Source organism: Arthrobacter sp. IK3, from assembly GCF_051337705.1.
Taxonomy (GTDB): domain Bacteria; phylum Actinomycetota; class Actinomycetes; order Actinomycetales; family Micrococcaceae; genus Arthrobacter_B; species Arthrobacter_B koreensis.
Genome location: NZ_JBPPSW010000005.1, coordinates 171,661 through 271,020 on the forward strand (window position 1 = coordinate 171,661; position 99,360 = coordinate 271,020).

Annotated in this window: 93 protein-coding genes, 8 tRNA genes, 1 pseudogene and 3 riboswitches (1 of these 105 only partly in view); of the genes and pseudogenes, 36 read left to right on the forward strand and 66 right to left on the reverse strand. The window is 66.4% G+C overall.

Features of this window, described 5'->3' with window-relative positions:
- Window positions 1–614, reverse strand: the 5' portion of a protein-coding gene (abc-f, locus tag ACSLGO_RS08620) for a ribosomal protection-like ABC-F family protein (RefSeq protein WP_436400923.1). The gene continues 1,024 nt to the left of window position 1, outside the view; the window shows 614 of its 1,638 coding nt (coding positions 1–614); the start codon lies at window positions 612–614; its stop codon lies off the left edge, out of view.
- A 46-nt stretch (window positions 615–660) separates the two neighbouring features.
- Window positions 661–2,184, reverse strand: a complete 1,524-nt coding sequence (locus tag ACSLGO_RS08625) for a carboxylesterase/lipase family protein (protein ID WP_436400924.1) — start codon at window positions 2,182–2,184, stop codon at window positions 661–663.
- Window positions 2,185–2,414: 230 nt separating this feature from the next.
- Here ACSLGO_RS08625 and ACSLGO_RS08630 point away from each other — a divergent pair, with 230 nt between their 5' ends.
- Complete coding sequence (locus ACSLGO_RS08630) at window positions 2,415–3,071, forward strand: SDR family oxidoreductase (RefSeq protein WP_436400925.1); 657 nt, start codon at window positions 2,415–2,417, stop codon at window positions 3,069–3,071.
- A 64-nt stretch (window positions 3,072–3,135) separates the two neighbouring features.
- Here ACSLGO_RS08630 and galK read toward each other — a convergent pair whose 3' ends face one another.
- The 4 genes from galK to ACSLGO_RS08650 form a co-directional block, all read right to left on the reverse strand.
- Complete coding sequence (gene galK / locus ACSLGO_RS08635; protein WP_436400926.1) at window positions 3,136–4,278, reverse strand: galactokinase; 1,143 nt, start codon at window positions 4,276–4,278, stop codon at window positions 3,136–3,138.
- Complete coding sequence (galT, locus tag ACSLGO_RS08640) at window positions 4,275–5,423, reverse strand: galactose-1-phosphate uridylyltransferase (protein ID WP_263128917.1); 1,149 nt, start codon at window positions 5,421–5,423, stop codon at window positions 4,275–4,277. The genes galK and galT overlap by 4 nt, the downstream gene beginning before the upstream one ends.
- Window positions 5,420–5,587 (reverse strand): hypothetical protein, encoded by a 168-nt coding sequence (locus tag ACSLGO_RS08645; protein WP_377955545.1) that lies wholly within the window; start codon window positions 5,585–5,587, stop codon window positions 5,420–5,422. The genes galT and ACSLGO_RS08645 overlap by 4 nt, the downstream gene beginning before the upstream one ends.
- 90 nt (window positions 5,588–5,677) lie before the next feature.
- Complete coding sequence (locus ACSLGO_RS08650) at window positions 5,678–6,490, reverse strand: lysophospholipid acyltransferase family protein (RefSeq protein ID WP_436400927.1); 813 nt, start codon at window positions 6,488–6,490, stop codon at window positions 5,678–5,680.
- Window positions 6,491–6,657: 167 nt separating this feature from the next.
- Between ACSLGO_RS08650 and ACSLGO_RS08655 the strand changes: the two genes are divergently transcribed.
- The gene (locus ACSLGO_RS08655; RefSeq protein WP_263128914.1) at window positions 6,658–7,611 is read left to right on the forward strand and encodes an alpha/beta fold hydrolase; all 954 of its coding nucleotides are present in this window, start codon (window positions 6,658–6,660) and stop codon (window positions 7,609–7,611) included.
- Here ACSLGO_RS08655 and ACSLGO_RS08660 read toward each other — a convergent pair.
- From ACSLGO_RS08660 to ACSLGO_RS08675, 4 genes are all read right to left on the reverse strand, one after another.
- Window positions 7,578–8,360 (reverse strand): glycosyltransferase family 2 protein, encoded by a 783-nt coding sequence (locus ACSLGO_RS08660; RefSeq protein ID WP_263128913.1) that lies wholly within the window; start codon window positions 8,358–8,360, stop codon window positions 7,578–7,580. The two genes, ACSLGO_RS08655 and ACSLGO_RS08660, sit on opposite strands and share 34 nt — an antisense overlap.
- A gap of 139 nt (window positions 8,361–8,499) precedes the next feature.
- Window positions 8,500–9,123, reverse strand: coding sequence for a malonic semialdehyde reductase (locus ACSLGO_RS08665; RefSeq protein WP_091605160.1), 624 nt, complete (start codon window positions 9,121–9,123; stop codon window positions 8,500–8,502).
- A 93-nt stretch (window positions 9,124–9,216) separates the two neighbouring features.
- Window positions 9,217–10,248 (reverse strand): non-homologous end-joining DNA ligase, encoded by a 1,032-nt coding sequence (ligD, locus tag ACSLGO_RS08670; RefSeq protein ID WP_436400928.1) that lies wholly within the window; start codon window positions 10,246–10,248, stop codon window positions 9,217–9,219.
- A 57-nt stretch (window positions 10,249–10,305) separates the two neighbouring features.
- On the reverse strand, window positions 10,306–11,556 hold the full coding sequence (locus ACSLGO_RS08675; RefSeq protein ID WP_325786762.1) for an MFS transporter: 1,251 nt from the start codon (window positions 11,554–11,556) through the stop codon (window positions 10,306–10,308).
- Between the two features lie 154 nt (window positions 11,557–11,710).
- Here ACSLGO_RS08675 and ACSLGO_RS08680 point away from each other — a divergent pair, with 154 nt between their 5' ends.
- A complete protein-coding gene (locus ACSLGO_RS08680) occupies window positions 11,711–12,127 on the forward strand; it encodes a VOC family protein (RefSeq protein ID WP_263128910.1) in 417 nt (138 codons plus the stop codon).
- Here ACSLGO_RS08680 and ACSLGO_RS08685 read toward each other — a convergent pair.
- Window positions 12,124–12,567: a hypothetical protein gene (locus tag ACSLGO_RS08685; RefSeq protein WP_433123574.1), complete on the reverse strand. Its 444-nt coding sequence runs from the start codon at window positions 12,565–12,567 to the stop codon at window positions 12,124–12,126. The two genes, ACSLGO_RS08680 and ACSLGO_RS08685, sit on opposite strands and share 4 nt — an antisense overlap.
- A gap of 175 nt (window positions 12,568–12,742) precedes the next feature.
- Between ACSLGO_RS08685 and ACSLGO_RS08690 the strand changes: the two genes are divergently transcribed.
- From ACSLGO_RS08690 to ACSLGO_RS08705, 4 genes are all read left to right on the forward strand, one after another.
- A complete protein-coding gene (locus tag ACSLGO_RS08690; RefSeq protein WP_091605172.1) occupies window positions 12,743–13,363 on the forward strand; it encodes an L-threonylcarbamoyladenylate synthase in 621 nt (206 codons plus the stop codon).
- A 136-nt stretch (window positions 13,364–13,499) separates the two neighbouring features.
- A complete protein-coding gene (locus ACSLGO_RS08695; protein WP_436400929.1) occupies window positions 13,500–15,794 on the forward strand; it encodes an alkaline phosphatase in 2,295 nt (764 codons plus the stop codon).
- A 120-nt stretch (window positions 15,795–15,914) separates the two neighbouring features.
- Complete coding sequence (locus tag ACSLGO_RS08700) at window positions 15,915–16,568, forward strand: hypothetical protein (protein ID WP_091605175.1); 654 nt, start codon at window positions 15,915–15,917, stop codon at window positions 16,566–16,568.
- A 406-nt stretch (window positions 16,569–16,974) separates the two neighbouring features.
- On the forward strand, window positions 16,975–17,232 hold the full coding sequence (locus tag ACSLGO_RS08705; protein ID WP_091605178.1) for a metal-sensitive transcriptional regulator: 258 nt from the start codon (window positions 16,975–16,977) through the stop codon (window positions 17,230–17,232).
- A gap of 12 nt (window positions 17,233–17,244) precedes the next feature.
- Here the strand turns inward: ACSLGO_RS08705 and ACSLGO_RS08710 are convergent, their stop codons facing one another.
- The 5 genes from ACSLGO_RS08710 to ACSLGO_RS08730 form a co-directional block, all read right to left on the reverse strand.
- The gene (locus tag ACSLGO_RS08710; protein WP_386916511.1) at window positions 17,245–19,125 is read right to left on the reverse strand and encodes a glycerophosphodiester phosphodiesterase family protein; all 1,881 of its coding nucleotides are present in this window, start codon (window positions 19,123–19,125) and stop codon (window positions 17,245–17,247) included.
- A gap of 164 nt (window positions 19,126–19,289) precedes the next feature.
- The gene (locus ACSLGO_RS08715; RefSeq protein WP_386916508.1) at window positions 19,290–19,985 is read right to left on the reverse strand and encodes a potassium channel family protein; all 696 of its coding nucleotides are present in this window, start codon (window positions 19,983–19,985) and stop codon (window positions 19,290–19,292) included.
- Window positions 19,978–21,279, reverse strand: coding sequence for a TrkH family potassium uptake protein (locus ACSLGO_RS08720; RefSeq protein ID WP_436400930.1), 1,302 nt, complete (start codon window positions 21,277–21,279; stop codon window positions 19,978–19,980). The genes ACSLGO_RS08715 and ACSLGO_RS08720 overlap by 8 nt, the downstream gene beginning before the upstream one ends.
- 172 nt (window positions 21,280–21,451) lie before the next feature.
- Window positions 21,452–22,549, reverse strand: a complete 1,098-nt coding sequence (locus ACSLGO_RS08725; protein WP_436400931.1) for a DNA alkylation repair protein — start codon at window positions 22,547–22,549, stop codon at window positions 21,452–21,454.
- Window positions 22,550–22,688: 139 nt separating this feature from the next.
- Entirely contained in the window at window positions 22,689–23,036 is a 348-nt protein-coding gene (locus ACSLGO_RS08730; protein ID WP_436400932.1) for a hypothetical protein, read from the reverse strand.
- A 274-nt stretch (window positions 23,037–23,310) separates the two neighbouring features.
- Here ACSLGO_RS08730 and ACSLGO_RS08735 point away from each other — a divergent pair, with 274 nt between their 5' ends.
- From ACSLGO_RS08735 to ACSLGO_RS08745, 3 genes are all read left to right on the forward strand, one after another.
- Window positions 23,311–23,730, forward strand: coding sequence for a hypothetical protein (locus tag ACSLGO_RS08735; RefSeq protein ID WP_436400933.1), 420 nt, complete (start codon window positions 23,311–23,313; stop codon window positions 23,728–23,730).
- Window positions 23,731–24,237: 507 nt separating this feature from the next.
- Window positions 24,238–24,403: riboswitch (cyclic di-AMP (ydaO/yuaA leader) on the forward strand.
- Window positions 24,404–24,406: 3 nt separating this feature from the next.
- Window positions 24,407–25,333 (forward strand): C40 family peptidase, encoded by a 927-nt coding sequence (locus ACSLGO_RS08740; RefSeq protein WP_263128901.1) that lies wholly within the window; start codon window positions 24,407–24,409, stop codon window positions 25,331–25,333.
- Between the two features lie 342 nt (window positions 25,334–25,675).
- Window positions 25,676–26,188, forward strand: coding sequence for a CarD family transcriptional regulator (locus tag ACSLGO_RS08745; protein WP_176697587.1), 513 nt, complete (start codon window positions 25,676–25,678; stop codon window positions 26,186–26,188).
- A gap of 115 nt (window positions 26,189–26,303) precedes the next feature.
- Here ACSLGO_RS08745 and hrpB read toward each other — a convergent pair whose 3' ends face one another.
- From hrpB to ACSLGO_RS08765, 4 genes are all read right to left on the reverse strand, one after another.
- Window positions 26,304–28,982, reverse strand: coding sequence for an ATP-dependent helicase HrpB (gene hrpB / locus ACSLGO_RS08750; protein ID WP_436400934.1), 2,679 nt, complete (start codon window positions 28,980–28,982; stop codon window positions 26,304–26,306).
- Between the two features lie 75 nt (window positions 28,983–29,057).
- Complete coding sequence (locus tag ACSLGO_RS08755; protein ID WP_091605201.1) at window positions 29,058–29,717, reverse strand: methionine ABC transporter permease; 660 nt, start codon at window positions 29,715–29,717, stop codon at window positions 29,058–29,060.
- Window position 29,718: 1 nt separating this feature from the next.
- Entirely contained in the window at window positions 29,719–30,747 is a 1,029-nt protein-coding gene (locus ACSLGO_RS08760; RefSeq protein WP_436400935.1) for a methionine ABC transporter ATP-binding protein, read from the reverse strand.
- Window positions 30,748–30,757: 10 nt separating this feature from the next.
- Window positions 30,758–31,639 (reverse strand): MetQ/NlpA family ABC transporter substrate-binding protein, encoded by an 882-nt coding sequence (locus ACSLGO_RS08765; protein WP_091605206.1) that lies wholly within the window; start codon window positions 31,637–31,639, stop codon window positions 30,758–30,760.
- Window positions 31,640–31,716: 77 nt separating this feature from the next.
- A riboswitch (SAM riboswitch) is annotated at window positions 31,717–31,836 on the reverse strand.
- A 234-nt stretch (window positions 31,837–32,070) separates the two neighbouring features.
- Between ACSLGO_RS08765 and ACSLGO_RS08770 the strand changes: the two genes are divergently transcribed.
- Both ACSLGO_RS08770 and ACSLGO_RS08775 read left to right on the forward strand, forming a co-directional pair.
- Window positions 32,071–32,985, forward strand: a complete 915-nt coding sequence (locus ACSLGO_RS08770; RefSeq protein ID WP_436400936.1) for a macrolide 2'-phosphotransferase — start codon at window positions 32,071–32,073, stop codon at window positions 32,983–32,985.
- A gap of 121 nt (window positions 32,986–33,106) precedes the next feature.
- A complete protein-coding gene (locus tag ACSLGO_RS08775) occupies window positions 33,107–33,790 on the forward strand; it encodes a TetR/AcrR family transcriptional regulator (RefSeq protein WP_152274391.1) in 684 nt (227 codons plus the stop codon).
- Between the two features lie 88 nt (window positions 33,791–33,878).
- Here ACSLGO_RS08775 and ACSLGO_RS08780 read toward each other — a convergent pair whose 3' ends face one another.
- From ACSLGO_RS08780 to ACSLGO_RS08795, 4 genes are read right to left on the reverse strand one after another with little or no spacing between them, the layout of a single operon-like run.
- A complete protein-coding gene (locus ACSLGO_RS08780) occupies window positions 33,879–34,964 on the reverse strand; it encodes a sulfate/molybdate ABC transporter ATP-binding protein (protein ID WP_436400937.1) in 1,086 nt (361 codons plus the stop codon).
- Window positions 34,964–35,809, reverse strand: coding sequence for an ABC transporter permease (locus tag ACSLGO_RS08785; protein ID WP_386916494.1), 846 nt, complete (start codon window positions 35,807–35,809; stop codon window positions 34,964–34,966). Before ACSLGO_RS08785 ends, ACSLGO_RS08780 begins: the two co-directional genes overlap by 1 nt.
- Window positions 35,796–36,572 carry a molybdate ABC transporter substrate-binding protein gene (modA, locus tag ACSLGO_RS08790; protein WP_436400938.1) on the reverse strand — a complete coding sequence of 259 codons (777 nt, stop codon included), beginning with the start codon at window positions 36,570–36,572 and terminating at the stop codon, window positions 35,796–35,798. Before modA ends, ACSLGO_RS08785 begins: the two co-directional genes overlap by 14 nt.
- Window positions 36,569–36,979 (reverse strand): TOBE domain-containing protein, encoded by a 411-nt coding sequence (locus tag ACSLGO_RS08795; protein WP_436400939.1) that lies wholly within the window; start codon window positions 36,977–36,979, stop codon window positions 36,569–36,571. Before ACSLGO_RS08795 ends, modA begins: the two co-directional genes overlap by 4 nt.
- A 20-nt stretch (window positions 36,980–36,999) precedes the next feature.
- On the opposite strand from ACSLGO_RS08795, the gene ACSLGO_RS08800 reads away from it, so the two are divergent.
- Window positions 37,000–37,890 carry a putative protein N(5)-glutamine methyltransferase gene (locus ACSLGO_RS08800; protein ID WP_436400940.1) on the forward strand — a complete coding sequence of 297 codons (891 nt, stop codon included), beginning with the start codon at window positions 37,000–37,002 and terminating at the stop codon, window positions 37,888–37,890.
- Here ACSLGO_RS08800 and ACSLGO_RS08805 read toward each other — a convergent pair.
- The 3 genes from ACSLGO_RS08805 to ACSLGO_RS08815 all read right to left on the reverse strand — a co-directional run bounded on the left by ACSLGO_RS08805 (window position 37,887) and on the right by ACSLGO_RS08815 (window position 41,352).
- Entirely contained in the window at window positions 37,887–39,215 is a 1,329-nt protein-coding gene (locus ACSLGO_RS08805) for a pyridoxal phosphate-dependent aminotransferase (RefSeq protein WP_091605218.1), read from the reverse strand. The genes ACSLGO_RS08800 and ACSLGO_RS08805 overlap by 4 nt on opposite strands.
- 80 nt (window positions 39,216–39,295) lie before the next feature.
- On the reverse strand, window positions 39,296–40,723 hold the full coding sequence (locus ACSLGO_RS08810; RefSeq protein WP_263128892.1) for a YhgE/Pip domain-containing protein: 1,428 nt from the start codon (window positions 40,721–40,723) through the stop codon (window positions 39,296–39,298).
- Window positions 40,724–40,884: 161 nt separating this feature from the next.
- The gene (locus tag ACSLGO_RS08815) at window positions 40,885–41,352 is read right to left on the reverse strand and encodes a MarR family winged helix-turn-helix transcriptional regulator (RefSeq protein WP_436400941.1); all 468 of its coding nucleotides are present in this window, start codon (window positions 41,350–41,352) and stop codon (window positions 40,885–40,887) included.
- Window positions 41,353–41,676: 324 nt separating this feature from the next.
- Here ACSLGO_RS08815 and ACSLGO_RS08820 point away from each other — a divergent pair, with 324 nt between their 5' ends.
- Entirely contained in the window at window positions 41,677–43,533 is a 1,857-nt protein-coding gene (locus tag ACSLGO_RS08820; RefSeq protein WP_436400957.1) for an ABC transporter ATP-binding protein, read from the forward strand.
- On the opposite strand, the gene ACSLGO_RS08825 is transcribed toward ACSLGO_RS08820, so the two are convergent.
- Window positions 43,526–44,047 (reverse strand): MarR family winged helix-turn-helix transcriptional regulator, encoded by a 522-nt coding sequence (locus ACSLGO_RS08825; RefSeq protein ID WP_152274385.1) that lies wholly within the window; start codon window positions 44,045–44,047, stop codon window positions 43,526–43,528. The two genes, ACSLGO_RS08820 and ACSLGO_RS08825, sit on opposite strands and share 8 nt — an antisense overlap.
- Window positions 44,044–45,690: an MDR family MFS transporter gene (locus ACSLGO_RS08830; protein ID WP_091605950.1), complete on the reverse strand. Its 1,647-nt coding sequence runs from the start codon at window positions 45,688–45,690 to the stop codon at window positions 44,044–44,046. The genes ACSLGO_RS08825 and ACSLGO_RS08830 overlap by 4 nt, the downstream gene beginning before the upstream one ends.
- 271 nt (window positions 45,691–45,961) lie before the next feature.
- Between ACSLGO_RS08830 and ACSLGO_RS08835 the strand changes: the two genes are divergently transcribed.
- Together ACSLGO_RS08835 and ACSLGO_RS08840 are read left to right on the forward strand one after the other, a co-directional pair.
- Window positions 45,962–47,371: a cryptochrome/photolyase family protein gene (locus tag ACSLGO_RS08835; RefSeq protein WP_436400942.1), complete on the forward strand. Its 1,410-nt coding sequence runs from the start codon at window positions 45,962–45,964 to the stop codon at window positions 47,369–47,371.
- A 113-nt stretch (window positions 47,372–47,484) separates the two neighbouring features.
- Window positions 47,485–48,849, forward strand: a complete 1,365-nt coding sequence (locus tag ACSLGO_RS08840; RefSeq protein WP_436400943.1) for an LssY C-terminal domain-containing protein — start codon at window positions 47,485–47,487, stop codon at window positions 48,847–48,849.
- Window positions 48,850–48,863: 14 nt separating this feature from the next.
- Here the strand turns inward: ACSLGO_RS08840 and gap are convergent, their stop codons facing one another.
- A complete protein-coding gene (gene gap, locus ACSLGO_RS08845) occupies window positions 48,864–49,874 on the reverse strand; it encodes a type I glyceraldehyde-3-phosphate dehydrogenase (RefSeq protein ID WP_277664668.1) in 1,011 nt (336 codons plus the stop codon).
- A 100-nt stretch (window positions 49,875–49,974) separates the two neighbouring features.
- On the opposite strand from gap, the gene ACSLGO_RS08850 reads away from it, so the two are divergent.
- Together ACSLGO_RS08850 and ACSLGO_RS08855 are read left to right on the forward strand one after the other, a co-directional pair.
- Window positions 49,975–51,207, forward strand: a complete 1,233-nt coding sequence (locus tag ACSLGO_RS08850) for an ROK family protein (RefSeq protein ID WP_255300524.1) — start codon at window positions 49,975–49,977, stop codon at window positions 51,205–51,207.
- A 37-nt stretch (window positions 51,208–51,244) separates the two neighbouring features.
- A complete protein-coding gene (locus ACSLGO_RS08855; protein ID WP_436400944.1) occupies window positions 51,245–52,336 on the forward strand; it encodes a winged helix DNA-binding domain-containing protein in 1,092 nt (363 codons plus the stop codon).
- Window positions 52,337–52,385: 49 nt separating this feature from the next.
- Here the strand turns inward: ACSLGO_RS08855 and ACSLGO_RS08860 are convergent, their stop codons facing one another.
- Complete coding sequence (locus tag ACSLGO_RS08860; RefSeq protein WP_386887486.1) at window positions 52,386–52,865, reverse strand: NUDIX domain-containing protein; 480 nt, start codon at window positions 52,863–52,865, stop codon at window positions 52,386–52,388.
- A 136-nt stretch (window positions 52,866–53,001) separates the two neighbouring features.
- On the opposite strand from ACSLGO_RS08860, the gene ACSLGO_RS08865 reads away from it, so the two are divergent.
- Window positions 53,002–53,832: a polysaccharide deacetylase family protein gene (locus tag ACSLGO_RS08865; protein ID WP_433123548.1), complete on the forward strand. Its 831-nt coding sequence runs from the start codon at window positions 53,002–53,004 to the stop codon at window positions 53,830–53,832.
- A 9-nt stretch (window positions 53,833–53,841) separates the two neighbouring features.
- Here the strand turns inward: ACSLGO_RS08865 and ACSLGO_RS08870 are convergent, their stop codons facing one another.
- Both ACSLGO_RS08870 and ACSLGO_RS08875 read right to left on the reverse strand, forming a co-directional pair.
- Window positions 53,842–54,666 carry an SDR family NAD(P)-dependent oxidoreductase gene (locus tag ACSLGO_RS08870; protein WP_386887490.1) on the reverse strand — a complete coding sequence of 275 codons (825 nt, stop codon included), beginning with the start codon at window positions 54,664–54,666 and terminating at the stop codon, window positions 53,842–53,844.
- A 94-nt stretch (window positions 54,667–54,760) separates the two neighbouring features.
- Complete coding sequence (locus tag ACSLGO_RS08875; RefSeq protein WP_436400945.1) at window positions 54,761–55,729, reverse strand: bile acid:sodium symporter family protein; 969 nt, start codon at window positions 55,727–55,729, stop codon at window positions 54,761–54,763.
- 87 nt (window positions 55,730–55,816) lie between these two features.
- On the opposite strand from ACSLGO_RS08875, the gene ACSLGO_RS08880 reads away from it, so the two are divergent.
- Window positions 55,817–56,755, forward strand: coding sequence for a 5'-3' exonuclease (locus tag ACSLGO_RS08880; RefSeq protein ID WP_419242775.1), 939 nt, complete (start codon window positions 55,817–55,819; stop codon window positions 56,753–56,755).
- 11 nt (window positions 56,756–56,766) lie between these two features.
- On the opposite strand, the gene ACSLGO_RS08885 is transcribed toward ACSLGO_RS08880, so the two are convergent.
- Window positions 56,767–57,717, reverse strand: a complete 951-nt coding sequence (locus ACSLGO_RS08885; protein WP_091605254.1) for a zinc-binding dehydrogenase — start codon at window positions 57,715–57,717, stop codon at window positions 56,767–56,769.
- Window positions 57,718–58,014: 297 nt separating this feature from the next.
- On the opposite strand from ACSLGO_RS08885, the pseudogene ACSLGO_RS08890 reads away from it, so the two are divergent.
- Window positions 58,015–59,094 (forward strand): annotated as a pseudogene (locus tag ACSLGO_RS08890) (MFS transporter); the annotation flags it as partial.
- A gap of 56 nt (window positions 59,095–59,150) precedes the next feature.
- On the opposite strand, the gene ACSLGO_RS08895 reads toward ACSLGO_RS08890, so the two are convergent.
- A tRNA-Leu gene (locus ACSLGO_RS08895) sits at window positions 59,151–59,235 on the reverse strand.
- Between the two features lie 130 nt (window positions 59,236–59,365).
- Here ACSLGO_RS08895 and ACSLGO_RS08900 point away from each other — a divergent pair.
- The gene (locus tag ACSLGO_RS08900; protein ID WP_091605257.1) at window positions 59,366–59,971 is read left to right on the forward strand and encodes an ANTAR domain-containing response regulator; all 606 of its coding nucleotides are present in this window, start codon (window positions 59,366–59,368) and stop codon (window positions 59,969–59,971) included.
- An 85-nt stretch (window positions 59,972–60,056) separates the two neighbouring features.
- On the opposite strand, the gene pyk is transcribed toward ACSLGO_RS08900, so the two are convergent.
- The 11 genes from pyk to hisI form a co-directional block, all read right to left on the reverse strand.
- On the reverse strand, window positions 60,057–61,568 hold the full coding sequence (gene pyk / locus ACSLGO_RS08905) for a pyruvate kinase (protein WP_091605259.1): 1,512 nt from the start codon (window positions 61,566–61,568) through the stop codon (window positions 60,057–60,059).
- Window positions 61,569–61,676: 108 nt separating this feature from the next.
- On the reverse strand, window positions 61,677–63,134 hold the full coding sequence (locus tag ACSLGO_RS08910; RefSeq protein WP_277664815.1) for a glutamate synthase subunit beta: 1,458 nt from the start codon (window positions 63,132–63,134) through the stop codon (window positions 61,677–61,679).
- A complete protein-coding gene (gltB, locus tag ACSLGO_RS08915) occupies window positions 63,127–67,713 on the reverse strand; it encodes a glutamate synthase large subunit (protein WP_325786372.1) in 4,587 nt (1,528 codons plus the stop codon). Before gltB ends, ACSLGO_RS08910 begins: the two co-directional genes overlap by 8 nt.
- Window positions 67,714–67,970: 257 nt before the next feature.
- Window positions 67,971–69,023 (reverse strand): prolipoprotein diacylglyceryl transferase, encoded by a 1,053-nt coding sequence (gene lgt, locus ACSLGO_RS08920; protein WP_436400946.1) that lies wholly within the window; start codon window positions 69,021–69,023, stop codon window positions 67,971–67,973.
- Window positions 69,024–69,025: 2 nt separating this feature from the next.
- Window positions 69,026–69,826, reverse strand: a complete 801-nt coding sequence (gene trpA / locus ACSLGO_RS08925; protein ID WP_325786374.1) for a tryptophan synthase subunit alpha — start codon at window positions 69,824–69,826, stop codon at window positions 69,026–69,028.
- On the reverse strand, window positions 69,823–71,178 hold the full coding sequence (trpB, locus tag ACSLGO_RS08930; protein WP_263128877.1) for a tryptophan synthase subunit beta: 1,356 nt from the start codon (window positions 71,176–71,178) through the stop codon (window positions 69,823–69,825). The genes trpA and trpB overlap by 4 nt, the downstream gene beginning before the upstream one ends.
- A 73-nt stretch (window positions 71,179–71,251) precedes the next feature.
- A complete protein-coding gene (gene trpC, locus ACSLGO_RS08935) occupies window positions 71,252–72,085 on the reverse strand; it encodes an indole-3-glycerol phosphate synthase TrpC (protein ID WP_325786375.1) in 834 nt (277 codons plus the stop codon).
- Window positions 72,086–72,376 carry an HGxxPAAW family protein gene (locus tag ACSLGO_RS08940; protein WP_255300527.1) on the reverse strand — a complete coding sequence of 97 codons (291 nt, stop codon included), beginning with the start codon at window positions 72,374–72,376 and terminating at the stop codon, window positions 72,086–72,088.
- 99 nt (window positions 72,377–72,475) lie between these two features.
- Window positions 72,476–73,093, reverse strand: coding sequence for a Trp biosynthesis-associated membrane protein (locus tag ACSLGO_RS08945; RefSeq protein WP_436400947.1), 618 nt, complete (start codon window positions 73,091–73,093; stop codon window positions 72,476–72,478).
- Window position 73,094: 1 nt separating this feature from the next.
- Window positions 73,095–74,675 (reverse strand): anthranilate synthase component I, encoded by a 1,581-nt coding sequence (locus ACSLGO_RS08950; protein WP_436400948.1) that lies wholly within the window; start codon window positions 74,673–74,675, stop codon window positions 73,095–73,097.
- A gap of 30 nt (window positions 74,676–74,705) precedes the next feature.
- A complete protein-coding gene (gene hisI, locus ACSLGO_RS08955; protein ID WP_325786378.1) occupies window positions 74,706–75,089 on the reverse strand; it encodes a phosphoribosyl-AMP cyclohydrolase in 384 nt (127 codons plus the stop codon).
- 90 nt (window positions 75,090–75,179) lie between these two features.
- On the opposite strand from hisI, the gene ACSLGO_RS08960 reads away from it, so the two are divergent.
- Complete coding sequence (locus tag ACSLGO_RS08960) at window positions 75,180–75,824, forward strand: TIGR03085 family metal-binding protein (protein ID WP_091605284.1); 645 nt, start codon at window positions 75,180–75,182, stop codon at window positions 75,822–75,824.
- Between the two features lie 75 nt (window positions 75,825–75,899).
- Here ACSLGO_RS08960 and hisF read toward each other — a convergent pair whose 3' ends face one another.
- The 4 genes from hisF to ACSLGO_RS08980 form a co-directional block, all read right to left on the reverse strand.
- Window positions 75,900–76,670, reverse strand: coding sequence for an imidazole glycerol phosphate synthase subunit HisF (gene hisF / locus ACSLGO_RS08965; RefSeq protein ID WP_325786380.1), 771 nt, complete (start codon window positions 76,668–76,670; stop codon window positions 75,900–75,902).
- Between the two features lie 12 nt (window positions 76,671–76,682).
- A complete protein-coding gene (gene hisG / locus ACSLGO_RS08970) occupies window positions 76,683–77,525 on the reverse strand; it encodes an ATP phosphoribosyltransferase (RefSeq protein ID WP_263128871.1) in 843 nt (280 codons plus the stop codon).
- A gap of 92 nt (window positions 77,526–77,617) precedes the next feature.
- On the reverse strand, window positions 77,618–77,881 hold the full coding sequence (locus ACSLGO_RS08975) for a phosphoribosyl-ATP diphosphatase (protein ID WP_091605292.1): 264 nt from the start codon (window positions 77,879–77,881) through the stop codon (window positions 77,618–77,620).
- Window positions 77,882–77,970: 89 nt separating this feature from the next.
- Window positions 77,971–78,474 carry a hypothetical protein gene (locus tag ACSLGO_RS08980; RefSeq protein ID WP_263128870.1) on the reverse strand — a complete coding sequence of 168 codons (504 nt, stop codon included), beginning with the start codon at window positions 78,472–78,474 and terminating at the stop codon, window positions 77,971–77,973.
- A gap of 103 nt (window positions 78,475–78,577) precedes the next feature.
- Here ACSLGO_RS08980 and ACSLGO_RS08985 point away from each other — a divergent pair, with 103 nt between their 5' ends.
- Window positions 78,578–79,954, forward strand: coding sequence for an MFS transporter (locus ACSLGO_RS08985; protein ID WP_325786384.1), 1,377 nt, complete (start codon window positions 78,578–78,580; stop codon window positions 79,952–79,954).
- Window positions 79,955–80,078: 124 nt separating this feature from the next.
- Complete coding sequence (locus tag ACSLGO_RS08990; protein ID WP_325786385.1) at window positions 80,079–81,305, forward strand: amidohydrolase family protein; 1,227 nt, start codon at window positions 80,079–80,081, stop codon at window positions 81,303–81,305.
- A gap of 25 nt (window positions 81,306–81,330) precedes the next feature.
- Here the strand turns inward: ACSLGO_RS08990 and ribH are convergent, their stop codons facing one another.
- The 7 genes from ribH to ACSLGO_RS09025 form a co-directional block, all read right to left on the reverse strand.
- The gene (ribH, locus tag ACSLGO_RS08995) at window positions 81,331–81,813 is read right to left on the reverse strand and encodes a 6,7-dimethyl-8-ribityllumazine synthase (RefSeq protein ID WP_436400949.1); all 483 of its coding nucleotides are present in this window, start codon (window positions 81,811–81,813) and stop codon (window positions 81,331–81,333) included.
- Between the two features lie 25 nt (window positions 81,814–81,838).
- Window positions 81,839–82,471: a GTP cyclohydrolase II gene (ribA, locus tag ACSLGO_RS09000; RefSeq protein ID WP_377955583.1), complete on the reverse strand. Its 633-nt coding sequence runs from the start codon at window positions 82,469–82,471 to the stop codon at window positions 81,839–81,841.
- On the reverse strand, window positions 82,468–83,106 hold the full coding sequence (gene ribB / locus ACSLGO_RS09005) for a 3,4-dihydroxy-2-butanone-4-phosphate synthase (protein WP_436400950.1): 639 nt from the start codon (window positions 83,104–83,106) through the stop codon (window positions 82,468–82,470). Before ribB ends, ribA begins: the two co-directional genes overlap by 4 nt.
- Window positions 83,103–83,759, reverse strand: coding sequence for a riboflavin synthase (locus ACSLGO_RS09010; protein WP_436400951.1), 657 nt, complete (start codon window positions 83,757–83,759; stop codon window positions 83,103–83,105). The genes ribB and ACSLGO_RS09010 overlap by 4 nt, the downstream gene beginning before the upstream one ends.
- A gap of 3 nt (window positions 83,760–83,762) precedes the next feature.
- Window positions 83,763–84,824 carry a bifunctional diaminohydroxyphosphoribosylaminopyrimidine deaminase/5-amino-6-(5-phosphoribosylamino)uracil reductase RibD gene (gene ribD / locus ACSLGO_RS09015; protein WP_377955586.1) on the reverse strand — a complete coding sequence of 354 codons (1,062 nt, stop codon included), beginning with the start codon at window positions 84,822–84,824 and terminating at the stop codon, window positions 83,763–83,765.
- Between the two features lie 2 nt (window positions 84,825–84,826).
- Entirely contained in the window at window positions 84,827–85,510 is a 684-nt protein-coding gene (gene pnuC, locus ACSLGO_RS09020; protein ID WP_091605316.1) for a nicotinamide riboside transporter PnuC, read from the reverse strand.
- A gap of 105 nt (window positions 85,511–85,615) precedes the next feature.
- A riboswitch (FMN riboswitch) is annotated at window positions 85,616–85,762 on the reverse strand.
- A gap of 91 nt (window positions 85,763–85,853) precedes the next feature.
- The gene (locus ACSLGO_RS09025) at window positions 85,854–87,446 is read right to left on the reverse strand and encodes an ABC-F family ATP-binding cassette domain-containing protein (protein ID WP_436400952.1); all 1,593 of its coding nucleotides are present in this window, start codon (window positions 87,444–87,446) and stop codon (window positions 85,854–85,856) included.
- A gap of 134 nt (window positions 87,447–87,580) precedes the next feature.
- Between ACSLGO_RS09025 and ACSLGO_RS09030 the strand changes: the two genes are divergently transcribed.
- Entirely contained in the window at window positions 87,581–88,417 is an 837-nt protein-coding gene (locus ACSLGO_RS09030; protein ID WP_325786390.1) for an SMP-30/gluconolactonase/LRE family protein, read from the forward strand.
- Here the strand turns inward: ACSLGO_RS09030 and rpe are convergent.
- The 6 genes from rpe to ACSLGO_RS09060 all read right to left on the reverse strand — a co-directional run bounded on the left by rpe (window position 88,414) and on the right by ACSLGO_RS09060 (window position 93,202).
- Window positions 88,414–89,085, reverse strand: coding sequence for a ribulose-phosphate 3-epimerase (gene rpe / locus ACSLGO_RS09035; protein WP_436400953.1), 672 nt, complete (start codon window positions 89,083–89,085; stop codon window positions 88,414–88,416). The two genes, ACSLGO_RS09030 and rpe, sit on opposite strands and share 4 nt — an antisense overlap.
- Window positions 89,086–89,099: 14 nt before the next feature.
- On the reverse strand, window positions 89,100–90,584 hold the full coding sequence (locus ACSLGO_RS09040; RefSeq protein WP_152274363.1) for an RsmB/NOP family class I SAM-dependent RNA methyltransferase: 1,485 nt from the start codon (window positions 90,582–90,584) through the stop codon (window positions 89,100–89,102).
- Window positions 90,581–91,510, reverse strand: coding sequence for a methionyl-tRNA formyltransferase (gene fmt / locus ACSLGO_RS09045; protein WP_263128859.1), 930 nt, complete (start codon window positions 91,508–91,510; stop codon window positions 90,581–90,583). Before fmt ends, ACSLGO_RS09040 begins: the two co-directional genes overlap by 4 nt.
- Window positions 91,511–91,518: 8 nt before the next feature.
- Complete coding sequence (gene def, locus ACSLGO_RS09050) at window positions 91,519–92,091, reverse strand: peptide deformylase (RefSeq protein ID WP_263128858.1); 573 nt, start codon at window positions 92,089–92,091, stop codon at window positions 91,519–91,521.
- Between the two features lie 69 nt (window positions 92,092–92,160).
- Window positions 92,161–93,051, reverse strand: a complete 891-nt coding sequence (locus ACSLGO_RS09055) for a cytochrome (protein WP_386916471.1) — start codon at window positions 93,049–93,051, stop codon at window positions 92,161–92,163.
- Between the two features lie 76 nt (window positions 93,052–93,127).
- A tRNA-Val gene (locus tag ACSLGO_RS09060) sits at window positions 93,128–93,202 on the reverse strand.
- Window positions 93,203–93,379: 177 nt separating this feature from the next.
- On the opposite strand from ACSLGO_RS09060, the gene ACSLGO_RS09065 reads away from it, so the two are divergent.
- The 7 genes from ACSLGO_RS09065 (at window position 93,380) to ACSLGO_RS09095 (ending at window position 94,525) form a co-directional block, all read left to right on the forward strand.
- A tRNA-Gly gene (locus tag ACSLGO_RS09065) sits at window positions 93,380–93,453 on the forward strand.
- Window positions 93,454–93,492: 39 nt separating this feature from the next.
- Window positions 93,493–93,566, forward strand: a tRNA-Cys gene (locus ACSLGO_RS09070).
- Window positions 93,567–93,592: 26 nt separating this feature from the next.
- Window positions 93,593–93,664: transfer RNA gene (locus ACSLGO_RS09075), tRNA-Val, on the forward strand.
- A 46-nt stretch (window positions 93,665–93,710) separates the two neighbouring features.
- Window positions 93,711–93,784 (forward strand) — tRNA-Gly (locus ACSLGO_RS09080).
- A 46-nt stretch (window positions 93,785–93,830) separates the two neighbouring features.
- Window positions 93,831–93,902 (forward strand) — tRNA-Val (locus ACSLGO_RS09085).
- Window positions 93,903–93,945: 43 nt separating this feature from the next.
- Window positions 93,946–94,019 (forward strand) — tRNA-Gly (locus tag ACSLGO_RS09090).
- A gap of 248 nt (window positions 94,020–94,267) precedes the next feature.
- Window positions 94,268–94,525, forward strand: coding sequence for an antitoxin (locus ACSLGO_RS09095; RefSeq protein ID WP_091605334.1), 258 nt, complete (start codon window positions 94,268–94,270; stop codon window positions 94,523–94,525).
- A 102-nt stretch (window positions 94,526–94,627) separates the two neighbouring features.
- Here the strand turns inward: ACSLGO_RS09095 and zapE are convergent, their stop codons facing one another.
- On the reverse strand, window positions 94,628–95,683 hold the full coding sequence (gene zapE, locus ACSLGO_RS09100) for a cell division protein ZapE (RefSeq protein WP_263128856.1): 1,056 nt from the start codon (window positions 95,681–95,683) through the stop codon (window positions 94,628–94,630).
- A 144-nt stretch (window positions 95,684–95,827) separates the two neighbouring features.
- Between zapE and ACSLGO_RS09105 the strand changes: the two genes are divergently transcribed.
- Genes ACSLGO_RS09105 through ybaK form a run of 3 tightly spaced genes read left to right on the forward strand, consistent with a single transcriptional unit; the run spans window position 95,828 to window position 97,824 of the window.
- Window positions 95,828–96,733: a sulfurtransferase gene (locus ACSLGO_RS09105; protein ID WP_091605338.1), complete on the forward strand. Its 906-nt coding sequence runs from the start codon at window positions 95,828–95,830 to the stop codon at window positions 96,731–96,733.
- Window positions 96,734–96,772: 39 nt separating this feature from the next.
- Window positions 96,773–97,300: a SufE family protein gene (locus ACSLGO_RS09110; protein ID WP_386916470.1), complete on the forward strand. Its 528-nt coding sequence runs from the start codon at window positions 96,773–96,775 to the stop codon at window positions 97,298–97,300.
- 5 nt (window positions 97,301–97,305) lie between these two features.
- Window positions 97,306–97,824, forward strand: a complete 519-nt coding sequence (gene ybaK, locus ACSLGO_RS09115) for a Cys-tRNA(Pro) deacylase (RefSeq protein ID WP_325786395.1) — start codon at window positions 97,306–97,308, stop codon at window positions 97,822–97,824.
- A 1-nt stretch (window position 97,825) separates the two neighbouring features.
- Here the strand turns inward: ybaK and ACSLGO_RS09120 are convergent, their stop codons facing one another.
- Window positions 97,826–98,314 carry an FBP domain-containing protein gene (locus ACSLGO_RS09120; protein ID WP_436400954.1) on the reverse strand — a complete coding sequence of 163 codons (489 nt, stop codon included), beginning with the start codon at window positions 98,312–98,314 and terminating at the stop codon, window positions 97,826–97,828.
- A 313-nt stretch (window positions 98,315–98,627) separates the two neighbouring features.
- A partial coding sequence (locus ACSLGO_RS09125) for an HNH endonuclease (protein ID WP_436400955.1) occupies window positions 98,628–99,360 on the reverse strand: 733 nt, incomplete at its 5' end.

The window sequence follows — 99,360 nt, forward strand, 5'->3', positions numbered from 1 at the left end:
CGGAGCCCGCGGACGAACTCCTCCAGTTTCGCCAGCCCGTCCAGGTCCAGGTCATTGGTCGGCTCGTCAAGCAGCACAATGTCGAAACGGCTCAGGAGCAGGGCAGCAAGCGCCACCCTCGCTGCCTGGCCGCCGGAGAGACCGGTCATGAGGGCTTCCGGACCCAGGTCCAGCCCCAGTGCCGCCAGGACCGCGGGGATACGCTCGTCGAGGTCCGCGGCTCCGGAAGCAAGCCAGGTATCCAGTGCGGCGGCGTAGTCCTCCTGTGCCTGCGTTGATTCAGTTCCGAGGGCCTCAGCTGCGGCTTCCATCGCCACCGTTGCGCCGGCCGCACCGGTGCGCCGTGCAATGTACTCCGCCACGCTCTCCCCCGGGATCCGCTCATGTTCCTGCGGCATCCAGCCAACGAAAGCGTCGCCCGGGTGGCGTTCAACGGTCCCTTCAAAGGGCGGAACCGCACCGGCAAGCAGGGCAAGCAGGGTGGACTTGCCGGCACCGTTCGCGCCGACGACGCCAATGACGTCTCCCGGGGCGACAGTGAGCGACAGTCCCGAAAACAGGACGCGGTGGGCGTAACCGCCGGAGAGGCTGCGGGCAACAAGGGTGGCGGTCATGCCTCCAATCCTATGCCGGACCGGCGGGCTTCCCGGCCCCGGCCAGCTAGCGGTACCCCCGGTATCCGTCCCACGCCTGGCGGCGGACTGTCCGCGGATCCAGTTCAATCCGGTCGTACCGGTCAAAGATCTTCGTCCGCCGTGATGTCCGGTCATAGCGCGGCCACATGGGGCCCGGGGCCCCGGTCCGGGCGAACCGCAGCAGTGCGGACTGGAACCGGTGGCCCACGTTCCTGGCCGTGCGGCGGTTTCCCATGCTCAGCAGCATCCGGCCGGTCCCGGCGTCGTAATTACCGAAAACGGCGGCGAGATCGAGGCCATGAGTTGCGCCCAGTCCTACCGCCCTTGCTGCCCGCGGTGCGTAATCGAACCGGTAGGACCAGGTGGGTGCGTGGGCAGCATGTGCCTGGGCCGCCTGGACGCTCGGATACCAGAACACTGCGTCACCGCCGAGTTCCACGGCCTGTTTTTTGTGCGGGTAGCCGCGGTAGGCAGCGATGACCCGGTCCCGTCTCTCCGGTTCGGTCAGGTCGAACATCCGCTCGATCCGGTCCCGTGAGGTGGGGAGGATGTTGTGCAGCCGGTCAAACAGCACGCCCTCGTTGTCCATTGTCCCGATCACCATCGGCACGCTGGAGGCACGTCCGTCACCGAATGCCTGCAGCGGGTGAAGGGGCAGGAAGGAGCCGTCCACGACCGGCGCGAGGCTCAGTGCACCCGGCCTGGACTCCGGTGCGATCCTGCTGCTTAGCTCTTCTGCTGCCCTGGTGAGCGTTGCGGCATCCAGTCCGGCCAGCGCTTTCGCGCCGCCGTCCTGCCCGGCGCCCAGTAGGCCGAGGTATTCATTCGCCCATTGGGATGCGAGGTCCGGCCCGTAGGCTGCGGCGGCCGCAGGGCTCTGAAGGAACGTCCGGTGGAACAGGCCGTCTGCTGCCGGCACACACATCAGTGTCAGGGCAGCCGTGGCGCCGGCCGATTCACCGAAGAGGGTTACGTTCCCGGGATCTCCCCCGAAGGCTGCGATATTCCGCTGCACCCATTCCAGCGCTGCCACCTGGTCCGCGAGGCCCACGTTGACGTCAAACGTGCGCCCGGGCGTTGAACAGGCCCGAAAATCCAGGAACCCCAGGGCACCGAGCCGGTAGTTCATTGAAACGAACAGGACGTTCCCGGCCGCGGCCAGCCGCGCTCCGTCCACGAGCTCCATCGCCGCCGAGCCGGTGCTGAAGCCGCCGCCGTGGATAAACACCAGGACCGGAAGCGGCGCCTCTCCGGCTTCCGGAGGAGCCGTCACATTGATGGTCAGGCAGTCTTCGCTCATGGGGGTCTTCCCGTCTGCGCCGGGCAGCACCCTGCGCAGGGGCTGCGGAGCCCACGGCCCGTACCGGCCGGCGTCGAGCACCTCCTGCCAGGGGTCCGGCCGCTGCGGCAGCCGCAGCCTCAGGTCCCCCACCGGCGGCTGCGCGTACGGTATACTGCGCCAAACCCTGGCCGTTCCGGTGTTTCGGCCACGAACGGGCCCCTCGGCAGTGTGGACGGTCAGATCAGCTTCCGCGGTGGCAGTAGACATTGAGGTCCTTTCACCTGTGGGTACCCTCCTGGCGCGGGGGCACCGGGCACTTTCGGATACTAGTTCCCGCCCCCTGATCCAGACCATCCCCTTCAGCCGATCCCGGGCGGCAATCCGCCGCATCGGTTCGTGGTGACCCACAGGCCCGTTCAGCCAGCGGCAGAACAGCCGCGCACGTGAACCATCAGTATGCTTATGCTTGCTCCACCGAACCCGACGAGAGGAGCAACATGTCACGCGTGGCAATTATTGGCGGACACGGCAAGGTGGCACTGCAGCTGGCGAAGGACCTCGCAGCCAACGGACACCAGGTGTCCTCACTGTTCCGGAACCCGGACCATGTGTCCGAGGTGGCGGCAACGGGGGCTGAACCGGTAGTGGCCGACGTCGAAAAGCTGGACACTCCCCAGCTCGCTGACCTGCTCGGCGGGCACGACGCCGTCGTGTGGTCTGCCGGAGCAGGCGGCGGTTCCCCCGAACGCACCTACGCGGTGGACCGCGACGCCGCCATCCGCTCCATGGAGGCGTCCGAACAGGCAGGCGTCCGGCGGTACGTCATGGTCTCCTACATGGGTGCCGGACCGGACCACGGTGTTGATCCGGACAACAGCTTCTATGCCTATGCGGAGGCGAAGGCAGCGGCAGACGAGCACCTGCGGCGCAGCGGACTGGACTGGACCATCCTCGGACCCAGCGCTTTGACGAATGAGCCGGGAACCGGACGCATCAGCATCGGCCCCGCCCAGGACGGAAGCGTAGCCCGCTCTGACGTGGCCGCAGTGGCTGCCGAAGTGCTGGAGCAGCCCGGAACCGTAGGCAAGTTCATTGAGTTCATCAACGGAGAGACGCCGATCCGCGAGGCAGTGGCATCGCAGGCTTCCGCCTAGCCGCAGTACACCGGGCGGGGGCGGTTGTCCGGCAACCGCCCCCGCGTGTCCGGGCCCGGCCCCGCTAGGACTCCCTGCGCGCTCCGGCTCCGGGCTCGACGGCGAATATGTCCGGTTCCAGGCAGCCGGCCCGGCCGAAGGCCCGCACTATCGCAGCACCCACCTGTCCGGCCTCCCGGGCATCCACCAGCGCGATCGCTGATCCGCCGAATCCGCCGCCGGTCATCCGTGCACCCGGGGCACCGGCGGCCATTGCTGTCTCCACGGCCAGGTCCAGTTCCGGAGAAGAGACCTCGAAATCGTCCCGGAGCGACTCATGGCTTGAGGCCAGCACCTGGCCGATGTCACGGATGGGGCGTCCGGACTCGAGATGCGCGACGGCGGTCAGCACCCGCTCGTTCTCGCTCACCACGTGCCGGGCCCTCCGGTAGGCCGTCCGGTCAAGCTGCGGCGCCGCCAGGACCAGGTCCGGCAGCGCCACTTCCCGCAGCGACTGCACTCCCAGCGCCGCGGCGGCCCGCTCGCAGTCATCCCGGCGCTCGGCATAGCCGCCCGAATCATGGGCGTGGCTGACTTTCGTATCGATGACGAGCAGCGTCATGCCTTCCCCGGAGAGGTCCAGCGGGACCAGCCGGCTTTCGCGCGACCGGCAGTCAAGGAACAGTCCGTGCCCGGCTTCGGAGAGCAGCGACGCCGACTGGTCCAGGATTCCCGTGGGAGCGCCGGCGAACTCGTTTTCCGCCTGCTGGCACAGGAGCACCAGGTCCCCGGGCGGTAGGTCCGCTCCGGAGAGCTCCCTCACGGCAAGGGCTGCTGCGCACTCCACGGCCGCGGAGGAGGACAGGCCGGCTCCTACCGGGACGTCGGAGTCCAGGAGCATGTCCATTCCGGGGACGGTGGCACCGCGGAGTCCGAAGGCCCAGTGCACTCCGGCGAGGCAGCGGCTCCAGCCGGTGAGGCGCCCGGGCGCCAGCTCGCTGACCTTGATTTCCGCTGCTTCGCTGCCCGGCGCTGTAGTGGCCAGGCGGAGCACTCCGTCGGTCCGCGGCGACGCAGCAATCCGCGCCCGGCGGTTGATTGCCAGCGGCAGGACGAAGCCCTGGTTGTAGTCGGTGTGTTCGCCTATCAGGTTGACCCGGCCCGGAGCGGACCAGACGCCCTGCGGTTCGTATCCGTAGCGCCCGGCGAACAGGGCCCGGGTATTCATGCCTTTCCTCCGGTCCGGATGCCGAAGGGAGGCAGGACCCGGCGGAGCCGGGAAGCCGTTTCCTCGGGACTGACATCGGCTATGAAGGCACCCATCGCGGCCTCGGATCCGGCGAGGTACTTCAGCTTGTTCTCGGCCCGCCTGGGGGAAGTCACCTGCAGGTGCATCCGGTAGGAGTTTCGGCCGGCATGCTGGACGGGCGCCTGGTACCAGGCGGCAATGTACGGCGTCGGCGTTGGGTACAGGCCTTCGATTCGGCGCAGGACGTCCAGGTAGAGCCCGGAGAGCTCGTCCTGTTCTTCGTCCGTAAGTGAGGCAAGGTCCGGAACGTTCCTGTGCGGCACCACATGGACCTCCAGCGGCATCCTGGCCGCGTAGGGAACGTAGGCTGTCCACAGCTTTCCACGCGCCACTATCCGGCTGCCATCGCGCAGCTCCCTTGCCAGCAGGTCAGCGAACAGCTCTCCGCCTGTCTCCTCCTTGTAGGCCTGAACCGACTCCAGCTGCCGCAGCGTCCGCGGGGTAGCAAACGGGTAGGCGTAGATTTGGCCGTGCGGATGGTGCAGGGTCACGCCGATTTCGGCACCCCGGTTCTCGAAGATAGACACCTGTGCTACGCCCGGGATGCGGGAGAGTTCGGCGGTGCGGTGCACCCAAGCCCGCATCACGGTACGCGCTCGTTCCAGGCTCAGACCCGCGAACGAAGCGTCGTGCTCGGCAGCGAATGCCACCACTTCGCAGCGTCCGGCCGCGGGGGCAGCCGCAGCGGAGTCATCGGGGCTGCCGCCGCTGCCCGGGCCGAACGCGGGAAACCGGTTCTCGAACACAGCGACGTCGTATCCGTGTGCCGGGATCTCGGTGGCACGCTCCGGACCCGAAGGGCACAGCGGGCACTCCGAAGCCGGCGGAAGGTGGGTGCGGGTCTGGCGGTGTTCGGCATAGGACACCCACTCTCCCAGGAGCGGGTCATAGCGCATCAGCGGTGTCTGCGGGCGCGGAGACAGGATGCGGCTGTCAGCCGGTGCGGCACCGGGACGCTCCGTTCCCGCACCTTCGTCGAAGAAGTACAACAGCTCCCGGCCGTCGGCGAGATGCGTACGCAGGGGCCCGGCATCCGGTTCGGAGTGGATAGCAGGGACGCTCATTCACCCTCCGTTCGGCGGACGTACAGGAGCATGGCACGCTCCGGATTCAGGACGGGAAGCGGAACACCGGCTGCGCCAAGCCACGCACCGCCGGCCCGCAGCCCGGTTCCAAGCCAGGCGGGCGGGGTGCGCTGCAGGAAGGTTCCCGGTTCGTCAAGTATCACTGGATCCAGCCTATAGCCCTGTGCCGGGTCCAGTCCCGGCAGGTGATCGACGTCGTGCAGACGGCGCCGGCAGCCTAGCCTGCCGGATCCCTAGCCGGTGATCTTGTACTTCGCGCGGTCCGCCTCGTCCAGGACCACCTGCTCCTCGGGGGTCATCGCCGACCCGCCGCGGCTGGCCGGCATCCACCAGGCGCCGTCAGGTGCTTTTTCGGGATAGGTGTCGATGCACTCGTCGATGCCGGCCTGGAGGATCTCCTGCAGCCGGGCCGTCTCTTCCGCCACCGGAGCGGACGGGTCGATCTTGAGTGGTTCGCCGATATGGATGCGGACAGGAGTCTTCCACACCGCCTTGAGGCTCAGTCCGTGCCCGCGGGTGAGCATCCGGTGCCCGCCCCAGACGGACACCGGCACAATCGGCACTCCGGCTTCCGCCGCCATGCGGACGGCTCCGGTCTTCAGCTGCCGGACGGTGAAGCTGCGGCTCACGCCGGCCTCCGGGAGTACCGCCAGGTAATCTCCGCGGTGCAGCTTCTCAACGGACTCGGTATAGGCTTCTGCGCCGTTGGAACGGTCCACCACTACGTGTTCGCACCAGTCACAGACCGCCGCGACGAACTTTTTGCGTGCTGCTTTTTTGGTGACCAGGAACCGCATGTGGACCTTGAGCTGCCGCCACAGCAGGTATTCGGCGAAGACGAAGTCCAGGTAGCCAAAGTGCGTGATGGCGACGACGGCACCCTTGCCGGGCTCCACCCTGCGGTTCAGCCCGCGGATGACTTCATCCTGTGGCAGGTGCTCGAGTCCGGTGGGAATGACCTTCACCCGAAACAGCTTCACTGCTGCGACTCCGGCAAAGACGATCGAACGGTAAACGTACTTATTGGGCCGGCGTTTCGGGGGCACAGTCGACTCCTTGGCTGGGAACGGGACAGCAATGGCAGTTTATCCCCTGGCGTACGCCGCCCTGAAAATGCAGCATCCCCGTCCTGGCACCGCTCTGATCCTGCCTCCTCAGGCCGTAATGGCGTTCACGGAGGTTCCCGCGGCACCTGCTCTAGCTATCGTTGAGTATGGCCCTTCCGGATGGCGAGGTTCCCAAAGCGTCCGACGGCGCCGGCTTCGGCACTGCCGCCCCACCGGCAGCCGAACTGGACGCCCGCCTGGGATCCATCGACTGGTCCGTCCTGCCCCAGGGGTCAGTCCGGCTCAGCCTCAAGGCTCCCAGCGGCATGCTGGCGGCCGCAGCGATGGGAGATCCCGGCCGCACACCGGTATTGCTGGTGCCCGGTGTCATGGGGTCCAAGGAGGATTTTTCGCTGCTCATGCCGCTGCTGGCGGGACAGGGCTATTACGTCCAGGCCTATGACCTTGCCGGACAGTATGAGTCGGCCGCTGCCGGCCCGGAGAATCTTTCCCCTCCGCGCCGGCACTATGACTATGACCTGTATGTCGAGGACCTGCTTGCCGTCCTGGACCAGCTGGGCGAACCGGCACACGTCCTGGGCTACTCATTTGCCGGCGTCATCGCCGAGCTGGCACTGCTGCGCCGTCCGGAAAGCTTCCGGACGCTCACGCTCATGAGCGCACCCCCTGAACCGGGCCTGGCCTTCCGCTCCGTGAGCATCCTCGGGCCGCTCTCCCCCCTGGTCTCCGGTCCGGTCAGCGCGGACCTCATTGTCTGGGGAGTTAAGCGCAATTTCGTCCGGGTGCCACCCTCCCGGATGGACTTTGTGCGCCGTCGGTTCAGGTACACGCGCCGGCAGTCGATCCGGGACATCATCACGCTGATGCGCAACGTCCCGGACGTCCGCCGGCAGCTCGCTGCCCAGCCGCTGCCGAAGCTCGTAGCCGTGGGGGAGCACGACGTGTGGCCCAACCGTGTGCATGCGGCGTTTGCCCGGGCCATCAGGGGGAGGCTGGCCGTCTACCGCGGAGGTCACAGTCCCTGCGAGACAGCACCCAACCAGCTGGCCCGTGACCTGCTCGCGCTCTACGGAGATGCAGGCCCTCCAGCCGGTCCGTAGGCTCCACCTGGCTGTTGTCCCAGCTGCCATTGCCGCCGGAACCTTCGCCGCTGCAGGGGGCCCTGCTGCCGAAAATCCGCCGAGAACGTGGCCCAGGCCATGGAAAGCCTCCTTCCCAGTCCGGACCAGGTTTCGAGTGGGCGGGCAGAGACACCGACCCGGAGCGACTCAACCCACAGGACGTTCATATCCGGTGCAACCTGCCAGCTAAGGTCCAGGTCGTCATGGATGCGGGAGCTGGAGCGGTGCACGCCCTCGCGCAGGCGTTTCCAGAGCGAGGCAGGAAGCGCAAAGTTGGAACCGAAGATCGGCGGGTGTCCCATCAGCAGGTTCATCGACCAGCGGTAACCGGCTATGTACAGGTTTTCGGCGATCCAGCGGGTAAGCCGGTTCCCGCCATAGAAGCTTCCCGGTCCGGTGACCACCGTGAGCGGTCCCGCGGTTTCCGACAGTGCTTCGATCCGCTCCAGCCAGTCCGGCGGAGGCACGGAGTCTGCATCGAGCCTGGCCAGCAGCTCGCAGTTCGCGGCATCGAATCCGCGGGCCGTAGCCGCTGCGACCCCCGGCAGTGCCTCAGCGACGCGGCGCACCCCGGCCGCATCGCAGACTGCGGCGGTCTCATCGGTGGACTCGTTGTCCACCACCAGAATCTCATCAGCTCGGCGGGTCTGCTGTCCCAGGGCAGCCAGGCACCCGCGGAGGAAGGCGGCGTCGTTCCGTGCGGGTATCACTACTGAAATAGTTGCCATGTCCCCTGCTCTCCGGCCTATGCCATCCTCCCACCGGGCATCCGCCGGCGAAAGGCAGGGCAGCGCCCGGCCGCGGCCCGGACAGCAGAAAGGACCGGCACGGGGCCGGCCCTTTCCGTGTTCCTCGCGGAAGAACGAACTAAAGCGTAGTGGTTACTTCGTCGTAGTCGTAGCGCGGCAGGCGGTCGAACCAGGGGTTCTCCCCCGGTTTGCCGACGTTGACCACCATGAAGGTGCGCCGGTTCGTGCCGGCATGGAACTCGGCATCGATGGCAGCGGCGTCGAACGCACCCATGGGACCGGCGGCAAGGCCCACGGAACGGACAGCCATAATGAAGTAGGCAGCCTGCATGTGGGCGTTGTTGTTGCCCATGACGCTTCGCAGCTCATCATTGCCGTCGAACATCGCCTTGCGGTCTGCGGCGTGCGGGAAGAAGGTCGGGAAGCCTTCGTGCCATTCAGTGTCGAAGCTGAGCACTGCTACGGCGGGGGCGGAGGCGGTCTTGCCCTGGTTCCCCTCAGCCATGTGCTTGACCAGCCGTTCCCGGGCTTCAGGCGAGTTGACCCAGGTGATGCGCATCGGCTGGATGTTCATCGACGTGGGGCCCATCTTGGTCAGTTCGTAGATGGCCCGCATCTGCTCCTCGGTCACCGGTTCGGAGCTGAACGTGTTGGCGGTGCGTGCTTCCAGGAAAAGGGTGTCCAGCGCCTCGCTGTCCACGACGAACTGATCCTGGCTTGCCTGGGTGGTGCTGTTGCTCATGAAAGACACTTTCTGGTTGGCGAACTTACCAGGACTTGTTAACAGCGTTATGCCTGTTTCGCTTCCCCGCAGGGCTGGTGACCCTAATCACACCTATGTCTCCGGCAGGTCCATCTTCCGCCGGCTCGGCTGGACGCGGGGCGGCTCTCCGGGCATTTTCGGGTAATCCGGAGGGAAGGGCAGCTCTCCCAGGCCGTTGTCCAGATCCCGCTGCCACCACTGAAGAAGCGTGTCGATGCTGCCCTGGGACCTTCCGAACGCGGCCCAGGGATCGCCGGTATCCACCAGACGCTGCGGCACGGTTTCCACGGTGAAGTCACGGGGATCAACCGTCTCCAGCTCATCCCAGGTAATGGGAGTGGACACGGGGGCGTGCGGCAGCGCCCGCGGGCTGTAGGCTCCCGCCATCGTGCGGTCGCGGTTTGCCTGGTTGAAGTCAACGAAGACTTTCTCGCCGCGCTCTTCCTTCCACCACGACGTCGTTACCTTGGCGGGCATCCGGCGTTCAAGTTCACGGGCGGCGGCGATTACCGCATGCCTCACGTCCTGGAATTCCCGCACCGGTTCAATGGGGGCGAAGACGTGCAGGCCGCGGTTTCCCGACGTCTTCACAAAAGCCTCGAGTCCCGCTTCCGCCAGCACTTCGCGGAGCGCTGTCGCCGCGGGCACTGCGTCGTCGAAGCCGGTTCCCGGCTGCGGATCCAGGTCAATGCGCAACTGGTCCGGATTGTCCGGGTCCGATGCGAGGGATGGCCAGGGATGGAACACCACCGTATTCATCTGCACGGCCCAGACCGCCGCCGCCGGCTCGTCGATAACAAGCTGGGGATGGGAACGGGCACTGGGATAGACCACCATGACATCCCGCACGTAGTCCGGAGCACCCTTGGGCGGATTCTTGGAAAAGAACTGTTCGCCGTCGATTCCGTCCGGGAACCGCTGCAGGGACAGCGGCCGGTTTCCGTTGGCGGCAATAAAGGCCGGGCCTACGGCAACGATGTAGTTTGCCAGGTCCAGTTTCGTGAAACCGGATTCCGGCCAGAGCACACGGTCGGGGCTGGAGATGCGGACGTCACGGACGCCCTGTGGTCCGGGCACTGACAGGGAGGTTGCTTTGGCCGCCATGGAGGCAGGCTACCCGCCTCCCGGCCCGCGTGCCAGCAGTGGCTTGGCGTCCCGGCCTCAGGCGGCGGCGCGCCTGCGTGCCCGCCGGCCGTGGACAAAGTGGTACAGGACCATCGCCGCCGCAACAACGGCGGCCAGAACGGCGTACATGCCGGAGAATCCCGTCAGCGGGATCAGCAGGCCCAGCAGGAAAGGGCCCAGGCCAATTCCGGCATCCAGGAGCAGGAAGAACGTCGAGGTGGCAATCCCGATCCGGTGGTCGGGGGCCACCGTGACGGCAATCGCCTGGGCGGTTGGCATGAGGGCTCCGAAGCCCATCCCCACGAAGGCACCGGCCAGGGCCAGGACAGCGGTGTTCGGCGCCCAGGCCAGCAAGCCAAGGCCAACGGCGAATGACGCCAGGATTGGATAGACGACGGCGTTGTCTCCCTTCGAATCCTGCAGCCGGCCCACCACGAAGCGGGATATCAGGACGATCCCCGCATAGATCAGGAAGAAGGCCGAAGCCGCGGCAACCATGTCCTTCTCCTGGGCGTAGGAGTTCAGGAAGGTCAGGACTCCGGAGTAGGCCACTCCTGCCACGAGCATGACGGATGCAACGGCCGCTGCGCGCGGTTCAAAGAAGTCTGACGGCCGCATCCGCCATTTGGCTGCTGTTTCGGCTGCGGAGAGCGTCCGTTCGGGGAGCTTGAGTGCCAGTGCCACCAGCAGGGCAGAGGCAGCACTGACCGCCGTGACCAGGTAAAGAACGCTGTAGCCGGCACGGTCCACCAGGAGCACCGCCAGAAAGGGCCCGACGGCGGTGGCCAGAGTGGCGGAGATACCGAAGTACCCTGTCCCCTCACCCCGGCGCCCCACGGGAATCAGGCTCATCACGGAGGCTGAAATGGCGGTGCTGGCCAGGCCGAACGCGGCGCCGTGCAGGATCCGGATGGTGATCAGGACGCCGAGGCTGCCGGCCGGGATGTAGAACAGGGCTGCCACGGTGTACAGCAGCAGGCCAACCATCAGCATCCGCCGCCGGCCCAGGAAGTCCAGGAACTTGCCGGCGAAGATCCTGGCGGCGAGGGCGCCCAGGACAAATGAACCCGCCGTAAGCCCGGCCGCCGTGTCCGACGCTCCAAACCGTTCAACGGCGTAAAGCGCCATGGAGGTCATGAGCAGGTAGAAGACCAGTGACATGAAGAAGTTGACCGCAATGGCCAGGCTAAAGGCGCGCGTCCAAAGCCGCCGCGTCCCCGCCTGACCGCCGTCGCCGGTCGCGGAGCGCTTCACGCCCTGCATCTTCCTGTCGTTCTCTTGCGGCACTGTGCGCTCCGTGGTCCTGGTTCTTCCGTGAGGTTGCCTAACCTAACCATCCAACGCTACGCCGGCGGGCAGCCCCTTCCCCGCCGGTGTGGCCAAGGGCATACTTTTGTCCACCGGCTGATGCCGGCCCCAAACAGTTCAGAGAGGACCTGCCATGCCCATCCACATGAATCCCTACCTGAGTTTCCGGGACAACGCAGCCGAGGCAATGGCCTTCTACCAGGGGGTTTTCGGCGGCACACTCGAGAGCTCCACCTTCGGGGACATGAATGCCAGCGAGGACCCTTCGGAAGCCGGGAAGATCATGCATTCGGCGCTGACCACGGAGAAGGGGTTCGTCTTAATGGCCTCGGATACCCCGAACAGCATGAACCTGGATGAAGGCAGCAGCTATTCGATCTCGCTCAGCGGCGACGACGGCGAGGAACTGCGCGGCTACTGGGACAAGCTGCTCGACGGAGGACAGATGACCCTGCCGCTGGAGCGCGCACCGTGGGGCGATGTCTTCGGCATGCTGACGGACAGGTTCGGCACAAGCTGGATGGTCAGCATCGAAGACGGCAGTTCCTAGGCCCCGCTGGACCGGCGGGTGCGCGCGCCCGCCCGGGCAGAGCGGATCGCCAGCGCCGTTACCGCTCCGCCGACTGCCGCGTAGAACACTTCGAGGGGCTGGAATTCTATAACGGCGGTTTCCCAGGCCTCCAGCCCTACGAGTGCAGCGCCGGCAGCCGCGGAGACCAGCGGTGCCGCAGGATGCCGCAGCAGCTGCAGGGATCCTGCAGCGAGGTAGCCGCCGCCGCACCCGGCAGCCAGGAGGAGGCCGGGAACGCGCCAGTCCCGGAAGGGAGTACGCTCCAGGACACGCGGACCGGCATGAAGGAACGAGCCGTCAGGGCGGGCCGCCAGCACCGCACCGGATAAAACCGCGGCAGTTCCGGTGGTGAGCTGCAGGCCGATAAGCACCTTCTCTGCGCGGGCGAGAGGCCGGGGCTCGGTGCGCTTTTTTCTCATGCCACGGGTCCGCTCCGGCATGGGGCCCTCCCTCGGATTTGACTCGTCAGCCGCCCTGGGCGGCCGGTTGGCCTTTGCCTGCCCACGGTAACGCACTCCGGGCAGTTTGCGGGAGCAGTCCGCCGCCACAGCATGTTCACCCCACCAGGACGGGCGGTGCGCGTAAGCTCAGCACATGGCCAGATACTTTGACGTCCATCCCGATAATCCCCAGCCGCGGACCATCGCACAGGTCACCGCCGTCCTGCGGGACGGAGGGCTGATCGCCTATCCCACGGACTCCTGCTACGCCCTCGGCGCGCAGCTCGGCAACCGCGAAGCCCTTGACCGGATCCGCAGCATCCGTGAGCTTGATTCGAAGCACCACTTCACGCTGATGTGCCGCGACTTCGCCCAGCTGGGCCAGTTTGTCCAGGTCAACAATGACGTATTCCGTGCCATCAAGGCCGTGACCCCGGGCAGCTACACCTTCATCCTGCCGGCCACGAAGGAGGTTCCGCGCCGCCTCCTGCATCCAAAGAAGAAGACCGTAGGCGTGCGGATCCCCGACAGCAAAGTTGTTCAGGCGCTCCTGGAGGACCTTGGCGAACCCATTCTGTCCAGCACGCTGCTGCTGCCGGGCCAGGAAGAGGCCCTGACGGAAGGATGGGAAATCCAGGACACCCTGGGGCACCAGCTGGACGCCGTGGTGGATTCGGGGTTCTGCGGCCCGGACCCGACAACCGTCATCGACTACTCAAGCGGTGCCGCAGAAGTAGTCCGGCACGGCACGGGAGATCCATCCCGCTTCGAATAGGTCCCCCCGTAACGGTCCTCGGGTGCCCGGTTTTCCCCGGTGCGGTTGACAGTGCCGCCGTTGCGCCGGAAGGGTGAGCGCACTTGATGAGGGGGCATGCGTCATCACTCGCGCACTCTGAGACGGGAAACCACAAATGAACAAGGGAAAACTGGCACTGGCGACGGCGGCAGTGGGCGGCCTGATTCTTTCCGGCTGTTCGTCCGGGGCCGCCACGGCGCCGAATCCGCCGGAGTCGCCCCCGGGCCTGGAGCAGGCCGGCAACAAGAAGGACCACGGGCCGAAAAAGCCCCGGCCGGACAAGCCCCAGGGGGCCAGGAACATCATCCTTATGGTCGGGGACGGCATGGGCACCGCCCAGCGCAACGCCATCCGGCTCTCCCACGTGGGGCTGACCGGGGAACTGGTCATGGACTCCCTTCCCGAACTGGGACTGGTCCACACCAACTCCGCAGACCCGGAAACGTTCGTCACCGATTCGGCGGCTGCCGCTACCACCATGTCCACCGGAGTGAAAACGTATAACGGGGCAATCGGCGTCGACCTCAATGGGGTGCCCGTGCCCACCGCACTGGAGATCGCTGCCGCCCTGGGCAAGTCGACGGGCCTGGTCACGACGGCCCAGGTAACGGATGCCACGCCGGCAGCATTCGGATCGCACGTGGCGGACCGCGGCGAGCAAAGCGAGATAGCCCGGCAGTTCCTTGAATCCAGCCGGCCGGACCTCATCCTGGGCGGAGGCGAGGACCACTGGTATCCCGCGGGGAGCCCCGGCATGCATCCGGACAATCCGCCCGAAGATCCTTCCGAGGAGAGCACCGGTCCGGTCAACCTCGTGGAGCAGGCCCGGGCGGACGGCTACGAGTATGTCTGGGACGAGGCAGGCCTTCTGCAGGCGCAGGGGCCGAAGGTGCTTGGACTCTTCGCCAACGAGGAGATGTTCCAGTACGGCGACGACGTCGAGGAAATCTATGAACCAGCGGTCCCGCTGACCACCATGACCCAGAAGGCGCTGGAACTGCTCTCCGCTCCTGCAGCCCAGGCGCGCCACGGCGGCGGTCCGGGTCAGGGCGGCGGCAACGCAGGGACCGGCGGCGGGTTCTTCCTGCTGGTGGAAGACGAGGGAATCGATTCGATGTCCCACGTCAACGACGCCGAACTGACCATCAAATCCGGGATCGCCTTCGAGCAGTCCGTCGCGGTGGCCAGGGATTTCGCTGAAGCTGACGGGAACACCCTGCTTATTGTCGTCGGGGACCACCAGACCGGCGGCATGACCATCGAAGCGTTCAATGACACCGGGGACGAGTCCGGCGACGGAATATCAGCCGAAGACGGACCGCTGCCGGTAGCGAACTCGGACCAGGTGTTCTCCGTCGACTGGACCACCGAAGGCCACACTGCGCTGGATGTTCCGCTGACGGCAATGGGACCGGGGTCGGAAAAGCTCGGGGGCTTCTACGAGGACACCCGCATTTTCGAGGTCATGGTTGAGCAGATGCGGTCCGGGACGGCCAGCTCCGCGCTGGACCTGCAGTCCCACCGCGGCGGCCGGGGTGAGTATACGGAGGAGTCGCTGGCTGCCTTCCGACATTCGCTCCGGCTGGGCGTCAGCACACTAGAGCTGGACACCCACCTCAGTGAGGACGGCGCCGTGGTGGTATGGCATGACGACGTCATCCTGGCTGCGAAATGCCGTGACACCGAACCGGCTTCCGCCGGCGATCCGGACTTTCCGTACGTGGGAGACAGGGTCTCCGAGCTGACGCTGGCGCAGCTTAAGACCCTCGACTGCGGTTTCGCCCAGCTGCCCGGGTTCCCGGAGCAGCAGGTTGCGGAAGGGAACAGGATCGCCGAGCTCAAGGACGTGTTTGCCCTCGCCCGCGAGCTAAAGGCGCGCGAGGTTGGCTTCAACATCGAAACCAAGGTCGAGGACGGCCGGGCGGGCGGGCCCGGAATGGAGGCACTGACCCGGGCGGTAGTCCGTGAGATACGCAAGTCCGGGATGGCTGAGCGTGTGACCATCCAGTCCTTCGACTGGTCGGCGCTGAACCTTGCGGGCCGGCTGGACCCGCGCCTGGTCCGGGTTGCCCTGGTGGCTGCTCCGGAGACGCTCGAGATCGGCCGGCCGGGTGCCGCGCCGATCCTGGGCGGTATCGACATTGACGACTACGACGGGTCAGCGGTGAAGGCTGCCGCGGCGCAGGGCTACGACGTCGTCTCGCCGCTCTATACTTCGGTAACGCAGCGGATGGTCGCCGAAGCCAGGGAGTCCGGGCTGAAGATTGTGCCGTGGACGGTCAACGAGCCTGCCGTGATGAACTACCTCATAGACCTCGGTGTGGACGGCATCATCACCGACTATCCCACCCGGTTGAGGCTCGTTATGGAGCAGCGCGGCATTCCCCTCCCCCGGACGTACGGCGGGTAACAGTGCTGCGGTGCAGAACGACGGCGGCGCACTCCGGATCTTTCGGGCGGCGCCGCCGTCGTGCCCGGGACGGCCACTAGACTGGGAGCCGCCCCGTCCGCACCATCGAAGAAGTCCTGAATGTCCCGAGGGAAGCACCATCCGCCGCGTCCAAAACCTGCCAACAGCGAAGATTTCCTGATCGCGGCGGACCTGAAGAAGGACCGCGGGTGGACGGAGACCCAGATCAAGTCCTTCCTGGCGGAGCCGGACCGGACGGCCCGTAATCCATTCTCGCGCAAAGCCGCCCCCATGAAGCTCTATGCCAGGGAACGGGTGGAAGCCGTTGAATCGACGGAGGACTTTCGGAAGGCCCGCGAGGCTTCGAGGAAGCGCCAGCTTGCTGCCAGGGAGCGCTCGCTGGCGAAGAAGAAGGAAGCTGTTGCCGCGGCGCAGGCGCTCGAACTCCGTATCCTCCGCGAACCGTGGGAGGAGGTCCAGCAGCGGGCGCTGGACCACTACAACTCCCGGCTACGGCGAAGCCAGTCCCCTGCCGGACCCCGTACATCGCAGGCGCGGCGGGACCGGATGACCGTGAACTACCTGAGGCACAAACAAACTTCCTATGAAGCGGAGCTGGAGGAGTTCAAGGGGGTTGTGGGGGTCGGCGAAGCGTACCTGGTTGTCCGCAACCGGATCCTGGACCTGATTGCCCAGACGTATCCGCAGCTGAAGGCCGAGTGTGAACGGCAGAAGTTTGACGCACCGGACCTGCCGGACGGCGTAGTGCTCTAGCCCGCGGACGCTCGCGGACGGCTCTCCGGAGGGTGCAGGACCGCAGGGACTGAGCTGCACCCTCCAGTGCGGCGCCCGGTCAGCGGCCAAAAATCCTTGCCAGCCAGCCCGCGTTCTCAGCCTTCGGGGCCGGTGCATTCCGGTCACAGGTACAGCGGTCCGGCTTCGGAATGTTCCGCATGACCTCCTGGACGTGGTTCCCGCAGCCTGCCCAGGTGGACTTTCCGCAGCTGCGGCACTTTACGGCACGGCACATGATTCTCTCCTAGCGTGACTTTGCCCGCCGAGCCGGTGCCCGGCGGCAGCACCCACTATCCAGCATACCCCCCAGGGTATGCAAATTACCCACCGGGGTATACCATGGGAGCAGTCGTGCCAACACCGCACACCCCGCACAGGAGAAACCATGCAGCTGGACAGCGAAGACACCACGCCGATCATCAACCGCCTCAAGCGTGCCCAGGGACAGCTGGCGGCGGTAACGCGCATGCTCGAAGAGGGGCGGGACTGCAAGGACATAGTTACGCAGCTCTCGGCAGTGTCCAAGGCAGTGGACCGGGCCGGTTTCGCCATTATCGCTTCAGGCCTTGAGCAGTGCCTGACGAGCGATGACCCCGCCCTGGACCGCAAGGAAATGGAGAAGCTCTTTATGTCCCTCGCCTAGGGCCAGCGGCGGCTAGAAGATCACCACGAAGCGCATGACGGCGTCGTAAAGCTTTGAACTCATGGGTTCTCCCGGCCCCATCGAGCTCCGGTCCGCCAGTGCCATATCCGGATGGTCGGTGATGATGCCGTCGACGTTGTCCCGGAGCATGCTGCGGATGGCATCGGCACCGTTCACGGTCCACACATAGACCTCCTTCCCGTCAGCCCAGGCTGACTCACGGACCGCCGGGGTGTAGGAGGCTTCCTCCACCACAATAAAGTCGGCGGTCGTTTGCGGTGACGCGACGCCGGCCACGGCGAGGGTCAGCCCCACATAGAGCCCCGGCCGCAGGCGCTTCAGCTCTTCGGCCTTCTCCAGGCTCAGCGAGTGGTAGATGTTCTGCTCCAGGGCATTCAGCGACTCCAGCTCGGCGACCAGCCGCTCGACGTAGTCCCCGGTTTCCCCGCCGTGGAGCTTCAGCTCAATCAGCAGCGGCTGGCCTGCCTCGCGGGCCGCGAGGACATAGTCCCGGAGCGAGGGAATCGAGTCGGCATGGCCAAACTGGTCCCGCACGGTGATGGACGTCAGCTCGGAAAGGGTCAGGTCCGCCACAGCTTCACTGCGCGCCGCCAGCCGCGCGAGGGAGGCATCATGCATAGCCACAAACCCGCCGTCGGCAGTCTGCATGACGTCCATCTCCACCAGGTCGGTGCCTGCGGCCGCCGCGGCGCGCAGCCCGGAGACCGTATTCTCTACCCCTCCGCCGCTGAACCCCCGGTGCCCCAGGACCAGGGTCCGGGGAACATCACGAAGACCCTCCATGACCGGGATGTTGATGAGCCCGAGGATCAGCGCGGGCACGACGGCGGCGCCCGCCACCAGGGCAGCGGTTACCTTTCGGCGGCTACGCGTGACGGGCGGCGCGAGTGCGGCCACCGGCTCAGCTATCCGCTCCCCTGACTGCCCGTCCAGGCCCAGCCGGGGCATGTTGCGGTCCACGAGCTCCAGGAGCATTCCGGCGACGAAGAGCACCAAGCTGCCAGCGATCGCCACACCGGTAATCTGGGCGGCACCCAGGGCAAGGGCTGCCACTCCGGCCGCCGCCCGGGGATAGACCAGGTCCGCGGCAAGGGTGGGCAGGATTGTCAGCACCACCAGGGCGGCACCAGCCAGCAGGGCAGCCGCCGCCGCTGTGCCGCCGGCTGCAAGCAGGGCGGGGAAGGTCCGCGCCGTCGCGCGCCGGCTCAGACGCATCGCTTTTCCGCCGGGCACGCCGTACACGGCGAACAGCGGCACCGCGAGGGAATACCGCAGCGCGGCAGTGCCCGCAACGAGCAGGAAGGATGCGTAGACCAGTGTCCCCTGCGTCGACTTGAGCAGCTCACCGCTGACAAAGTTCGGAATGGCAATCGAATGCGTGAGGACGGAGAAGACGCCCGCCTGCGTCAGCGGAACCACCAGGAACAGGTACATGCCGAGGGGCAGGAATCCGGGCCGGGTGAGGCGGCGCATGAGGGACAGTAGCTTGGCTCTTAGTATCCGGGGCCGAAGGCCGGCACCGCGGCGCACCTGGTCCACCGCCACCACCAGGACGCTGAGCTGCAGGGAAACGGCCAGCAGCGCTACCACGCACAGTCCCGCCAGCCAGGTGACTGAAATTCCGCTGGCGAGCATTCCGGTAATTGCCTCTGATGTCACCGCATGGGCCCCCGCGGAAGCAAGTGCCTGGGTGAACATCCAATGGATCAGCGGAGAGACGAGGGCAAGCGGGATGACCTGGCTGAGGGCGTAGACGACGAGCAGGCGCCATCCACCCCGTCGCAGCACATCCCAGCCGGCCCGGAGCAGGCCGGGGACGAGCCGCCGGAATGCCAGGCCGTCAGGTGCGGTTGGCCGGGCGGTCGAGGTCATGGCGGCTCCTTGCAGGCGAACATCCTTACGTTGGAATCCAGCTAATTTTGGACAGCATCCAACTTGGCAACGAGTATATAAGCACCCTCTTTTCCGCTGCGTCATGATGGCGACACATACCGAACAACCGGGCGGCAGCGTCCGGGCGCGTGCCTTTCGCCGTGTTAGCGCCGGCTAAAGCGCTCCGCCTTTCGCGCGGGCCCCGCGACGAGGAGTTCGTCGCCCTCTTCGATCAGGAGGTCGGGCTCGGCAAACCGCCACTCGCCGTCGGACTTGCGGACCGCAACGATCACCACGCCGAACCGCCTCCGGACCTGGGACTGATAAATCGTGGAGCCGGCCAGGAATTCACGCGGGGCGGTTTCGATCACGGCGAAGTTCCCGCCCAGCGGGATGTAGTCCAGCAGACTGCCCTGGACCAGGTGGGCCACGCGGCGCCCCATGTCCTTTTCCGGAAAGACAACGTGGTGCACGCCCAGCTGCTCGAGGACCGTCCCGTGGGCTTCGGTGACCGCCTCCGCCCAGATCTGAGGCACTCCAAAACGCAGCAGCAGGGATACCGTGAGAATGCTGGCCCCGATGTCCTGGCCGATGGCCACCACCACCCGGTTGAACTCCGGGATGGACAGCTGCCGCAGCACATCTTCCCGCGTGGCATCGGCCATCACTACGTAGGTAAGCCGCCCGTCCAGGCCCTGCACCACCCGCCGGTCCCCGTCCACGCCCAGGACGTCGACGCCGTTGGCCATGAGCTCCAGCGCCAGGGCCTGCCCAAACCGCCCAAGACCAATCACCGCTACGGCGTCGGACTCACTGATCCGCTCCGCCTCCCGGCCGTTGAACAGGTTGAACTTAGCCAATGATCGGCCTTTCTTCGGGGAGTCTGTACCGGAACCTGCGCTCCCGCAGGACGAGCGCGGAGGCGAGCAGAAGCGGTCCGAGCCTTCCTGTGAACATAAGTACCACCAGGATCAGCTCCCCTGCTACGGGAAGTGCAGTCGAGACGCCCACAGAGAGCCCCACTGTCCCGAAGGCGGAGACTGTCTCGAACAGCAGCCGGTCCATCGGATAACTGGACATGGCCATCAGTGCCCCGGTCGAGACGGCGATGACTCCGGCAGCAACAAGCACCACCACCAGCGCCTGCCGGGCGGCGTACGCAGGCAGTGCCTTGCCGAGGGCAGTCACCTGCTCATTGCCCCGCACCTCGGCGGCGACTGCGTACACCAGCACAGCGAACGTTGTTACCTTGATGCCGCCCCCGGTTCCTGCCGGTGCGGCACCAATGAACATCAGCACATCCATTCCCAGCCAGGAGAGCGGCTCCATCTGCCCAACCTCGACTGAGCTGAAGCCTGCTGTCCGGGTCTGGACGGACATAAAGAACGCGGCGAGAAGCCGCTCCGGACCGGAGAGGGCACCGAGGGTCTGTGGGTTGTTCCATTCGCACAGGGCAAGGAACACCGTTCCGGCCGGCAGCAGGATCAGTGTTCCCCACAGCACCAGACGGGTATTGATGGTCCAGCGCAGCGGCTTACGCCAGGCACGGCGCAGCTGGACGAGCACCGGAAAGCCCAGTCCCCCGATAATGACGGCGGTGGCCACCGGAAGGCACACCAGCGGGTCAGCGGCGAAGCCCTCCAGGTTCCGGGGAAACAGCGAGAACCCGGCATTGTTGAACGCGGAGACGGCATGGAATACCCCCAGCCAGACGGCTTCGCCGGGGTCCTTCCCGTAGCCGAGCCAGAACCGAAGGGCCAGCAGCAGGGCTATCACTGCTTCGGTTACCAGGGAGATGAGAACGACGCCGCCAATCACCCTGGGTGTGCTGTCCAGGTCCTGGCTGCGGTTTTCCGCCACGGCCTGCAGCCGCGACCGGAAACTGAACCGTCCGATGACGGCAAGGCCCACTATGGACGCGAACGTCATGACACCCAGTCCGCCCACCTGGATCAGGACCAGGATCACCACATGTCCAAACGTGGACCAGTACACGTGGGTTTCAACTACGGACAGTCCGGTGACGCACAGGGCGGACACTGCGGTGAAAAGTGCATCCGTAAAGGAGGCACTGCCGGGAACCGCACCCGAGGCAGGGAGCATGAGCAGTCCCGTTCCGCAGAGGGCTGCGGCTACGAAACCAAGGAATACCACTTGTGATGGGCGCGGGACCCGCCGGCGGCCGCCCGGCCCGGCAGGCCCAGGCACAGTTCGACAGTACGCCGCCGGTGTGCTGCGGTCACCGTTCGGCGCTGCGCCACGGACACCGCGGTCATGAATAGCGGCTGCGGCAGGCGGCTCTCCGGCACCGTGCCCGCAGAAGGATTCACACCGGATCCGCCAGGTCCACCTCGAAAGCCAGCGACCCGTTGCGGATCCCGTTAACCTGGATCTCCAGCCGGTGCGTTCCCGCGTAGTGTCGGCGGGTGGTCATCTGATGCAGTGCATGCGAAGCGGAGAGGGCGCGGGATTCCCCCGGCTCCAGGTTAAGCACCGCCAGCTTGAAGACGGCGGGGGCACTTCCGCCACGGGCCTTTACGTAGTGCACCACGTAGTCCACTGCCAGCTTCGCAGCCGTACTTCCGGTATTCGTCAGGGTGAACCCGAAGCGGAGCCTGCCCGGGAGCGTGATGGCCGGGGTGGAGGTGCAAAGCCCGTCCACCCGGATCTCGGCGGGTTCGAATCCCAGCAGGGAGAGCGCACCCGGGTGGGCTTTTTTGACCAGGGTCCGGAGACTGTGCCGGACCAGGCGGTCCGTGTAGCGCGACGGTGAATCCAGCCAACGGGCACACGTGCGGAGAGTGACCTCAGGGGCATGGCGGGCAATGTCGTTGAGGTGGTTCGCCACGGACCGGCGCACGTCCTCGCTGGGGTCATCCCGGAGAGCATCCAGGAGAGGCAGTGTGGCCTCCGGGTTCTCAAGCAGCCCGGGAACGCGGATAGCCCACGGCAGGTACGCTCGGGTTCCCTCGCTGGCGAGGCGGCGCACGTGTGGATCCGGATCCCGTGTCCAGGTACGGGCCCGGGCGAGGGTGCGGTCCATATCAGCGGCCAGGAGCCTGCGGATGGCGAACTCACTCGTCAGGCGCGGGGTCAGCTCCGCCAGCAGGTCAAGCGCGTCGTCAAAGTCTCCGGGATCCTCTCCAGCCAGTGCCAGCGTCACGGAGGATTCAGAAACCGGCCATATAATCCACCCCTTGAAGGACTCATCCTTCAGCGCTGCGCGGTACGCTGCGGCCGCTTCGGCGTAGGAGGGATAGGACTCGGTGAGTGCCGTGGCAAGGACATCCGTCCTGCCGCGGAGCGAAAGCGCGTTGAGCTCCGGCACCACTCCATGCAGCCGGTCGAGCCCCGGTGCCGGGGCGGCAGCGGCGAGGCTGCGCTGCAGGGCGGCTACTTCGGCAGGGCCCAGCAAATCATCCATGGCGCCCAAGGCAGTCCCCCGCAATCAGCCGTAGGAACCCGGCAATCCGGGTCAGCGAACCGCCGCTGGTTCCCGCGGCGGTTTCCCATCCTAGCGCTGCCGGGCATGCTCCGGCCGCTGCGCCCGGGGGGACGCCGACTCAGAGGTTGGCGTCCGTGTAGCTGCCGCGGGCACGCTCAGCAGGGGCGGGCGCATCGGAGGCGGATCCAAAAACGGCAGTGTAGCTGTCTACAGCTGCTGCAGGGGTTCGGTGTTCCGCGCCGTCAAACCGTGCGGTGTAGCCGTGGCCGGAGGCGGCGCCGGACAGGAGAGCATGCCGGTGTGCGGGAACTGACCCGGGCCGGCCGAAGGCTGCAACGTAATTGCCGCCCAGCGCAGCGAGGCGCCCGGCCGGAACGGTCCGTTCAATGCGGCTCTGGCCCTGCTGCCGCACTGCGGCCCGGTGCTGGATGGTGCGGGCGGGGGCGGAAGTGGTTGTCTCGAACATTGTTCTCCTCATGGGTCGGAGGCCGGGCAGCCGGGCAGCACAAAGTGCACCGGCTCCTGGGCGGCGTTGCGTCAAAAGTGGGAGCAGCCCGTCTGGCCGGGCTGCACGGGTCCTCGGTCCATTCGCGGGTGACCGGCTGTGGACGGGAAGGCCTGGCGGTAGGCGTCAGGCGTTGATAAGACTCTAGCAGTTATTCTGAGTCATTCATAAAAAGCGGGATGTCATTCACCTCTCATTTCTGCCGGGTCCAGCCGCCGCGGATAGAGTTGGCAGCATGAGCAGCACGCCCGCACGGACCCGTAGACCCGTCTTTCTCCTCATCCCGCTGGGCGCGCTGGCCGGCGTGGCGCTCGCCATGGTCAACTTCCAGCTCACTACCGCCTCCCTCGTCGAGCCTGGAGACCTCTCCAGCTATGTCCTCTGGACTATCGTGGGCGGCGCGGCCCTGGGTGGATCGTTCGCCTGCCCCGCCAGCGCAGCCGCATACGTGGGAGCTTCAGCGGGTAAATCCCCGCGGTTCTGTGCAGGCGCTGCTGGTGGGGCCCTGGCGGCGTGCTGGCTGCTGTACGCAGCCGTGTCAGCCTCCGGAGGAACGCCGGTCACCTGGCTGCTGCCTACCGCTGCCGCCCTTACTACTGCTGGCGGCATGTGGGTCATCTGGACTGCGGTCCGGCGCTCCGTTCCCCGCGCGTAAGGCAGCGCGGGGTCTCCGTCGCAGCGCCGGTCAATCCGGGCTAATAGTGTGTGAATCACCACTACGCCTAAGGGTTGAGTGCGGCATAACTGTGATCTGCAACCATCCCCGCCTGCAGGCCGGCGGGACCGTACCTGCCGGCCCGCTGGAGACCATTCAGGCGGCTGAAATGGGGAATTCCTTCACTGCGCCCCACTCTCCGGCGAGGTGTCGTTCCCCTTGAATCCGGGGCTTTTGCCCCGCACCCGGACCGGCCATGCCGTCCTGCCGACCCCGCGGCAAAGCGCCGTCAGCGACCGCCCGGGGGCCCATATCGGACCCGGCTGGCATGTGGCGCGCGGGACTGCTGTGATAAGACTAGACAGCAAGGTGCTCAGCTAACACGCGTGACTCACTGCACACAATGGCAACACGGCGTCGTTACCGAATTGCAATCAAAAAGAAATTGCTGTTAGTGTCCTTGGCATGCCGCAGTCCTGATGCGGCGCCCCGGGCTCGTTACCTAGCTCTGCCGCTTGGCCGGGGTCCCTTTTGCAATACGACGGCAGGGGCGGGGGAACCAATTTTTTGGGTCCTTTGAATCCTTGGGGTTAAGCCGACCGGATGAGACCGGCGGCCGGGTGACTCCCATCCGAACCCGACAGCTCACCTCGCAGGTATAGGGAGAGGTAATACCTTGTCTTCTAAGAATCGCGGACGTCACTGCGCAGAGTCCAGCATCTGGACCAGCATCGCAAAGGCAGCACCCGTCAAGGCACGCACTGTAACCGGAACCGCAGCAGCCGTCGTAGCAGGCTCAGGCCTCATGTTCGGCATGGCAGCACCGGCACAGGCCAGCGCAGTCATCAACGAAACCCCGGCACCGGCAGCCAGCACCTTCGCTCCGGCCGCCCAGCCCGCAGCCCCCCAGCCCGCGGTTGCCCCGGCAGCTGAAACCCCGGCTCCGGCGGCGGCCGTAACCCACACCGTAGTGTCAGGTGACACGCTGAGCGAAATCTCGGCCTCCTACGGCGTCACCCTGGACAGCGTCCTGGCGCTGAACGGGCTGTCGCTGGCGTCCATCATCTACCCCGGTGACGTCATCACTGTTTCCGGTGAGGCCGCCGCAGCTCCGGCCGTGGCCGCAGCACCGGTGGAGACCTACGTTCCGGCTGAGACCTATGCGGCTCCGGCCGAGGCCGCAGCCCCCGCTGCTTCGTACACCGATCCCGGCACCTTTACCGGTTACGAGAGCAACGTCACCACGCAGGCTGTGACCCCGGCACCCGCCGCGGCAGCTTCCGGCGCCGGCGCAATCATGGTCAGCTCCGCCTACTCCCAGCTCGGCGCCATGCAGGACTGCACCGTCCTGGTGGAGCAGGCACTGCGCGCTGCAGGCCACTCGGTGGGCGACCTGTCCCCCGCACAGCTGGCTGCCTACGGCACCCCGGTCTCCGACCCGCAGCCCGGCGACATGATCTACTACGCCAACGGCGGAGCCGGTGTCCCCCACATCGCCATCTACATCGGCGACGGCCAGGCCATCCACAGCGGGATGAACGGTAACCAGACCGTTATCGCAACCGCAAACCTCGGCTCCGGCCCCGTCTACTACCGCGCATAGTCTGCGTAGCCGCCGGTTCTTGCCGGCAGCACCCAGGGCGCCCCTTTCGGATCCCGAAGGGGGCGCCCTGCTTTAATGCCGCGGGCATCCCTGGCAGATCCGGGAACCCGGATCAGCCCGCTCTGCTCCAGGCAGGGTGCTCAAGCCCCGAACGTGAAATAATGGAACATGCCAGACTCGCGGCCGGCAGAACCTTCACCCATGTGCTGGTACCGCCTCCGCGCTCCCGCCACTTCGCCTACGGGGCCTGTAGTGGGACGGTGTTCCCCTCAGCGAGCCGGTCCATCTGGCTCGCAAAGGCGGATACCGGGTCAGGATTCGACGCAGCCAGAGGTAATCACATTGACGTTTAACGTAGGTCAAACCGTAGTCCACCCCCACCACGGTCCCGCAGCTATCCGCCGGGTTGCCACCCGCAAAGTCCGCGGCGAAGACATGGAGTACCTGGTCCTGGAAGTCCAGGCGAACAGGCTCGAGGTCTGGGTCCCGCTGGCGAAGGCTGCCGAGGTTGGACTGCGCCCGGTGCTTAACGGAGCGCAGCTTCAAAAGCTGATGGAAGTCCTCAAGGCAGGCGCGGATGCCGAAGAAACACAGTGGTCCAGACGTTTCAAGGAGAACACTGAACTGCTGGCCAGCGGCAGCATCACGGATGTTGCCCGGGTGGTCCGCAACCTCACCCTCCGTTCACTGGAAAAGGGACTTTCCCACGCCGAGCGGGACATGCTGCGCCATGCCCGGCGTCCCCTGCTCACTGAGATTTCGCTGTCCCTGGGCGTCACGGAGGATGAGGCCGCCGCGGTGCTCGACGGCGTCTGGCAGGCCTCCTCAACGTCCCTTGCTGAGCCCGTCACCTGATCCCCGTTCCCGCGCACGATTGCGGCGTGCACAGGCCCGGCAACGCGAAACAGTGTTGCCGGGCTTTTTCGTGCCCGGTCCCAGCCTCGTTGTGGTGCTGTCCGCCTGCGACGCATCACGTGCGTGTTTTGGTCCTTGCGGTAGCCGGGGCGGTCCACGGGTCCTCCGGCCAAGGATGGCGGGGATAGCGCCCGCGCATTTCTGCGCGCACCTGTGCATAGGGACCGGACCAGAAAGACGCCAGGTCATCGGTCACAGCCAGCGGACGCCCCGCGGGTGAAAGCAGATGGAACTGCAGGCGGGTCCGGCCGCCGGCCAGGAGCGGGGATTCAGCCCAGCCAAAGCACTTCTGGAGTTTCACCGCCAGCACGGGAGGCCCGTCGTCGTCCACCTCCGGATAACTGATCCGTTCCTGCGTTCCGCTGGGAACCAGGATCCTCTCCGGCACCAGTTCTGCCATCCTGGCGGCCTCTGGCCAGGGCAGCAGGCGGCGCAGCGGATCGAGGAGATCGATGCCCGCTGACCGCGCGCCGCCTGCAAGTGCTTCCAGCTCCGGCCCCAGCCAGCCCTCCAGGCCGGCAAGGAGGGCTGGCTCCGAAACGTCGGGCCAGGGTGGACCCAGCACACGGTGCAGCAGCGCCAGCCGGCGGCGCAGGGCGTCGGCCGAAGCCGACCAGCCGATGGCGTCGAGGCCCTGGCCGGCCAGGGCCCGCGCCACCGCAGCCCGTCCCTCCGGGGCGGCCGGCCGGACCGGCGTGGAGGAAAGCTCAATCGAGCCGAGCCGCCGAACCCGGCGCGCGGTCACCTTGCCGGAGTCGAAGACTGCAGTAACGTCCTGCGTGAGCAGCTGGGAGGCAGCTGCTTCTGCTTCTTCCGGCCGAAGCGGTGCAGCGGCGCGGATCACTGCGCCCGTGCCTGACGCTGCGCGGCCTGCGGCCCGGGAAACCTCAGCCACCGCCAGCCAGTCATGACCGCGGAGCGGGCTGTCAGCGGGCAGTCCGGCCCGGGTGCCCGATGCCAGCAGGTACTGCTCGCCGGCAGCACCGGAAACACGCCGGGCCACCCGGTCCGGGAAAGCCAGCGCCACCATCGTCCCTACGGCGTCACTGGCGGCCGGGGATGTCTCCGTGCCTGTGCCCGAAGCAGCTTTCGCGGCCGGTTCAACGAGACGCTGCAGGCGCCGGGCCTCACGGTCGAATGCATGCGAACCCGGGTCCCTGCCGGAGCGGAGTGCAGCGAGAAGCCGCACCAGGTCACCGCCGGACGGCCGGCTGTCTCCCGCGAGCATGGCAGTGATCTCCGCCGCGCTGCGCGCGCCAAGGATCTGTGAACCGTCCAGCAGCGCGCGTGCCAGGCGGGGATCGGCGGGGATGCGGACCAGCCGGTGTCCCGTGTCCGTAGCCTTGCCGTCCGCATCGACGGCGCCGATTCCCTTCAGCACGGCCTCGGCATCTTCGAGGGCGGCCGGGGGGAGCGGCTGCGGCAGCGCGAGGCCACGGCCGCCCGGCGTTCCCCAGCAGGCAAGGATCAATGCGGCAGCGGTAAGGTCCGCTGCCGCGGCCTCGGGTGTGGGATGCGCCGGCGCCGCTGCGTAGGCGGCTTCCGAATAGGCCCGAACTACCGTTCCCGGTCCCTGCCGGGCGGCGCGCCCGGCCCTTTGGCGCGCCGATGCTCGGGACGCACTTACGGTGACGAGTCCGCTCATCCCCCGCGCCGCGTCCCGCCGCGGTTCGCGCGCCAGCCCGGAGTCAACCACCAGGCGGACCCCCGGAACAGTGAGGGAAGACTCAGCGAGGGAGGTGGACACGATAATGCGCGGCCTGTCCCCGGCGGACCGCCCGGACACCGCACGGTCCTGCTCAGCAGCCGGAGCTTGGCCATGCAGTTCGAGGACTTCCGTGCCCGGGCCGGCCTCCTGCCGCAGGATCCGCGCAACATGGGACACTTCCCGCGCACCGGGAACAAACACCAGGGCATCAACGTCCGGGGTCCCGGCCAGGGCGCGTGCATGCTCCCGGACGGCGAGCCCGGCCAAGGCATCAAGGAAGGCCGGCGTGACTCCGCGTTCGTCCAGGCGTGCCGCGGCGGGCGGTTGCCATTGGACGTGGAGCGGATAGAGCGCCGAGGGGCAGTCGATTACCGGGGCAGGCACTTCGGAGGTTCCCACCAGCCCCGCGAAGTGTTCCGTGTCCAGAGTGGCGGACATAGCGCAAAGCACCAGGTCCGGCCGCAATTGGCGCACCTCCGCGAGCAGGCCTATGAGCAGGTCGGTTTCAAGGCCGCGTTCATGGACTTCATCCAGCACGACGGCGCCGGCCCCTTCCAGGCCCGGATCAGCCAACAGCCGGCGCAGCAGGATCCCCGGGGTCACAAACTCCACCAGCGTTTGCGCTCCGGTCCGGTTTTCGCCGCGGACCGTGTATCCCACACGCTCCCCGACCCCGCTGCCGTCCAGCTCCGCCAGCCGGCGAGCGGCTGCGCGCGCTGCCACCCGGCGGGGCTGGGTCACGATGACGCGCGGTAACCCGCCGCCACCACGGTTGCCCGTCTGGCCGCCCGCCACCAGGTTGGCAACCAGGGGCGGCACCAGGGTTGTCTTGCCGGTGCCGGGTGGTGCCTGCACGACGGCGGCACCTCCCGGGCGCGCCGGTCCGTGCTGGTCCGCAGGATCCGCTGCGGGCCCCAGGGCCTCCGCCGCTGCCGGCAGCGAGGCCGCAAAAACCAGCCCGCGGCCCAGGACCGGGAGGTCGAAGGGTCCGCCGGGCAGTTCCAGGCCGGGTTTGGGAGTACTCACCGGACCATTCTCCCCCGGAGCGCCGTCCGGGCGCACAGCCGTGGACAGGTCCGCGCTGCTGTGGAGAGCCGGTGCTCAGCGGCGCAGCACCTTCCGTGCAGTCTGGTTACCCAGGAACTGGACCAGCTGCACCAGAACGATGATTACTGCCACGGCCGCCCAGGTCACCACCGGATTGAATTGCCGGTACCCGTATTGGATGGCAAAGTTACCCAGGCCGCCGCCGCCCACGTACCCCGCCACCGCGGACATGTCTACGAGCGCAACGAAGATGTACGTGTACCCCAGGATCAGTGGTCCGAGTGCCTCCGGAATCAGGATGGTGGCGATGATGCGCCGCCGTCCGGCGCCTACCGATCTTGCCGCCTCAATGACCCCGGGCTGCACAGTAAGGAGGTTCTGTTCCACGATCCGGCTGATGCCGAACGCGGCGGCCAGGGACAAGGTGAAAATAATGGCGTTGTTGCCAATTCCGCTGCCGGTCACCGAACGTGCCAGCGGCTGGGCCGCCGCGAGGAAGATGATGAACGGGATTGGACGGAAGATGTTCACCAGCACGTTCAGCACCCCGAAGACGGCCCGGTTGGCCAGCAGGGCCCCGGACCTGGTTGTGTACAGGCCCAGTCCGATGAGGAGCCCGCCTATCCCGCCGAAGAGCAGGCTGAGGCCCACGATCCAGAGGGTTTCCCCGACGGCGGTCCATAGCTGCGGAGTGAGCGGTATCAGGTCCTCCATGTCAGCCCAGCTCCGTAACTTTGAGTCCGTGCCCGGCGGCAGCCAGGGCAGTGTCGATTGCGGAATCCCCGCCCTTGAGGGCGAGGGTCAGGTGGCCGAATGCCCGGCCGGCGACGTCGTTGATTCCGCCGTAGACCAGCTCGAAGTCCACCCCGGCAGCCGCAAGTTCCAGGAATACCGCCGCCTGTGAAGCGGAACCGTCCCGAAACGACAGCGTGACCAGCCGGCCCTCGTGCCGTGAGCGCAGTGCCTGGAGTTCCGCTGCGGACGGCACGCCGCGCACAACCGTGGAGACGAACCTGCGGGATGAATCCTGCCGGGGATTTGAAAACACGTCGAAGACCTCACCCTGTTCCACGATCCTTCCGCGCTCCATGACAGCAACCCGGGTGGCGAGGTCCCGGATCACTTCCATTTCATGCGTGATAACCACGATGGTGATGCCCAGTTCCTGGTTTACCCTGCGCAGCAGCGCGAGGACTTCGTGTGTCGTTTCCGGGTCGAGCGCAGATGTGGCCTCGTCCGCCAGCAGGATCTTCGGCGAGGCGGCCAGGGCACGTGCAATCCCGACGCGCTGCTTCTGCCCCCCGGAAAGCTGTTCAGGGTAGCTGTCGGCCTTGTCCGCGAGCCCGGTGAATTCAAGGAGCTCATTGGTGCGTTCGGCGATTTGGGCCCTGCTCCGCCCGGCGACCCGCAGCGGATACGCGATGTTGTTCCGCACGGTCTTGGAACTGAAGAGGTTGAACTGCTGGAAGATCATGCCGATGTCCTGGCGGAGTGTCTTCAGCTTCCTCTCCGGCACACCGGAGACACTGCGGCCGTCCACCGTGATGTCTCCGGACGTGCAGGTTTCCAACCCGTTGATGAGCCTGACGAGGGTGCTCTTGCCCGCCCCGGAGTACCCGATGATTCCAAAGATCTCCCCCGGTTCAATCTCCAGGCTGATGTCTTCCAGGGCGTTGACTGCCAGGTTGCCCTTCCGGGCAGCCGGATAGATCTTAGTGACGCTGCGCAGTGTTATGAGGGCCATGGTTCCGCGTTTACTTGCCCAGGTTCCGAATGTCTTCCTGGACATCCGCGAGGGACGCCTGCAGGTCCGCCTGCGGCACTTTCAGGAAGCGGGCAGTGTTGCCCGAGGCTTTCTGGACACCGTCCTGCACCGCCTGGGTGTCCTGGTAGATTTCCACCAGCTTCTGGTACGTGGCGTTTTCCTCCTCACCCGCGCGGGCAGCGAAGATGTTCACGTACGGAATCGCCTTGGGATCCGCGGGGTCGTCCTGGGCTATGGCGTCGGCAGCGCTGAGCCCGGCGTCTTCGACGAAGTCGTTGTTGATGATCGCCGCAGCAACGTCCGGCAGCGAGGTAGGCGTGAGCGAGGCTTCCAGGGTGGTGACCTTCACCTTGGACTTTGCCTCATCAATGTCATCAAGGGTGGCGAAGGCACTGCCGCCGTCGGTAAGCGAGACGAGCCCTGCGGACTGCAGCACCAGAAGACCCCGGGCCAGGTTGCTTTCGTCATTGGGCACCGCCACGGTGGCACCGGCGGGGATGTCTTCCACCGAACCGTACTGGGTGGAGTACAGGCCCAGCGGATAGATGGCGGTGGAACCCACCGGCACCAGATCCTCGCCGGAGGATTCGTTGTAGCGCGCAAGGTAGATGATGTGCTGGAACTGGTTCAGGTCCAGCTCCCCCTCAGTCAGCGCCGGATTGGGCTGCGTGTACTCTGCGAAATCAATGATTTCGACGTCGATGCCCTCGGCCTCGGCCGCTTCCTCGTACGTCGCCCAGTAGGGATCACTGGCACCGACGACGCCGATTTTGACGGTTCCTTCGTCACCCTCGGCTGAACCGCAGGCCGCCGCTCCCGCGAGAAGGAGCGGCACGGCGGCAAGGGCAAGGAACTTCCGGTTGATCTTCATTTTGTGGTTTCTCTCCGGTCAGGATCGCGGCGGGCCGCGAAGAAGGGGTGCGCTGGCCGCTGTGAGGGCAGTGCCCGGCGCCGTACTTGCCCTGCGGGAAGTCCCGCGGCAGGGCCGAATCTTCACCTGGAGCACCCCGCTTACGACGAGAGGGTTGCTGTCCAGCCGGCCAGGGCCTGTGGCTGGAACTCTTGATTCATGGATCACGCTAGGACCGGAAAGCCCCAGGTGCCACTCCACTGACGTTCGGCGTCGCGTGCCGTCACACGGAGACCATGTCCGCAACAGAAGGACACAAATCCGCGGTGCGGACGGTTTCGGTACGTCCGGCCCGGATTCCCAAACGGCGCCCCAATGGGTAAAGCTGGGAGGCATGGTCCCACCGGGTCTGCCAGCGGATGAGTGTGGGATGCCCCCGGAGAGAGGAAGCAATGAGCCCTGAGACGGCAGCGGAAGTCCCGCCTGCACCTAAGGAGGTCTGCGCGCTGGCAGCGTCCCATGGATTGTTCCTGGATGCAGACTCTGTTGAATTCAATGAAGCGGGCCTCGATTACCGGGTTGTCTTTGCTGCGGAGTCCGGTACCGGGAAGACGTGGGTGCTGCGGCTGCCGCGCCGCCCGGACGTCGCAGCGAACCAGGAACGTGAGGAAGCGATACTTGCCTTCGTACGGCCGCGGCTCAGCGTCGCAGTGCCCGACTGGAAGATCCAGGAACCGGACCTTGTCGCTTACCCGCTCCTCCCGGGGAGTCCGGGCCTCACCATCGGTGAAGGAAACCAGCCGGTCTGGCATTTCGACCCGGCGTCGAGCGGCTACCTCGCGTCATTGGGAGACCTCATAGCCTCCCTGCACGGCACCGACACGCTCGCCGCTGCAGCCGCCGGCGTCCCCGTTGAGACCCCTGAACAAGTCCGCGCACGCTGGGCCAGGGCACTCGATGACGCGCTGGCTGAGTTCCGCATTGATTCGGGCCTACTTGACGGCTGGCGGCGGTGGCTCGATGACGACGGGTTGTGGCCGGAACGTACGGTACTCACGCACGGCGAGCTGTACCCGGCCCATCTCCTCCTCGATGATGCTGACCGGATCGTCTCGGTCCTGGACTGGACCACAGCCAAAGTCAGCGACCCGGCGTTGGAGTTTATGTATGTCCGGCTCGTCTCTCCGGATTCCTTCGACGCCGTGGTGAGCCGCTACCGGGACACGGCGGGCGTTGCCGAGCCCCGCCTGGCTGAGCGCTGCAGTGCACTGATCGCTGCCGGTCCATTGAACTACGCGATGTTCGCCCTGACCACCGGCCGGCCGGAACACCGGGAAGCCGCCCGGGCCCAGTTGCTGCAGTCCTAGGGGCGGCGCATCGATTTTCCTCCACCCTGGGATTGCCGCTGAACGGGTTTACACTGTAAACGGAACCGGATTCGGCAGGCAGTCCGGGAATGAACCGGTACAACCGCTCGGAGGCAGTCCCATGGCAGCGAACCAGCCGCTCAGCCCCGCAGGTATTGCCCGAACGGCGGCGCGGATAGCGGATGAAGAGGGCCTGGAGGCGGTCAGCATGCGCCGGGTCGCCGGAGATCTTGGTGTCTCCGCCATGGCGCTCTACCGCCACGTTGCGGGGCGCGGGGAGCTGCTCCTGCTGATGGCTGACGCCGTGAAGAGCCATTCACTGCTGCCAGAGGGCGAACAGCGGTGGCAGGACATGCTGGCCCACATGGCCGGATCCCTATGGCGGACCTTCACTGCCCACCCCTGGCTGCTTGGCATCATTCTTAGCCCCCGCAGCCTGGTCAACCTCGCCGCGCCGGCTGATGTGGAACGGCTGCTGTCCGCGCTCTCCGCCGCCGGCCTGGATGAAGACGAGGGTTTCGACTGCCTGCTGGGCATCTCGGCCGCAGTCATCGGCACCGTGACCGTTGCCGGGGCTGCCGGCCCGGCAGGTGCCTCCCCTGCGCGGGCGGGGTCTAATCCGGCTGCTTCCGCACCGGCCGGGTCCGGGCAGGACGCAGGCGAACCGGAGCCGCAGGACACTGACGGCCATCCCCGGGCCAACCGCTTCGGACACCGCAGCATCAACGACGAGGTCTCCCGTCAGTCACTGGACTTCCTGGTGGCGAATTTCATCCGTGGCATCGAATCCAGCCGAGCCAGTTGAGAGCTTTGGCCGCCTCGAGATCCTGGTGAACAATGCCCATGCGTCGGAGCAGGCTTCCATTCTGGCGTAGTCTCCCCATCAAGCTGTATTAAACGGTGCGCCACCCCGGTACCGCCGAAGCCGGGTAGCTGGTCACTGCGGAAGCATCGAGCAGGAACTCCGCCTCCTCGCCCACCACCAGGGACAATTCAGCCGCGGCGGCGGGGCTGATGTCCGCCGCCAGTCCGGCGCCCCGCACCCGGATCCGGTCCCCCTGGGGCTCAAGGTCCGTCACCGTTACGCCGAGGATCTCCCGGCCCGGGTCCGCCGTGCCGGCGGCGCCGGGCCTTCGAACCGCAATGGCCGACGGCGGAAACACGGCTAGCAGCGGGACGCCCTGTACACCAGCGCCGGCGTCGGGCACTGCGAACGACAGTCCTCCGGCAGCCAGGAGGCGGTTCCCGCGGACGTTCCCCCGAACCAGGTTGAGCCCGGCAAGGCTGGCCGTGAAGGGGTTCTGCGGGCGGCGCAGCACTTCGGCCGGCGGGCCGGACTCGACGATCCGGCCTTCCTGCATTACCAGGACCCGGTTGGCCAGGGTCAGGGCATCGAGCACGTCATGCGTGACGATCAGGGCGCTGCGCCCGGCCAGCACCCGCTTCAGCAGCCTGCGCATCAGCGGAACCGTTTCAACATCCAGGGCGGCCATCGGCTCATCCAGCAGCAGCAGGTCCGGTTCCGCAGCCAGGGCACGGGCCAGCGCCACGCGCTGCGCCTGGCCACCCGAAAGTTCCCCCGGCCGTTTGGCGGCCAGTGCAGCGGCATCAGCTTCGGCGAGCCAGCGACGGGCAGCTGCCTGTGCCTTCCTGCGCGGAACACCCGTGCTGCGCGGACCGAACGCAACGTTCTCCTCCGCACTCAGGTGCGGAAAAAGCAGCGCTTCCTGGGCAAGGAGAGATGTTCCGCGTCGATATGCCGGCAGGGACATGCCTTTGCCCTTGGCGCGGTGGAAGAGCGTGGTGCCGTTCAATTCGGCCCGTCCGTCGTCGGCATGGACCAGGCCGGCCAGAAGCGAAACAACGGTCGACTTCCCCGCCCCGTTCGGACCGAGCAGGGCCACGGTCTCTCCGTCTCCAACGTCAAAACGGACGTCTATCCCCCGTTCCGGAAGCACCGCCTCGATCCGCAGCCCCATTAGTCGGCTGCTCCTGCCGTGGCTGAACGTCCGCCGGCGGAACGCGTGTCCGCGGAGCGTGCCGGAGCAGACCGGTAGGACAGCCCCACCACAACTACGGCTACCAGGACGAGCACGAGCGAAAGCGCCACCGCAGCGTCCGCGTCGGCCTCCCGCTGCAGGTAAATTTCCAGCGGGAGGGTCCGCGTGACCCCCTGCAGGCTGCCTGCGAAGGCAAGGGTGGCACCGAATTCGCCCAGGCAGCGGGCAAAGGAGAGCACCGCACCGCTTGCCAGGCCGGGGAGGACCAGCGGTACGGTAACCCGGCGCAGGACGGTCCACGGGCGTGCTCCGAGCGTCGCGGCCACGGCCTCATAGCGCGTGCCGGCGGTCCGCAGGGCGCCCTCGAGGGTGAGGACCAGGAAGGGCAGCGCCACGAAGGTCTGCGCCAGGACGACGGCGGCCGTCGAGAAGGCGACCTGGACGCCCATCGCCTCGAGTGCCCCGCCAAGGAGCCCCTGCCGCCCAAAGGTGTAGAGCAGGGCGATGCCACCCACCACCGGAGGCAGCACCAGGGGAAGCAGTACCAGTGAACGCACCAAGCGTTTCCCCGGAAAACGGGCCCGGGCAAGGACCAGCGCCAGGGGCACGCCCAGGAGCACGCAGAGCAGGGTACTGGCAGCTGCCGTCCGCAGGCTCAGCGACAAGGCAGCGAGCGAGGATTCGGATGTGACCAGTGGAATGAACTCGGCCCAGTTGACCTCCGCTGCCACCGCGGCCAGCGGCAGCAGCAGGAACAGCGCTCCGGCGGCGGCACCGGCCAGCACCCAGCGCGGCAGCGGCACCGTATTGCTACGGGACACCAAATCCGGCCTCCTGCAGGGCTCTCCGGCCCTCGTCTGCGCCAACATAGCGGACAAACGCATCAGCCAGGCCGCTGTCTCCAGCCGCGGCCAGCCGAACCATCGGATACCGGTTCACTGCCTCCTTCGCCTCGGGAAACGGCACCTCCTGGACCTTGCCTCCAGAGGCACGGACGTCAGTGACGTACACCAGCCCTGCATCGGCTTCTCCTGAAACCACCTTGCCCATGACGCCCGTGACGGACGATTCTTCGCTCACTGGTGCGAGCAGGATACCGGCGTTCTGGGCCAGTTTTTCCGCTGCAGCACCGCAGGGAACCTGCTCGGCACACACAACCACCTGCACCCCGGCAGCCGCGAGGTCCGCGAAGCCGGCGATTCCCGCCGGATTTCCCGGCGGCACCGCGATGGTCAGCGTATTCGTTGCAATATTCCGGGGTTCTTCGGCTGCCATTCCCGCATCCACCACCTTGGCCATGTTGGCCTCGTCGGCGGAGGCAAAAACGTCCGCCGGAGCTCCGGCGAGGATCTGGGCGGCGAGGTCCGCGGAGCCGGCCAGGTTCAGGCGCACAGTTGTCCCGGGATGTGCTGCCTCGAAGTCCTCCGCCAGCCGGGTGAAAGGCGCGGCCAGGGACGCCGCAGCGAACACCGTTAGTTCAGACGTGCCGTTCTGTTGGTCACCGGCAGGAACCGCACACGCACTGAGGCCCAGTGTCCCGATCAGGAGCAGGGCAGCCAGGACCCTGCCTGGGCGGCACCGGCTCACGGGTGTTTCTTTCCCGGCGGCACTTCAACCATGACGTTCGTCGCCTTGACCACCGCCGTGGCAGTAGAGCCCAATTCCAGGCCAAGTTCGCGCACCGCCTCGGAACTCATGAGGGAAACCACGCGGAACGGACCACACTGCAGTTCAACCTGCGCCATCACTTTGTCCATGACGATCTCCGTCACCAGTCCCACGAACCGGTTCCGGGCCGAGCTGGCAATTTCCGTCGGGTCATCCGGCAGCTGGGCCTGCCTTCGGGCGAGCTGCGCGAGTTCAAGGCTGTCGATCGTCTGCCTGCCACTGGCATCCCGGTGCCCGGTCAGGGTACCGTTCTCAATCCAGCGGCGCACTGTGTCGTCACTGACCCCCATGAACCGTGCCGCTTCGGCAACTCGCAGGCTAGGCATGCAACGACAATAAACCGCAGATGCGTTCATTTCCACTTGGTGTGGGGATATATGCGGACACCCGGCGGCGGGAAGACCCTACGGTGGACTATGGAAAGGACAAGGGCGGCGGCATGGACGCAGACCGGGAGCTTCTCATACGGTTCACCGCGCAGCTTCAGCAGGCGGGCTGTGTCTTTGCTGCCGAAGAAGCGGGCCTGATTCTCCGCGGCGGAGCCACGGTGAACGACGCCGAGTCCATGCTCCGGCGCCGGCTCACCGGCGAGCCGCTTGAGTATGTGCTTGGCTGGGCAGCGTTCATGGGCCGGCGCGTACGCGTGATGCCCGGTGTCTTCATACCCCGCCCGCGGACCGAGTTCCTCGCCGTTGCGGCCCTCGAGTCCGCAAGAGGGCGGGCCGCCCCGGTGATACTGGACCTCTGCTGCGGCGCCGGCGCGCTGAGTTCCGTCTTCGCCGCTGACCTGCCGGATGCCGAGCTGTACGCCGCTGACCTTGCGCCGGAGGCTGTGGCCGCTGCCCGGATGAACCTGGGGACACGGGTTCCGGTGTACCAGAGTGACCTGTTCACTGCCCTGCCACGGCATCTGCACGGCAGGATAGACATCATCGTGGCCAACGCACCCTACGTCCCCACGGAACAGCTGCCCTTCCTCCCCCGCGAAGCGCGCCTCCACGAACCTGCCGCCGCACTGGACGGCGGCAGGCAGGGACTGGAAGTGCTCCGCCGGATAGCGGCGCAGGCTCCTGTCTGGTTGGGCAAGGACGGGCAACTGCTGGTTGAGTGCAGCGCCGGACAGGCACCGGACCTGGCAGCGGACGTTAGCGCCGCAGGGTTCCAACCGTTGATCCGGACCGACCCTGACACGGCCACGGCCGTGGTTTCCGGCACACTGGCGCAGCGGATCGTTTAGACGGCTGGCTGCCCGGTTTCCTTAACGGAACCGCCGTCCATATCCGATCCTGTTCCGGCCCCGGACGTTGCTGCAGGTTCCAGCGCGGCACCGCCCTCCACTGCCGGGTCCGGGGCCCGGTGGGCGGCGAGGAACTCGGCGATCCGGTTCACGGCGTCGCGGATGTCTTCCTCCGCCGGCAGGATGACGAACCGGAAATGGTCCGGATCCGGCCAGTGGAACGCGGTTCCCTGCGAGACGAGGATCTTCTGCTCCTCCAACAGGTCCAGGACAAACTGCTCGTCGTCGTCGAACGGGTACATGGCGCGGTCCAGCTTCGGGAACAGGTACATCGCGCCTGACGCAGGCACGCAACTGACGCCGGGAATCCCGTTGAGCAGCCGGCAGGCAAGGTCGCTCTGCTCTGCGAGCCGTCCGCCCGGCTTCACGAGGTCATTGATGCTCTGGTATCCGCCCAGGGACGTCTGGATTGCGTGCTGGGCCGGAACATTGGCGCACAGCCGCAGTGAAGCCAGCAGGTCCAGCGATTCCCGGTAACCTGCGGTATCGGCACGCTTGCCGGTCAGTGCCACCCAGCCGGCCCGGTAACCGGGCATCCGGTACGCCTTGGACAGTCCGGAGAACGTCAGTACGGGAAGGTCGCCTGCCACGGATGCGGTGTGGATATGCTCTGCTCCCCGGTAGACGATTTTCTCGTAGATCTCATCTGAAAAGAGCACGAGGTTGTGGCGCCGGGCCAGGTTGGCAAACTGCTCCAGGATCTCCCGCGGATAGACGGCGCCGGTGGGGTTGTTCGGGTTGATGATCACGATCGCGCGGGTGCGGTCGCTGATCTTGGCTTCAACATCAGCCATGTCCGGCCACCACTGGTTGGATTCGTCGCAGGCGTAGTGCACAGCTTCACCGCCGGACAGCATCACCGACGCGGTCCAGAGCGGGTAGTCGGGTGCGGGAATCAGTACCTGGTCCCCGGGCTCCAGGAAGGCCTGCAGCGTCATCGAAATCAGTTCGCTGACGCCGTTTCCAACCCAGATGTCCTCCACGCCGATCTGCATCAGGCCGCGGGTCTGGTAGTACTGCGAAATAGCGGTACGCGCGGAGTAGATACCCTTGGAGTCGCTGTAGCCCTGGGCTCCGCGCAGGTGGTGGATCATGTCCACCACAATCGATTCCGGGGCCTCCAGCCCAAAGGGTGCCGGATCCCCCAGATTCATCTTCAGGATCCGCTGCCCCGCCGCCTCCATCTGCTTGGCGACCGCCTGGACCGGCCCCCTCAGGTCATAACGGATGTTCTGCAAACGGCTTGAATTCTGCATAGGGGGCATGTTCGGATTTTCCCACCGCCGGGCCCCGCCGCAAAACCGGCCCCGGAACCTGAGCTTCGAGTGGGGGCGAACCCCAAACCTTAGGCTGTGCGGGCGGCCGCGTCTCCCACATCCGCAGCCGCTTCCCGGACGCCGCGGATCCGGTCGTACAGGACCGAGAACAGCAGGCCAAGCACTACGGCTATGAGGATGATGACGCCCATCCCGATCAGTCCCGCCTGCAGGCCGGCGGAGGCTTCGGCGTCGTAATAGAGAATTGCCTTATTGGCGATCGTCATCTGGTAAAGCGGTTCACCGCGGGCTATGAACGCGAAAAACCCCGGCAGGGTTTCCAGCGGTACCACGCCGGTGGCGGCCGGAAGGCCCATGAACACCACATAGATCAGGGAGAGCACCATGCCGGCGCTGCCAAAGATCGTAATCAGGGCGAACGTCACCGCCGACACCGTGACGATGGATAGCCAGGTGCTGAAGAAGAACCAGCCACCGTGCGGAAGGGGCATGCCAACGGCGTTGGCAACCCACATCATCAGTCCGGCGGTCGGCAGGCCTGCGAGGACGGCGATGCCCCACTTGAGCAGGAACACCGACCAGCGCGCCGGAAGCAGTTTGGGCCCCAGGACGTAGCGGGCGCCCAGTTCCACGGGCAGCACCCCTACGCGCGAGTCCACCAGGAAGTGCAGCGTCACCGAACCGCTGAGGCCAACCACCATCAGCAGGACGGAATAGAAGAAAGCACCCATCCCGAGCGCGGCACCATTCGGTGGTTTCTGGAACGCACCCTCGGTGATCTGGATCGGATTGCGCAGCACCTCTGCGGAGGTCCCGTCGATTTTCGGGGCCAGCTGCTCCTGCACCTGCGCCGGGACTCCGGCCTCTGCCAGCTCGGCACTCTGGCGTTCGGTTGCCGCACCCTGGGCCTGGCGCGCCGTGTCCTCCAGCTGCTCGCCCAGGCTGATGCTGGCCTGCTGCAGCGCCGGTTCGACGGCGTCTGCCGCAAGTTCGCTGGCCAGCGGGCTCGCCAGCGGATTGGTGTAGAGCATGATCTCCGGCCGGCTGGCCGCGCCGTCGGTCAACGACGAGGAAACCAGCGAGACGGCGGCTTCCGAGAAATCCTCCTCGACCACCACCGCGGCGAAGACCTGCCCGGTGCGCAGCTGGTGCTGGGCCTCATCCCAACTCAACGGCCGCAGTTCAATCTTGTCCGTCTTGGCGAAGTCCGCCTCCATGGTGCTGGTGATGTTTTCGCCGAAGTTTTCCTGCCCGCTGGGGGTCTCAGCTCCCTGGTCCCGGTTTACGACGGCCACCGGCAGGTGGTTGAGGTTGCTCTCCGGGCTGCCCAGCCCACCGATATACAGTGCGGAGCCGGCCCCGCCCAGGAGGAGCAGGACCAGCAGCGGGAGAAGCCAGGTGCGCGGTGAGAAATAGGCTCCGGCCCTGCTGCCCTGGTAGCGGGTGCCTGAGGTGGGTTCTGTGCCGCGGTGTGAGTGTGGTTCGTGAGCGGGCATGGGAACTACCTCCCGGGATGCCGCGCGGTGTCACCGCACGTTCCGAACGTTGGGGGAAGCACTGTCCCTATGAACGGTACGTCCGCCCGGGTCCGGCGCACAGGCTCGGCGAGCCGGAGGGCGCCTGCGCGGCAGAACTTTCTGCGCCTGGTTTGCTGTGGCTAGGCGCTCCCGTGCCTGCGATGGCGATGAGTCTCCTCCCCAGCCAGCTGCGCCAGGATCCTTTCGAGGCCGGCACGGTCTTCCTCGGAAAGTACGGCGAAGTACTCGTCTGCCTGGCGTGCCCGGTCTTCCCGGACTTCGGCGCGCATGCGGATGCCCTCGTCCGTCAGCGAGATCAGGGTGGCACGGCGGTCGGACGGGTCCGGTCCGCGCTGCACCAGTCTCTTGGCCTCCAACTGGTCCACCACTTCCGTGGCCGACCGGGGTGCGATGCGCAGGCTTTCCGCCAGGTCCTTGAGCCGGAGGCCGCCGTCGTTCCCGCTTCGCGCCACAGCGTTCAGTGCCCGGAATTGGTGCGGCGTCAGGTTGAACGGTGCCAGCTGCTTCATCCACCGGCCTCTCAGGCCACGGAAGGCGGTGTGCATCAGCTCGCCCAGGGTGGATGAATCTACGGAGGAGTGCGGCATGTTCCTCAGTTTAGCCATTCGGTGAGCAGCCACACTGTGAGGTAGCCCCAGTACGGGCGCGCTATCTGCTGCCAGTTCCGAGTTCTGCCCGCAGTTGTAAGCGGCAGCAGAACTGCAAACCGGTCGATTCCCTGCGAACTGTCGTACTCTGCGGGCCGCAGCGGCTGGCGCAGGACCTCGTGTGACACCGCACCCACATGTGCCCATAAACCACATAATGAGGTAACCTCTACATATCCGATCGAATGCAGCCACCGCTGCGGCGGAATGCACTAGGAGGACCCTTTGGCCCACAACAACAACCGTGATCACGCGGGCACCGGCATGTCCGACGGCCCCGGCGCCGTCCCCGGAACCTCCGGACCGGGCGGCGGAGGCGGCGGCCGCGGACCCGCACGGCTGAACCCGGCGGATTCGAAACAACTCACACGCCATCCCGTCAGCCTGCGCCGTATCGCGGCACTGTTCGTTCCGCACAAGCGGACGATCGCCGTCGTCATTGCACTGATCTCTGCGGCATCCGTAGTCAACCTTGCGCAGCCGTTCCTGGTCCGTGCAGTCATCGACGATGCGCTGCCAGGCCAGGACCTCCGGCTGCTGGTGATCCTTACCGCATCCATGGTGGGCGTTGCCGCCCTCACCAGCGCGATCGGTGTCGTCCAGACCTGGCTGGCCACCAAAATGGGCCAGCAGGTGATGCATACCCTGAGGGTGCAGCTCTTCACCCACCTGCAGGCGCAGTCGCTCGGTTTCTTCACCCGCACCCGCGGCGGTGAGGTCCAGTCCCGCCTCACCCATGACATCTCCGGCATGCAGTCCGTGGTCACGACGACGGCGACGGGCGTGGCAGCCAATCTGACCACAACCATCGCTACTTCGGCTGCGATGGTGGCCCTCTCCCCCGGGCTCAGCCTGATCTCCCTGGTGGTGCTGCCGCCGGCCATCTGGCTTTCCCGCAAGGTGGCGAAGCTGCGGCGCACGGTCACCGACGAACGCCAGCGCGAACTGGCCGCCCTGCACACCCAGGTGGAAGAGGGGCTCTCCGTCTCCGGAGTCCGCCTTGCCAAGACACTGGGCACCATCCCGCGTGACGCCCGGCGTTTCAGCGCCCGCTCGGAAAACCTCGTGGGACTTGAGCTGCGCAGCCAGCTCGCCGGCCGCTGGCGGATGGCCACCATGCAGGTGGTCTTCGCCGCGATTCCCGCGGTGATCTATCTGGCCGCAGGGTTCCCCGCCACCAGCGGCGGCATGACGATAGGAACGCTGGTCGCCTTCACGGGCCTGCAGGCGGCGGTCTTCCGGCCCGTAATGGGCCTGCTGGACATCGGCGTCCAGTGGGTGACCGCACTGGCCTTCTTCAGCCGTATCTTTGAGTACCTGGATCTCGAGCCGCAGCTCAAGGCACCAGCGCACCCGGTACGGCTGGAACCGCGACTGGTCCGCGGCGAGGTGCGCTTCGAGGACGTGGAGTTTGCCTACGACGGCGGTGCACCGGTTCTGCACGGAATCAGCCTCACGCTGGTGCCCGGAACCACCACCGCCGTGGTGGGAGCCACCGGCTCAGGCAAGTCCACCCTTGCCTCGCTGGTGCCGCGGCTGAACGATCCCAGCCGCGGGCGGGTCCTCCTTGACGGCGTGGATGTGGCGCAGCTGGCCCCCGAGGACCTGTCCCGGATAGTTGGGGTAGTCTCCCAGGAGACGTACCTGATCCACGCTTCGGTACGGGAGAACCTCCTGCTGGCCAAGCCGGACGCGACCGATGCGGAGCTGCTCCACGCGCTGGCGGCCGCACAGATCGCGGACACGGTGGGCGCCCTCCCGGACGGACTGGACACGCTGGTGGGAGCCCGCGGCCACCGCTTCTCCGGCGGCGAGCAGCAGCGCCTGGCAATCGCCCGGACCATCCTGCGCAATCCGCCGGTTCTGGTCCTGGACGAGGCAACCTCGGCGCTGGACAACAGCACTGAAGCCCAGGTTCAGCAGGCCCTGGAAAGGCTCACCGCCGGCCGCACCACGCTCACCATCGCCCACCGGCTCTCCACGGTGCAGAACGCTGACCAGGTGATGGTGCTCGACGCCGGTCGGATTGTCGAGCAGGGAACTCCCGCCGAACTCGGCGCTGCCGCAGGGCCGTTTGCCCGGCTGGCGGCCCGGCGCAGCGAGGCTCCCGCGCTCAGCTAGCGCGCTGGACCGGAGCACCGCCGTCGCGCGCCGGCTGGCCCGCCGGGGAGAGCGGGGCCCCCATCCCGGAGCGGCCGCTTCCGCCGAGGCGGGCGAGATAGCCGGCGAACCGGTGCAGGTCCTCCGTGGTCCATGAGCCCAGCACTGCCGGATCAAGCATGATCCCTGTCTGCACGGCAGTCACCCGGTCACTGGCGGCCGGCGTCAGCACCAGGACCCTCGCCCGCCTGTCGGCGGGGTCCGGCTGAACCTCGATGAGGCCCAGGGTCTCGAGCTGGCGCGACTGCCGGCTGATCACGCTCTTGTCCACCATGAGCAGGTCAGCCGCCGTCCCGGAGTGCAGCGGCCCGAAGCGCTTGAGCAGCTGGAGCGTCTTCAGCCCGAACAGGGACAGCGACGGATCCACTGCCCGGGCGGCCTCACGCATCCGTGTCCGGACCACCTCGGTGAGCAGGCGCAGGTTCGATTCGACCTCACGCAGCGCCCGCTCACGGGAGGGCTGCTCCGGACTCATTGTGCGGGGCGCTCCCCATCCGGCTGCCCGGACGGCGAGGACGGATCGACCAACGCAACGGACCCCGTCGCAACAGCTGAGAGGGCATTCTCCGCAGGCTCGTCCTCCCGGGCAGCAGCACCGGCGGCCTTCTTGAGCTGCACGGCATTCTGGCGGCCCAGCTGGGCGTTCGGCAGGAAGATCACCGCTACCAGGGTGACCACGGCCAGCGGCACGCTGTACATAAACACATGTCCGACGCCGACTCCGTAGGCGCTTTCCACCAGGGCGGCAATCGCGGACGGCAGTTCGGAGATCTTCGGGATGGTACCGCTGCCCAGGGCTGCCGCGGCCGCAGCCTGGTCTGCGGGGGCGAGGGCGGTGATGCCGTCCTTGATGCGGGAGGACACAATCGTGCCCAGCACCGAGCCCAGGACGGAAACACCCACCGTTCCGCCGAGGCTGCGGAAGAAGGTAACGGCGCTCGTGGCAACACCGAGGTTCTTCACCTCGATTGAATTCTGGACCACCAGCACAAGATTCTGCATGAGCATGCCCAGGCCCGCACCGAGGACAGCCATGTAGATTCCCACCAGCACGAGGCTGGTTTCATACGTCAGAGTGCCCAGCAGGATGGTTCCCAGCACGGTGAGCACGCCACCGGAGATCATGATGGCCTTCCACTTGCCGGTCCGGCTGATGATCCCGCCAAACAGGGTGGACGCGATCAGCAAGCCGGCCATCATGGGAATGGTCAGCAGGCCGGACTGAGTCGGCGTGGCACCGCGGGCCAGCTGCATGTACTGGGCCAGGAACACGGAGGTGCCGAACATCGACACGCCCACCGAGATGCTGGCGACCACGGCAAGGGTGAACGTGCGGTTCTTGAACATGGACAGGGGGATGATCGGTTCCGGGGACTTGAACTCCACCAGCACGGCTGCAATCAGGAGGACTGCCGAACCGGCGACCATCAGGAAGGAAGCCAGGGAGGCCCACTCGAACTGGTTGCCCGCGAGCGTCACCCAGATCATCAGCAGGGATACGCCGCCGGCGATCAGCACGGCTCCCAGGTAGTCAATGTGGACCTTGCGCTTGGCGTGCCGGGGCAGGTGCAGGGTGAGCTGCAGCAGGATGATGGCCGCGATCGCCACGGGAAGGGCGATGAAGAAGTTCCAGCGCCAGCCAAAGGCATCGGTTACGACGCCGCCAAGCAGCGGCCCGCCGACGGTTCCCACAGCCATGACGGCACCAAACAGGCCCGCGTACTTGCCGCGGTCACGCGGGCTGATGATGTCCGCCATGATGATCTGGCTCAGCGCTGCGAGCCCGCCGGCACCCAGGCCCTGCAGGACACGGAAAACAATGAGCGTTCCGGTGTCCTGGGAGAAACCGGCCAGCGCAGAACCGAGCACAAAGATGCCCAGGGCCAGCTGGATGAGCAGTTTCCGGTTGAACAGGTCAGCGAACTTTCCCCACAGCGGCGTAGAGACCGTCGTTGCGAGCAGCGTTCCGGTGACCACCCAGGTGTAGGCCGACTGGTCGCCGTCGAGATCCGAGATGATCAGCGGCAGCGACGTGGACACCACGGTTCCGGCGAGGATCGAAACGAACATCCCCAGGAGCAGTCCGGACAGGGACTCCAGCACCTGGCGGTGGGTCATGGATCCGTCGGGTGAGACCGTGCGGCGTGTTTTCTTCGCTTTTTCCTGCTGTTCCGGCGGGGTTGTGGGGGCATTAACTGCGGGGGGCATCGGACTCCTGCTGATAGTTGATTTAGGTCAACTATACAAGTGGTTGCCTTAGACAACTAGTTTCGTGCCGAAGAACACAGCGTGCCCTTCCAGGACAGCTGTGGCAGTCCCCCTGCAACGTTGCTGCCGGACCGCAGGTAGGGTCTCTAGTACTGGCAACTTTCAAGGAAAGGACCCGCCCGTGGTCTCCATCGCCTGGTTCCGCGACGACCTGCGCACGGCGGACAATCCCGCGCTGCTCGCCGCAGCCCAGGACGGCAGTGCCGTGGCCGTCTACGTCCTGGACGAGGAGTCCCCGGGAATCCGCCCGCTCGGAGCCGCGGCGAAATGGTGGCTCCACCACGCATTGCAGACCCTGGGCGCTGACCTCGCGTCCCTCAACATTCCACTGGTACTCCTGCGCGGCCCCGCGGGGGAAGCCATTCCAGCCTTCGCCAGTGAATCAGGCGCCGGCAACCTCTACTGGAACCGCCGCTACGGAGGCCCGGAACGGGAAGTGGACTCCGCGGTCAAGGAATGGGCAGCCGGAGAGGATGTCCACGCGGAGAGCTTCCAGGCTTCCCTGCTGCACGAACCCTGGACCGTCCGCACAGGGCAGGGCGGTCCGTACCGGGTGTTCACCCCGTTCTGGCGCGCCCTCTCCGCCCAGGATTTCCGGGCCCCGCTGGATGCCCCCGCAAAAGCCGGCCGCCCGCCGTCGGCCCTCCCCTCCGGCGATGACCTGGACAGCTGGGAGCTGCTGCCAAAGCACCCGGACTGGACCGCCGGACTGGCGGAGGCATGGACGCCGGGCGAATCGGCCGGGCTGGGTGCCCTCGAAGATTTCCTCGACGGACCGGTCCAGGACTACGACGACGGCAGGGACCGTCCGGCGAAGCCTGGAACCAGCCGCCTCTCCCCCTACCTGAGGTGGGGCCACGTCAGCCCGTTCCAGGTCTGGCATGCACTGGCGCAGGTGCGCGGGAACGGGCCGGGCCCTGACGTGTTCGGCACGGAAATCGGCTGGCGCGAGTTCTGCTGGCACCAGCTCTTCCACAACCCGGACCTGGCCACCCGGAACCTGCGGCCGGCCTTCGACGGGTTTCCCTGGGACCAACCGCAGGGTGCCGCAGTCACCCCTTCCATACTGCGCGCCCCCGGGCTGGACGCCGGGTCCCGTCCGGAGAACCTGGAACCGCTGGATGCGTGGAAGGCCGGACTGACCGGGATTCCGCTGGTAGACGCCGGCCAGCGGCAGCTCTGGACCATGGGCTGGATGCACAACCGGGTACGAATGGTGGCGGCCAGCTTCCTGATCAAGAACCTGGGTATCCACTGGCGGGTGGGCGAGGAGTGGTTCTGGGAAACCCTCGTGGATGCAGACCCAGCGAGCAACCCGGCGAACTGGCAGTGGGTTGCCGGGTCCGGTGCGGATGCCGCTCCCTTCTTCCGCATCTTCAACCCGGAGACGCAGGCAAAGCGGTTTGATCCAGAGGGCGCCTACATCTCCCAGTGGGTGCCCGATGCCCTGTTGCCGGGTTACCCCGAACCACTGGTGGACCTGAAGGAATCACGGCAGCATGCGCTGGACGCTTACGAGAGCATCCGCTGACCCGCTCCCCAAAGCCGTCCTAACAGCACTTGTATGGCCGAATGCCCTATCGGCGGACGTGCCGGCCGGGCTACTTTTGGCTGGACATCAACCGTCCAGCCATGGAGGCAAGGATGTCCCGGGATCGGGCTGGCACTCAGGACGGAGCGGTCCGCACGCGCCGCGCCACCGTTGAGGCAGCCTTCGACTGGGGGTTCTTCGTGTTCGGCGGGCTGGCGGCTATCTGGTTTGCCGTACTGCTCCTGGACGAAAGCCTCAGCTTCCGGCGGCTCTGGTTCCTGGTGTTCTTCTGGGCCGCACTGGCCTACCTCGTGCTGCCGCGGCTGCACAGGATCCTGACCAGCATCTACATACCGGACTACTTCATGGGCCGCACCCGGACCAGTGACGGGCTGTTCGGCGACCCGGTTAACCTCGCGTTCAACGGAAACGCCGGGCAGCTCCATGCGCTGATGCGCAGCGCCGGCTGGACCGAGGCGGACCCGGTGGATTTTGCCAGCAGCCGAAAGATCATCACCTCCACCCTCTTCCGCCGCAGCTACGACGCGGCACCGGTCTCACCGCTCTTCCTGTTCGGACGCCAGCAGGACTTCGCCTACCAGCAGGAAGTGGACGGCAATCCCGGCAAACGGCACCACATCCGCTTTTGGAAGTGCCCGGACGGCTGGAAGCTGCCCGGGGGAATCGCCGTCGACTGGCTGGCTGCCGCTTCCTATGACCGGGCCGTTGGACTCTCCTACTTCACGCTGCAGGTGACCCACCGGATCAGCCCGGATGTGGACCATGAACGGGACCACGTCGTTGAATCCGTCCTGGCAGCCTCCGGGGAGGTTTCCCTGACGGTCATCCAGGACTTTTCCTCGGGCTATCACTCACGCAACGGCGGCGGGGACAGCATCCGCACCGACGGAAACCTGCCTGTCCTCGACGTCGGCGCCGTGCGCGGTGCCTATCAGGACCAGTCCGGCGGCAGACGGACGCGCCACCGGGCCGGACGTCCGGCACCGATTGTGGTGGGCGCGGTGCTAATCCTGCTGCGCGTGGCTGCCGCGCTGGCCGTAGCCGGACTGCTTTTTACCGGATCCGCGGAACGGACCTGGGTGGCAGACCTTGCCGGGGATGACCGCGAACTGTTTGCCGCCGCAGACGTGTATGTACCGGCTGGCATCGTCCTGCTGGTGTTCTCCGCGTTTGAAGGCATGCTGGCACTGCTGGTGGTGCGCGGAACCAACTGGGCCCGGATCACAGCGATGGTCCTGAGTTCGATCTCCATCATCCTGCAGGGCGCAACGTTTATCGCGGGTGATCCGGACCAGGTCCTGCAAAGCGAGCGGCCGGCCTATGCGCTGGACGTGCTCATCCTCCTAGCCCTTTCAAGCGACCGGGCCCGGAAGTTCTCCCACCTTAAGCGAAAGGGCAGAAACGGCTCGTTTCAGCGTTCAAACGAGCCGTTTCTGCCCTTTCGGCGGGGGGATTGAATCCCCGGACAGCACTAGCTGAGCTTGGAAGCCACCAGCGCGGTGAGGTCCACCAGACGGGAGGAGTAACCCCACTCGTTGTCGTACCAGCCAACGATCTTCACCTGGTTGCCCTGCACCTTGGTCAGGCCCGAGTCAAAGATGCAGGATGCCGGATCCCCGACGATGTCCGAGGAGACAATCGGATCCTCGGTGTAGGTGAGGATGCCGGACCAGCGGTCCGAAGCGGCTGCGGCACGGAAAGCCTCATTCACTTCCTCGGCAGTGGTTTCGCGGCTGACCGTAACGGTCAGGTCCGTGGCAGAACCCGTGGGAACCGGAACGCGCATGGCGTAGCCGTCCAGCTTCCCCTTCAGCTCCGGAAGGACGACGCCGATGGCCTTGGCTGCGCCGGTGGACGTGGGGATCACGTTCAGGGCTGCGGCGCGGGCGCGGCGGAGGTCCCGGTGCGGGGAATCCTGGAGGTTCTGGTCTGCCGTGTAGGCGTGGATGGTGGTCATCAGGCCCTGCTCAATGCCGAATTCACGGTTGAGCACGTCTGCCATCGGGGCCAGGCAGTTGGTGGTGCAGGAAGCGTTGGAGATGATGTTGTGCTTCTCGGCGTCGTAATCGCCGTCGTTCACGCCCATCACTACGGTGAAGTCCTCATCCTTCGCGGGAGCGGAGATCAGGACCTTCTTCGCGCCGGCGGAAATGTGCTTCCCGGCGTCGGCTGCCTTGGTGAACAGGCCCGTGGATTCGATGACGATGTCCACTCCCAGCTCAGCCCACGGCAGGCTGCCCGGATCACGTTCGGCGAGGACCTTGATGGTCTGGTTTCCAACCTTGATGTCGCCGTCCACCACGCGTACGTCTTCAGCGAGGCGGCCCGCAACCGAGTCGTACTTCAGCAGGTGCGCCAGCTGCTCCGGATCTGCCAGGTCATTGACCGCAACAACGGTAAAACCGTTCTCGCTCTGCAGCGCGGCGCGGAGGAAGTTGCGCCCGATGCGGCCAAAACCGTTGATTCCAACTCGAATACTCACAAGGGCCTCCTGAAGGCGTGGGGACTAAATTTAGAGACTAAATATATGAACTAGTACAATTATGCTGTTATTCCCGCCACTCGTCAAAGGGGCCCTAACTTTGGATGTTTCTGCCAGCACTCCGCAGCTGCTGCGCCGCACCAACCTGCGCTCAGTCCTTGACGTGCTGCGCACCGTACCGTCCGCTACGGGAACGGACCTGATCCAGGCCACGGGCCTCACGCGCGCCACGGTCATCGCCGTCTGCGACGATCTCATTGCCCGCGGCTGGGCACGGGAGGCCGCGTCTCCCCGCGCAGGAGGGCAGAAGGGGCGGCCCGCACGGCGGTTCGAATTCAATGAGAGCGCCGGTTTTGTCCTGGGGCTCGACGTCGGCCTGGCCACCGTACGCGTTGTAGTCTCCGATCTCGCCGGAAACGTCGTGGGTGGAACCGAGTCCCGTTTCCCCTACCACGGAGGTACACCGGCTGACCGGCGGTCCGCGGTTATCGCGGCTACGCGGGACGCACTGGCGGACGCCGGCGTGCCGGCTGCAAGCGTCCTGGCCGTTGCCCTGGGAATCGCCGCCCAGGTCACTCCGGAGGGCACCATCGCCCCCGGGCAGGAACTGGCACCCATGTTCGATCTTGGCCTGACGCAGGAATTCGCCGAAGGATTCGGTTGGCCGGTCCTGGTGGAGAATGACGCGAAGCTGGCTGCCCTCGCCGAGCGCTGGCGGGGAATCGGTGCGGATGAAAGCAACCTGGCCGTCATCCTTGCAGGTGAACGCCTCGGTACGGGAGTCATCGAATCCGGCAGGCTGGTCCACGGCGCCCTGGGCCGGGCGGGAACCATGGGAGGCCTTGAACTGGTTGAGGGCGTAGGCAACCAGGACGGCATTGCCAAGCTGGCACGCCACTGGGGCACGGCGGCACTGGACGCCGGGCACGAGGGAATGATCCGTGCCCTGGTCGGTGAACATACGAACCGTGTCTCGGCTCGTTACGTCTTCGAGGCAGCCGCCGCCGGGGACGAAACCGCAGCGCAGATCCTGGACCGGATCGCCAGGCGCATGGCCCGGGTCCTGGCGCTGGTCTCCACCTTCTTCGACCCTCGGCTCATAGTCATTGGCGGCGCTGTGGCCGCCTCGGCCACGGCACTGCTCCCCGGCATGACCGACGAACTTGCCCGGTACGTGCCGGACCCGCCGCGCCTGGCAGTTTCCGAACTGGGCGAAATGCTGGTTGCCACCGGAGCCGTCCGGCTGGCGCTTGACCATGTGGAGGCACGGCTGCTTGACCTGAGGCCGGGCAACGGCACTGCTCCTTCCCCGGAGGCGGTACCCTCCGCCTAGACTTGCCGTGCACTGCCACGGGCACAGCGGAGGAGAAATGGAAACCCTAACGCGTACCGAGCTGCTCCTACGCCGGACCGGGAGCCAGGCGCTGGGCACGCAGGCGCAGGCCGCAAGCCCTGAAGCCGCCGTCGGGCGTCTTTTTGCTCTCCAGGGCCAGGACCTGCCCGGTGTCCTGTGGTCGCTGGGCCTTCGCAGCGGCGCTACCCAGGAGCAGGTCCGGACAGCATTCGACTCGGGCGCCCTGGTCCGTACCTGGCCGTTCCGCGGCACGCTGCACGTGCTCGCGGCCGAGGACGTGCACTGGCTGCTGGCCATGACAGCGGAACGGACACTCCGCTCCGCTGCCCGGCGGCGTGCGGAACTTGGGCTCGATGACCGGACCGTGGAACAGGCGCGGGCCGTGGCCCGGGATGCCTTGGCGGACCGCAGCGCGCTGGGCCGGAAGGAGCTGCTGGCCCGGTTCGAAGGCGCGGGAATCCGAACGTCCGGGCAGCGCGGCTATCACCTGCTGTGGCACCTTTCGGTCTCCGGCACCACAGTGCTTGGGCCGTTCAAGGGCGCCGAGCAGCAGTTCGTCCTGCTCGAGGAGTGGGTGCCGCGGCGTCGCGGCCTCGAGGGCGATGCGGCGCTGGCTGAGGTGGTCCGGCGGTATTTCCGTGGCCGTTCCCCCGCCACTGCCGCTGACCTCGCCTGGTGGACCAAGCTTCCGGTCACCGCCATTCGGCGCGGTATTGCCGCGTGCGGGAACGGGCTGGAGGAAGTGGAATACGACGGCGGCGTCCACTGGCAGCCTGTCCCGCCCGTGACCGAGGAGACGCGGATGAGGACAGCCGTGCTGCTTCCGGGTTTCGATGAGTACCTGCTGGGCTACACGGACCGCAGCGCTGCGCTGGCTGCAGAGCATGCACCGTTGACCGTGCCGGGCAGCAACGGTGTCTTCAAGCCAACGCTGGTACTGCGCGGCCGGATCTCAGGTGTGTGGTCCCGCAAAACCTCCCGGGCCTCCACCGAGGTCACTGTGCACCCCTTCCGTCCGCTCAACGGCCGCGGCTGGAAAGCCGTCGAAGCGGCAGCCCTCGGTTACGGGCAGTTCCTCGGCACTCCGGTGACGCTCCGGCGGGCCTGAACCCCGGAATTCCGGCAGTGAACCGGCCCCGGCACCGAGGAGGGGAAGTTCAGCGCAGCCGGGACAGCAGGGCGTCCAGGACCTGGGCCTGGCCCTTAACCAGTTTGAGCCGGGCTTCAGGGATACTAAACCACCCGGCCCGGTCCACTTCCGGGAAGTCCCGGACGTTGCCCGATCCGGCGGGCAGCTCGACGGCAAAGGTGTTGCTGTGGACGGCTCTGCCGGGGAAGTCGGCGGCGGCCGTGAAAACCGTGACGGATTTGGCCGACGATTGCCGGAAGGTGCCCAGCAGGTCATATTCCGCCGCCGGAGCCGCCCAGCCCATTTCCTCCCCGAACTCGCGGAGGGCTGCCGCGAGCGGATCCTCCGGAGCAGCGAATTCACCCTTGGGTATGGACCAGGCGTGCTCATCACGGCGGGCCCAGAAGGGTCCGCCCATATGGGCAATCCACACATCAACGCCGCATTCGTCCCCCGCGGCGCGCTCCCCGTCCTCGCGGTACAGCAGGATTCCGGCACTGGTGCGCATGCTGCTGTGTCCTTTCCCTGTCTACGAGGAACACCAGTCTAGAAGCTCCCCGGCCGGGCGGGGCATTCGCACCATGGCGCAGCCATTTGGCACGAGCCCCCTGTTTCACATGGGTGCACATGCCTACGCTGGTGCGGTGCCCCTGAATCCCGGGAAGCTTCCGCCCCTCGTGAACCGCCGGACTGCGCTTGCGGCCTTCGGAGCCATGGCAGCGGCCGGACTGACGGCGTGCAGCGGAACGGAAGCGGCGCCGGCGCCCCGTCCGTCGTCACCGCAGGCACCCTCCCCGGCCCCGAACGCGCCCGAGCCGCTGCCCGCCGCCGCCGAGCCTCCCCCGCCGCCCGCTCCGCCCGTCTACGTGCCGGACTATCAGCTCCCGCCAGCGGTGGATGGCTTCGCGCCGGTGGTCAGCCGGATACCCACCAACCATCCGGTGGTCTTCCTGACCATCGACGACGGCATGGTCCGTACTCCCGAAGCCCTCGCGCTGGTCAAGGAATACAACTATCCGGCGTCCATCTTCCTGGCCAGGACGTTCGTGGAGGCCGATCCCCTCTACTTCGCCCAGTTTCCCTTCGTCCGGATCCAGAACCACACCCTGCACCATGACACGCAGATGGCCTACCGGATGGGCTACGACCAGCTGTACGGGGAAATCGCGGGCATGCAGGACTATGTGGCCGAGCATTTCGGCCGGGTTCCCACCCTGTTCCGGCCGCCCGGCGGCGCGTACTCGGCCGCCATGCAGCAGGCTGCCGCGGCTGCCGGCTTGAAGGCCATCATTACCTGGGAAGCCAAGGCCAGTGCCGGCTCCATGCAGTACCAGGTGGGCACCGCCCTGCGTCCCGGCGACATTGTCCTGATGCACTTCCGGCCGGAATTCGCAGCGGACCTGAACGCCTTCCGCGCCGCCCAGCAGGCGGCCGGCCTGGACGTCATCCTGCTGGAGGACTTCCTGGGCGTCTAGTGCCTCCGGCTAACCCTCCAGCATGGCCACGGACCGGTTCCACAGGTCCAGGGCCAGTGCATGGTCACCTGCCAGCCTGTTCGCCCGTGCAGGTTTGGACCGCACGAAATACCTGCCGGTAGGGTAATCGGACCCCGGTGTGCCCTCGGCGAGGAACACCAGGGTCTGTGCACCCTTTTCCGGGCTCTGCAGGAACCGGCCAAGGATTCCCTGGTAGACAGAGCGCATGGCGGATCCCTCGGCACTGGAGAAACCGGACGCTATGACTCCGGGGTGGAAGGCCGTGGAGGTTGCCCCCGCGGCGCGGTAGCGGCGGTCAAACTCCTCGGTGAAGAGGATCTGCTCCAGTTTCGAGTTCCCGTAGGCCCGCTGCGGGGTGTAGTTCCTTTGCTCTTCCAGGTCCGTGATATCCAGCTTGGCGAAGAGCCGGTTCGCGGCGCTGGAGGTATTGATGACGGTTCCCCGTGAGTCGAGCAGGCGGTTGGTCAACAGCCGGGTCAGCAGGAACGGGGCCAAATAGTTCACCTGGAACGTCATCTCGTGTCCGTCAGCAGTGACCTGGCGTTCCTTCCCGAAGATGGCTCCGGCATTGTTGGCCAGCACGTCGATCCGGGGATAGCGCTGCAGCAGGTCGGAGGCGAGACTGCGGACCTGGCTGAGGTCGGCGAAGTCAGCGGTGAAGTATTCACTGCCAATGTCCTCGGCGACTGCAGCGGTCTTCTCTAGCGATCGCCCCACCGGGACAACATGGTGCCCGTCCGCGGCGAGCCGCCGCGCGGCTGCCGCGCCCACGCCGTCGGACGCGCCGGTGATCACGATGGTCTTGGGAGCCACACGGGCCTGCTTTCGTTGAATTGCCGGGACTGGCTCACCATAGCGGTGTCCGGCCGGGCACCGGTAGCCGGTGCCCGGCTTTTCGCCCACAGCCTTACGACGCCGGGCGGCGGCGCCAGTAGGCAGCCATCAGCGCGCCGGACACGTTGTGCCACACCGAGAAGACGGCCGCAGGGAGGGCCGCCTCCGGACTGAAGTACTCCCGGGCGAGTCCCGCTGCCAGACCCGAGTTCTGCATCCCCACCTCAACGCCCATGGTGCGCCGGGACGGCACCGGAAGCCGAAACAGGCGTGCGGCACCGTACCCAAGTCCCAGCCCGAGTCCGTTGTGGAGGACGACGGCCAGCAGAATCAGCCACCCGGCGGTCAGGATGGCTGCCGCGCTTCCGGCCACCACGGCCACTACCACGAAGGTAATCGCCGCGACGGAAACCCAGGGCAGGACGGGAAGAACCCGGTCCACGGTCCGGGGCATGAGGTAACGGATCAGCAGGCCGACCAGCACCGGCACCAGGACAATCTGCACGATCGAAAGTGCCATTGAACCGGCGTCTACCGCCATGTACCGCCCGGCGAGCCACAGCGCCAGCAGCGGCGTGAACAGCGGCGCGAGCAGGGTGGAGACCGAGGTCATGGCAACCGAGAGCGCCACGTTTCCGCGGGCCAGGTACGTCACGACGTTTGAGGCAGTACCACCCGGTGCACACCCGACCAGGATGACGCCGGCAGCAAGTTCAGGGGGAAGCCGCAGCGCCCAGGCGATGCCCAGGCCAAGCAGCGGCATGATCAGGAACTGCGCCACCACGCCCAGCAGCACAGGCAGCGGCTGGCGGACCACCATGGCGAAGTCCGGCAGGGTCAGGGTCAGGCCCATGCCGAACATGATCACCATGAGCCCGGGATTGATCAGCGGGGCAAGTGACGTGAATGGATCCGGAAAAGCCAGGGCCACCGCTCCCCCGGCGAGGATCAGCAGCGGAAAGATCGTTACGGCTATGCGCGCACTGCGCTCTTCAGCTGCCTGGACTGGCTGCGGGACGGCGGTCTTCGGGTTGCCGGGCATGGCCAATATGCTGGCACAGCCCGTTGCCTGGCGGTGGAAGACTCGCCGCCGCGGGTATGAGGGGCCGATCCGTGGCAGGATGCGGTTATGCCTGAACGCCTGATGCTCCTTGATACGGCCTCGCTGTACTTCCGCGCCTTTTACGGGCTCCCGGATTCACTTCGTCGCCCGGACGGGACGCCGGTCAATGCGGTGCGCGGACTGGCGGACATGATCGCCCGGCTCGTCGGCGAGTTCGAGCCCACCCATGTGGTTGCCTGCTGGGACGAGAACTGGCGTCCGCAGTGGCGGGTGGACCTGCTTCCGTCCTACAAGGAACACCGGGTTGCCCGCGCGGTAGCGGACGGCCCGGATATCGAGGAGGTTCCCGTCGCGCTCGAGGCCCAGATTCCGCTCATCAGGCAGGTCCTTAGCCTGGCTGGAATCGCCGTCGTCGGCGTCGCGGACCACGAGGCGGACGACGTGATCGGCAGCTACGCGGCACAGGCGTCCATGCCTGTGGACGTGGTCACCGGGGACCGGGACCTCTTCCAGGTCATCGACGACGCGGCAGGCGTACGGGTTCTCTACACCGCGGGCGGCATGAAGAACCTGAAAATCATGGACGACGCCGCCGTAGTCGCCAAATACCGCGTGCTTCCGGAGCAGTACGCGGACTACGCGACCCTGCGGGGCGACAGCTCCGACGGGCTGCCCGGTGTTTCCGGCATTGGGGAGAAGACTGCCTCCTCCCTGCTCGCGGAGTTCGGCAGCCTCGAGTCACTGCTCCAGGCCGCACAGGACGCCGACGGCGGTGTCTCCTCCGCCGTGCGGGCCAAACTGGCCGGGGCCCGGGAATACCTCGAGGCCGCGCCAACCGTCGTGCGGATTGTGCGCGGCCTCGAAGTGCCGTCTCTGGCGGAGGCCGGTGCCCGGCTGCAGCCTCCCGGCAAAGATGCCCGGGCCCGGCTAGAGGAACTGGCCGGGGAATGGAACCTCGGCAGCTCCATCAGCCGCCTGCTGAAGGCCCTGGACCCGGCCGCCTAGGACTGTGCCATTCAGTACTGCGCGATGAAGCGTCCGATGACGCCGCCGGCGCGCAGCTTGTCGATCGCATCCGGAATCTCGGCGTGGGTAATGATGTTCATCGGCGGGTTCAGTTTGCCGGACTTCATCAACTCGTAGAGAGCTTCAAGGTCTTCCTTGGTGCCTGACTTGGAGCCCTTGATGCTCAGCTGGTTGATGATGACCGGGTAGGTGTTGATGGTTGCTTCCAGCCGTCCCATGCCCACCTGGACCAGTGTTCCAAACTCGGCAAGGGTTTCGATGGCCTGGGACGTGGTGGTACCGAAACCGGCGTAGTCCACGATCAGGTCCAGTCCCTTGTCCTTGAACTCGGTGATGGACTCGGCCACGCCGGCCAGTCCGATCTCATCGGCGAGTTTGCGGGTTTCGGCGTTAATCTCCGCACCGTATACCTCGGCGCCGGAGAGCACAGCCACGCGGGCACCGATATAGCCGAGACCGCCGAGGCCGATGACGCCGACCTTCATCCCGGCCTTGGCTCCGCCGACTGCCATGATCGCGTGGTACGCAGTCAGGCCCGCATCGGTTGCCATTGCCGCCAGGTCGAACGGAACCTCGTCCGGAAGCTTCACCAGGTTGTCATCGGTGGCAACCAGCTTGGGCGCGAATCCGCCGTCCCATTTGCCGTAGCCCAGGGCATCGCCGTCGCTCATGACCGGGGCAAGACCCACCCGGTCACCGACCTTCCAGTGCTCCATGCCGGGGCCAACCTCGGTAATCACACCGGCGTTTTCGTGGCCCATGGTGCGCGGGAGTTCGAAGAACAGGGGCATCCATCCCGGATCATCCAGGGCAGTGACATCGGAGTGGCATACGCCTGCTGCCTTCACCTCGACGACCACCTGTCCGGGGCCGGCGTGGGGTTCGGGGACTTCGTTGAGTTCCAGGGGCTTGTTTGTGCCGGTGAACTGCCATGCCTTCATGGGGCGTCTCCTTTTCGTTCGGTTCAGTGGAGGCCCTGATCAAGATGCCTTCCACATTTTCACCCTACGCCCGCCGAACTGCCCGGCAAGGCCGTTCCGGCTGTGAAGAGCAGCACGCCGGTGCCGTTCTTCCTAACCGCCGCGGGATATCCTGCGGAGGAGACAATGACGCACGGACGGGGAGAAATGCACGAACAGCCCAGCACGCCGGCATCCGGTTTCCAGGTTCCCGTCCTTCCGTCCCAGCGGCGTGTTCTCGGCGTCCTGGTGGCGGGGCAGGTCCTGGGCGGAATCGGCATGGGAGCCACGCTGTCCCTGGGCGCCCTGCTGGCCGCGGCCCTGTCCGGCTCCCCGGCCTGGTCCGGCATGGCAGCGACCATGAGCACCCTGGGGGCGGCCGCGGCAGCAGTTCCACTGGCCCGGCTGGCGCAGGCACACGGACGCCGGGCGTCCCTGTCCACCGGCGCCCTGGTTTCCGCGGCCGGTGCAGTCACTGCAGTAGGGTCAGCCGTCGCGGGGTTCTTTCCGCTGCTGCTGGCAGGCCTGGCCCTGCTCGGGGCAGGCAGCGCCGTCAGCCTCCAGGCCCGCTTTGCCGCGGCGGATCTGTCGGAGCCGGGGACCCGCGGCAGGGACCTGTCCATCGTCCTATGGTCCACGACCATCGGTGCCGTTCTGGGCCCGAACCTCTTCGGCCCGGGAGAAGCGCTGGGTTCGGCTCTGGGCCTCCCACCACTGACCGGTGCCTTCGTCTTTTCCCTCGCGGCCCAGCTGGCGGCGGCGGCCGTGTACCTCGCCGGGCTGCGGCCGGACCCGCTGCTGGGGGTGAAGGCTCTTCGCGCCGCGGCGGCGGAAGCCTCCGGTGCCGCACCAGTGTCGAAGCGTTCCGGCCCGGCCGTACTGCGCGGCAACCCGGCGGCACGCTATGCGGTTGCGGCAATCGCGCTGAGCCATGCGGTGATGGTTGCCCTGATGTCCATGACGCCCGTGCACCTGAGCAGCCACGGTGCCGCCATCAGCGTGGTCGGGTTCACGATCAGCCTGCACATTGCCGGGATGTATGGGCTCTCGCCGGTCTTCGGGTGGCTCTCCGACAGTGCCGGGCGACGGAAAACCATCCTGCTGGGGCAGCTCCTGCTCCTGGGTGCGCTGCTGCTCGCCGGGACCGCTTCGGAGTCCACGGCCGCAGTCACGCTCAGCCTGATCCTGCTGGGACTGGGATGGTCCGCTTCCGTTGTCTCTGCGTCGGCACTGCTTTCGGACTCCGTGGATGTGCAGGAGCGCCCGGCGGTCCAGGGAATCTCGGATCTCGGGATGAATGCGGCGGGAGCCCTGGGCGGTGCCCTGGCTGGTCCGGTACTGGCCGCTGCGGGCTATTCCGGCCTTGGCTATGCCGCTGTGGCGCTGGTGGCCGTGGTGATTGCCTGGAGTGTTTTTGGTGCCCGAAGTGGGACTCGAACCCACACACCTTTCGATACTGCATTTTGAGTGCAGCGCGTCTGCCAATTCCGCCATTCGGGCAGGCCCTGTGACGTTGATCAAACGGATTGATTCCCCGTGTTGGGCGCGAAACCACTCTACATGCAGATAGGCTGTTTTCGTGAACTACCGGCAGCCACCGGTAGCGCCGTCGTCTTTCCAAGGAGCATCTGTGTCTGAGTCATCCGAGTCCGTACCGTCCAACACTCCCGCGCGGCGCGTCCTCGTTGCGGAGGACGAGACGCTGATCCGCCTGGACATCGTTGAGATCCTCACCGGCGAGGGTTACGAGGTTGTCGGCGAGGCGGACAACGGCGAGAAAGCCGTGCAGATGGCCACCGAGCTGAAGCCGGACCTGGTGCTCATGGACGTGAAGATGCCCGTCATGGACGGTATCAGCGCAGCCGAGGCGATCGTAAAGGCCCGCATTGCTCCAGTAGTGCTCCTGACCGCGTTCAGCCAGAAGGAACTTGTGGAGCGCGCCCGCGAGGCCGGTGCCATGGCCTACGTGGTGAAGCCCTTCACCCCTGCGGACCTGATTCCGGCGATCGAAATCGCGCTTTCCCGCCACGAAGAAATCAAGGCCCTGGAGAACGAGGTCACCGACCTCAAGGAGCAGTTCGCCACCCGCAAGCTGGTGGAGCGCGCCAAGTCGCTGCTAACCACCAAGATGGGTCTCACCGAGCCGGAGGCGTTCCGCTGGATCCAGAAGACGTCCATGGACCGCCGCCTGAGCATGCGCGAGGTTGCAGAAACCATCATCAACCAGGTCAACTAGTTTTCGGACCGCCCTGGGCGGTAAGGACGCGCAAAAGCCCCGCCGGGATAATTCCCGGCGGGGCTTTTGCGTGGACTGCGGGGTCCTAGATGGGCTTCGCCTTGCCCTTGTTGGCTTCCTTGACCGGCCAGGGACCAACCTTCTCCTTCTCACGGCGCCGCCCCTCACCCTGCTGCCCGGTGTCCGCAGCGTCACCGACGCGGTGCACCTTGATCAGGTTGGTGGAGCCGGCCTGTCCGGGAGGCGAACCGGCGGCGATGACCACCATGGCCTCTTCCTGGACGATCCCCTTTTCCAGGAGGGTCTGGTCAACCTGCTGCGTCATCTTGTCCGTATGCTCCACGAAGGGAACCAGCATCGGCTGGATGCCCCAGAACAGGGACATGTAGTTCAGCGTCGACTCGACCGGGGTGAAGGCAAACACCGGCTTCTTCGGGCGCAGGCGGGAAAGCCGGCGTGCGGAGTCGCCCGACTGGGTGAAGGTGCAGATGCACTCGGCGTCCAGCTGGTCCGCGATCTCGACGGCGGCCCGGGTGATGGCACCGCCGCGGGTACGCGGCTTGCTGCCCAGCGGGGGCACGCGGTTCAGGCCGTGCTCCTCAGTGGACTCGATGATGCGGGCCATCGTTTTGACGGTGTCAATCGGGTACTTACCCACGGAGGTCTCCCCGGAAAGCATGACGGCGTCGGCACCGTCCAGGACAGCGTTGGCGCAGTCGGACGCTTCGGCACGGGTGGGGCGCGGGCTCTCGATCATGGATTCGAGGACCTGGGTGGCCACGATGACAGGCTTGGCCCAGCGGCGTGCCAGTTCGATGGCGTTCTTCTGGACCAGCGGCACATCTTCGAGCGGCAGCTCCACACCGAGGTCGCCGCGGGCAACCATGATGGCGTCGAACGCGTCGATGATCTCTTCGATGGCGGCTACGGCCTGCGGCTTTTCGATCTTGGCGATGACCGGGATGCGGCGGCCTTCCTCGTCCATGATTTCGTGGACGCGTGCCACGTCGACGGCGTTGCGCACGAAGGAGAGGGCAACCATGTCCACGCCGCGGCGGATCGCCCAGCGGAGGTCTTCCTCGTCCTTGTCGCTCATGGCCGGGACGTTCACGGCAACGCCGGGGAGGTTGATGCCCTTGTTGTTGGAAACCGGTCCGGGAACGGTGACTTCGGTGACGACCTTGGTGTCGTCGACGGCCGTGGCACGCAGGCCGACCTTGCCGTCGTCGATCAGGAGGATGTCGCCTACGTTGACGTCTCCGGGCAGGCCCTTGTACGTCGTCGAGCACAGTGAAGCGGTGCCCGGAACGTCTTCGATGGTGATGGTGAACTCGTCACCGCGGTTCAGGTAATGCGGTCCGTCCGTGAACCGTCCCAGGCGGATCTTGGGACCCTGGAGATCGGCGAAGATGCCGACGGGCTTGCCGAGTTCCTCGGAGGCCCGGCGCACGTTCTCGTACGTGTTGTTGTGGACCGAATGGTCACCGTGGCTCATGTTCATGCGGGCTACGTCTACACCCGCACGAAGCACGGCTACGGTGTTTTCGTAACTGGCTATGGCAGGACCAAAAGTTGCAACGATCTTTGCGCGTCTCATATTTCCTAGCCTAGTCTCCTGAGTGGCTTTATGCAGTCCGGGACCCTCCTGGACGGCCTGCAGCAAAGGCGCCGGACGAAAGTGTCCGGCGCCTTTGCGCTTGGTTTACTACAGCGGTGCGATTGCCCGGTCGCTGGGAGCGACGGGGGCCGGCAGCCTGGTGGAGCCCTCCAGCCACTTGTCGACGGCGGCAGCGCAGGCGCGGCCCTCGGCGATGGCCCAGACAATGAGTGACTGCCCGCGCCCGGCATCTCCGGCCGCGAACACCCCGGGCGTGGCGGTCATGTAGTAGCCGTCCCGCTTGACGTTGGAGCGTTCGTCGAACTCGGTGTTCACCTGCTCCGCCAGTCCTGCCGGTTCCGGGCCGGTGAAGCCCAGGGAGAGGAAGACGAGGTCAGCCGGGATGATCCGCTCGGTTCCGGCCTTCGGCAGGCGCCTGCCGTCCACGAACTCGGTTTCGGCGACCTTGACGCCGGTAAGCTGCCCGCCCTCCCCCACGAATTCGACGGTGGAGGCGAGGTACGTCCGCTCTCCGCCTTCCTCGTGGGCGCTGGCGACTTCGAAGAGCGTCGGGAACATGGGCCAGGGCTGGTGGGCCGCCCGCTCCGCCGGAGGCTGCTTGCCGATTGCCAGGGTGGTAACGGATGCAGCCTGCTGCCGGTGCGCGGTGCCGATGCAGTCCGCACCGGTGTCACCGCCGCCGAGGATCACTACGTGCTTGCCTTCGGCGCTGATCTGGTTCTTGACCTTCTCGCCTGCAACCGCGCGGTTGGACTGCACCAGGTAGTCCATGGCGAAGTGGACGCCGGAGAGTTCACGGCCGGGAATGGGCAGGTCTCGCGGGACCGTGGCACCGGTGGCGATGATGACGGCGTCGTACCGGCGGCGCAGCTGCTCCCAGGAAATGTCCTTGCCCACCTCGACGCCGGTACGGAACCGGGTGCCTTCGGCGCGCATCTGCTCCAGGCGGCGGTCCACCTGCATCTTTTCCATCTTGAAGTCCGGGATTCCATAGCGGAGAAGCCCGCCAATCTTGTCATCCCGCTCGTAGACGGCAACGGTGTGGCCGGCACGGGTGAGCTGCTGCGCGGCTGCGAGCCCGGCCGGGCCGGAACCAACGACGGCGATCGTCTTGTCCGTCAGCCGTTCCGGGGCGTGCGGTTGGACCCAGTTCTCGTCGAACGCCTGGTCGATGATGGAGACCTCAACCTGCTTGATGGTCACCGGCGGCTGGTTGATGCCCAGCACGCAGGACGCTTCGCACGGCGCCGGGCAGAGCCGGCCGGTGAACTCGGGGAAGTTGTTCGTGGCGTGCAGCCGCTCGATCGCTTCCTGCCCCTTGTCCCGCCACGTGAGGTCGTTCCACTCCGGGATGAGGTTTCCCAGTGGGCAGCCCTGGTGGCAGAACGGGATGCCGCAGTCCATGCAGCGGCCCGCCTGTTCCTGGAGCACGCCCTTTTCCTGGCGTTCATAGACTTCCTTGTAGTCCATGATGCGAACTGAAACGGGCCGGCGGGGCTGTGTTTCGCGCTCCCGTACCTTCAAAAATCCGCGTGGGTCAGCCACCGGTTACCTCCAGAATCTTGGTCCATGCTTCGGCGCCGTCGGGGTCCAACCCCGCCTCGGCCGCGGAAGCACGGGCGTCTAGCACGGCTGCGTAATCCCGCGGCAGTACCTTGGTGATGCGGGAAACCGTGGTCTCGAAGTCCTCCAGCAGGCTGGCCGCCAGGGGGGATCCGGTTTCTTCCGCGTGTTGAACCAGCAGGCCGCGGATGATGTCCGCATCCTCGGCGTCCGGCTGCAGCAGCAGCAGTTCGCCGTTGTCCAGGGCGTCCTTGTTCACCCGTGCCGGGTCCAGGTCCACCACGAAGGCGGTGCCGCCGGACATGCCGGCTCCGAAGTTGCGGCCGGTAGAGCCCAGGATCAGGGTCTGTCCGCCGGTCATGTATTCGCAGCCGTGGTCACCGATGCCTTCCACGACGGCAGTGGCACCGGAGTTGCGGACCATGAACCGTTCGCCCACCTGGCCGCGGAGGAACATCTCGCCGCTGGTGGCACCGTAGCCAATCACGTTGCCGGCAATGACGTTGCGTTCCGCCGGGAAGACGTTGCCGCGGTCCGGACGGACAATGATGCGTCCGCCGGAGAGTCCCTTGCCGACGTAGTCATTGGAGTCGCCGTACAGCCGGAGGGTGATTCCGGCCGGCAGGAAGGCGCCCAGGGACTGGCCGGCCTGTCCCGTGAGGGTGATGTCGATGGTGTCCGTGGCCAGGACGTCCGTGCCGAACGTCCTGGTGACCGTATGACCGAGCATGGTCCCCACGGAACGGTCCGTGTTCACCACGTCCAGTGCGATCCGCACCGGCTGGCGGCTGGACAGTGCGTCGGCGCTCATCTCGATCAGCTTGTTGTCGAAGTGCGCGTCCAGTTCGTGGTTCTGCGGAACCAGGCTGCGCAGCGGCGCACCGGGATCCACTTCGTGGCCGCGCAGGATCGGTTCAAGGTCCAGTCCGTCCGCTTTCCAGTGGTCTACGGCAGCGCGGGTGTCCAGCATTTCGCTGTGCCCGATCGCCTCTTCCAGGCTGCGGAAGCCGAGTTCGGCGAGCAGCTCGCGTACTTCCTCGGCCAGGAACTCGAAGAAGTTGACTACGAACTCCGGCTTGCCGGTGAAGCGGGAACGCAGTTCGGGGTTCTGCGTGGCGACGCCTACGGGGCAGGTGTCCAGGTGGCAGACGCGCATCATGATGCAGCCGGAGACCACCAGCGGCGCGGTGGCAAAGCCGAACTCCTCACCGCCGAGCAGGGCTGCAATGACGACGTCGCGTCCCGTCTTGAGCTGTCCGTCCACCTGAACCACCACGCGGTCGCGCAGTCCGTTGAGCATCAGGGTCTGCTGGGTTTCGGCCAGGCCGAGTTCCCAGGGCGCACCCGCATGCTTCAGCGAGTTCAGCGGCGAAGCGCCGGTGCCGCCGTCGTGGCCGGAGACCAGCACGACGTCGGCCTTGGCCTTGGTCACGCCGGCTGCCACGGTGCCGATCCCGGCCTCGGAGACCAGCTTCACGTGGACCCGTGCGGACGGGTTGGCCCGCTTCAGGTCATAGATGAGCTGGGCGAGGTCCTCGATCGAGTAGATGTCATGGTGCGGCGGCGGTGAGATCAGCCCGACGCCGGGCGTAGAGTGCCGGGTGCTGGCAACCCAAGGGTAGACCTTCTGCGCCATCAGCTGACCGCCTTCGCCGGGCTTGGCGCCCTGGGCCATCTTGATCTGCAGGTCATCCGCGTTGGTCAGGTACAGGCTCGTGACGCCGAAGCGGCCGGACGCAACCTGCTTGATGGCGGAACGGCGCTCGGGGTCGAGCAGCCGGTCCACGTCTTCCCCGCCCTCGCCGGTGTTGGACTTGGCACCCAGCCGGTTCATGGCGATCGCCAGTGTCTCGTGCGCTTCCTTGGAGATGGAGCCGTAGCTCATGGCTCCCGTGGAGAAGCGCTTCACGATGCTGGAGACCGGCTCGACTTCCTCCAGCGGGACCGCCGGCCGTTCGCCGATCCTGAAGTCCAGCAGTCCGCGGAGGGTCATCAGGTTCTTCGCCTGGTCATCCACGCCCTGCGTGTACGCCTTGAAGACGTCGTAGCGGCGCTCCCGGGTGGAGTGCTGCAGGCGGAAAACGGTTTCCGGGTTGAACAGGTGCGGCGGGCCTTCGCGGCGCCACTGGTACTCGCCGCCGTTTTCGAGGCTGCGGTGCGGTTCCTCGATTTCGTCGGCAGGGTAGGCGGAGGTGTGGCGTGCCGCGGCTTCGGCCGCGATCACGTCCAGTCCGACGCCACCAAGCTGGGTCTGGGTGCCGTGGAAGAACTCGTCCACCAGTTCCTGGCCCAGGCCGATGGCTTCGAACGTCTGCGCACCGCAGTAGGAGGCCACGGTGGAGATGCCCATCTTGGACATGATCTTCAGGACGCCCTTGCCCAGGCCCTTGATCAGGTTGGCGACGGCCTGCTCCCGGGTGACGCCCGTGATATCGCCGTTGCGGACCAGTTCCTCGCAGCTTTCCATGGCCAGGTACGGGTTCACGGCGGAGGCGCCGTAGCCGATCAGCACTGCTACGTGGTGGACTTCGCGGACGTCGCCGGCTTCCACGAGCAGGGAGATCTTGGTGCGGTTGGCGCTCTTGAGCAGGTGGTGATGCACTGCTGAAAGCAGCAGAAGGGAAGGGATCGGCGCCCACTGGGCGTTCGAGTCGCGATCGGAGAGCACAATGTACTGCACCCCGCGGTTCACTGCACCGGAGACCTTTTCACAGATCTCGCTGATGCGTGCGCGCAGCTCCGATTCACCGCCGTCGGGCCGGTAAAGCCCGCGGACCTTCAAGGCAACCTTCTCGCCGTCCTCGTTCCTGAGGTTGGCGATCTTGGCGAGCTCGTCATTGTTGATCACCGGGAACTTCAGGGCGATCTGGTGGGTTTTTACCTGGCCCAGGGCCAGCAGGTTGCCGTTCGGCCCAATCGAGCTCTGCAGCGAGGTGACGAGTTCTTCGCGGATGGCATCCAGCGGAGGGTTCGTGACCTGCGCGAAGGACTGCACAAAGTAGTCGAAGAGGAGCCGGGGCCGCTTCGAGAGCACCGCGATGGGAGTATCCGAGCCCATGGCGCCCAGTGGTTCGGCACCGCTGCGGGCCATGGGGCCGAGCAGGATGCGCAGTTCTTCCTGGGTGTAGCCGAAGGTGCGCTGGCGGCGGTTGATGGAAGCCTTGGTGTGCAGCACGTGCTCACGCTCGGGCAGCTCTTCCAGGGAAACCTGGTTCTCCCGGACCCATTCGGCCCAGGGATTGGCGGCGGCGATCTCGGCCTTGATTTCCGAGTCCTCCACCAGGCGCCCTTCGGCGGTATCCACCAGGAACATCTTGCCCGGCGAGACGCGGCCCTTGCGGACCACCCTGGCCGGATCGATGTCCACCACGCCAACCTCGGACGCCAGGACTACCAGGCCGTCCTCGGTGATCCAGTACCGGGCAGGACGCAGGCCGTTGCGGTCCAGCACGGCGCCAACTTGGTCTCCGTCTGTGAAGGAAACGGCCGCCGGACCGTCCCACGGCTCCATGAGCATTGAGTGGTACTGGTAAAAGGCGCGGCGGGCGGGATCCATGGTCGCGTGGTTTTCCCAGGCTTCGGGGATCATCATCATCACCGCGTGGGTGATCGGGCGCCCGGAAAGCATCAGCAGTTCGGCAACCTCATCGAAGGACGCCGAGTCGGACGCACCGGGGGTGCAGATCGGGAACAGTTCCTCGGGTGTGTCCCCCAGCAGCGGACTCTTGAGCTGGGACTGGCGGGCGCGCATCCAGTTGCGGTTGCCCTTGACCGTGTTGATTTCGCCGTTGTGCGCAATGGTGCGGAACGGCTGGGCCAGGGGCCAGGAGGGGAACGTGTTGGTGGAGAAGCGCGAGTGCACAATGCCGAGCTTGGTCTTGAACCGCGGATCGGAGAGGTCCGGGAAGAACGGCTCCAGCTGGGCCGTAGTAACCATGCCCTTGTAGACCATGGTCTTGGAGGACAGGGACGGGAAGTACACACCGAACTTGTTCTGGGACCGCTTCCGCACGCGGAAGGCCCGCGCGTCGAGGTCCGTGCAGTCCCCGTCTTCCGGGGCAAGGAACACCTGGACGAAGTACGGCATGCACGCCCGCGACATGGCGCCCACCAGGTCGGCAACGACGGGCACCTCGCGCCAGCCAAGAACTCTCAGTCCCTCGGACTCGGCAATTGCCTCGACGCCGGCACGGGCTGTTTCCTGCTCGCGGTCTTCGGTGGGGAGGAAGGCCGTGCCAACGGCGTACCCGCCGGGAGCGGGAAGCTCAAAGCCGGCGACGGCGCGGAAGAATTCGTCGGGAACCTGGGTGAGGATGCCGGCTCCGTCGCCGGTGCCTTCGTCAGCGCCTACTGCGCCGCGGTGTTCGAGGTTGCGCAGTGCAGTGAGCGCCGCGTCAACGATGTCATGCCCTGGCTCGCCGCGGAGCGTGGCGATGACGGCCAGGCCGCACGCGTCCTTCTCGTTCTCGGCGCGGTACAGGCCTGAATCTTCCGGGTAGGCCGCGAACCGCTGGAACGGAGACACCACCTGGGCGGCCTGCGGGGACGTTGCGTCAGTCATAGGGTAAGTCCTTCCCCCTGTTGAGCGTTGGGAGGGGACGACGTTGGCCCCACACGGCCGGCATCTACCGTCCGGTGTGTTGGATGATTTTACGGTCGCTTAGATGTGAAAGCCCTGCATGCTGGGATGGGGCCGGCTCACAATCGAAGGGAACCGTCCGGTGTCCTGCCGGGGTTGTCCCCGGCACGGTTACCGCTAGCCGCCACCGCGGTGTGGCATCCGGACCGGCGGCGGGTGGTAACCCGCGCTGCACGGTCCTAGTTGGCTGGGCCCGAGTCTTCGGGCCGCTGAGGCTTGGCTGCCTCATTTTTTGTCTCTGCGACAGTAGCACGCGTGTCATGCGTTTGTGATCCAGAATTCACATTCGGGGAATCTGTTTCGCTCTTGTTATCAACCGCGGAATTGTTACCGCGGCCAGCAGTTTCACTGCCTGCAGGGGTGTGTCCGGGCAGCGTCAGGGACGGTTCGGGCTGCTTGCGGGCCCGCACGCTGAGGTAGGTGAACATGCCGATCGACACCAGGAAGATCAGGATGGAAGTCCAGACGTTCAGGCGCTGCGTGATGCCCAGGATGGTGATCATTTCCGCATCGTCAATGCGCAGCATTTCGATCCAGACTCGCCCGGCGGTGTAGAACGCGGCGTAGAGCCAGAACAGGCGTCCGCCGCGCAGCCTGAAGCGGCGGTCCAGCACCAGCAGCAGGGCGACGCCCGCAAGGTTCCACAGCGATTCATAGAGGAACGTGGGATGGAACAGGGTCCCCGGTGCCGCGCCGTCGGGGAAGTTTGTGTTGTTGGGGTCAATCGCCAGTCCCCACGGCGCGTCTGTGGGACCGCCGAAGAGTTCCTGGTTGAACCAGTTGCCCCAGCGACCCACGGCCTGGGCAAGGAGCACGCCGGGCGCTGCGACATCGGCAAAGGTGGAGAGTTTGATTCCCGCCCGGCGGCAGCCGATCCAGGCGCCGACCGCCCCAAGGGCGATCGCGCCCCAGATTCCCAGGCCGCCCAGCCAGATCTGCGGGATCAGGGCCAGGTTTCCGTTGGGACCAAAGTAGGCGTCAGGCGAGGAGATGACGTGGTACAGCCGCCCGCCGATGATGCCGAACGGTATGGCCCAGATGGCGATGTCCCAGACGGAGTCCGGCGGCAGCCCCCGCCGCTTCCAGCGGACGGACGTCATCCACAGGGCCAGGATGATTCCGGCCAGGATGCACAGCGCGTACGCATGGATGGTCAGCGCCCCCAGTGAGAAGCTGCTGAACTCGGCGGGCGGGCTCGGGATTGCGGCCGGAACCGCCAGGGACATCGGCATGGTCAGTTCTTTCGTGTTCCGGTACTGAGTTCGCGGGTCAGCTCACCGACGGCGGCCGCTCCGCCGTCGCGGAGGGCAGCGACCAGCGCGGTTCCGACGATGACGCCGTCGGCATAGGAGCCGATCTCGCGCACGTGGCCGGCGGTGGAAACGCCAAGGCCCACGCAGACACGTTCGGCGCCTGCGGCGCGGGCGGCACGAACAACTCCTTCCGCGGCGTCGGACACCTGGTTGCGGGTGCCGGTCACGCCCATGATCGAGACGGCGTAGACAAAGCCGCGGCTGGCTTCGACCGTGGCCTTCATGCGGTCAGCAGTGGAGGACGGCGCCACCAGGAACACCCGGTCCAGGCCATAGGTGTCAGACGCTTCGATCCATTCGCCGGCTTCGTCGGGAATGAGGTCCGGCGTGATCAGTCCGGCTCCCCCGGCTTCCGCAAGCCGGCGGGCAAACTCGTCCACACCCATGCGCATGACGGGGTTCCAGTAGGTCATGACCAGCACCGCGGCGTCGGTCTCGGCGGTGATGCCGGCGACGACGTCGAACACTTCCTGGACCCGGAAACCGCCTTCCAGGGCCTGGCTGGTGGCCGCCTGGATGACCGAACCGTCCATGACGGGATCCGAGTACGGAATACCGATTTCAATGAGGTCCGCTCCCCCGCGTGCCAGTTCGATGCCGGCAGCGATGGTCTCCTGGACGGACGGGAAGCCTGCCGGAAGGTAGCCCACCAGGGCGGCGCGGCCGTCGGCGCGTGCCCGGTCGATTGCGGCGGCGGACTTGCTGGCGGTCGAGACGCTCACAGCTGTTCTCCTTCTTTGCCGATTTCGGCTTCAGCTGACTTCTCATCCAGCAGGTTGAACCATTCGGCGGCGGTGGCTACGTCCTTGTCGCCGCGGCCCGAGAGATTGACCAGCACGATCTTCTCCGAAGCGTCGCCGTCCTCGGCGGCCAGCCGCTGGCCCACCTTGATGGCGCCGGCCAGGGCGTGCGATGACTCGATGGCCGGGATGATGCCTTCGGTTCGGCAGAGCAGCTTGAAGGCCTCCATGGCTTCGGAGTCGGTGACCGGTTCGTAGGAAACCCGTCCGATGTCCGCGAGGTAGGCGTGCTCCGGTCCAACGCCGGGATAATCCAGCCCTGCGGAAATCGAATGGGATTCGATGGTCTGGCCGTCTTCGTCCTGCATCAGGTAGGTGCGGGCGCCGTGCAGCACACCGGGGCGGCCCAGGGTGATGGTGGCCGCGTGGCGCGGGGTATCCACACCGTCGCCGCCGGCTTCGAAGCCGTAGATCGCAACGGACGGGTCATCCAGGAAGCCGTGGAAGATGCCGATCGCGTTCGATCCTCCGCCGACGCAGGCGCAGACGGCGTCGGGCAGTTTCCCGGTCTGCTCCAGCATCTGAGCGCGCGCTTCCTCGCCGATGACCTCGTGGAAGTAGCGGACCATGGCGGGGAACGGGTGGGCGCCGGCCGCGGTGCCCAGCAGGTAGTGCGTGGTGGAAACGTTGGCCACCCAGTCGCGCAGGGCTTCGTTGATGGCGTCCTTGAGGGTCTGGGAACCATTGGTCACCGGAATGACCGTGGCGCCCAGCAGTTCCATGCGGGCAACGTTCAGGGCCTGCCGCCGGCAGTCCTCCGCTCCCATGTAGACCACGCATTCGAGGCCCAGCAGGGCAGCTGCCGTGGCGCTGGCCACGCCGTGCTGGCCGGCACCGGTTTCGGCGATGATGCGGGTCTTGCCCATGCGCTTGGCGAGCAGTGCCTGGCCCAGGACGTTGTTGATCTTGTGCGAGCCGGTGTGGTTCAGGTCTTCACGCTTGAGGAAGATGCGCACACCGCCGGCGTGCTCGGCGAAACGCACGGCTTCGGTGAGCAGGGAGGGACGGCCGGAGTAGTTCTTGTTCAGCTCGGCGATCTGGGCGGTGAACTCAGGGTCTGCCTTTGCCTTTTCGAACGTTTCCGTCAGCTCATCCAGGGCTGCGATGAGGGATTCGGGCATCCAGCGGCCGCCGTAGGCACCAAAGTAGGGTCCGGCGGCGTGGCGCAGGGACTCCCCGCCTGCCAGGAAAGAGTCCGTCACCTGCCCGTCCACGGTTTGTTCTGGCGTGCCTGCCGCGGCGGCGGGAGTGCTGTTTTCCGGGATCCCGGTCATGGAGCTGTCCTGTCCTGCTCTAGTCCGTGGGCCGCTGAGGGCGGTTTACGGAAAGTTTGTCGAAAGTAAGTCCTCAGCGTCCGCTGGCCTGCAGCCGGTCGGCGATAGCCCCGGCTCCGGTTTCCATGAACTCCGCGATGGTGGCTGCGGGGTCATTGTGCTTCACGAGCGCTTCGCCCACGAGTACCGCGTTGGCGCCGTGAGCTGCGTAGTGCGCGACGTCGGCTGCGTCCCGTACACCGGATTCCGCCACCACTACCGCACCGGCGGGGATGGATTCGGAAAGCGCGGCGAAGACGGACCGGTCCACGTCGAGGGTCTTCAGGTTGCGGACGTTCACGCCGATGATCCGGGCTCCGGCTGCACCGGCCCGCTGGATTTCCTCGGCCGTGTGCGCCTCGACCAGGGCGTTCATGCCCAGTTCGTGGGTCAGGTCCAGGAAGGAACGCAGGTCCTCGTCATTTAGGGCTGCCACGATGAGCAGCACCAGGTCCGCGCCGTGGGCCCGGGCTTCCCAGATTTGGTAGGGATCCACGGTGAAGTCCTTGCGCAGCACCGGAATGCTGACGGCGGCACGGACGGCGTCGAGGTCCGCCAGGGAACCCTTGAAGCGGCGCGCCTCCGTGAGGACGCTGATGACCGATGCGCCGCCCTGTTCGTAGCGCCGGGCCAGGTCCGCGGGGTCCGCGATGTCGGCGAGGGCACCCTTGGAGGGGCTGGACCGCTTGACCTCGGAGATCACGCGCAGCGAGGCGCGGGGGATGTCGTTGCCGCCCAGGGCAGCATAGGCATCAAGTGCAGGAGCGGCCTGGGCGGCGCGCTCCTGCACCTTTTCCAGCGGCATCTCATGCTGCCGCTGGGCCATGTCCTCGCGGACACCGGCAATGATGTCGTCGAGAACTGACACTTAGTGTCCGCTGTTCTTCAGCTTTGAGCCGCCGACGCCGTAGCCGGCCTTGCGCATAGCAAAGCCTACGATCAGGCCGACCACCATGACGCCGAGGCCGATGTTGAACCAGAGCCAGCTGGCGATGACGAAGCCGATACTGGAAACCAGGGCACCGGCCATCATGATCAGTACGCAGGTCCAGGCGGCCGGGGTGTTGCCGTGGCCGATGGTCTCGTCATGGATGCTGGCGTGTACCTCGGCGTCGTTCTCGGGCTTGGTGTCCTGCTGGTCAACGGCGTTTGTGCTCATGGTAAATCTCCTCGTAAACGGGTCTGGCATCCATTCTGCCATTAGCTGGCAGAAACTCTCGTACTTGTTGCGCCGCGTGCTGTGCGGCCCAGGCTCCGCTCAGCGGAAGTTGGTGGGGTCTTCACCTTTGGTCAGGCGGTCCCAGCTGTCGATCTCGTCGATCGGCGGCTGCGTGGACTTCTCCTTCACGGCAGCGCCGGTGGCCGGCTGTGCTGCGTAGCGTCGGGAGACAGCCCAGGTCCTGGCGGCGACTGCCAGCCACACGGCCGCCAGCGCGATGAGCACACCGGCTGCCGCGGCCAGGTACGGCATGGCAGTGAGCGTGATGTCAGCGCCTGCACTGTTGCTCACGCCGATGGCCTTGCCCACGGCTCCGGCGGCGCCCTGGGCGGGGTCCGCAATCACGGAGACGCTGGCCGCAGTGATGCCGACGCCGGCAATCAGCAGCACGGCGGCGATGACCCAGCGGGCCACCTTCCCGGCGATGGAGGCTGCCAGTGCTGCGGCCAGCGCGACGACGGCAAAGGCGGTGACGGCGGTGGCCGCGTCGCTGCCGCTGACGGCAATGTCAGGAGTTTCCACGGCGGCCTGCGGGAGGACGACGTCAAGCCACGTCTGGGTGGTGGTGCCGAACGCCGCCGCGCCCAGCAGGACAGTGCCCAGAACCATCGTGGACTTGCGCCGCCAGCGCGGGGCGGCGGCCGGTTTGGTGCTCACTTCAGTTGTCCTGTCTGTTGAAGATCTGCCTGGCGACCGTGGGAGTCACCGGCTCCAGTCCCCCGGCGATCAGCGCGGCGCGCAGCGGTGCTGCGGCCTTGTTGACCGTTTCCTGCGCCTCGGCCTCGAGGTCCGAGTCCGCGACGATTCCACCGCCGGCCTGCACATAGGCCTTCCCGTCGCGCAGCAGCGCGGAGCGGATGGCGATGGCCATGTCCATGTCCCCGGCGAAGTCCAGGTAGCCCACCACGCCGCCGTAGATGCCGCGCCGGTGGGGTTCAAGCTCGTCCAGCAGGCGCAGTGCGCGTGGCTTCGGCGCCCCGGAGAGCGTGCCGGCCGGGAAGGTGGCGGAGAGCACGTCATAGGCGGAGTGCTGCGGCGAGAGCTCGCCGACCACCGTGGACACCAGATGCATGATGTGGCTGAAACGCTCCACTTCCATGAACTGGGTGACGTCCACGCTGCCCGGGCGGCAGACCTTGGAGAGGTCGTTGCGGGCCAGGTCCACGAGCATCAGGTGTTCGGCCCGTTCCTTCTCGTCGGCCAGCAGTTCCTCAGCCAGCGCGCGGTCCAGTTCCTGCGTTTTTCCGCGCGGCCGGGATCCGGCAATGGGGTGCGTGATGACTTCGCTGCCGGTCACGGTCACCAGTGCCTCGGGCGAGGAGCCGACGACGGCGAACGGGTTGCCCCGGGAGTCCTCGAAGTTGAACAGGTACATGTACGGGCTGGGGTTGGTGTTGCGCAGCACCCGGTACACATCCAGGGCCTCGGCCCGGCAGTCCATTTCAAACCGCCGGGAGATGACCACCTGGAACACCTCCCCGTCCACGATGGCTTCCTTGCCGCGTTCAACCGCCTGCAGGTATTCGGGCTTGGGCCAGGATTCCTTGACCCCGGCAGTCAGCGCACTGACGTCCACCGTGCCGCCGTCGAGCACCGTGACGGCCTGGGGCGAGTGCGCTGCGAGGCGGTCCAGCATGCTGTGCAGCCGCGCGACGGCGTCCTGCCAGGCATCGTCCACACGTTCGTCGGAACCGTCGAAGTTGATGGCGTTGGCCACCAGCAGCACCGTGCCGTCCGAGTTGTCGTGGATGGCCATGTCCGAGACCAGGTTCATGGCGATTTCCGGCAGGTCCAGGTCATCCACGGGCGGCGACGTCAGCTTCTCCCAGTGGCGTACCGATTCCCAGCCGACAAAACCGACCAGGCCGGAGGTAAACGGCGGCAGGCCTTCGAACCGGTCGGTGGCCAGCAGCTGCAGGGTCGCGGCCATCGCCTCGACCGGGTTCCCGTCCACGGGCACGCCGGCGGGCGGCTCGCCCAGCCAGCAGGCGGCACCGTCACGGGTGGTCAGGGTGGCACGGGAACGGGCACCGATAAAGGAGTAGCGGGACCAGACACCTCCGGTGGCGGCGGACTCCATCAGGAAGGTGCCGGGCTCACCGCCCGTGAGCTTCCGGTAGATGCCAATGGGCGTGTGCGCATCGGCCAGCACTTTCAGCCGGACCGGGACAACGCGCCGGTCAGCGGCCAGCGCCCGGAATTCCTCCAGGGTGGGAGAGATAACACCTAGATCCTGCATGTATCGGGCTTTCGGTTTTGAAGGGAAGTTTTAGGAAGAGACCGGAAGGCCGCGGCCTTCGAAGCAGGTCCTGGTGCCGGTGTGGCAGGCAGCACCCACCTGGTCCACGCGCACCAGAAGCGCGTCGCCGTCGCAGTCCACTGCCACGGACTTCACGTGCTGCACGTGGCCGGACGTGTCGCCCTTGCGCCAGTACTCCTGCCGGGAACGGGACCAGAAGGTCACCCGGCCGCTGGTCAGCGTGCGGTGCAGTGCTTCGTCGTCCATCCAGCCGAGCATCAACACCTCCGAAGTGTCATGCTGCTGGATGATCGCAGCAACCAGCCCGGCGTCGTCGCGCTTGAGCAGTGCAGCCACGGCGGGGTCCAGTTCGGAGTCCGGGCGGGGGGTCTGGGGGGTGGTGTCTGTTGCCATCGCTACGATTCTAGTGGCTTTGGCCGCACCGGAGCCGAATGGCCGCGTTTGGCGGGCAATGCAGGGTGTTCCATGCTAGTTTCAGCAGTGATGCAATTCGTAGAACCCTCACGTGAAGTCTTGGCCGAAACACTGCTCGCGGCCGGTCCCCACGCGCCCACGCTCTGCGAGGGGTGGGAGACCCGGCATCTTGCTGCGCACCTTTACCTGCGCGAACACCGGCCCGCCTCTGCACTCGGATTTTTCGTGAAGCCGTTCGCCGGCAAGACGGCAAAGGCCATGGATACCCTCGCGGCGAAGGCTTCCACTTCCGAGGGCTACGCCAAGCTGGTCAAGTCCTTCCGGTCCGGCCCGCCGCTGCTCTCCCCCATGCAGCTCAAGTCCGTGGACAACAGCGCGAACCTCGTGGAGTACTTCGTTCACACGGAGGACATCCGCCGGGCCGGCGACCGCTGGGCGCCGCGTGCCCTGGACTCGGAATACTCCGAAGCGCTGTGGTCTGAACTGCTCAAGCGTGCTGCCCTGCTCTACCGCGGCGTCGACGTCGGCATTGTCCTGGTCCGCCCGGACGGGCCGCGGCACGTGGCCAAGCGGGCCGCTGTTTCCGTGGCGATCGTCGGCGAACCGTGTGAGCTCCTGCTGCACGCCCACGGACGCACGCAGCAGGCGCTGGTGATGTTCGAGGGCCAGCCCGACGCCGTCGCGCTCCTCGAGAGCGCCGAGATTGGCCTGTAGGCGGTTCCGAAAAGCACCTCATTCAACGAAAACAGGGCCCGGCAGAGTTGCCGGGCCCTGTTTCCTTACGCCTTGTTACCGGACGGGATAGCCCGCGTCGGAAATGGCCTTCTTGACGTCGGCAATGGCGTTGTCCGGGCCGAAGTGGAAGATGGACGCCGCCAGGACCGCATCCGCACCGGCTTCGATTGCCGGCGGGAAGTGCTCCGGCACTCCGGCACCGCCGGAGGCGATCAGCGGCACCTGCACGGCAGCGCGGACGGCCCGGATCATTTCCAGGTCGAATCCGTCGCGGGTCCCATCAGCGTCGATTGAGTTCAGCAGGATCTCCCCCACACCGCGGTCGGCGGCCTCCTTGGCCCAGGCAACGGCGTCAATCCCGGTGCCCTTGCGCCCGCCGTGGGTGGTGATTTCGAATCCCGACGGCGTTGAACCGTCATGCGTGCGGCGTGCGTCCACGGACAGGACCAGAACCTGCGAGCCGAAGTGCCGGGTGATCTCGTCAATGACGTCCGGCCGGGCGACGGCCGCGGAGTTGATCGAGGCCTTGTCCGCGCCGAAGCGCAGCAGCCGGTCCACGTCCTCAACGGTGCGGACACCGCCGCCCACGGTCAGCGGAATGAAGACTTCCTCGGCGGTGCGGGAGACGACGTCGAACACCGTATCGCGGGCACCGGAAGACGCGGTGACATCGAGGAACGTCAGTTCGTCCGCCCCTGCCCGGTCATAGCGGTGCGCCAGCTCAACCGGGTCGCCGGCGTCGCGCAGGCCCTCGAAGTTGATTCCCTTGACCACGCGGCCGGCGTCGACGTCGAGGCAGGGAATAACACGGATGGCAACACTCATGACTGCGCTCCCCTAGATCCGGCAGGCGTGGATGGTGCTGACCAGGATGGCGCGGGCGCCCAGGTCGTACAGCTCGTCCATGATGCGGTTGGTGTCCGACTTCTTGATCATGGAGCGCACGGCAACCCAGTCCGAGTCCCGCAGCGGGGAGACGGTCGGCGATTCGAGGCCCGGCGTCAGGGCTGCGGCTTCCTCCACCAGTTCCTTGCGGACGTCGTAGTCCATCATCACGTACTGGCGTGCCACCAGGACGCCCTTGAGACGGCGCTTGAGCACGTCGAGTCCGGCAGGGCTGGCACCCCTGCGGCCAATCAGCACGGCCTCGGACTTGAGGATCGGCTCACCGAAGATTTCCATGCCCGCTGCACGCAGCGTGGTTCCGGTCTCAACGACGTCGGCGATCGCGTCCGCAACGCCCAGGCGCACGGAGGATTCGACGGCGCCGTCCAGGCGGACCACCGAGGCATCCACGCCGCGTTCGGCAAGGTAGTCCCGCAGCAGTCCGTCGTAGCTGGTGGCTACACGTTTGCCGTTGAGCTCTTCCAGGGATGCGAACTCCCCTACCGGTCCGGCAAAGCGGAACGTGGAAGCACCGAAGCCCAGGCTCATCAGCTCTTCGGCCTCTACCTGGGCGTCCAGGAAGAGGTCGCGTCCGGTGAGTCCGACGTCGAGCGTTCCGGAGCCGACGTACACGGCGATGTCCCGGGGACGGAGGAAGAAGAATTCGATGTCATTGTCGGGATCGACCATCACCAGTTCGCGGCTGTCACGGCGCTGGCGGTATCCGGCCTCGGAGAGCATCGCGGAGGCGGATTCGGAAAGGGCGCCCTTGTTGGGCACGGCTACACGGAGCATGTTCTTTGGTTCTTTCGCTGGAAGTCAGAGAGAAACTGGGCCTGCCGGCGGGCCACACACTGTTTGAGGGGTGCTCAAAAGGCAGCGCGTGGCTAGAGATGCTTGTAGATGTCCTGCAGGGTGAGGCCTTTGGCCAGCATCAGGACCTGCAGGTGGTAGAGCAGCTGGGAGATTTCCTCCGCAGCGGCTTCATCAGATTCGTACTCGGCAGCCATCCAGACTTCTGCGGCCTCTTCGACTACCTTCTTGCCAATGCCGTGGACGCCGGACTCGAGTTCGGCGACGGTGCGTGACCCGGCAGGCCGGGCAGCCGCCTTCTCACTGAGTTCGGCAAATAGCTCTTCGAAGGTTTTCACAGATCAAGGGTACGCTCTGCGTCACAATCTGCCCCACTCCGGCCCGCGTGTGTGACGAACGCCGCTTCCCGCGGGCACGGCCTCGGGAGCTATCCTTCCGCCGGCCCCTTCGCGTCCTTGTCCTCTCCGGCTTCCCTGGCGTCCAGGATTTGGTCCATTCCCAGGGATGCCAGGGCCGCGATCGCCGCCATGACGTACCGCGGACGGGTTGCACCGCGCCTGCGCAGCCAGGTCTCCATGCGCTCATCCACGAGCAGGCTCAGCGCCAGGAACGCGCTGGATATGATGCCCACTGCCGCGGCGAAAGCGGTTAGCGTGAACGTCATTTTCCGGGCGGAACCCTTGTTTGTGCGCACGTAGGAAGGAGCAGCAGCGGAATCTGGAGGGGTAACCAGATCCACCCTTCCGGCGGCTGCCAGCTCGCGTCCCTGCCGGGCTCCCCGCAGCACCGCTGCGGCCGTGATGAGGCCGGTGGCCGCGCCGGGAACCAGGACATAGGCGCGGCGCACAGCGGGTGACCAGCCGGCCGGACTTTTCAGGGTGAGTGCACCGGACAGGGCGGCCAGCGTGAGCGAAAGCGGAAGATTCTTCATGGCCATCACGGTACAGGCAGGCAGGGACGAACCACCTTCGGTCCAGGTCTCCCGGGTGGAATGATGGGAGCAGAAGCCATCCAGTCCTGAAAGGGCGAACCATATGGCGGACACTGCACCGTCCCCCGCCGGCAGCCGCACCCGCGTGCTCGTTGTCGCCATCCTCGCCTCCTTCGTGGCGTTCCTCGACGGCAGCATCGTCACGGTGGCGCTGCCTGCCATCGGGGAGGACCTCGGCGGCGGGCTTGCCACCCAGCAGTGGACGGTCAACGCCTATCTGCTCACGCTGGGCGCTCTGATCCTGCTGGCCGGTTCGCTCTCGGACTCCTTCGGCCGGCTCCGCGTGCTCACCTGGGGACTGATCGGCTTTGGTGCGGCGTCGATCGCGTGCGCCCTCGCGTGGGATCCGTGGATCCTCGTCATCGCACGCGCAGTTCAGGGCATGGCGGCCGCCCTGCTGGTACCCAGCAGCCTGGCGCTGATTACGACGGCGTACGGCGGGCCGGCGCGCGCCCGCGCCATCGGTACGTGGACGGCGTGGACCGGGACCGCCGCCATCATCGGCCCGCTGCTGGGCGGGATCCTCGTTGACTGGGCTACCTGGCGGCTGATCTTCGCCGTCAATGTCCTCCCCGTAGCCCTGACCCTGCTGCTGATGGTGGGCCTGCAGGACAGCCCGCGGCGGCGGACCGCGCTGGACCTGCCCGGTGCCCTGCTCGCGGTGACCGGGCTGGGCGGCTCCGTCTACGCGCTGATCGAGCAGGACCGACTGGGCTGGGGCAACCCGGCGGTGTTCCTGCCGCTCGCCTTCGGTTTGGCTGCGCTGGCCCTGTTTGTCCTCCGTGAGGCACGCACCAGTGCACCCATGATGCCGCTCGGCCTCTTTTATGCCCGCAACTTCCGCTACGGCAACCTGGTGACCGCTGCAGCGTACGGTGCACTGTCCCTCGGCACCTTCGCGCTCACTGTCTTCGTGCAGGAAGGCGCAGGATTCAGCGCACTTGAAGCCGGCCTGATTTCGCTTCCGGTACCGCTGGCGATGCTCGCGTTCTCTACCTACTTCGGAAATCTCGCAGGCCGGTACGGGCCGCGGATCTTCATGACAGCTGGACCGCTCATTATGGGCGCCGGGTTCCTGCTCATGCTGGCCGTCTCCCCGCCGCTGAACTTCCTCACCCAGCTGCTCCCCGGCCTGCTGCTGTTCAGCCTGGGACTGGCGGTCATGGTCGCACCGCTGACCGCCGCGGTGCTGGGTGCGCTGGACGAGACTGACGCCGGCATCGGGTCCGCGGTGAACAACGCCGTCAGCCGGGTGGCGGGTTTGGTGACTGTTGCGCTGCTTGGGACTATTTCCGGCGGGTCCCTCGACTATTCCGGCTTCCGGCAGACGGCACTGGCAACGGCGGCTCTGTTCCTGGTCGCAGGGCTTATCGCCTTCCTTGGGATTCGGACGCCCGAACGGGACAACAGCCCGGCCTAGCGGCGCACGGCGCGTCCGCTGACACAGTGCGCACCGAGTGCAAGGATCATCTTGTGCGGGAATAGCGTCCCGCACTGATATTCGGCCGGCCAGGCCCACCCTCCGCGACAGGACAGCGATACCCTTGACCGTCACCCTCCGCAACGTCCGCCCCTGGGGCGGCAAACCCGCCAACGTCACATTGGACGGCGGGGTGATCACGGCCCTCGAACCTGCGCGTCCGCAAGCTACCGGCACCACGGGCACCGGAAGTCCCGCGGAGGAAATCGACGGTGCCGGACGCATCCTGCTTCCCTCCTTCTCGGACGTCCATGTGCATCTGGACTCCACGCGCATCGGCCTGCCGATGCGTCCGCACACCGGGGCACCGGGCGTGTGGGGAATGATGCTGAACGACCGCAAAAACTGGCGCAGCGCCGAATCCTCGGTGGCGGACCGTGCCACCACCTGCCTGGGTGCGATGATTGCCCGGGGAACCACCCGGGTCCGCACGTTTGCGCAGGTGGACGTCGACGCCGGCCTGGAACGCTTCGAAGGCGTCCTCGCAGCTCGGGACGCCCACCGGAACCGCGCCGACGTCAAGGTCATCGCGTTCCCCCAGGCGGGACTGCTCCGCGAAGCCGGCAGCGCCGAGGTCCTCGAGGAAGCCCTCAAGCTGGGGGCCGACGTCGTAGGCGGCATTGACCCCTGCTCCCTGGATCGTGATCCCGTCCGGCATCTGGACATCGTGTTTGGCCTTGCCGAGAAGTACGCCGTTCCGGTGGACATCCATCTGCATGAGCCGGACCAGCTTGGCCTGTTCAGCGCCCAGCTGATTGTGGAACGCACCAAGGCACTCGGCATGCAGGGCCTGGTGACGATTTCGCACGGCTACGGACTGGCCGACCTCCCTGCCGGCCAGCTGCAGGAACTCATCGACCAGTTCGCGGCCCTTGACATCTCCATGGCCACTATCGCTCCCGCCGGGCAGCCGCTGCCGCTGCAGCAGCTCGCGGCAGCCGGAGTCCGCGTGGGACTGGGACAGGACGGCCAGCGGGACTACTGGTCCCCCTACGGCAACGCTGACATGCTGGACCGGACGTGGCAGCTGGCGTTCACCAGCCGGTTCCGCGCCGATGAGCTCATAGAGCACTGTGCCGCCGTCGCCAGCATTGGCGGCGCCAGCGTCCTCGACCCGCAATCGCGCAGGTTGTCATCCGTTGCCGACCGCCCGGGGCTCAGTGTGGGGGACCCGGCTGAACTCGTGCTGGTCGAAGGGGACACGGTGACCGGAGCGGTCATGGACAGGCTGCCCGGCCGCACCGTCATCCACCGGGGGCGGGTAGTTGCGGACGGTCTGGAACTGGTCTGACCAGCGCCGGCACCCGCCTCGAGTCCTAGACCCCGGCCCCACGCAGCGCGTCCACGGTATTCACCGCAGCGGCAAAGGCCTCATAACCCTTGTCCTCCGAGGAGCCGTCAAGTCCGGCACGGTCCAGCGCCTGTTCCTCGGTGTCACAGGTCAGCACCCCGAATCCAACCGGCGTTCCGGTCCGGACACTCACCTCGGTCAAGCCCTGGGTCGCCGAGGAGCACACGTAGTCGAAGTGCGGGGTTCCGCCGCGGATAACGACGCCGAGGGCCACCACGGCGTCGAAGTGCGGTGCCAGCCGCGCGGCAGCCACGGACAGCTCGTAGGTGCCCGGGACCCGGATCAGTGTGGGGCCAAGCCCGGCGTCGGACGCCGCGCGCAGGGAGCCTGCAATCAGGCCGTTCATCACTTCGGTGTGCCAGCTGGCGGCAACGATTGCCACCTTGATAGCCAGTCCCTTGGCCTTGATGCTGCTGACGTCATTATCGGGGGCGCCGTGTCCGCTCATGTCTGTTTTCCTTTGCTGGAAGTGGTTAACCCTGCTGCACGGGACGTGCCCGCAGCAGGTTCAGGTGGTGGTTCATGCGGTCCCGCTTGGTCTGCAGGTACCGTTCGTTTTCGGCTCGGACCGGCACCTCGGAGGGCACCATCGCCTCCACGGTGACGCCATGGACTTCGAGCCGTTTCCGCTTAGCCGGGTTATTGCTCAGGAGCCGGATGCGGTCCAGGCCCATCGCCAGCAGGATTTCCGCCGCTGCCTGGTAATCGCGGGCGTCCACCGGCAGGCCCAGCTGCTCGTTTGCTTCCACGGTGTCCGCACCGGCTTCCTGCAGTGCATACGCCCGCAGTTTGTTGGCCAGGCCGATTCCCCGGCCCTCGTGGCCGCGCAGGTACAGCACGGTGCCGCCGTGCAGGCTTACCAGTCCCAGGGCCTGTTCAAGCTGTTCCCCGCAATCGCAGCGGTAGGAGGCAAAGACGTCCCCGGTCAGGCACTCCGAGTGCAGCCGCACCAGGGGGCTGCCGGCGTCGGGCGCCGTCCCCCGGGCGGAGACTGCCAGATGTTCCGCTCCGGTCCGTGGATCCGTCCAGACCTGGGCGGTAAAGTCTCCGAACGCGGTGGGCAGCTGGACGACGGGTCCGGGCACCACAACTGCGCTGTCCTTCATCGCTCTCCTCCTGCTGACACGGGCACGGCGGCCAGATACGCCGCCAGGTCCTCGATGGAAACCAGCGGCAGGCCGTGCTCATCCGCGAATTTCCGCAGTGCCGGCAGGCGCATCATTGATCCGTCGTCGTGGACCAGTTCGGCAATCACTCCCACGGGCGTGCAGCCGGCGAGCCGGGCCAGTTCGACGGCGGCTTCCGTGTGTCCGCGGCGGGCACGGATCCCGCCGTCGTGGGACCGCAGCGGAAAGATGTGTCCGGGACGGTTCAGTCCGGACGCTGCGGACGCCGGATCCGCCAGGACCCGCGAGGTCAGCGCGCGGTCCGCGGCGCTGATCCCGGTGCTGGTACCTTCCGCGGCGTCGCAGGAAACCGTATACGCGGTGCCCTTAACGTCCTGGTTCACCGCTGTCATGGGCGGCAGGTCCAGCCGGTCCGCCCAGTCCCCCGGCATCGGAACACAGATGACGCCGGAGGTGTACCGCACGGTGAAGCCCATCAGCTCGGCTGTGGCGTGCTGGGCCGCGAAAATGATGTCCCCTTCGTTTTCGCGGTCCTCATCATCCACCACCACGACGGCGCCGCCCGCCGCCACGGCGCGCGCTGCGGCGGCGATGCTGTCCAGCCGGATACTCATGGCTGCACCATCCCTTCAGCGGCCGGGGCGGAAGCGGGCTGCGAGGCAAAAGCCAGCAAGCGCTCTGCGTACTTCGCGAGCACATCAACCTCCAGGTTCACCGGGGATCCGGGTTCCAGCGCTCCGAGACCGGTCTCAGCCAGGGTGGTGGGAATGAGTCCGACTTCGAACCAGGGAGCCGGGTCCTGCGGCGCGCTCACGGCGGTGACAGTAAGCGAGACGCCGTCGACGGCGATCGAGCCCTTCTCGGCGATGTAGCGGGCCAGCTGCGGCGGCACGCCGAACCGGAGCCGGTCCCAGCTGCCCAGGTCCTCGCGTTCCAGCAGCGTTCCCACCCCGTCCACATGCCCCTGCACCACGTGTCCGTCCAGTCTTCCGCCGGCTGGAACACAGCGTTCAAGGTTCACCTTGCGTCCGGGCTCGAGCGCTCCCGTGGTGGTGCGGTCCAGGGTTTCGCCCATGACATCCAGCAGGATCCGTGCACCGTCCAGCGCGGTGGCCGTGAGGCAGACACCGTTAACGGCGATTGAACCGCCCGGTTCCAGCCCGGCGGACGTCCCCGGGGCCTCAATGACCAGTACCTTACCGGCGCCGGTGGTATCGGTTTCCAGGGAAACTACGCTGCCCTGTTCAGCAACAATTCCGGTAAACACGTTCTAGTCCTTTGGTTCGTTCACGAAGTCTGGCAGTGGTTCAAGATGCAGCCGGAGGTCCGGTCCCACGGGAACGGCAGCCCCGCCGCCGGCGGAATCCCAGCGCCAGCGCTGGATGTGCGCCATGGATGCGATGCCCAGACCGGCAAATGCCGTTGTGCCCGCGCCCAGCAGCGCAGGGGCGGTGTAGGCCAGCAGCTCATCGGCGAGTCCGGCACGCAGGAACGCTCCGGCCACGGTTCCGCCGCCCTCCACCATCAGGTGGCGCACGCCGCGCCCATACAGTTCAGCCAGGACGACAGCCGGATCATGCGTTGGGATCTGCACGAACCGCCCGTCCGTCCCCCGGACCCGCGCCCCGCTGGAAACCGGAGTACGTCCCATGACCACGCGCAGCGGCTGTTTCTCCGTCCGGCTGCCGTCCGGGTTGCGGGCGGTGAGCTGCGGGTCATCTGCGCGGATGGTCCCGGTTCCCGCCACAATGGCGTCCACCCGCAGGCGAAGTCCCTGGGCGTCGGAGCGCGCCTCGGCTGACGTTATCCACTGGCTGGTCCCGTCCGCAGCGGCCGTCCTGCCGTCCAGCGTCTGCGCGGTTTTGACGGTCACGAACGGACGGTGCGCTGCAGCGGCTGCCGCCCACCGGTGGTTCAGCTCCCGGGACTCGTCCCCACGCAGCCCGCCTTCAACGTCCACCCCGCCGGCGGCAAGCGTGGCTGCTCCCCCGGCGGCGGCGTCGTTAGTATCCGCCGCGGCGTAGGCCACCCGGGCAATCCCGGAGCGGAGGATGGCCTGTGAACACGGCCCGGTGCGGCCGGTGTGGTTGCACGGTTCAAGGGTGGCAACCATGGTGGCGCCGCGCACGTCCGCCCCTGCCGCTGCCGCAGACGCCAGCGCGGCGGCCTCGGCGTGCGGTGTTCCGGCGCCCCGGTGGTATCCGGTGGCCAGGACCTCCCCGGATGGGGCTAGGATGACCGCACCCACCAGCGGGTTCGCCCCGCGCACACCCCTGCGGGCGAGCTGGAGGGCCTGCGTCATGGCCGCCGTTTCCGCCTCGGAGAAGGCCATGGCTACCGCACCGTGGGATCCGGCATTGAAACCTGCACCTGGGGCTTCTCGTTCGCCTTGGCGCGCCACCAGACAAAGAAGCCGATTAGGGTGAAAATGCCGTAGAAGAGATACATGAACGCCGTCGCGTAGTAGCCGGCGCTGAAGAGCAATGGCACGCCGACGATGTCCACGGCCACCCAGATGAGCCAGAACTCCACCCAGCCCTTGGCCATCCCGTAGGTGGCCAACAGGGAACCGACGAAGGTCCAGGCATCTGCCCAGACCGGTTCGTAGGATCCGAGCATGCCGAACACCGGGGTGAGCGCGGCCGTGCCCAGGACCAGTCCGGCCACCAGGCCGATGCGCGCCTTGCCCGAGGCCCACTGCGGTGTGACAGCGTCAGCGCCGGAGCTCCGGCTGGCCTGCCAGCGGCGCCAGCCGTAAATGGCGACGGCGATGAACATCACCTGGCGGCCGGCCTGACCGAGCAGGTTGGCCGTGCTCGCGTCACCGAAAATGGACCCCAGGAAGACGGTCAGCAGCAGAACGTTGCCGGCAATGCCCACCGGCCAGGCCCAGATTTTCCGGCGCATGCCGCCGAGGGCGCTGAGGAGCCCGAAGATGTTTCCAAGAAGTTCGCGCACCAGCAGGGAAGAGCTCCCCACGGGGATCTGCGCGTCAAAGAGCCACCGCAAAAAATCCAATGTCGTTCCTTATCCCGTAGCGGCGGCTCCGGGGGTACGACAGTGCGGTGCATCGACTCCACCGGGTACCCGAAAGGGCACCGCGGCGCGTCGGCGCAACAAACTGTACGTGCTTCTCCCATCCAGACTTTAACTGTCGGTACCGGAATTTCACCGGTTCAACCGTCCGTCCTCCTGAGGGATCCCAGCTGGACGTGCGGGTCGCGGACTATAACCGCCGGTTCGGAATTACACCGACCCCGGAGCACGTTTGTTAATTCATTCTTGCACAGGTGGTTTGGTCGGGTTCAAGTTTTACGCCCCGGGCGTCATGCCCGGACCTCCGGTGTCACACCGCCTGGCATCAGGCAACCCGCAGGTCGATCTCCCCCGGCGCTTCGCCGCCGGCGCCAAACACAAGCTGCCGGTTGGCCACCTTGTCCGTGAAGAAACGGTCGTGGCTGACCACTACCACTGCTCCCGGAAAATGCAGCAGCGCCTGCTCCATCACCTGGGTGCTGGAAAGGTCCAGGTGGTTGGTCGGTTCATCCAACAGCAGCACCGAGGCGCCGGAGAGCAGGCACTGCGCCATTGCCACCCGGGCCTTCTGACCGCCGGAGAGGTTTCCGATCTTCTGCTTGAGGTCCGCTTCGGAAAACTGGAACATCGCCAGGAACCGGTTCACTGACTTCTTCGTCGCTTTCAACGCCAGGCTGTCCGGCATTGCGTTGACAGCGTGCGTAACCGTGTCGGCGTCGTCCAGTTCCGCCAGGACCTGGTTGTAGGAGACCATCCGGGCTCCGTGCGCCCAGGTGACCTTGCCGGCGTCGGGCGTTTCTTCCCCGGTGAGCACGCGCAGGAGGGTGGTCTTGCCGCTGCCGTTTGCGCCGAGGACCACCAGCCGGTCACCGCGCTGGATCTCGAAGGAGACGCCGCTGAACAGGGTCCGGTCCCCGTAGGACTTGGACACGTCCTGCACACGGCACAGGTTGTCCTTCACATGCAGTCCTGAATAGATCTCGGTGATGATCTGGTCCACCGGCCGCGGTGCACGTGACTTCTTGATCTTCGCGAGTTTCGCGCCGAGGGTCCGGCCGCCGGCCTTCGCTGCTTCCCGCCGGTCTGCAATGCCCTCTGCTTCGAAGGCGAGCAGCTCCGACTCGTGTACGAATTGGGAGGCCAGCGTCTTGAGCCGGAACTGCTTCTGGATGACGTATTCGGCGAAGTTCCCCGGGTATTCGTGCAGGTGGTAGTTCTCCACCTCGATGATCCGGGTCACCACGGCATCCAGGAACGCGCGGTCATGGGACACCACGACGGCGGCGCCGCGGAAGTCGCGGAACCAGCCTTCCAGCCACTGGACGCCGTCAACGTCGAGGTAGTTGGTGGGTTCGTCCAGCAGCAGCACGTCCGGTGCCTGCAGCAGGATCCTGGCCAGGGCGGCACGGTTCCGCCAGCCGCCGGAGAGCGCGTCGATGGGGCAGGTGCGGTGCGCTTCGCTGAAACCCAGGGTGGTTAGGGCAGCGTCGATGCGGCGGGGATAGTCCCACCCGTCCCGGTGGTCCATGTCCTCGAACAGCTCGGCCTGGCGCCGGATGAGCTTGTCCATGGTTTTCTCATCCGGGTCGGCGCCCAGCGCGGCATCGATCGAGGCAAGTTCCGCTTCGATCGCCTGAATCTCCGTGAACAGGCCGTTCAGGACTTCGGTGACCGTGGATTCCCCGGCGAGCTCCGAGAACTGCGAGAAGTAGCCAATTCTCAAGCCGTCGTCCACGTTGACCGTGCCCGAGTCGGGTTCGATCTGCTGCAGGATCAACTTGAGCAGGGTGGACTTGCCGGAACCGTTCCTGCCGATCAGGCCTACCCTGTCCTTGGGCTCCAGCCGGAAGAAGACCTCCCGCAGGATCTGGTTCTTCTCGAAACCAACGTTGACGTCCTGCAGCCTGATCAGGCTCATTCGTGGGGTCCTCTCGGGATGGAAGCAAGCCACTCATCTTATCGGTCCGGCGGTTACCCCTGTTCCCGCATGCCCGCGCCGACGCATACTGAAGGCGTTTGCAGGCCGCCCACAGGTGCAGGAGGTGCCCCGCAATGGCGCAGGCAACAACGCTGGTTTCCGGACTGGGCATGGGAGAGTCCGCCCGCTGGCACGCCGGGGAGTTCTACTTCGCCGACTGGACCGCCGGCACCATATCAGCGCTCGACGCCGCCGGGAATGTCCGCCGCGTGGCCGGGGTGCCGTCCTTTCCCATCACTTTCGACTGGCTGCCGGACGGCCGGATGACGGTGGTTTCAGGGTCCGACGGCGCGGTGCTGGTGGAGGTTCCGCACGCCGGCCTGGTTCCCATGGCCAGCCTGCGAGGCCTCTCCCCGCACCCCTGGAATGAGATAGCCGTGCACCCTTCCGGGAATGTCTACGTCAATGGAATCGGCCAGGACTACGCGGGGGAACCGCAGGAGAACGGTCTGATCGCCTTGATCCGTCCCGACGGAACCATCCAGTCCGTGGCAGGCAACCTGGCGTTCCCCAACGGCATGCTGGTCTCTGCCGACGGTAGGTCGCTGGTGGTGGCCGAATCCAACGCCGGAAGGCTGACATCCTTCGGGATCCGGCCGGACGGAACGCTCGGCCCACCCCAGCCGTGGGCCGCGGTGGCGGGCAGCGCTCCGGACGGCATCAGCTGGGACGGCAGCGGCGGCATCTGGTTCGCCGAGGTTCCCGGTGAGCGCTGCGTACGGGTCCAGGAGGGCGGCGAGGTCCTGCAGACCGTGCAGCTGGAGGACGGATGCTTCTCCTGCGCCGCAGGCGGTGATGACGGCGGACTGCTGTTCATGATGACTGCCCAGTGGCCGCAGGCAATGGATCCCGGCTGGGAGAAGACGGGGCGGGTCATGGTGCAGCGGGTGAGGCCGCAGGCAGTTCCCTAGACCGGACGGTTTACGGCGTTTGCCTGATTCCGGAGCTTGGCGATCGCTTCGTTGGGGTCCCCCGTGCCGTACACCGCAGATCCGGCAACGAACACATTGGCACCCGCTTCGGCGGCGCGCTCGATCGTATCCGGAGCGATTCCGCCGTCCACCTGGATAGCGATCGGCAGCCCCGAACCGCGGACGGCTTCGGCTGCCCGGCGGATCTTGGGGAGGGTCACGTCCAGGAACTTCTGGCCGCCGAAGCCGGGTTCAACAGTCATGATCAGCAGCATGTCCAGTTCCGGCAGCATGTCCAGGTACGGTTCCACCGGGGTGGCCGGCTTCAGGGCCATGCCGGCCTTGGCTCCGCGGTCGCGCAGCTCCCGGGCCAGCCGGATCGGTGCGGCGGCTGCCTCAACGTGGAATGTGACCGACGCCAGGCCCGCCTCGGCGTAGGCAGGTGCCCAGCGGTCGGCGTCGGCGATCATCAGGTGCGCGTCCAGCGGCAGCTTGCTGACCGCCTGGATGCGCTGGACCACGGGCAGCCCAATGGTCAGGTTGGGGACAAAGTGGTTGTCCATGACGTCCACGTGGACGGCGTCGGCGCCGCTGATGCGCTCCAGCTCAGCTTCCAGGTTCACGAAGTCGGCGGACAGGATGCTCGGGTTGATGCAGCACTTGCTCACGGTGTTCTCCTTGCTCAAATCTTCCGGCGGATCAGGGCCAGGAACATCGCATCGGTCTGGTGAATGTGCGGCCACAGCTGGGCGGTGGACTCGTGGCCGGCTTCCAGTGCTCCGGGCAGGCTCACGGCGTCCAGTGCAGCGCCCGCGTCCAGCAGCTCGAGGTCATTGCGCTTGCGGAGTACGTCCGCCACCACGGCCTTGGTTTCCGCCGGGTGCGGCGAGCACGTCACGTACGCCACCACTCCCCCGGGCTTCACGGCGTCAACGGCGGTGGTCAGCAGTTCCCGCTGGAGTGAGCCGAGTTCGCCGACGTCGCCGGGCTGGCGGCGCCAGCGCGATTCCGGGCGGCGGCGCAGCGCACCAAGGCCGGTGCAGGGAGCGTCAACGAGGATGCGGTCGAAGGTTTCCGGATAGTCCTCTGCCACGGTGCGGCCGTCGCCGGTGCGCACGTTCCAGGTTTCCCCCGGAACGGCTTCGAGCGCCTGGCGGACCAGCTGCGCACGGTGCGGCGCCGGCTCGTTGGCCAGGATCACCGCACCCTTTTCGTGGGCCAGGGCGGCCAGGAGGGTGGCCTTCCCGCCGGGGCCGGCGCACATGTCCAGCCACTTCTCCACGCCGTCCTCATCCGGCTCAACACCGTCCAGGTCAAGCTCGGCCAGCGCACGGGCCACCAGCTGTGAGCCCGCGTCCTGCACGCGGGTAGTGCCGGCGCGCACGGATTCGAGGCGTCCGACGTCGCCGGCGGCGTAGAGCGCGGAGTCCTTCACCAGTTCGCCGTCCACCGCACCGGCTTCGCGGGCTTCATCCAGGCTGCCGAGTCCGGGCAGGGCCACGAGGTTCACTACGGGTGCATCATTGTCGGCCTGAAGCAGGTCGGTAATTTCATCGACGCTGCGGCCGTGCGCGACGAGGGACTGGCGCAGGGCACGGACAATCCATTCGGGGTGGCTGTACTCAATGGCCGAACGCTTCACGGGATCCGGTTCCTCCGCGGTCAGCAGGGCGGTCCACTCGTCCAGGTTCCGTGCTGCGACCTTGCGAAGGACGGCGTTGATCAGGGCCGATGGACCGGCTCCGATCACGGCCCGCGCCAGGCCAACGGTCTGGTCCAGTGCGGCGTGGGCCGGAACACGCATGGCAAGCAGCTGGTGGGCTCCGATCCGCAGCGCGTCCAGCACGGCTGGATCCAGCCGGTCAAGCGGGCGGTCCACGCAGCGGGCCAGGATGGCGTCGTAGATGCCCTGGCCGCGCAGGGCGCCGTAGGCAAGTTCGGTGGCGAATCCGGCGTCGCGCTTGTCCAGGCGGTGCCTGCGGATGCTCTTGGGCAGCACGAGGTTGGCATAGGCGTCCTCGCCGGAGACGGCGCGGAGCACCTCGAACGCAACCAGGCGGGCCGGATCCGCGGCGCGGGTCCGCTGCGACGGCGCGGCGGTGGTGCGGCCTCGCACGGACGGGCGGCTGCGCTGGTGTCCCTTGGCGTTGCGGTCGTTGCTGCTCACTCGAAAACCACGTCCTCACGCTGGCCCAGTCCGCGGGCCCAATCGGCCCCGGACATCATTTTCTTTCCTGCGGGCTGGACCCGCTGAAGTTCAAGTGCGCTGCTTCCGGTACCTACCAGGGCAACGGCAGCGCTGCCGGAACCCAGCCGCACCTGGCCGGGAGCCAGGTCCGTGACGTCCGGGCGCGGAATGGCGGCACCGATCTTGAACCGGGCTCCGTCCCAGGTGGTCCAGGCGCCGGGTTCGGGCGTGACTCCGTTGATCCTGCGGCGCAGGGCCAATGCAGGCTGCTCCCAGTCCAGGTGCCCGTCTTCGAGCGTCAGTTTGGGGGCCAGGCTGATTTCACCGCTCTGCGGAACGGGTACGGCGCGCCCGGCCTGGATCGCTGCCAGGGTCTGTGCGAGCAGCACGGCCCCGCTGTGCGAGAGGCGTTCGAGCAGTTCCCCGCTGGTCAAGGACGGGTCGACGCTCTCGGTGAGCTGCCCGAAGACCGGTCCGGTGTCCAGTCCCTTTTCAAGCAGGAAGGTGCTGGCACCGGTGATCTCGTCTCCGGCAATGACGGAGTGCTGTACCGGGGCGGCTCCGCGCCAAGCCGGCAGCAGCGAGAAGTGCAGGTTGATCCAACCGTGGGCCGGTATGGACAGTGCCCGCTCGGGGATGAGGGCCCCGTAGGCAACGATCGCAGCGGCGTCGGGCGCCAGCGCGGAGATCGCGGCAACGGCGTCGTCATCAATCCGGTCTGCCTTGATCACCGGGAGACCGAGTTCGTCCGCCCGGGCCGCGACCGGCGACGGGGTGAGGACACGCTTGCGTCCCAGCGGTGCATCCGGCCGGGTCAGGACACCAACGACGTCGAATCCCGCATCCAGCAGGGCGTTCAGGGAAGGAACGGCGACGGCCGGAGTTCCGGCGAAAAGTACCCGCATGCCTGCCGCTACGCTCCCGTGCTTTGGCCGAAGGTGCCGAAGCTGGAGCCGACGCTCTGGGCGCGCTGGGTGACGGTGCGTTCGGCAATCGAATCGTAGTCCGCCATCCGGATGGCGCGCAGGGCTGCCTTGCGGTCCTCGCCTGTCAGCCGGTCGATGAACAGCACGCCGTCAAGGTGGTCCGTTTCGTGCTGGAATGCCCGGGCAAGCATGCCTTCGCCTTCCAGCGTGACGGGATTGCCATCCTTGTCCTGGCCGGTGACGCGGGTCCAGCGGCGGCGCGGAACGGGGTAGCCCAGGCCCGGGATGGACAGGCAGCCCTCCACCTGGTCTTCCTGGAATTCTTCGCTGAGTTCCAGAACGGGGTTCACCACGTGTCCTGAGACGCCGTCGATCCGGTAGGTAAACACGCGCAGGCTGACGCCAACCTGGGGGGCGGCGAGGCCGGCGCCGTCGACGTCGTCCATGGTTTCCTCCATGTCCGCGACCAGCTTGGCCAGTTCCGGACCGAAGTCCGTCACTTCCTCCGCACGGGTCCTCAGGACAGGGTCGCCGATGATCCGAATCGTCAGGATTGCCATCTGGAATATGTTCCTTACTCTCGCGAAGTGCTGCGTGGTGGTGCGCGGGCGCAAAGCCCGGCTACCAGTCTAGTTGGACGCGGGCTGCCCGGCAGGTACGGCGTGTGAACCGGCAGCCTGCACCGGCGGCGGAGCGATCGGGAGCAGCGCCCGTCCTGCGGCAGCGGCGTCGTAACTTGTCTGCCAGAGCCGGCGCAGGGCACAGAACTTGTACCAGTGCTGCGGCAGAACCTCAGGGTTCGCCCGCATGGGACGCACCTCTGTCTGTCCCACGGCGACTCCCAGCAGGACCGGGCTCTGCCCGTACACCCATGGTTCCCAGGTTCCTGCGGCGGCGTCCACGAGGGATTCCTCCGCTTTCATTCCGGCCACCAGCTGCATGACCACCTTGTCATCCAGTGGCTTGACCTGGCCGTCGCGGTCCGTGTTCTTGGTCTTGTAGTCGATCAGGCAGAGGCGCCCGCCGATTTTCGCCACCAGGTCCAGGGTTCCCGCGTAGCCCAGTTCGTGGTTCCAGATGGTGATCTCCGCGGCCACCGGTTCCACCTGGTAGAGCTGCCACCATTCATCGAAACGGTCCGCAAACTGGTGTTCCCCATGCTCGGCCAGCGCAGAGCGCGCCTCCGTAACCTGGTGCGGCCGGTCGAGTGCTCGCAGCGCAACCTGTTCACAGTAGTAATGCACGCGCGTTCCGCGTTCCGCCGCTGCGTCGCGGTAGCGTTCGGAGGCGCGCGACGCTTCCTGGACGATGGTGCGCAGCTGCGACGAGTTGCCGATCGCCAGCGGCAGGCCCGGATGCTTGACGGCAGCATTGGCGGCCATGTAGCTGTGCCAGCCATCCAGTGAGGTACTGCCCTGGGCGATGACAGTGGTAATGGACGGAACCGCCGGAGCTTCGGTGAGGGAGCGCGAATACATGCGCCCAAACTCTGTTGCATGGGCCAGTGCTGGTGCAGTCATATAAACAGTCTGCCACCCGCCTCCGACGTTTAAACAAAACAGGCACCGGAGCCTGTCCGGTGCCTGTTTCCTGTGCTGGTGGGCGATACTGGGTTCGAACCAGTGACCTCTTCGGTGTGAACGAAGCGCGCTACCACTGCGCCAATCGCCCTCGCGGGAGTTGCCTTTGAACTGCTGCAACGTCTAAAGATGCTAGCCCACAATCGCCCCTCGTCAAAACCGGATACAGGCAACGCGCCGGAGCACGTCCGATTGGACGAACGCCGAAACGTCCTATAGAGTTTTTCTTCGTTGGAAAGCGGCCGAACGCCGTAAAAACCCCCAACATGCGGACGTAGCTCAGCTGGCTAGAGCACCACCTTGCCAAGGTGGATGTCGCGGGTTCGAATCCCGTCGTCCGCTCGCAAGTCACTGTATTGCCGGCCCTCAAAAGCTGGTCACGGTGGGGTGGCCGAGAGGCGAGGCAGCGGCCTGCAAAGCCGTATACGCGGGTTCGAATCCCGTCCCCACCTCCACGGTTACATGCAACACCCATTCATGGGCGCGATTGGCGCAGCGGTAGCGCGCTTCCCTGACACGGAAGAGGTCACTGGTTCGATCCCAGTATCGCGCACGAGGTTCAGCACCTTGTGTTTTACACGAACGCTGGACATTCATTTGCGGACGTAGCTCAGCTGGCTAGAGCACCACCTTGCCAAGGTGGATGTCGCGGGTTCGAATCCCGTCGTCCGCTCTCCTGTACTGTAAAGGCACCGGTTACGGCGCCAGGACGGTATCAGGCGCGATTGGCGCAGCGGTAGCGCGCTTCCCTGACACGGAAGAGGTCACTGGTTCGATCCCAGTATCGCGCACGGAAGGTCAGCACTGGAGAAATCCAGCGCCGGCCTTTTGTCTGCGGACGTAGCTCAGCTGGCTAGAGCACCACCTTGCCAAGGTGGATGTCGCGGGTTCGAATCCCGTCGTCCGCTCAGAGAGAGAAGGAGCAGGCCATTGCGGCCTGCTCCTTCTCTGTTTAACAGTGATTAACGGTTCCGGCGTTTTAGGCGACGCGTTTCGGATCCCGGCCCCCGGTGCCACTCCCGCTCTCTCCACTGACTCGCCTTCCACGGCGCTAGCCTTCCACTGCCCCAGCGAAGTCCTTGGCGTTGACCCTCAGGGGGCTTACTATTGGACGGAACGGGAAACATCTGGTTTCCCCTGTGGAAGGAGGTGATCCGTGTCTGCATTTGACGCGCTCAAGGGCAAGGCCGGACTGCTGAAGGATAAGGCTGCCGAGTTTGTTGGCGACAACGCTGACAAGGTCAAGGGCGGCATCGATAAGGCAGGAGACTTCGTCGACCAGAAAACGGGCGGCAAGTACTCGGACAAGATCGACGGCATCCAGGGCAAGGCCTCCGAAGCGGTAGACAACCTCGACCGCAAGCAGGGTCCCGATACTGGAAACCCGCCCGGACAGACTCCTCCGGCCGCCTAAAGGCCCGAGCACGGCAAAAAGGCCCTGGTTCCGCTTCCTGCGGAGCCAGGGCCTTTCGTCGTTTCTGCGGTGGGTGCCGGTGCGGGGCCGGCCGGGTTTCTCCTAGGATGCCTCGCCCGTCTGGCCCTCACGGGCCAGGGCGGTCAGGCGGGACACGGCACGGAAGTACTTCTTCATGTATCCCCCGGCCATCATTTCCTTGGTGAACAGCTGGTCGAAGGGCACGCCGCTGGCAAGGATCGGAACGTCCTTGTCATAGAGGCGGTCCGCCAGTACCACGAAGCGCAGCGCGACGGACTGCTCGGAGATGGTGTGGACGTTGTGCCAGGCAACGGCGTCGATGCCGTCAATCAGCTGGCGGTAGCGGCTGGGATGCACGTTCGCCAGGTGCGCCACCAGGTCCGCGAAGTCATCCTCAGCCACCGTCTTGCCGTCGAACTCGGCTGCGATCCGCTCCGCCATTCCGGCGTCGTCCAGCGGCGGCGGGGACTCCGGCAGGCCGCGGTGGCGATAATCCTCGCCGTCGATGCGGACGACGTCGAACTGGTCCGCCAGCACCTGGATTTCGCGCTGGAAGTCCACGGCCGCGAAGCGACCCTCGCCCAGCGAACCAGGCAGGGTGTTGGACGTCGCCGCGAGCTTGACGCCGGCGTCGGACAGTTCCCTCATGAGCCGGGACATCAGCACCGTGTCTCCGGGATCATCGAGTTCGAACTCGTCAATGCAGACCAGCTTGTACGCCGAGAGCGCCTCAACGGTCTTGCGGAAGGAAAGCGCACCCACGAGGTTGGTGTACTCAACGAACGTACCGAAGGCCTTCGGGCCCTCCACAGCGTGGAAGAGCGAGGCGAGGAGGTGGGTCTTGCCCACGCCGAAGCCGCCGTCCAGGTAGAAACCCGCCTTCGTCTCGGGCTTCTTCGCACCAAAGAGTTTGCGGAAGCCGCTGGGAGCCGGTGCGTCGACGCTGGCGGCGAAGGCGCGCATCGCTGCGACGGCCTCGGCCTGCGAGGGCTGGGACGGGTCGGGAATGTAGCTGTCGAAGGAGACTTCACCGAACCTGGGCGAGGGGAAGAATCCCTGCAAGAGTTCGTCCGTGGAAACCTGGGGAGTCCGCTTTGCCAGCTGCTCCACTTGTCCTGCTGCGCCCAAACCATCCATCCGATTCTGCTAGGGGTACCGGCATTTGCTGCCGTAGCAACGATACGCCACTGCGGCAGGTGAACTGTCCCCAAGGAAGTTTTAGGACGCGCGCATCGTTAGGCTTGGTAGTAAACCCGTCGTCGTACCCAAAGGGGACCATTCATGCCGCTGCCCGCAGATCCGAATCCGAAGTTCGCCGACTACGCCCACCCCGAAAGGCTCGTGTCCACCGGCTGGCTGGCCGCGAACCTGGATGACCCGGATCTGGTGGTGCTGGAGTCCAACGAGGACATCCTGCTCTACGACACCGGCCACATTCCCGGCGCCCGAAAGATCGACTGGCACACGGACCTGAACGACGCCGAGACCCGGGACTTCGTTGACGGCGCCGCATTCGCGAAGCTCATGGGCGAAAAGGGCGTGACCCGCGACTCCACCGTGGTTATCTACGGCGACAAGAGCAACTGGTGGGCCGCCTACGCCCTCTGGGTCTTTACGCTCTTCGGCCACGAAGATGTGCGGCTGCTCGACGGCGGCCGGGACAAGTGGATCGCCGAAGGCCGCGAGCTGACCACGGACAAGCCGCAGGTCACCGCAACCGACTATCCCGTCGTCGAACGCAACGATTCCCCGGTTCGCGCCTACCTCACCGATGTGCTCTCTCACCTGGGCAACGGGCCGCTGATCGACGTCCGCTCCCCCGCCGAATACACCGGCGAACGCACCCACATGCCGGATTACATGGACGAAGGCGCCATGAAGGGCGGCCACATTCCCACCGCCGTGTCCGTGCCATGGGGCAAGGCTGCTGCCGAGGACGGCACCTTCCGCAGCCGGACTGAACTGGATGCCCTGTACGGCGGTGAAGCCGGGCTCCAGGCGGGTGACGACGTCGTTGCCTACTGCCGCATCGGAGAACGTTCCAGCCATACTTGGTTTGTGCTGAAGCACCTGCTCGGCTTCGAATCGGTCCGCAATTACGACGGGTCCTGGACCGAATGGGGCAACGCGGTGCGCGTGCCGATTGTCCGTGGCACAGAGCCCGGGGCTGCTCCGGCTGCGCGCTAGAGACCTGCCAGTCATCCACAACCGAAAGTACTTGGTTCTATGAGCACCGCTATTCCCTCCTCCGCCCAGCCGGCCGTTCCGGCGGAGCTGCAGGAGATCATCGACGATTTCCAGGCCATGACCGAGCCTGAACGGCTTGAGCTCCTGCTTGAGTTCTCCCGTTCACTGCCGGAACTGCCTTCGCGCCTGGCAGACCATCCGGAAATGCTCGAACAGGTTGTTGAGTGCCAGTCGCCGCTGTTCCTGACCGTCGAAGCGGGCGAGTCACCGGAGCATCCGGTGGAGCTCTTCTTTTCCGCGCCGCCTGAAGCGCCGACCACCCGCGGGTTCGCCGGCGTGCTGCACGAAGGCCTGAACGGACTCTCAGCCGCGGAGATCCTCGCCGTGCCGGCAGATGTGCCTGACCGGCTGGGCCTGACCCGGGCCATCACCCCGCTGCGCATGCGCGGCATGTCCGCCATGCTGGGCCGGATCAAGCGCAAGGTGGCCGAGCAACTCGCCGCCGGTTCCGCGGGTTCGGCGGGTTCGGAGGCCACAGGCACAACCGTCGCAGACGCAGCAGGGTAGAAGGCGTGGCCGGCGGCAGCAGGAAGAACGGACACGGCGCGACGCCGGCCACCCATGCACTGGATGCTGCCGGCGTCGCGTACCGCACCATGGGCTACCGCCATGACGCGTCGGCGGCCTCCTACGGTCTGGAAGCAGCCGAGAAGCTCGGTGTTCCTCCCGAAGCGGTCTTCAAGACGCTCATGGTGTCCCTGGGGGACCGCCTCGCGGTGGCAATGGTCCCGGTCGAGGCCATGCTTGACCTGAAGAAGGTCGCCTCCCTGCTGGGCGTACGCAAGGTCTCCCTGGCCGACCGCGCCGAGGCCGAACGGCGGACGGGCTACGTGGTGGGCGGCATATCTCCGCTCGGTCAGCGGCACCACTCCCCCGCCGTCATTGACGCCAGCGCCGAAGGCCTGGAGCTGATCTACGTTTCCGGCGGCAGGCGCGGTTTCGAGATCGAGCTCTCACCCTTCGACCTGATCCGCCTGACCGAAGCGCAGACCGGACCCATCGCGACGTACAAGAACCAGCACTCGGGCTGAACTAGCTGCGCACCTTCTGGATGAATTGCGCGGTGCGTTCGGCCAGCTTGCGGATCCGTTCAGCCTTGACGAGTTCCGGGTCCGGGTGGATGGGCGTGGGGAGCACGTCCGCCCGGACGTTTCGTGAACAGCTGAAGGCGCTGTGGATGAGCGTTCCCACTGAGTTGCCGTTCTTTCCGGATGCGCCGGCCTTGGGCGCTACGAACAGGTAGACGTCATCGTTGTCTTGCAGGTCCTCGCAGAGAGCGCACATGGCCTTCCTGCCCGCGGACACGAGCTCCGGCGCGCGGAGAAGGATGGTTACGGGTTTTCCGTCGAGCTCGGTGACGAGGTACGACCGCTGCGGCATCTTGTGGTCCCGCCACCCGTACTGGTCGGTGTTCTCCCAATCGACTTCGTCGAAATCGGCCGGGAAATTCACTGCCGCGGTCTGGGACCGGCTGGCGTTGATGAATGATTTGCGGATGGCAGCTTGAGTCAGGGCTTTCATGGTTTTGGCTTTCGTTTCTGGTGCTCGGAGAGGGTAGCTCTCTGGGCGCTGGTGCAGGCGGCTCTCCAGGCTTCGCCGTGCCCAGGACCCAGCCTGTCGGGGCGGGAGCGGTGGGCGGAGTGCGGACGTGCTTCGTCTACCGGCAATGGGACGGAGGACGCCGGACAGGGGCCGTACCTGCAATGGGTGGTGTGCGTGCTAGGAGCGTGGCGCACAGCAGGGCCTGAGGCCCACCAGCCCTTCCGCTGCGCAAATGCAGCCGGGTACCGAAACGATCATGCGAGAAAGCGTAACAGGTACTGCCCGAACCGACTCAGTTGGCCCCGCCGATTGCGGATGCCGCGCCCGGAAGCGGCGGCGCCATGGAGGAGTAAGTGTGCCCGGTGGGCGTCGTTGTTCGGACGGTATGCCGGGGCGAGACGTCATTCCTGCGGGAGCTGACTGGAGTGGACGATGAATTCCATCCTGGTGCTTCCTTGGCTTGGTTGCAGGCTTCGCAGAGTCCTTGTCCGTTGGCGTAGCTGGTGCGTCCGCCTTCCGCATGGGGTTCTATGTGGTCGATGTGCCGGATCGGAGCGTCGCACCAGGGTGTACGGCAGGTTTGGTCCCGGGTGCGGATCATCCGTGTCAGGCCGGCCGGGAAGGCCCGGGCCTTGGACTCCATCGCTGTCAGTTCCCCGGACACCGTGTCCAGGTAGAGGCGCCGCAGGGTCACCGGGGTTCGCTGTTGGTCAGGTGGAGCTGAAGCTGGGGCACCGGCACCGGCGCCGGCACCTGCACCTGCACCTGGTGGAGATTCCTGCCGGCTGGCCGCCGCCGGGGGAGGTTGCTGGTTGTTCCCAAGTCCGAGGGCGGATCGGATCAGGTCCCGGGCCCATGCTCCGGGGACGATCCCGTACCCGGGGAAGTAGGCGGGCGCGTCCCTGCCAGGCGCTACCGGCGCTACGGGCTCTCCCGTCCTTCCGGGTGAAGCATCCACGCCGGGCACGGTTTCCCCGTGCCGGTCGGTGAACAGGGTCCGGCCGGTGATGACCAGCTGCACTTCT

Bases quoted from the DNA above. Each gene is read 5' to 3' on its own strand.
- ACSLGO_RS08840 (WP_436400943.1), top strand. From the start codon at position 47,485: ATGTCCCGGGATCGGGCTGGCACTCAGGACGGAGCGGTCCGCACGCGC.
- lgt (WP_436400946.1), bottom strand. From the start codon at position 69,023: ATGCCGATGTCCCTGGCGGTTCCGGCCGCAATCCCGAGCCCGCCCGCC.
- ACSLGO_RS08815 (WP_436400941.1), bottom strand. From the start codon at position 41,352: ATGCCGCACTCCTCCGTAGATTCATCCACCCTGGGCGAGCTGATGCAC.
- ACSLGO_RS08880 (WP_419242775.1), top strand. From the start codon at position 55,817: ATGCCTGAACGCCTGATGCTCCTTGATACGGCCTCGCTGTACTTCCGC.
- ACSLGO_RS08625 (WP_436400924.1), bottom strand. From the start codon at position 2,184: ATGTCTACTGCCACCGCGGAAGCTGATCTGACCGTCCACACTGCCGAG.
- ACSLGO_RS08710 (WP_386916511.1), bottom strand. From the start codon at position 19,125: ATGACCTCGACCGCCCGGCCAACCGCACCTGACGGCCTGGCATTCCGG.
- ACSLGO_RS08660 (WP_263128913.1), bottom strand. From the start codon at position 8,360: ATGGCAACTATTTCAGTAGTGATACCCGCACGGAACGACGCCGCCTTC.
- hisG (WP_263128871.1), bottom strand. From the start codon at position 77,525: ATGCTCCGTGTAGCCGTGCCCAACAAGGGCGCCCTTTCCGAATCCGCC.
- ACSLGO_RS08950 (WP_436400948.1), bottom strand. From the start codon at position 74,675: ATGCAGGATCTAGGTGTTATCTCTCCCACCCTGGAGGAATTCCGGGCG.
- galK (WP_436400926.1), bottom strand. From the start codon at position 4,278: ATGAATACCCGGGCCCTGTTCGCCGGGCGCTACGGATACGAACCGCAG.
- ACSLGO_RS09110 (WP_386916470.1), top strand. From the start codon at position 96,773: ATGAGCACCGCTATTCCCTCCTCCGCCCAGCCGGCCGTTCCGGCGGAG.
- ACSLGO_RS08795 (WP_436400939.1), bottom strand. From the start codon at position 36,979: ATGCCTAGCCTGCGAGTTGCCGAAGCGGCACGGTTCATGGGGGTCAGT.
- ACSLGO_RS08700 (WP_091605175.1), top strand. From the start codon at position 15,915: ATGTCCCGAGGGAAGCACCATCCGCCGCGTCCAAAACCTGCCAACAGC.
- trpB (WP_263128877.1), bottom strand. From the start codon at position 71,178: ATGACCGGGATCCCGGAAAACAGCACTCCCGCCGCCGCGGCAGGCACG.
- hisI (WP_325786378.1), bottom strand. From the start codon at position 75,089: ATGGCAACAGACACCACCCCCCAGACCCCCCGCCCGGACTCCGAACTG.
- ACSLGO_RS08860 (WP_386887486.1), bottom strand. From the start codon at position 52,865: ATGCGCACCAGTGCCGGAATCCTGCTGTACCGCGAGGACGGGGAGCGC.
- hisF (WP_325786380.1), bottom strand. From the start codon at position 76,670: ATGAGTGTTGCCATCCGTGTTATTCCCTGCCTCGACGTCGACGCCGGC.
- ACSLGO_RS08875 (WP_436400945.1), bottom strand. From the start codon at position 55,729: ATGCCCGGCAACCCGAAGACCGCCGTCCCGCAGCCAGTCCAGGCAGCT.
- ACSLGO_RS08800 (WP_436400940.1), top strand. From the start codon at position 37,000: ATGCGTTCATTTCCACTTGGTGTGGGGATATATGCGGACACCCGGCGG.
- ACSLGO_RS08940 (WP_255300527.1), bottom strand. From the start codon at position 72,376: ATGAGCACAAACGCCGTTGACCAGCAGGACACCAAGCCCGAGAACGAC.
- gltB (WP_325786372.1), bottom strand. From the start codon at position 67,713: ATGACTGACGCAACGTCCCCGCAGGCCGCCCAGGTGGTGTCTCCGTTC.
- ACSLGO_RS08690 (WP_091605172.1), top strand. From the start codon at position 12,743: ATGGCCAGATACTTTGACGTCCATCCCGATAATCCCCAGCCGCGGACC.
- ACSLGO_RS09120 (WP_436400954.1), bottom strand. From the start codon at position 98,314: ATGAAAGCCCTGACTCAAGCTGCCATCCGCAAATCATTCATCAACGCC.
- ACSLGO_RS08705 (WP_091605178.1), top strand. From the start codon at position 16,975: ATGCAGCTGGACAGCGAAGACACCACGCCGATCATCAACCGCCTCAAG.
- ACSLGO_RS08820 (WP_436400957.1), top strand. From the start codon at position 41,677: ATGTCCGACGGCCCCGGCGCCGTCCCCGGAACCTCCGGACCGGGCGGC.
- ribD (WP_377955586.1), bottom strand. From the start codon at position 84,824: ATGGCCTTCTCCGAGGCGGAAACGGCGGCCATGACGCAGGCCCTCCAG.
- ACSLGO_RS08985 (WP_325786384.1), top strand. From the start codon at position 78,578: ATGGCGGACACTGCACCGTCCCCCGCCGGCAGCCGCACCCGCGTGCTC.
- ACSLGO_RS09055 (WP_386916471.1), bottom strand. From the start codon at position 93,051: ATGACTGCACCAGCACTGGCCCATGCAACAGAGTTTGGGCGCATGTAT.
- galT (WP_263128917.1), bottom strand. From the start codon at position 5,423: ATGAGCGTCCCTGCTATCCACTCCGAACCGGATGCCGGGCCCCTGCGT.
- ACSLGO_RS08695 (WP_436400929.1), top strand. From the start codon at position 13,500: ATGAACAAGGGAAAACTGGCACTGGCGACGGCGGCAGTGGGCGGCCTG.
- ACSLGO_RS08685 (WP_433123574.1), bottom strand. From the start codon at position 12,567: ATGAGAAAAAAGCGCACCGAGCCCCGGCCTCTCGCCCGCGCAGAGAAG.
- ACSLGO_RS08725 (WP_436400931.1), bottom strand. From the start codon at position 22,549: ATGGATGATTTGCTGGGCCCTGCCGAAGTAGCCGCCCTGCAGCGCAGC.
- ACSLGO_RS08630 (WP_436400925.1), top strand. From the start codon at position 2,415: ATGTCACGCGTGGCAATTATTGGCGGACACGGCAAGGTGGCACTGCAG.
- ACSLGO_RS08735 (WP_436400933.1), top strand. From the start codon at position 23,311: ATGAGCAGCACGCCCGCACGGACCCGTAGACCCGTCTTTCTCCTCATC.
- ACSLGO_RS08780 (WP_436400937.1), bottom strand. From the start codon at position 34,964: ATGGGGCTGCGGATCGAGGCGGTGCTTCCGGAACGGGGGATAGACGTC.
- ACSLGO_RS08680 (WP_263128910.1), top strand. From the start codon at position 11,711: ATGCCCATCCACATGAATCCCTACCTGAGTTTCCGGGACAACGCAGCC.
- ACSLGO_RS08730 (WP_436400932.1), bottom strand. From the start codon at position 23,036: ATGTTCGAGACAACCACTTCCGCCCCCGCCCGCACCATCCAGCACCGG.
- ACSLGO_RS08825 (WP_152274385.1), bottom strand. From the start codon at position 44,047: ATGAGTCCGGAGCAGCCCTCCCGTGAGCGGGCGCTGCGTGAGGTCGAA.
- ribA (WP_377955583.1), bottom strand. From the start codon at position 82,471: ATGAAGGACAGCGCAGTTGTGGTGCCCGGACCCGTCGTCCAGCTGCCC.
- ACSLGO_RS08810 (WP_263128892.1), bottom strand. From the start codon at position 40,723: ATGCCCGCTCACGAACCACACTCACACCGCGGCACAGAACCCACCTCA.
- ACSLGO_RS08980 (WP_263128870.1), bottom strand. From the start codon at position 78,474: ATGAAGAATCTTCCGCTTTCGCTCACGCTGGCCGCCCTGTCCGGTGCA.
- ACSLGO_RS08885 (WP_091605254.1), bottom strand. From the start codon at position 57,717: ATGAAGGCATGGCAGTTCACCGGCACAAACAAGCCCCTGGAACTCAAC.
- ligD (WP_436400928.1), bottom strand. From the start codon at position 10,248: ATGGCGGCCAAAGCAACCTCCCTGTCAGTGCCCGGACCACAGGGCGTC.
- ribB (WP_436400950.1), bottom strand. From the start codon at position 83,106: ATGAGTATCCGGCTGGACAGCATCGCCGCCGCAGCGCGCGCCGTGGCG.
- ACSLGO_RS08960 (WP_091605284.1), top strand. From the start codon at position 75,180: ATGCAATTCGTAGAACCCTCACGTGAAGTCTTGGCCGAAACACTGCTC.
- ACSLGO_RS08755 (WP_091605201.1), bottom strand. From the start codon at position 29,717: ATGGAGGACCTGATACCGCTCACTCCGCAGCTATGGACCGCCGTCGGG.
- ACSLGO_RS09030 (WP_325786390.1), top strand. From the start codon at position 87,581: ATGGCGCAGGCAACAACGCTGGTTTCCGGACTGGGCATGGGAGAGTCC.
- ribH (WP_436400949.1), bottom strand. From the start codon at position 81,813: ATGAGCGGACACGGCGCCCCCGATAATGACGTCAGCAGCATCAAGGCC.
- ACSLGO_RS08855 (WP_436400944.1), top strand. From the start codon at position 51,245: ATGGAAACCCTAACGCGTACCGAGCTGCTCCTACGCCGGACCGGGAGC.
- zapE (WP_263128856.1), bottom strand. From the start codon at position 95,683: ATGGATGGTTTGGGCGCAGCAGGACAAGTGGAGCAGCTGGCAAAGCGG.
- ACSLGO_RS08760 (WP_436400935.1), bottom strand. From the start codon at position 30,747: ATGGCCCTCATAACACTGCGCAGCGTCACTAAGATCTATCCGGCTGCC.
- ACSLGO_RS08805 (WP_091605218.1), bottom strand. From the start codon at position 39,215: ATGCCCCCTATGCAGAATTCAAGCCGTTTGCAGAACATCCGTTATGAC.
- ACSLGO_RS08665 (WP_091605160.1), bottom strand. From the start codon at position 9,123: ATGAGCAACAGCACCACCCAGGCAAGCCAGGATCAGTTCGTCGTGGAC.
- ACSLGO_RS08775 (WP_152274391.1), top strand. From the start codon at position 33,107: ATGGCAGCGAACCAGCCGCTCAGCCCCGCAGGTATTGCCCGAACGGCG.
- ACSLGO_RS08770 (WP_436400936.1), top strand. From the start codon at position 32,071: ATGAGCCCTGAGACGGCAGCGGAAGTCCCGCCTGCACCTAAGGAGGTC.
- pyk (WP_091605259.1), bottom strand. From the start codon at position 61,568: ATGAGACGCGCAAAGATCGTTGCAACTTTTGGTCCTGCCATAGCCAGT.
- def (WP_263128858.1), bottom strand. From the start codon at position 92,091: ATGGCAATCCTGACGATTCGGATCATCGGCGACCCTGTCCTGAGGACC.
- ACSLGO_RS08765 (WP_091605206.1), bottom strand. From the start codon at position 31,639: ATGAAGATCAACCGGAAGTTCCTTGCCCTTGCCGCCGTGCCGCTCCTT.
- fmt (WP_263128859.1), bottom strand. From the start codon at position 91,510: ATGCGGGTACTTTTCGCCGGAACTCCGGCCGTCGCCGTTCCTTCCCTG.
- ACSLGO_RS08655 (WP_263128914.1), top strand. From the start codon at position 6,658: ATGGCCCTTCCGGATGGCGAGGTTCCCAAAGCGTCCGACGGCGCCGGC.
- ACSLGO_RS08830 (WP_091605950.1), bottom strand. From the start codon at position 45,690: ATGACCCACCGCCAGGTGCTGGAGTCCCTGTCCGGACTGCTCCTGGGG.
- ACSLGO_RS09025 (WP_436400952.1), bottom strand. From the start codon at position 87,446: ATGAGCCTGATCAGGCTGCAGGACGTCAACGTTGGTTTCGAGAAGAAC.
- ACSLGO_RS09105 (WP_091605338.1), top strand. From the start codon at position 95,828: ATGCCGCTGCCCGCAGATCCGAATCCGAAGTTCGCCGACTACGCCCAC.